The sequence below is a fragment of the Nocardia jiangxiensis NBRC 101359 genome, assembly GCF_000308615.1.
Classification (GTDB): Bacteria; Actinomycetota; Actinomycetes; order Mycobacteriales; family Mycobacteriaceae; genus Nocardia; species Nocardia jiangxiensis.
Map to the genome: position 1 here is coordinate 173,015 of NZ_BAGB01000040.1, position 113,286 is coordinate 286,300.

Below are 113,286 nucleotides of genomic sequence, written 5' to 3' on the forward strand. Positions count from 1 at the left end.
GCCACACTGCGCACCTGGGAATCGCACGGCATCGTGCGTCCCGACCGGGACCCGGCGACAGGCTACCGCCGATACGGTGCGGATTGTGTGCGCGATGCGCAGATCGCCCGCGAATTGCGCCGTGGCGGTTATCCTTTGCCGCAGGTCGCCCGATTCCTGGACGCACTGCGCGAGGCCGGTGGAGCCGAACCGCTGCGGGTATTCCTCGATTCCTGGCAGGACCGCCTGACCTCCCGCGCCCGCGCTCTGCTGGCCGGTGCGGCCCAACTCGACGGCTACCTCACCCTCCTGGACGGCGAATAGCGAACGTTCCGGCCGTGGGGCGCCACGATGACTTGACCTTCACACTGTGACAAGGACTCCAATGGGCAGCGAAGGAGGTGGTTGTCGTGAACACGACGATCCACGGCGAGCCGGATGCTCGCCTCATCGATGCCCTCGCCCATGCCGAGTCCTCGGTGCGATTGCGCGCCGCGCTGTCGGCGGGAACGCTGGGTGATCCGCGTCTGGTCGAGGTGCTCATCGCGCGGTGCGCGCTCGAACCGGACTTCTTCGTCCGGGACATGCTGACCTGGGCGCTGTGCCGGTTACCGGCCGAGGTGACGGTGCCGAGGCTGACCGCGGAGCTCGGATCCACCACGGCTCAGGCGCGGAGTCAGGCGTTGCACACGCTGTCCAAGATCGGGGATCGCAGCGCCTGGCCCGCAGTGTCGGATCTGCTGCACGACCAGGACGACGAGGTCGCCCTGAGCGCTTGGCGCGCCGCGGTGGCTCTCGTTCCGCACGGTGAGGAGGCCGCGTTGGCCGCGGATCTGGCGACCGCGCTGGGGCGTGGCGAACAGCCGGTGCAGTTGGGCCTGAGCCGGGCACTGGCCGCGCTCGACGTGGCCGCGATACCGGTCCTGGCCACTGCCGCACAGCATCCCGATCCCCAGGTTCGTGCTCATGCGCTGGCCACCGAGCAGTTGCGCCGCGACCCCGACAGCGGGTTCGCGCCCTCGCTCGAGCTGGCCAAGCGCGTGGCCGTAACCGGTTCGGGCACATAGGGTTCCAGCACACGGGAGGAGGCGATGGGATGTTGATCGGTGAGGTGTCGCGGCAGTCGGGCGTCAGCACGCGCATGCTGCGTCACTACGACGCGCTGGGTCTGGTCACCCCGACCGGCCGCACCGTCGGCGGTTACCGCGAATACTCCGCGCAGGACATCCGTCGCCTCTTCCACGTGGAATGTCTTCGCACGCTGGGATTGTCGCTGCACGAGGCCAAACGCGCACTGGACGATCCCGAGTTCGCACCGACCGCGCTGGTCGGCGAACTCATCGCGCACACCCGGGCGCGGATCGCCACCGAGCAGGAGCTGCTGCGCAATCTCGAACGCATCGATGCCGCGGCTCCGGCGCAGTGGGACGAGGTCACCAGTATCGTCGCGCTGCTGCGCGGGCTGGAATCGGACTCCGGGAACCGGCGTCAGCAGGCTGTGCTGTCCCAGCATGCGGCCGGATCGCTGCCGGTGGACGCGGTGGTGCAGGCGGCGCTGACCGAGGAGGACCCGAATGTGGCCGGGGCGCTGCGCTGGTCGCTGGCCCGAGCTGCCGGGGCCGGGTTGAGCGAGCTCGCCGCCGGTCTGGATGCGGCGCAGGTGCAGGTTCGTCGTCGCGCGGTCCTGGCGATCGCAGCGGTGCCCAGAGCCGAGGCGACACCGCTGCTGCGGCTAGCTCTCGGCGACACCGACCCGACCGTCCGCGAACGTGCCGCCCTGGCTCTGGGCTCGCGGCAGGTCAGCGAGGCGATGCCCGTCCTGCTGGAGATGGTCGTCGCGGGCCGTTCCGATGTGGAGGCCGCCGAGGTGCTCGGATCGCTCGCGCACGCCACCGTCCGAGCCGCGGATCTCGTCCGGGCCATGCGGGACGCACTCGACGGCGGCGCCGATTCCGCGACGCGTCTGCGAATCACGCAGGCGCTGGCCGAGATTCCCGGCGACGCGGCCCGAGCAGCCCTGACCGACCTCACCTCCGACAGCGATCGGACCGTCGCGGCGACCGCGTCCGCCATCCTGGGTGCCCGCGACCGCCGCCGTCGCGGCAAGGGATGATCCGCATCCACCCGGCCATCGGCGAGGCAGTCGCGGCCGGTGGCGCCGACCGCCAAAGGTGATGCGGGACAAGCCACCAGGGAGGCAGTGTCCCCGGGTTCGACCAGTTCACCGGAGCTGATGCCTGATTCGTGCGGTCGCCCGGCGAGATGCTGTAAGCATCGAACAGCGGCTCTGGCGATTCTTCAGCGTTTGGCCAGGGCTTCGCGACGGATCCACTGGAACAGTGTGGGGTTCTCGACGGTGGTGATGACGCTGACGGTTCTACGTACGTAGCGTCGGTCGTCCAGCACGGCCAGCAGGCTGGCGGCCAGATCCGCGCGGGCGGTGAACCGGCCGTCGGCATGGCCTTCCACGAGGGTGTAGTCGGTGACCGAGGGCAGGTGGTAGAGCCCGCTCGGGCGCACGATCGTCCAGTCCAGGTCGGTGGCGCGGATCAACGTTTCCATCTGCCGCATGTCCTCGTAGAGCGTCTTGCCCAGTACCCGCGTCACATACGGCAGCAGCAGGTGGTTGAACAAGATCCCGCCGTCGGTGTACGGGTGCGGATCGACTCCGCTGGAGCTGACCACGGCGAGCCGACGCACCCGATGCCGCTGCATCGCGGCGACGATATTGGCCGCACCGCTCGAATAGGTGCTGATCGGTTCCTTGCCCGCGGGAACCCCGAGGGTCGACAGCACCGCATCCCGCTGTGCCACGGCGGCGTCGACGGCCGCGGGATCGAGCACGTCGGCCCCGACCACGTCGAGCCGATCATGGTGCAGCGGAAACGATTCCGGTTGCCGAGTGACCGCGGTGACCTCATGTCCGAAGGCCAGTGCCCGGCCGGTCAACAGACGACCGGTGGGACCATTGGCGCCGAAGACGGTGATACGCATGGCGGGATGTCCTTCCTAGAAGCGGGAGACGCCGGCGCGGGCGCTGGAGAACGCGCTGTGCGTTCCCATTTCCTTCAGCGCGACCGCGCCGCGTCCGGCGAGGTAGGCGCGCCGGACGGAGTCGTCGGCGTGGGTGAACTGGGTGATGGCATCGCGGCGGCCCAGGGAGATGCCGCGATTCCAGTACGGGAACGAGTGCGGCTTCAGCTTGCGGCCCTTGCACAGACGGGCGAGGTTGTCGGCCGCGTGAATGGCCTGCGGCAAGGCGGTGTAACAGGCGAACCTCGCACCGGGGACCGCGGCACAGTCGCCGACGGCGAAGATCCGCGCATCGCTCGTGCTGCGCAGGAATTCGTCGACGACCACGCGGCCGCGCGCATCGACAGCCAGCCCGCTGCGCACGGCGAGGTCGGGGACGTCGGCCACGATCGCCCACAGCGTCAGATCCGAACCCAGATCCGCACCCGAGCGCAGACGTACGACACCGGCGAATTGCCCTGCATCCGAAACGACTTCGGTCACCTCGTCATCGATGATCTCGACCGTCAGCCGCTCCAGCCCGGTGCGTAGCCGCCGGTGCGCCCCGGCCGACAGGCCGCCGCCCACCGCCGATCCGATCAATCGCACCCGCAGATCGGGGCGCGCCTCGGCGATCTCGGCCGCCGTCTCGATCCCGGTCGGACCGCCCCCGATGACGGTGACCCGGCCACCGCCGGGCAGGTCCGTCAGCACCGCGCGCGCCTGCTGCGCGCCTTCCCAGGTGCCGACCGCGACCGTGCCCGGCATCGGCACGACGGTGCTGCCCACCGCCACGAACGCGTAGTCGAAGTCGATTCGCCCACCATCGGCGAGCGCGACGGCGCCGTCACCGATCTTGTCGACCGCCCCGACTCGCACCGTGATCGCCTCCCGCAGCACCTGCGCCAAAGGTGTTGCCGCCGAGTATGTTCCCGCGATCTGCTGGTGCAGCCGGACGCGCTCCACGAAATCCGGGCGCGGGTTGATCACGGTGATCCGCGCATCCTGGACCGTCCTGTCGATCCGGTTCGCCACGAGCGTGCCCGAATAGCCGCTGCCGACCACTACCACCTGCATGTCAGTCCTCCTGTCTGGATATGTGGACGAACACAAGTGCCCAGCGGCCCCGGACCTGTGACAGTGCGAACGTGTGACGAGCGCCACCACTTCCGGATGTCACAAACCGGCCGGAGCGCGCCACTCATGCATGACATCGTCGAGAAACCGGCAGACAGGACCGCACCATGAGCGAGGAAGAACGCACCGATCCCGCCACCGAGGCGTTCGTCGCGCACCGCAACCTGCTGTTCACCGTCGCCTACGAAATGCTCGGCTCGGCCGCCGATGCCGAGGACGTCCTACAGGAGACCTGGCTGCAATGGGCCGCGGTCGACCTCGGCACGGTGCACGATCACCGCGCCTTCCTCGTTCGGATCACCACCCGGCAGGCGATCCGGCGATTGCGCACCCTGGGCCGCCGCCGCGAGTCCTACGTCGGTCCGTGGCTGCCCGAGCCGTTGCTCACCACACCCGATGTGGCCGAGAACGTCGAACTGGCCGACAGCGTCTCGATGGCGATGCTGCTGGTGCTCGAAACGCTCGCCCCGACCGAGCGCGCGGTGTTCGTACTGCGCGAAGTGTTCGACATGTCCTACACCGAAATCGCTCCCGCCGTGGACAAGAGCCCCGCCGCGGTCCGCCAGATCGCCCACCGAGCCCGCGCGCACGTCGCGGCGCGTCGGCCGCGTGGAGCCGTATCCGCGGCTCACGCCCGCGAAGCGCTGGGAGCTTTCCACCGAGCGGTCGAAACCGGCGATCTACAGAGCCTGCTCGACATCCTCGCACCGGATGTGGTGTTCCTGGGCGACGGCGGCGGAGTCAAGCAGGCCACACTGCGCCCCATCGTGGGCGTGGATCGCGTCGCGCGTGTGTTGAGCGGCGGCACAGGCTGGATGGGCGGCCACGCCTCGGCCGAACCGGCGCACGTCAACGGCTGGCCCGCGCTGATCATCCGACTCGACGGACAGGTCGACGGCGTCGTGGCGGTGCGGATCGACAACGGCCTGGTCACGGGTCTCTACTATGTGCGTAATCCCGACAAGCTCTCCCATCTGCACAGGGAAACCGCACTGGACCGCTGAACCTGGCCTCCCGCTACGTCGTCTCCGTGGAAGGCGGCGCGGCGAGGGCGGCGGTGAGCCAGGGCCGCAGGATCGTCTCGATCTGCTCCTCGGAGATGTCGGTCAGGGCCTCGAGTTCGAGGAAGTGCCGGGCGATGGTCAGGCCCAGGATGCTGCTGACGGTCAGGGCCGCACGCAGTTCGGCATCGGGACCGCCGTCGGCGCGGGCCAGGTTCTGTACGCGTTCGTCGAGGAAGTTGCGCATCGCGGCCGTTGCCTCGGGTGCGGTCAGCATGGATCGTGCCAGGGCGCGGGCCTCGGGCGGCGGGGTGTTCAGGCGGATGCCGAGGATCTCGAACAGGTGCTCGGCGACCTCCTGGGGAGTGCTCGAGGCGTCCAGATCGTCGGCGCTGCCGCGGTGCAACTGGGTGGCGACGGTGAACAGGCCGCTCTTGGAGCCGTAGTGCTGCAGGACCAAGGAGGGGTCGACTCCCGCGCGCTGGGCCACACCGCGCACGGTGGCGCGTTCGAGTCCGTATTCGCCGAATTCGGCCTGTGCGGCACGCAGAATCCGTTCCGCGGTGGCCGCGCGCCGGGCCGCGCGTGTCGTCGGTTCGTCCACGTCGTCACTCTACATCCGTTGAGCGAATCTGATATTCTCACTCAACAGTCGATGAGCGAAGGAGTGCGATGAGAGTCGTCACCGTCGAGGAGCACTGGAACACCGAGGGCATCGACCGGGCCGTACGCGCCCACGCACTCGATGCCAGCGTGGTTTTCAACGATCGGGGTGATATCCCCGAGCGACTGTTCGACCTCGACGAGAGCCGGATCGCGGCGATGGACACCGCGGGGGTGGATATGCAGATCATCTCCCTGTCCCCGCCCGGAACCTACGGCTTGCCGCCCGGCGAGGCGGTGGCGTTGTGCCGCGAGGCCAACGATCGCGCCGGGGCCGTGGTCGAACGTCATCCGGACCGCTTCCGCGCGATGACGACGTTGCCGATGCCCGATCCGGTCGCCGCGGTCGCCGAACTCGAGCGGACCGCGACCTCGCCCGCGCATGTGGGCATCATGTCCTACGGGCGCTGCGGTGATCGCCCGCTGGACGATCCCGCCTACGACGACCTGCTCGCCGCCGCGGCCGCACACGCTCGCCCGCTGTTCATTCATCCGCAGATCCCGCCGGACGGGGTGCGTGCGGCGTCCTACACCGGCCTGGGCGAGATCGTCGATCTGGGACTGGCCACTTTCGGCTGGGGCTGGCACATGGAGGCCGGGACCGCCGCGTTGCGCCTGATCCTCAGCGGCGCGTTCGACCGTCACCCGGACCTGCAGATCGTGCTGGGCCACTGGGGTGAGATGCTGCTGTTCTGGCTGGACCGGGCCGACAGCCTCTCGAACGTCGCCGATCTGAATCACCGTGTGGCGGAATACTTCCGCACCAATGTGTACATCGCGACCAGCGGCATGCTGACCCCGCGCCTGCTGCGCCACGCCCTGGACTTCACCGACGCCGACCGGATCCTGCTGTCCGGGGACTATCCGTTCCACCGCCTCGGGCCCACCTCGGTCGCGGAGTTCCTGGATGCCGTCCCCGATCCCGAGGATCGCCGAAAGATCGCTCACGCCAACGCAGATGCGCTCTACGGCCTCACGACCTCATCCGCTCAGCCGGCCCGGTAACCCGAGGAGAAGCGATGCCCGAGACCTCCCCGAACACGACCGTCCTGCTCATCGGGGCCTCCCGCGGACTGGGCTGCGCGATCGCCGCGCAGTACCTCGCCCGGGGGTCGAAGGTAGTGGCGACCGTGCGCGGCTCCGGCCACACCCCACTGCACGAACTGCAGGACACCGCCGACGGGCGGCTCGAGATCGAACACGTCGACATCACGGTCCCCGAGCAGATCGACGCGCTGCGAGAGCGACTGGGCCACAGGCGATTCGATCTGCTGTTCGTCAACGCGGGAGTCACCAACGGGCCCGAGGAGACCAGTGCGGATGTCGCGACCCAGGAGTTCACCCGCCTGATGCTCACCAATGCGCTGAGCCCGATGCGCGTGCTGGAAACCCTCGGCGACCTGGTCCCGCCGCAGGGCACCCTCGCGATCATGTCCTCGGGCCAGGCCAGTATCGCGAACAACGAGCGCGGCGGTTTCGAGATCTACCGTGCCAGCAAGTCCGCCCTGAACCAGCTGATGCGCAGTTACGCCGCCCGTCACCGCGACGACCCGCGCACCCTGCTGCTGATGGCTCCGGGCTGGGTGCAGACCGAACTCGGTGGCCCCGGCGCACGCCTGACGATCGACGAGAGCATCCCGAATCTGGTCACCACCATGGACGCCCAGCGCGGCCACGGCGGCCTTCGGTTCCTGGACTACCTGGGCCGCACCGTCCCGTGGTGAACGCGGGCCTGGTATGCGGCGGAAGCCCGCCGAAATGCAGACGCCCCGAGTGGAAGCCATTCGGATGCCCGGCGCGGCACGGCGGCCCGCAGCTTCTGGATTACCTGGGGGGCACCGTCCTGGCCGAGTGTGGGGCCCGGCATCCGGTGTGGAAGTTCGCAGCGATGCAGACGCCGGCGCACGCGGCCTATCGGGCCAGGATGCGGGTGAGCATTCGATGCAGCAGGTGCGCGGGGGCGGGTGGGGCGGTGGGGATGCGGGCGGCGATGATCTGGTCGGGGCGGACCAGCAGTGCGCCGTCGGGTTCGATGCCCACGGTGTCGGCCCAGGGGCGGATATCGTTGTCGGACAGCGGGATCACGTGTGCGTCGATTCGGATGCCCAAGCGGTCCGCTACGTCGGAGGCTGCGGCGATCCAGCGGTGGTTACCGGCGATGACGGTGCAGTGTGTGCCGATCAGGTCCAGGGTGGATGCGCCGCCGGGCAGGCGGTGGTGCGGTAGGCGCGAGCCGGGGGTGCCGTCCAGGTCGGCGAACACGTCCTCGGTGGAGGGCAGATCCGGCTGCGGGTCGATGACCGCCGCGGAGTCGTAGCGGTAGCCCAGGTGCACCACGGGTGCGTGCAGTGCGCCCGCGGCCGCACGGCGTTCGGCGGCGTGCGCGTCCCAGTGCAGCGTCGGGTCGGCCAGGCGAATCATGGCCTGCGCCAACGTCATTTCCGCGACGGGGCGACGCTCGGTCTCGTAGGTGTCCAACAGCGCGGGCCCCGCGTCACCGCGCAGCACCGCGGCCAGTTTCCAGGCCAGATTGTGCGCATCGGCCATACCGGTGTTCAGGCCGAACGCTCCGATCGGTGGCACAGTATGTGCGGCATCGCCGACCAGGAACACTCGTTCGAGCCCGAATCGGTCGGCGAGAGTGCCTCGCGGCCGCCACGGCAGCACGCTGACGATCTCGACCGGTAGGGCCGAATCGCCCACTGCGGCGCGGATCAGCTCACGACAACGCTCGTCGGTGAAATGCTCTGTCACAGAGGATATGTCGCCGGAACGAGTATGGAAGATCCATTCCTGCTCCCCGTCGACGGTCACCAGCAGTCCGGGTGCGTCGGGATTGGTGATGGTGCAGTTCACGAAATGGCGGCCACCGGTGTACGCGGTCAGATCTGCGCGGAACAGGATGCTCACGGTCGGCTCGCCCAGCGCTCCGGGCCCGCTCACTCCTATACCGAGGTGTTCGCGCACCGTACTGCGCACCCCGTCGGCGGCGATCAGATAGTCCGCAGCGAGGGTTTCGCCGGTGTCGAGAGTGACCGTCACTCCCCCGGATTCGATCGCACACTCGCGCACCCGCGCCGAGAACCGCACGCGCGCACCGCCTTCGCGCGCTGCGGGCAGCAGCACCGAGTCCAGGCGATGCTGCGGGCAGACCCCGCGCACCCGCGCCGGACCGGGATCGGCCTGGCCCCAGGCATTTCCGACGATCGCCCCGGGTGCGGCCGCGGACAGATTCGCCGAGGCCAGGGTGTGCATCGACATCTTCACCGCCCCGCCTGCGGACATGTCCACCGCGACATTGTCGACCGCCCGATCGAGTCCGGCCTGGCGCAGGAATTCCATCGTGCGCGGTCCGAGGCCGGTCGCCCGGGGATGCACCGACACCCCGGGTTGTTGTTCGAGCACCAGCGGCGTCACACCGTGCCGGGTCAGGAATACCGCAGCGGCCAACCCGACGCTGCCGCCGCCCACGATGAGCACTCGATCGGACATGACCACCCCTTACGGATACACTGTTCGCTTATGGATACACTGTAGCCATAAGAGTGGCGGCGGTGCCACCCACCAGTGGCGAGGAGGAGTTTTCGATGTCCGAGGACGAGCCGATCCTGGTGTGGATGCGCGAACCCCGCGCCCCGCGACGGCAGGGTCCCGACATCGACCGGATCGTCACCGCGGCAATCGCCATCGCCGACGCCGACGGACTCGAGGCGGTGTCGATGCGGCGCGTGGCCGCGGACCTGGGTTCGGGCACCGCCTCGCTGTATCGCTCGCTGGCCGGCCGCGACGACCTGATCGATCTGATGATCGACCGCGTGCGCGGCGAACGCGACCTGCCCGAGCGAACCGGGCACTGGCGCGCGGACCTGACCGCACTGGCACACCACCTGCGCGCAACCCTGCTACGGCATCCGTGGCTGGGCCCGCAGATCGCCGGACGTCCGGCGCTGGGCCCGAATTCGTTGCTCGAACAGGAATTCGCCCTCGCCGCGGCCGCCGAACTCACCCCCGACATCGCCCGCGTCACCTACATCGTCGACGCGGTGGGCGCGTACATCTTCGGCGCGACCACCCGCCAGCTCGCCGAGCAGCGCGCACACCGCCACACGGGCCTGACCGAGGATCAATGGCGGCACGCCGTCGCCCCCTACATCCGCACGATCCTCGCCGCAGGCGAGCATCCCCACCTGTCCCGCCGCATCCACCAGGACACCGACCCCACCCCCGAGGACACCTTCACCTTCGGCCTGACCGCCCTGCTGGACGGCATCGCCCACGCCGGGCGCTACGAGCCCTGATCGAACAGGACTGTTTCCACCGTCGATTACTCCGGTGTCGTTGCCGCACAGGGTGTCACAACACGTCGGGTCGACCGCACCACCGCGCACGACCATCGGTCTCGCGCGCCAGCGACGCGGTTCACCCGGTGACCGGATGTACCTGCAGCTCACAGCCGTTGATGCCGACGTTCACGGTCCGGGTGTCGGTGGTGTTGGGCGGGGTGACCAGCAGGGTCGAGTACATGGTGCACTCACCGCCGTCGGGTCCCATGGCGGTGGCCTCCACGATCGCGTGCGCGGGGTTGTCGGACCGCACGGTCACCAGGGTGCCCGCGCCCGGACCGCCCATATATCCGGTCGGTGTGCGCGCGGCGTGGACGACCGGTCCGCCCGCACCGGTGTCCACCCCCGGATAACCCTGCAGCGTGCACGGCGCGGCGCCCGCAGCCAACGCGAAGGTCAGTTGCACACCGCGATGCATCATCGCCGCACCCAATGCCTTGCCGCTGAGGACCAACTGGCTGCCCGCGCACGGCGCGATCGCCGCCGAGGTCGCCGAATTCCGCACCGTCCTACCGGGGCCGGGCGCGGCAGAGGGATTCCCGGACGGCACCCCCGCGCTGGTCACCGCACTCGCGCTCGTCCCGCTGTCCGCCGTGCCGGTCGCCGCTGTCCCGGTCGAAGTGGATGAACATCCCGCCACTCCGCCGACCACGCCACAGAACAGCACCGCCGTGAAAACCCTTGTCCTGGTCACCATCTGCTATTCCTCCCGTCCATCGCGGTCGCCTCGAGCAGCACCCCGTGGGTCTCGCGCCCTTGCGGTGTGCGCCACGGGCCGCGCACCGACCCGCACCGGCCGTGCGGATCACCGTCCCCGGGAATCCGGACGACGCGCAGGGCGATCGGCGCATCGACAGCGGCACAGGTGATATCGATATCCGGGTCCGGGGTGTTATCCCGCTGCTGATCCTGCGCTTCGGCTCGCCCGGTCAGCAGTGCCAGCGCCTGAGCGACGAAAACCGGATCACCCGGGCCGTCGTACACCCACCGTCGTCCCAGTACACCGTGTTCGAGAGTGCCGATCAACGCGTCGTGCGCATCGGGCAGTGGCGCGCCGCGGTAGGTCATCGGGACGTGGTACGTGTGCGCGGTGACCGTGTCGGTCACCAGATAGCATTCGATGCCCACCTGGCCGGCGGGATCGTCGAGGCGGAATCCGCCGACCGCGACCAGCTCGGGTGTTCGCGTGCCATGGAACCAGTCCTGCGCGGGCAACCACGTTCGCAAGAGTTCCAGTTTGGTCGGAATCAGCGAGGTGTGGTGGATGACGGCCATGTTCCGACGGTACGTCGTGCACCTGAATGCATCGGCGCGGCAATGCCACAGGGTGTGCTCAGGAGTGCGAGCGCAGCAGGCCCTGCACGCCGACGTGTTCGGGGGTGGATTCCGGCCGGGCGATGCGGGTGGCGATGCGGATCTCGCTGATTCCCAACAGGATCAGACACACCCCGGCCAGGACCGCCAGCGCGTCGAGGGTGTCGATGGGCCAGATGACCACCGCGAGACCGGCCACCAGGGTGAGCAGTCCGGCGATCTCCTGGCGGCCGGCGCCGGGCAGTTGGTCGGACCAGACCGCGACGGTCGCCTGGACGACGCCGCGGATCACCCAGCCCAGCCCGACCCACAGCGCGACCAGCGATACCCAGTCGCCGCTGCGCATGCACCACATCGCCAGCAGCACCGAAACCAGCGCGGTGCCGAACTCCAGGATCTTGAGTCCGGTGCGGATGCGGCCGCGGAACGCCAGCACCATCTGCCAGGCCGCGGTCAACAGCATGGCAACGCCGAACAGTAGCTCGGACATCGAGACCGATCTGCCCGGCCACACCATCATCACCACCCCCAGCACCACCGATGTACAGCCGATCGCCAACGCCGCCTGCCAGGCTTCGCCGATGTACACATCGGTGCGCCCGGCCACTCTGAAGGTGGGCATGGCGTCATGATATGAGCAACAACCTTGTGTTGCCTAATATTTGCGTCATCATCGTCCGAGATGTCGGCATTGCGATAGATATCAGGAAAATCGCGATGGCATTACAGTCGCCACACGATTGCTCGTATCGACTGCGGTACGCCACGCATCGACGAGGCCGATCCGCGACGACGGTCCGGACCCGCGGGCCGTACCGTGGTATTCGACCCGCGTCGGTCGTTTCCGGGCACGGGCATCCCGGAGGAAGGCATGAGCTGGTGAGCACCGCATATCCCCCCGGCCCGCGGCTGCCGCGGCTACTGCAGACCCTGATGTACGCCACCGCGCGCCCGCGGCTGCTGACCACGATGTCCGCCCGCTACGGCGACGTGTTCAGCCTGCGTCTGCTGCCGCCGTACGCCGAGCATCTGGTGGTGTTCTCCCGGCCCGAGCACATCCGGGAGGTGTACGCCGGTGATCCGGCCGATATGCATGCTGGAGAAGGCAATCGGGTGCTGGGCGCGGTGATGGGTGAGCATTCGGTGCTGCTGACCGACGAGGCCGAGCACGCGCGGGCGCGCCGACTGCTGATGCCCGCCTTCGCCGCGTCGGCGTTGCGCGGCTATCGCGGGCTCGTCGAGCAGATCACCGCCGACCACGTCGAATCCTGGCCCCCGGGCACTGCGCTGCACACCCTGGACCGGATGAACGACCTCACCCTCGAGGTGATCATGCGGGTGGTGTTCGGGGTGAGCGATCCGCGGCGGCGTGAGCTGCTCGCACCCCGCTTGCGGCGCATCGTGAACATCAACCCGATCATGCTGTTCGGCGGAATCTGGCCGCGCCTGCAGACACTCGGCCCGTGGCAGCGGATGCGCGAGAACCAGGATGCGTTGAGCGCATTGCTGTACGAGGAGATCGCGCGCCGTCGCGCCGCACCGGATTCCGATGGCGCGGATGTGCTTTCGCGACTGCTGGCCGTGGGATCCGGCGAGGATGCCACGGATGTCCCGCTCTCGGACGCGGAGTTGCGCGATCAGCTCGTGACGTTGCTGCTGGCCGGGCACGAGACCACCGCCTCGGCGCTGTCGTGGGCGTTCCACGAGCTGGCCGCGGACCCGACCGTTCAGGATCGCGCACACCGTGCTGCCCTCGAAGGCGACGAGAAATATCTCGAGGCGGTCCTGAAGGAGTCGATGCGCCGCCGCACGGTGATCGGCGGCGCGGGCCGAAAACTGACCCGCGAGATGACGATCGGCGGCTGGCGGCTGCCGGGCGGCACAGTGGTGTCGACCTCGATCCTGCTGGCACACCGCAATCCGGACCGTCACCCCGACCCGGAACGCTTCTCTCCGGACCGTTTCCTGGACGGCAGCGTCGCCCCGAACACCTGGCTTCCGTTCGGCGGCGGCGTGCGCCGCTGTATCGGAGCGGGCTTCTCACTGATGGAAGGCACGGTGGTACTGCGCGAGGTGCTCTCCCGCTACGCCCTGTCCCTCCCGCCGGGAGTGCACGATGAGCGCGTCCGCATCCGCAACATCACCCACGTCCCCGCAGGCGGAGCGCAGGTGGTGCTGACCGCTCGTCCCCGCGACGACGCCCCATCCGATCCGGTACGCGAGGTCTCCCCGACCCACACCTGACCCGGCGACCGCACACCATGCGTCTTCGCATCGGGTGCACCGATGCACCGACCGCATCCGGAACCCATTGCGGTGTCCCCGATCCCGACACCGCTGATACTGGCCGACAGGGTTTCGCCCACGCTCTCGGGCCGTACCCGGCGACGCACCAACCCAGCGTCGAGGTCATGCCGAGCCCGAACCGTAGCAGCGGCAGCGCGGACCCGGGTGAGTCGCACCACCTCGCCGCAGGTAGCTGCCGGACGGATGTCGCCATGGAAATCGTTGCTCGCCAGCGGATCTCGGAGAAGTGACAGCGGGGCACGCACTGGCTCAGGCGGTTCGGCCGGCTCCGGTGAGCAGGTCCAGGAGGCTGTCCGGGGTGTTCTCTCCGAAGCAGCGCTGGAAGTCGGCGGCGGCCTCGAGCGCTTCCGCGGCGCTGCGGGTGAACAGGGCCTGCTCGTATGCACCGAGTGCGGTTTCGCGATCCTCGGGGTGCTCGGCGAGTGCGCGCCCGAGTTCGGCGGCGTCGAACAGGGCCAGGTTGGCGCCCTCGCCGTTGGGCGGGGACAGGTGCGCGGCGTCGCCGAGCAGGGTTACTCCCGCGACTCGTTGCCAGCGGTGCTCGATCGGCAGCGCGAACAGCGGGCGCAGTGCCGGTGTGGTGTCGCTGTCGGTGATCAGTGCGGTGAGTTCGGGTGCCCAGCCGTGGAATTCGCGCGCGATCCGCTCGGTCGCGGCGGCGGGATCAGGGAGGTCGATCTCGGCGAACCATTCCTGCGGCGCGGCCAATGCGACGTAGGCGTGCAGGGTTCCGCCGCTCTCGCGGTGCGCCTGAATGGACTTTCCGGGCACGGGGGCCAAGAGCGCTCCGTCGCCGACGGCCTTCGCCGCGGCCGGGTGCCGGGTGTCGGCGTCGAACAGGTAGGTCTCGACGAAGGTGGTGCCGACGTATTCGGGGGTGGCCTCGGACAGCAGCGACCGCACCCGCGACCAGGCCCCGTCCGCGCCGACGAGCAGACCGGTCCGGACGGTCGAGCCGTCGGCGAAACTCACCTCGTGACGGCCAGGCTCCACCGCGCGCACGCCGGTGACGTTGTGTCCCCACCGCACGGTGCCCTCGGGTAGCGAATCCAGCAGGAGCCGGCGCAGGTCGCCGCGCTGCACCTCGGGTCGGGTGCCGGTGCCGTCGTCGGGTTCGTCGAGCAGCACGGTGCCGTCCGGGGCCAGCACCCGCGTCGCCTCGCGTCCTTCCAGGACGAGGTCGCGGAACTGTTCGAGCAGTCCGGCCGCGGCGAGCGCGGGCTGGCCGTTGTGTTCGTGGATGTCGAGCATGCCGCCCTGGGTGCGTGCGGTGGGCGAGGGCTCGGCTTCGTAGACGGTGGCGGGGATGCCGTGGACGTGCAGGACGCGAGCGAGGGTGAGGCCGCCGAGTCCGGCGCCGATGATGGTGATCGGTGCGCTCATCGTGGGCTCCTTTCGGGATGCGGCCGCTCGGGGGTGACCCGGTCGACCTGACTGGTACGCCGCTCCATGATTGGAATGCCATTCCATGTTGGAACAATGCTCCAGACATGTCAAGATGGCGGTATGCCCACCCGCACTCCCCGATCATCGAGGCGCACCGAGGCGCTGTCCCGCGAGCGCATCGTCGCGGCCGCGATCGATCTGCTCGATATCGCCGGTGAGACCGGGCTGACGTTCCGGGCGCTGACCGAACGCCTGGCCACCGGTCCCGGCGCGATCTACTGGCATGTGGCGAACAAGGGCGAACTCCTGGCAGCCGCCACCGACGCGGTGGTGACTGCCGCGCTGACCCGCGAGCCCGCCGAACCTGCGGCCACTCCACGGGAACGGATCCGTGCGGTGGCCCTGGGCCTGTTCGATGCGATCGACGAGCATGCTTGGCTCGCAACGCAATTGGCCATCCAGATGTCCCGCGATCCCGCAGGGACATTGGCGCCGCGCCTGTTCGAGGGCCTCGGTCGGCAGATCAGCGCCCTGGACGTCCCCGAGGCGGCCTGGTTCACCGCGACCTCCGCGCTGATGAACTACATCCTGGGCGCGGCGGGCCAGAACGCCACCAACGGCCGGAACGCCACACATCAGGACCGCCCGGATTTCCTGGACACCGTCGCGACCACCTGGGAGAACCTCGACCCCGAGGAGTATCCGTTCACCCGAGCGGTCGCCCGTCAGCTACGCGGGCACGACGACCGCGAGCAGTTCCTCGACGGCCTGGATCTGGTCCTGTCCGGAATCACCGCCGTGCATTCCTCCGACCGTTAGTCCCCCGACCGGTTCGGGATTCCGGTGGCAATCGCAACCGAGACCCCTTGTTGCGCAGAGCATTCGGCCCCCAGCTCGGTCCCGGACCAATTCCCGGTCCCGGCAGCCGCGTTCACCGATGAGCGGCAAGCACTGCCGCGAGCCCTTCTCGCAGGTCCTCGACGAAATACTCGGGAACCTCCAGCGACGGGAAATGTCCCCCGACTTCGGGCGAATTCCATCGGACGATCTGTCGGTACCGCTCCTGCGCCCAGAGGCGCGGGGTCTTCTCGATATCGCGGGGATACATGGTGATTGCCGACGGGACGTCGACCCGGATTTCGGGGTCCAGCGAGTTGTGGCTTTCGTAGTAGATGCGGGCCGCCGATGCGCCGGTCCGCGTCAGCCAATACAGGGTGACGTCGTCGAGAATCCGGTCTCTGGAAATCGTCTCGAACGGGCTGTCTTCGGTATCGCTCCACTCGGCGAACTTGTCGAGGATCCAGGCGAGCAGCCCGACCGGTGAGTCGACGAGCGAGTAGCCGATGGTCTGCGGTCGGGTCGCCTGCTGCTTCGCATACGCCGCGCGGTGGCGCCGACCGGTGCCATGCCAGAAATCGCGGGTGTCTTCGGTCCATGTGCGCTCGGCGGCCGTCAGCCCGTCCGTAGCCAAACCGGGCGGCGCCTCCGCGAACAGTGTGTGGATGCCGAGAACGTGCGCCGGAAACCTGCCGCCGAGGACCGTGGTGATATTGCCTCCCCAGTCGCCGCCGTGGGCTGCGAACCTGCGGTAGCCGAGCCTGCCCATCAGTTCCACCCATGCGGCCGCGATCTTTTCGGTTCCCCACCCGGTGGTGGCGGGCTTATCGCTGTAACCGAACCCCGGTAGCGACGGGACCACCACGTGGAACGCCGGGGCGGCAGCATCTCTCGGATCCGCCAGCTCGTCTACGACATCGATGAACTCGGCGATACTGCCCGGCCAGCCGTGCGTCAAGATCAGCGGAGTGGCATCTGCGCGCGCGGATCGGCGGTGCAGGAAGTGGATTCCCAGATCAGCAATGGTCGTGCGGAACTGCCCGATCCGGTTGAGGCGCTCTTCGAACGACCGCCAGTTGTACTCGGTGCGCCAGTAGTTCACGACATCGACGAGGTCGGCGAGCGGAACGCCCTGTTCCCATCGGCGAGGGTCGGGCGCGGCGCGATAGACCGTCTCGGCTTCCGGCAGCCGCGCCGCGGCCAATCGCGCTCGGAGATCGTCGAGGTCGGCGTCGGTTGCGTGGGCTTCGAATGCTTGCACGTCGCTGGATGAACGGGGCATGAGACCTCCTGGCTATCGCGAACCGGCTTTGAGCTACAGAGAACCGGCTAAGACGGTTCTAACATGTAATGCAGGCGTCCTGCAACCAGCTATGGTGGTTCCATGTCTGCTGGGTTCCCTGAGTTCCGCCTCGGTAGCGTGCTGGCGACCAGCTTCACTGCGACGCTGACGGAGCGTCAGGGCGACGCTGTTGAGCGCATTCCCACCCCGCAGCGACTCATCGACTGGCTGGCGGTGAGCGGCCTGGCCGTGGACTCCTGCACCACCGCCCAGCTCGAACTCGCTCGGGAACTGCGGGAGTCGATTCACGCCGCTGCGACAGCAGCCGCGATCGGCGACGCTCTGCCTGCGGCTGCCGCCCAAGTCATCAATGACTGCAGCATTCGCGGTCGGGCGGCGGCCATCCTGACGCCCGAGGGAAATCGCCAATGGCGACTCGGCTCGGCTTCCCGCGTAGAAGATGCCCTGGGCGTGATCGCCGCCGACGCGATCGACATCATCTCGGGCGAACGGGACGGAAAAATGGCCCTGTGCGCATCGCCGACTTGCCGAGCCGCCTTCTTCGACACCAGCCGAAGTCGCACCCGCAAATGGTGCGAGATGAACACGTGCGGGAATCGCCAGAAGAAGGCGCGTTTCAATGCCAACCAGCGCAAGAACGACACTGCCGCACGCACGGATGCCAGCTGATCCGGCTTGCCCGGCAGGAGAGACTGGCGCACGAGCAGGTGTTCAGTCCGACCTGGTTCCCGGACCACCGTCCTGAGTCGCCCACTCACGAAGCGGCACAGAGGATCTCCCAGGAGCGCAGTTCACTCCCGCAGCAGATCGATCACCTTGGTCTCGCCGAGTTCACCGTGCCCTGCGTCGACCAAGCGGGTGAAGATGTCCAGCGCGGTGTGGCCGAGAGCTGCCGGAGTGCCCAGCGCGTCGGCGGCTTCGACGCCCAAGCGGGTGTCCTTCAGGCGCAGCGCGGCGGTGAAACTGACGTCGCGGTCGTGGGCGTCCTCGAGGATCAGCCGGGCGACGCGCACCACGGTGGGGCTGGCCGCACCACCGCGCGAGAGCGTGTCGACCACCGTGGGCAGGTCCAGTCCGGCCAATTCCGCGGTGCGCAGGGCCTCGGCGGTCGCGGCGATCTGGATCGAGCCGAGTAGGTTCTGCATCAGTTTGTAGGACGTGCCCGCACCCACCTCACCGAACCGGACGATGTTGGTGCACAACGGTTCCAGCAGCGGGCGAGCCGCGTCGAGGGCCGTTCCGTCCGCGCCGACGAACAGGGTCAGCGCACCGGCGGCGGCCGCTTCGGGCAACCCGGTCACCGGGGCGTCGAGATACCGGAGGCCCCGCTCGGACGCCTGCCGGGACAGGGCCAGCACGTGCGGGCGGGAGATCGTGGAGCACTCCACTGCGAACGCGCCGGGCGCGGGCGAACCGGCGAGCGCACCGTCCGGACCGAGCCACACCGTCCGCGAAGCCGGGTCGTCGGCGACCATGGCGACGATCATCGCCGCATCCCGGACCGCCTCGCGCGGAGTGGATGCGGCGATCGCCCCCTGCGCCACGAGCGGTTCGGCCCGCTGCGGGGATCGGTTGAACACGTGCACCTCATGCCCGGCGGCGACCATCCGCGCCGCCATCCCCGACCCCATCCGGCCCAGCCCCAGCCATGCGATTCGCGCCATTCCTCGACCCTATCGAGCACCGAGCGATGGGAACCTCACGGGCTTACACACACCGGGCACCTCCCCCTCGACCCGGACCGATCCGATATCGATGCGCGAAAGGTTCACCCTCGGAACCGATTCCGTGCAGGTAGGCCCGGAACTGTTGCGGAAGTGCGGGTTTCAGCGCTGGGGACCTCCCACGTGTCCATCGGCACGGGCTTGTCGGGGCCGCACGACAGTCTCGACGGCGCGCACGGCAACGGGGTGCTGCTGATGTACCAGGCGCTCGTGCTGCATGCGGCCGATTCTCACGGTCCGCCGGACGAGCAGGCCGTCTCAGCCCAGGGTTTTGCGTCCGAGAAGGTGAAAGACCCGGCTCATCGCACGGTAGGGATCCCGCAGGCTGGCTTCGTATTCCACCGCGATCGTGGCGGCGACCTGTTCGGTGTCGTTCACATCCAGGTCGACTCCGCTGAATTCGAGCCAGTCCACGAACAGCCACACCCCGTACCAGCGCACCGGTTCCACGCCGTGGCCGAGCATCAGTTTGCCGACCTCCTCCGGCGTGTCCGCGCGGCCGGGCAGTCCCATAACGGTCCCGTGCCGGGTGTCGAAGGCGGCGAGCGCGTCACGCCAGCGTCGTTCCAAGGCCGGTTGAACCGCGGTGGTGTGGGCGTTGGCGGTCATGATGGATACGATCCCGTCGTCGGCCGCGCATCGGCACAGCTGCTCGACGAGCGGTTCGGGCTGCTCGAGGTAACCGAGCACGCCGTGGCACAGCACCGCGGCGAAACGCTCTGCGTTCACCGCCTGTTCGGCGTGCTCGCCCTCGGCCTGCACGAAGGTGACCCGGGAGCGGACTTCCTCGGGCAGCCGCGCGAGCCGTTCGCGCGCCTTGTCCAGCATCGCCGGGGACGAATCCAGAACCGTCACTTCGTATCCGACCTGGGCCAGCGGGAACGACTGATGCCCGGCACCGCCGCCGACGTCGAGTACCCGCGCCGGAGCCGGTGGTAGATGTTCGAGCAGATGGCGGTGGATCACCGAGGTGCGTACCCGCCCTTTGACGGTGGCGTAGGCCCCGTCGGCGAAGCGATCGGCCAGTCCGGCCCAGACGTCGTCGGTCATGGAGACCATCCTATAAGTAAGTGGTTAGTAACCAGTTACATATCCGGTGTGGTTTCCCCAACTGTCCAGGGCCGCAGCTTCTCCGGATTCCGGATCGCCCAGATGTGCGTGATCCGGCCGTCGGCGATGCCGAAGGCGTACACCGAGACGATGGCGTCGCCGAGCTGTGCCACCAGACCGGGCTCGCCGTTGACCGTCCGCTCGAGCAGGGTCACCGCGGAGTTGCGCGCAGCGATGTCCAGCCAGGTGTGGGCGATCTGCTCGCCGCCGATGATCGGATCCCGGAACGCCGGGGCCAGCCCACCACTGTCGGCGGTCGCGATCGCGGTCGGATCGAGCAGGCCGATCAGCGCCTCGATATCCCTTGTCTCCCAGGCTCGTTTGAAATCCCTGACCACCTCGGCACGCCGGCCTGCCGAGGGCCCCTGCACGGTGCGCAGGCGGCGGCGAGCCGAGGAGGCGAGCTGACGGCAGGCCGCGGTACTGCGCCCGACGACCTCGGCGACCTCGGCGAAGGAGTAGCGGAACACGTCGTGCAGGACGAAGGCCACCCGCTCGGCCGGCGTCATGGAATCCAGTACGACGAGAAAGGCCATGCTGATCGACTCGTCGAGCGTGACCCGGTCGGCGGGATCGGCCGGGACGGGGCCACCGAACCATTCCGCATGGCCGGGTACCGGCTCCGGAATCCACGCGCCCACATAGCGTTCCCGCCTGGCCCGCGCCGAGCCGAGCAGATCGAGGCAGATCCGGCTCGCGACCGTGGTCAACCACGCACCGGGCACCGCCACCTCCCGCCGCTGCTGCTCGGACAGCGCATACCAGCGCACGTAGGTCTCCTGCACCACATCCTCGGCCTCGGCCAGCGAGCCCAGCAGCCGGTAGGCGAGATTGAGCAGTTGACGGCGTTCACTGATCACCATCGGCAGGTGCGGGTCGGTCATGGTCGGCTCCTTCGTCTTCGTGTCCTCACCGAATTCGACGAATCAGCGACCCGATTCGTGACGCGGCGTGACATTCTCGGCGGCTGCGTCGTCGGAAGGTCGTGAGGTTATCGACAGAGCAGGAGTTCGGACAGTGATCAGAATCGGAATCATCCTCGGCAGTACCCGCCCCAACCGTAGAGGCCCACAGGTCGCCCAGTGGGTTCAGGACACGGCATCGCAGCGCGACGACGCCGAATTCGAACTGATCGATCTGCGTGATCACCCGCTACCGCATCTGGACGAGCCCGCGCCGCCGATGTTCGGCCCGTCGGCGCACGAGCACACCCGTCGCTGGGCCGAGCGGATCGCCCCGTTCGACGGCTTCGTGCTGGTGACCCCGGAATACAACGGCGGCGTTCCCGGCGTGTTGAAGAACGCCATCGATCACGCATTCGCGGAATGGACCGACAAGGCGGTCGGATTCGTCTCCTACGGCGCGGGCGGCGGCGCTCGCGCGGTCGTGCAACTGCGGACGGTGTGCAGCACGCTGGGTATGGCCGACGTCGGCCATCAGGTCGCGATCTCGCTGCTCACCGATTTCGAGAACCACACCACCTTCGTACCGCGTGAACACCATGCCGCCGCCCTGAACAGAACGCTGGATCAGGTCATCGCATGGAGTACCGCCCTGGCTCCGCTGCGCCGCCCTATCACCGACACCCCGCACATCGACAAGAAAGGAACCGATCACGATGACGCCGAACGACTTTCGATCACGCGCTGACCGCGCCGCCGAGGATGAAATCCAGATTCGCCGACACATCGACAAGGTCGTCGATGCACTGCGCGCCAAGGATCTCGAGGCTCTGAGGCAGCTCTACACCACCGACGTGGTGTCCTTCGACGTCGAACCGCCACTGCAGCATGTCGGGGTGGCGGCGAAACTCGAGAACTGGGCGAAGGTGTTCCGGATCTTCGAGACCGTGAACTACGAGGTTCGCGACCTGCGGTTCACCGTGGGCGGCGAGGTGGCATTCGGGCACGCCTTCGTTCGCCTGAGCGGAACCCTGAAGCAGGGCGTGGCCACGAACGGTATGTGGGTCCGGGTCACCTACGGACTGTGCCGGATCGACGGCGCCTGGCTGATCGCACACGACCAGGTCTCGGTGCCCTTCGACGTGGACAGTGGCAGAGGCGTCGTCGATCTCGAGCCCTGAGGGGTCGCGCCGATCCGGCCCCGGAATCCTGAAACGGCACTCCTATCAGGTCGATTCGGCCGCGCGGGTGCGGGTGGCGGTCGGTGTCTCGCCGGTGTGCCTGCGGTAGATGCGCCGGAAGGCCGCCGGATCGGCGTAACCCACCGCGCCCGCGATCACGTCGACCGGTTCGCGGGTGGTCGTGAGTAGGGTGGCCGCGTGCCCGACCCGGAGGCGATGAACGTACCGGATGGGTGAGACGCCGACGCGGTCGCGGATGCGGCGGGTCAGAGTGCGCGGAGAAACCGCTGCGGCACTTGCCAATTCGTCCAGCGATAGTTGCCGGTGCAGATTGGCGTGCACGTGCTGTTGCACGGCACGCAGCACCGGGTCGGTGGCCCGTAGATGCTCGAGCACCATGTAGCGCGACTGCGACATGCGGGCATCGAGCACCAGGTAGTGAGCCACCTGCTCGGCCAGTGCACCGCCGCCGAGGCGGGCGACCAGCGCCAGCAGCAGATCCGTGTGGGCGAAAGCCGCACCGGCGGTGACTATTGCGCCGCCGTCGACCACCATGCGATCGGAGTGCACGGTGACATCGGGGAAGCGGCGGGCCAACAGCGGCGCCAGCCACCACGTAGTGGTGGCGGCCCGGCCCGACAGCAGCCCCGAGGCCGCGAGCACGAAGACAGCCGAGCAGGAGGCAGCTACCGTAGCGCCGGAATCAGCGGCACGCCGGATGATTTCGACAGCCTGCATGGTCTGGGGTCGGGTCAGCAGCTCCTCGACACGCGCTTCGCTGGACGCGGACGGCCCCGGCAGCAGCAGAATGTCGCCGGGTTCGAACTTCGCCGCGCCGAGCGGAGTTTCGGTATCGACGCTGATCAGCCGCCCACCGCTGGAGCGGACCGGGAGCCCATCGAGTGATGCGACGCGCTGTCGCAGCCGCTGGCCCGTCGTGTCACCGGCGATCCCGGCTGCCGTGTCGACGATGTCGACACCGAGGCCGAGTGCACCTTCGAGCACACCGTCCAGCGCGAGGTGGGTAATCATATGGCGAGACTAGACCGAAGAGTGGCGATCTTGCCGATGGTGGTGTGCTGACCTGCTACGGCAGAGTTCGGGTGTGCAGCAATCTCTCCCCCAGGACCCTCTCGACGACGACCTGTCCGATTTCACACCCCGGTCGATCACGCTCGACGGAGTAGCCCGCACCGTGTACGTCAGCGGCATCGGACCGGCGGTCATCGTCATGGCGGAAATGCCCGGCATCAGTCCCGATGTGGCCCGCTTCGCGCGCTGGGTGCGCGAGGCCGGGCTCACCGTCTACCTGCCGTCACTGTTCGGCCGCGACGGTGCCTATCCGGAGGCGGAGGCAGGCGTGGAAGTCTTCAAACGAGCCTGTGTCAGCGCGGAATTCCGGGCCTTCGGCGCGGGCAAGTCCAGCCCCGTCGCGGTGTGGCTGCGTGCGCTGGCAGCGCTGGCCCATCGCGAATGCGGCGGTCTCGGGGTCGGCGCGCTGGGTATGTGCTTCACCGGCAATTTCGCGCTCACCATGATGCTCGAGCCCGCGATGCTGGCGCCGGTGCTGTGCCAACCGTCCCTGCCACTGGATGAGCCCGGGGGACTGGAGATTTCGCCCGGTGAGCTCGCGGCCGTGCGGAAGCGACTCGATCGCGATGATCTCGTGGTCCGGGCCTATCGTTTCGAGGGCGACCGCTTCTGCACCGAGCAGCGTTTCGCCGCCTATGCCGCAGCGCTGGGCCCGCGTTTCGAGCCGCGAGTGCTGCCCGCCGACGCGGCGAATCCGTCTCCGCCGCCGTTCTTCTCACAGATCGTCGGCTGCCCGCACAGTGTGGTCACCGCGCATCTCGTCGATACGGCCGGGGAGCCGACCGCCGCGGCCCGCGACGAGATCCTCGCCTTTCTCGTAGACCGGCTGATTGCGGGCGTTCCGTTGCAGTGACACAGCGTCTACTGCTGGTCCAGTTTCGCGGCCACTTCCACCGGACAGGAATTCTCCAGCCCGCAACACGTTCTCGGCTCAGGTCCAGGCGTGTGTCCATGCCGAGCCGTAATGTCTTGACCAGCTTTCCGCTGCCGTGCACCTGCAACTCGTTGCCGGGGAGCTGTTCGAGTGCCGCGATCTGCTCGACGACGTCGGCACCGAGCACTGTCGAGTTCTCCCACTGGGCCGCTGCCAGTGCTTCAACCGCCGAGTGGTTGCCGGGAATCAGTGGGAGAAGTTCCACCGCCCATCGGTCGACGCGATGGGCGGTCGGCGTCGCGAATCAGGTTCCGGTGCTGGTGGTTTCAGTTCCTGTTCCGCTGCGGCGGGATTGGGCCAGGAGGTCGTCGGCGAGGCGTTCGGCGCGTTCGGCGCGGGCGAGGGTTTGGGCTCGTGCGTCCTCGACGGCGGCGAGGCGTTCGGCGGCGTCGCGGTGTGCGGCGGCCAGTGCGGCGGTGTGGGTGGTGCGTAGGGCGGCCGTGTCCTCGGTTGCGGTGCGCCGCGTTTCGGCGAGTTCTGCTCGTGCGGTGGTGATCTCCGCCCGGGCCTCGGTGAGTTCGGTGCGGCTGCGGGTGAGTTCCGCTCGCGTGTCCGACAGGGCTTCGGCGCGTTCGGCGGCCGCGGCTTCGGCGCGATCGATGGCGCGTTCGGCATCCGCGACGCGCTGAACGGCCAGGTCGCGTTCGGCTGCGGCGGCGGTGATCTGCTGGGCGGCTTCGCGTTTGACACGTTCGATATCCGCGGAGCATGCGGTGCGGGCCCGGGTGATCTCCTCGTTCGCTTGGTCCCGGGCCCGTTCGAGGTCCTCGGCGGCTTCGCGGCGAATGGCTCGGACCTGGGCTTCGGCCTCGGTGCGGGCGGTGAACACCTCGTCCGCGGCCTGGGTGGTGACCTTCTGCACCTCACCGAGCGCGTCGTCGCGGGCGGCGAGCGCTTCGGCGATGCGGGCTTCGGCATGTTCCGCGGCCGCGGCGGCGTCCTCGGCGGCGGATTCGGCTGCGGCCCTGGCCTGTTCGGCCTCGCGGCGGGCTTGTTCGGCGGTGACCGCGGCCATCTCGGCTTCGGCGATGCGACGTGCGGCCTCGGCCTGCACGGCCTGGACCTGGTCCTCGGCGATCGACGGGTCGGCCAGCGTGGATAGTTCGGCGACCGCGGAATTCAGTGTGCCGCCGAGTTGTTCGGCCAGGGTTCGGAACTGGATGAGCAGTTCGTCGGCCCGTACCCGGGCTGCGGTCACCGGACCTTTTTGCGTCACAGTGACGTTCGCAGCCGGGGTGTCGTCCTGCTCCTGTTGCAGTCGTTGACGTTCTCGCCAGGCTCGCCACCGGGTGTGTTCGGGGTGTTCGCAGTATTCCGAGGGTCGACCCGGGCCGCCGCTCTTGGTGATGGTTCGTGAACATCCCGGGTAGTTGCACATCGTCGCCACCGGAGAATCGTAGCGTTTGTTTCGTCAAATCCAACGATATGACACGAAACGAATGCCGGTGCGCCGCACGGCAAACGATCCAGTTCTGACCGCCGATAAGTGAACGTTATCGGCGGTCAGAACCCCTGGGGGCGAGCACAGACTTCCTAGTACGTCGCAGATTTTTCGTTTCCGTTTGCGTCGCCCCAACCAAACGAAACAGATACGTAATCCCTTGAAAACTAGGGTCGCTGGTGCGGCCGTACCAATTTCGGTGAACTGCCGCGATCACGCGGATAACGACCGAAACCTCCGCTGAGAAATGAGTCGGTTGCCGAGCTACATCTCGCTCCCCCGAGCGGCTCTGCGCGGACATACTCGACAGAGGTCCGCGCGAAGGCGATCATCCGATTCCCACGGAGGCTGTGTGCAACGAGTGGTCGTGCTCGGTCGTGGCGGTGCGGGCAAATCGGTGCTCGCGCGCCGGTTGGCCGAGGTGACGGGGCTGCCGGTCACCGAATTGGACGAGCTGTTCTGGTCAGCGGATGCGACCCCGATCCCCCGCGAGCGGTGGGCGGCGCTCCAGCGGGAACTCGTCGCGGCGCCGACATGGATCCTCGACGGCGATCTGGGCCCGTTCGATGTGCTCGAGCCCCGACTCCGCGCCGCCGATACGATTGTCGTGCTGGATTTTCCGCTCGGAATCTGTATCCGGCGCGCGCTGCGCCGCTCTCGCGAGAGTCTCGTGTTCTGGCGCTGGATGGTCTGCTACCGCCGCCGCAGCCTGCCTGACATCCTCACCGCAGTCACCCGCTACGCGCCCAACGCGAACCTTCAGCTGTTACGTCATCCCCGCGAGGTCGAGCGGTTTCTGCACGACCGACGGTGAAACCGTTGCCGCTCACCACCATCGATCGCCGAACCTGTGGGCAGTAGCCGGTTGTGGGAGCGCGCGACGGGCGGTGGTCGAGAGCTGCCAGTGATGGCGCATGTCCGCCTGCCGGCACGGTGGCATATGGAGACGGCACCGGTCATTCACCAGTACGAACGGGCAGGAAACGTGCTAGACGCTCCTGCGAGATGACCTGGCATGTCCAGAGCATCCGCCGATCGATCCGTGCTGTCACTGTCGATACTGCACGCCTGGCGGTCTGACAATTCGATGGTTTGCTACCGGCCGCTGCTGGTGGCGAGATCAGGGCTCTCTCGCCAGGCTCAGCGCGTATTCATCGGTTCCGTCAATTTCCTCCACTACCTGCTCCGCGGCGGCCGCGTGTGGATGTCGGTCTCGCCCCGAGCTGCCAGCTCATCGAAACGCCCTGCCAGCACCAGTAAATCCATGTGCCACAGATGCGCATGGTGCCGGCGGTGATCAGCGCTATAGCACTCGGCAAAAGCACTGACCCCGGGGATCACAGGATCCCAGTCCCCACTGGCCTCCGCCGCGTGTGCGGCTTCGCTCCAGGTTTCCACGATCTCAGTATGACGAAGACCAGCATCGCCAGCGGGCTCGCCGAACAATCGGCAGCGGATTCGGCGTCACCCTCGACCCGCCGGAGCGCACCGGCCATGCCCTGGAAGACTTGTGCCACAACAGGTCCGCGTATCGGCACCGCCGTGATACTCGGCGACACCGGTGAGCGCGGCCTCGGTTCCCGCCGCAGGTCCGCCTGTCCGATGCCGTGCGCGCGTGACGCCAGATGTCTATGGTCCGCTGTCGGGGACTGTGTTTCGGCGACGCTCGGCGCGGCGCAGTCAGCCGCGCAGTGTGTGGATGCACGGTGATCAGGGCCGGGGATCGAGCAGTGGGCGGATCAGTTCTGCTCCCTTACGGCCGAGCCAGTCTCGGAAGTTCATCAACCCCGGGTGCAGTGCACGCAGTTCGTCGATATCGACGGCGGGCACGCTGCCGTCGCCGCTGTTGAGAAATTCGTAGCCGCGAGCGAATCGTTCGTTGATGCGGCGCAGTTCCTCGATCGGACGTTGCAGATACGGGACCGGCTGCCCGACTGCGGCGCTGACCTGGGCGGCGACCTCGGGTGGTGTCAGTGCATCACCGACCAGCTCGAACGTCCGGCCACGGTAGTCATCCGGGTTCTGCAACGCGAGTGCGGCCAAGGCGCCGATGTCGTCGAGCGCGATGAACTGCTGGCGCACGTGGGCAGCCGCGGCGGTGCGCAGCGCGCCGTCCCGAATCCCGACCGTGGCGGACTGCGTGATCAGGTTCTCCATGAAGGAACTCGGCCGCAGCACGGTGGCCGAGACACCCGACGCGGCGATGTATTGCTCGATCTCCCATTTGGTCGGTTGCCCGCCGCGGTCGGTACCCAGACCCGAGCTGTAGACCAGATGCGTCACACCGTATTTCACGGCGGCGTCGGTGATGGCCTTGCCGGCCTTCACCTCGTCCTGTTCCGGGGCCAGCGGCCCTGGGTGCACGCTGTACACCCCGTACACGCCGTCGATGCAGCGCTCGATCGTCGCCGGATCCTCCAGCGAGCCCGCGATCAGACGTGCGCCCGCACTCGTCAGGGCCCGAGCTCTGATGCTTTCCGGACGGCGAGTCAACACCCGCACCTGCCATTCGTCGGCGAGCAAGCGGTCCGCGACCGCTCCGCCCTGCTGCCCGGTCGCACCGGTGACGAAAACAACCTGGTCCATGTGTCCTCCGTGATCGGATTTCGGGTCAACCGCGCCAACGGGCCGCGATAAGCGGAGAAGTCTCTCCGATTCTTGAGACTATACGGAGATGCTTCTCCGTTTCGCAATGGTGACCGTTAGGATCGAACGATGGGTGACAACACCGGGCACATCGCCAAGCCGCTGCGCTCGGACGCCCGCCGCAATCGTGATCAGGTGCTGGCCGTCGCTCGGCAGATGCTCGCGGTCGACGGCTCGTCGGTGTCCTTCGACGAGATCGCACGCCGAGCCGGGGTCGGTGTCGGCACCGTCTACCGGCACTTCCCCACCCGCAACGCGTTGTTCGAGGCGGTCATTCTCGGCCGCATCGAGAAGTTCACCGAGCGAGCACGCACGCTTTTGGCGACCGGCACCGCACCGGAGGAGGCATTTCGCGGGTACTTCGCCGAGCTCGTCGGCGAAGTCGCCCTCAACCAGGCGTTGTGCGAAGCGCTCGACGACAGCACCGGTACTGTCATCGCGATCCCCGAGCAGCTTCGGGACGAGTTCCTCCGGTCGTTCGAAACCCTGCTCTCACAGGCGAAACGAGCCGGGGCGGCGAGATCCGATGTCGATATCGCCGACGTGTTGGACCTGGTCATCGGTGTGGCGGCAGCCGAGCGTCGCGCCCGGTTGCGCGGCACCCCGAACCAGCTGATCGCAATCGTGCTCGACGGGCTCACCGTCAGATAACCGGGGCCACGTATCGCAGTCCGGGTCGGGACGCTGTCACCGAAATAATCCTGCGGCACCGGGATGTTCGTAGTTGTATGCCGAAACCTTTCACGGAGACTGAACGTCAGCAGTTCCTCGCGGACAAGCACATTGCGGTGCTGTCGGTCGCGGCTACCGATGGCCGCCCGCCCGCCGCCGTCCCGATCTGGTACGACTACAGCCCGGGTGGCGATATCAGGATCAGTACCGGAGATCGGAGCCGCAAGGTCAGGCTCATCCGTGCGGCCGGCGTGGTCACGCTGACCGTTCAGCGGGAAGAACTGCCCTACCAGTACGTCATCGTCGAGGGCACCGTCGTCGACGATGTCACTCCCGCTCCCCACGAAGCCCGAGAGGAGATCGCCGTCCGTTACCTCGGCCCGGAGGGCGGGCGCGCCTTCGCCGACGGCATGGACGGCAGCGGGTCGACCCTGCTCACCATTCGTCCCGATCGCTGGATCAGCATCGACTACTCGGGCGATCTCTGAAAGTCATGTCCCGGCGGCCCGGGGGCCGATTTGTATGCCCACGCCCCGGGCCGACCGAGCCCGGATTCACCGACGGGCCCGGGGGGCCGCATCCAACGGCCTGAAGCTCGAGTTGCAGGTCAGGCCTTGGTGGCCACGACCAGCACGTTCTTACCGAAGAACTTGCCGGTCAGGATCTGCAGCGCTTTGCTGATCGGGAACACGGCGCGGTCGTAGAGCTTGAGTGAGCGCGGATTGATGGTGCCGTCACCAGGGCCCAGCATTTTGTAGGCCAGGGTGGCGAAGAATCCGAGGGGGTCGCAGTAGCGGGACTCGACGATCTCGAGACCCGCGTTGCGCAGGATCCGGTTCAATTGGGCGCGCCGGTAACGGCGGTAGTGCCCGACCTTGGAATCCATTGCGGTGTACAGGATCTCGAGCGCGGGCACGTAGACGACCAGGGTTCCGCCGGGACGAAGCAGCGCGGCCAGATGTTCGGAGGCGGCCTGATCGTTCTTGATGTGCTCGAGCACGTTGAAGGTGTAGATCAGCCCGTACCGCTCGCCGTCGTGCTCGGGCGTCCCGTCGTGGTCGACGACCTTGTACCCCTTGGTGCGCAGGATGTGTTGTAGCTCCTCGTCGGGCTCGAGGCATTCGGGGGTGATCTGACGGGCGGCGAGCATATCGGCGTAGGTGCCCGATCCGGCGCCGAAGTCCAGCACCCGCACATCGGATGCGGTGCCGGCCGGGGCCAGGTGGCGGTCGACGGTGTCGACCAGGAATGTGTTGTAGTTGACCGCTTCGGCCATCGCTTCCAGGTTGTCACACCCGGTGTAGGCGAAATCGCTGGTGGTCAAGAGGGGTGTCCCCTTCGTCGGTCGCCGGAATGGTGCCGTGCCCGTGTGTTCGGGTCCCGACCGTAGTGGATGCCCACCGGGGCGTGTCAACGATGTTGGGTAGCGTGTCCGGCGATCGATCCGGGCGATGCCGGACGAAGGTGCGGTTCCGGATCGCGCGGGCAGGCATATCGCCCGCGCGATCGGGAGTGCGGGCTCATGCCCGCGCGCCGGACCCCGGTGCCGGATCGCCGTCGGTGTGCGGCAGTTTCTCCGCGGGGATGACCCCGAAGCGTCCGGCCTGGTAATCCTCGAACGCCTGCATCAGCTCGGCGCGGGTGTTCATCACGAACGGCCCGTAGTGCACGACCGGTTCGCGGATCGGGGCGCCGCCCAGCAGCAGCACTTCCAGGTTCGGTTCGGCGGCGGGAGTGGATGTGCCCGCGGTGAGGGTGAGCGCGTCACCGGGGCCGAACACGGCCAGCTGGCCCTTGCGGATCGGCTGCTGGTCCTGTCCGACGGTCCCGACACCGGCCATCACGTAGGCCAGCGCGTTGAACTCGCGGTTCCACGGCAGATTCAGCCGGGCTCCGGGGCTGATGGTGGTGTGCACGAGGCTGATCGGGGTGAAGGTGTTGCCCGGACCGGCCTGCCCGTCCAGGTCACCGGCGATCACGCGCAACAGCGCGCCGCCGTCCTCGGAGGACAGCAGGGTGGCCTGTCCGCCGCGGATGTCCTGGTAGCGCGGTGCGTTGAATTTGTTCGCCCGCGGCAGGTTCACCCACAGCTGGATGCCGTGGAACAACCCTCCGGAGACCACCAGCGACTCGGGCGGCTTCTCGATGTGCAGGATGCCGCTGCCCGCGGTCATCCATTGGGTGTCCCCGTTGCTGATGGTGCCGCCACCACCGTGCGAGTCCTGGTGCTCGAAGGTGCCATCCATGATGTAGGTGACGGTTTCGAATCCGCGGTGCGGGTGCCACGGGGTGCCCTTGGGCTCGCCCGGTGCGTACTCCACCTCACCCATCTGGTCCATGTGGATGAATGGATCCAGGTCCGCGAGCGAGACCCCGGCGAACGCGCGGCGCACCGGGAAACCTTCGCCTTCGAATCCGGTCGGCGCCGTCGTCACCGATCGAACGCGACGCTGCGACATCACCGCAGCGTCCGGTGCGGGCACCCGCGGCAGCGTCAGCGTGTCCGCTGTCACAGCTGGCATGACGACCTCCAATATAGTTGAAATTTTGTCTACCCTGACAACCATAGGCTGTCGCCGAACATTCCCGGTCGTTCAGAGCATGTTTGTCCGAGGTCGTCCAGCAGATCGATCGCCGTCCCGGCAGCGGTCGTCTCGTATGATCAAGATTTGTAGTAGTGAGGAGTGCGATGCCCGAGCCGAGCGAACTGCGTGCGGATCAAGTGCGGGCCTGGCGCGCCTATCTCGAGGGCAGCGTGCGGCTCGAGACCTGTGTGGACGCGGCCCTGCGCGCCTCGAGCGGGTTGAGTCTGATCGACTATCACCTGCTGCTGTTGCTGCGCGAAGCCCCGCAACAGCGGCTGCGGATGAGTGAGCTGGCCGATCGCATGGTGTTCTCCCGCAGCCGCATCACCTATCAGGTCAATTCGATGATCAAGCGCGGCCTGCTCACCCGTGAACCAGCCCCCGGTGATGGGCGCGGCTATCGCGCGGTGCTGACCGCCACCGGACTCGAGGCGTTCCTGGCCGCGGCTCCCGGGCACGCCCGCACCGTTCGTGAGCTGTTCCTGGACGAGCTCACCGACGACGAACTCGCATGTCTGGGAAAGATTTTCACTCGTATGCGCGCCCGGCTCGAACGTGCGGAGAACGACGCGGCGGCCAGCGGAGAGTGAGCGGTGCGGTACAGTGGCGCCCGCTCGAACCGATCCCTGAGGAGACCAGACATGGCGGGTGAACTCGACATCTCCGGATAGACCCCGGAGTCCGGCCACCAGCGCACACGGTGCGGCTGTCGTGGCCATGTCGTCGTTCCACCGAAACGCCATGCGGCGCAGCTGGTCTGCGCCCGCCTCACTCCGGGAGTCTCCCTCATGTCCGATGCTCGCATCGTCTGTTCGAATCTGTCGTTCACCTGGCCCGATGACACCCCCGTGTTCCGGGATCTGTCGTTCACCGTGCCCGGCGGGCGCACGGGACTGGTCGCGCCCAACGGCGCGGGAAAGAGCACGCTACTGCGCCTGATCGCCGGTGACCTGCGCCCCGGCGGCGGCGGCGTCACCGTCGAGGGAGTGCTGGGGTATCTGCCCCAGACCCTGCCGCTGACGGTGGGATCGACCGTCGCGCAGGTTCTGGGCATCGCGCCGGTCCTCGAGGCGCTGGCCGCGGTGGAATCCGGTGACGTGCGCGAGGAGCATTTCACCGTCATCGGCTCGGACTGGGACGTCGAGGAACGCACCCGCGCCCAGCTCGAGCAGCTCGGACTGGTCGATATCGCGCTGTCCCGCGATCTGGACACGCTCAGCGGCGGGCAGATCATCACTCTCGGGCTCGCCGCGCAGCTGCTGCGCCGCCCGGATGTGCTGCTGCTGGACGAGCCGACCAACAACCTCGACATCGACATGCGTCAGCGCCTGTACGGGGTGCTCGAGGAGTGGACCGGAGGTCTGCTCGTGGTCAGTCACGACCGCGCGCTCCTGGATCGCATGGACCGCATCGCGGAACTGGAGTCCGCCGAAATCCGTTTCCACGGCGGCAACTTCACTGCCTACGAACAGGCCGTGCAGGCCGCGCGCGAAGTCGCCGAGAAGAACGTGCGCACCGCCGAGCAGGAGGTCAAGCGGGAGAAGCGGGAAATGCAGCAGGCCCGCGAACGCGCCGCGCGCCGGGCGGGCAACGCCGCACGCACCCTGGGCGATGCCGGACTGCCCAAGATCTTCGCGGGCACCATGAAACGCAACGCCCAGGAGTCCGCGGCACGGGCGAATCAGACCCATAACGCGCGGGTCGGCGCGGCCCGCGAGCGGCTCGATCGAGCCCAGCGTGCGGTGCGCGAGGATCAGCGGATCGTGCTGGATCTGCCGGGCACCGAGGTTCCCGCCGGGCGGACGGTGTTCGAGGGTGAAGGGATCGGCATCGAGCTGGGCGGGCGGGAGATCTTCACCGGCGACGGGGTGGATCTGACGATCCGCGGGCCCGAACGGATCGCGCTGACCGGTCCGAACGGTGCGGGCAAATCCACCCTGCTGCGCATCCTGGCCGGTGCGCTCACCCCGGACCAGGGCCGGGTGCGCCGTGCGCCGGGACGGGTGGCGTATCTGTCCCAGCGACTGGATCTGCTCGATCCCGCACTCACCGTCGCGGAGAATCTCGCCGCGAGCGCACCGCAGCTGTCCGCCGCGGAACGGATGAATGTGCTGGCGCGCTTGCTGTTTCGTGGACCGGCCGCGCATCGACCGGTGCGGGCGCTCTCGGGTGGGGAACGGTTGCGGGCGAGTCTGGCGTGCGCGCTGTTCGCCGAACCGGCGCCGCATCTGTTGCTGCTGGACGAGCCGACGAACAATCTGGACCTGGTCGGGGTCGGGCAGCTCGAGAGTGCGCTCGAGGCGTATCGAGGTGCGTTCGTCGTGGTCAGCCATGACGAACGTTTTCTGACCGAGGTGCGGGTGCAGCGGTGGCTGCGCGTGGCCGAGGGCCGGTTGAGTCAGGTCGCCGCACCCGATCCGGCCTAGGCTCCGGCGGCGGCCGCGGCGGGTTCGGCGACGACCGCGACGCCGGTGCGGCCGCCGTCGACGTCCAGGACGGTGCCGTGTACGAACTCCGCGGCGTCGGAGGCCAGGTATACCGCCGCGGCGGCGATCGCCTCGGGTGTGCCGAGCTTCCCGGCCGGGGTGCCGTACATCATCGTGTCCGCGGGGCTGGGCGCGTCCGCGATCTGGTCGCCGGAGCGGATCACGCCCGGGGAGATCGCGTTCACGCGCACACCCCGCGGGCCGAACTCCGCGGACCACGCGCGGGTCAGGGTTTCCATCGCGCCCTTGGTGGAGGCGTAGAGCGCGCCGACCGGCACCGCCAGGCGCGCGACCCACGAGCCCAGGTTGATGATCACTCCGCCGCCGGCTTCGGCCATCGCGGGCGCGAGGACCTGTGTTAGGAAGAACGGGGCTTTGACGTTGACCGCGTAGACGCGATCGACCATGGCTTCGTCGGCGGTCGGGGTGGTCGAGGGCGGGTAGATTCCGGCGTTGTTGACCAGGATGTCGATCCGCCCGCCGAGCAGGTCGGTGGCCGCGTCGGCCAGGGCGCGGCTCGCGGCCAGGGTGCCGTCCAGGTCGGCGTGCACATAGTCCGCGCGCCCGCCCGCGGCGCGGATGCGTTCGACGACCGCGTTGCCGCGTGCGTCGTCGCGGCCGGAGACCACGACGTGTGCGCCTTGCGCGCCGTACGCCTCGGCGATGGCGCGTCCGATATTGCTGGTGGAGCCGGTGATGAGGGCTGTTTTTCCGGAGAGTCGTGTCATACGGCCGACGCTACGAGCGATTTTTTGGACCAGCAAGTCCAAAGTGTGGTGTACTGCCTCACCCTTCCCGCAGGTGCGCGACGAGGGTGTTCATCGAGGTCTCCAGGTACTCGACACTGCCGGTGGTGCGCAGCACCTGCACCCCGCCCTGGATGGCCGCGACGAACGTCATCGCGACCGCGTCCGGATCCACCTGCGCGCGCACCAGACCCGCGTCCTGCATCGTCGCGATGCCTCGCCGGATGTGCGCACACCATTGCGCCAGCAGTGTGCCGACCACCTCGGCGGTCCCGGCGGTGGTTCCGACCTGTGCCATCAGCGAACCCAACGGACAGTGCCGCCCTTGTGCGCGATACCGGGCCAGCACCGCGTCGCGCCATCGTTCCCACGCCGCCCACGAGGTCAGCGCGCCCAGATGCGGTTGCTGATCCTCGAGCACGCGTTCGGCCTCGTACCGGGCGACCGCGACCAGCAGCTCCTCCTTCCCGCCGGGGAAGTAATGGAAGATCTGCCCTTTGCTGGTGCCGGTGATAGCGCGGATGTCGTCGAGGGTCACCGTGCCGGGTTCCTCACTGCGCAGATGCACCGCGGCGCCCTCGATGATCCGTTGGCGCGTGGCGCGTCCCTTCGCGGTGATCGTCATAGCGCGAGGATACCGATCGATTGGACTCGCAGGTCCATTGAATTCAGCGGGCCAGATGCTCACGCAGGGCAGCGTCGATGAACGCGGCCGCGTCGGGGTCCGCGCCGCCGCCGGCGAGGTGTCCCCAGATACCCGGGATGACGCGCAGTTCCCCATCCGGGATGTGCTGCACGGCCCACTCTTCGTCCTCGGGCGGGAATTAGAGGTCCTTGCGCGAGGGCATCGACAGGGTCCGGGCGGTGATCGAGGCCAGTGCGGCGCGGGTGTCGCCGTCGAATCCGGGCGTGCGCCCGATATCCGCATGCTCCCAGGTGTGCATCATGGCGAGCAGGTCGTTGGCGTCCCAGTCGCGGAAGTTGTTCTCCCACACCCCGATCAGAAAATCCTCGAGGGTCTCGAAGCCCAGCGCCGCGTACACCCGCTCCCAGTAGAACGCCTGAGACAGCCCCCATCCGGCGTAGACCCGGGCGAATGCGCGCAGACCACGCCGGGGCGGGGTGCGATAGTCGCCGTCGGCGAAGGCCGCATCGGCGGTGAGCGCTGCGCGCAAACCTTCCAAGAACACCTGATTGTGCGGACTGGTGCGTGGCGAGCCGGTGATCGCGGCGATGCGCTCGACCATGTCCGGGTGCGCGACCGCCCACTGGTACGTCTGTCCCGCGCCCATCGACGCGCCCAGCACCAGCGCCAGCCGGGTGATCCCGAATCGCTCGGTGACCAGGCGGTGTTGCGCGGTGACGTTGTCGAGCATGGTCGCGTGCGGGAATCGCGCCCGGTCGTAGGGCGCGGGGGTGTTGCTGGGCGAGCTGGACAGCCCGTTGCCGAACAGGTTGGGCACGATGACGAAGTACCGGTCGCTGTCCAGCGCCTTTCCCGCGCCGATCAGCCATTCGTTGGCTTCGTGGGTTCCGGCGAACCAGGTGGGAAACACGATGGCGTTGGCCGCGTCGGGCGCGAGTTCACCGTAGGTCGTGTACGCCAGTCGCACGTCGGGCACGGGGATGCCCCCGAGGGCGAACTCGCCCAGCTCGAAGATCTCGTGATCGGTCACCTTCATCCCAAGCCGGTGCGCGGGCGGGCTATTCCGGCCGTTGTTTCTAGCTTGCTAGCATGCTAGCTTGGAGCTGTGGGTGACGAGGTCAAGCAGTTCAACGTGTATCTGCCGGTCGATTTGATCAAGCAGGTCAAGATCCGGGCCATCGAGTCGGGGCAGTCGTTGTCGGCGCTCGTGGCCGAGGCGCTGCGCGCACATCTGGACAACTCCCCCACCGAGCAACCACCCGAGCGAAAGGAGCGCCGATCGTGACCACCAGCGGTATCGCGGCCGTTTATCTCACGACCCGCAACTGGGGCAAGGCCGCCCGGTTCATGCAATCCCTGGGCTACGAAGCCGATTTCACCACCGATCACAATTCCGGCCTGTTCCGCAACGGCCAGGGCCCGTCGGTGTTCGTCGCCGAGGTTCCACACGAAGAGCCCGACACCCGCCTGGTCCTGTCGGTGCCCGATGCCGAGGCCGTGCACTTCGGCTCCGACGCCGAGGTCGTCACCGAGTTCGAGGACACGCATTTCGGAACCAGGGAGATGGTCGTACGCGATCCGGACGGACGGTTGTGGACCCTGCAGGCCGCCCCGGCGGATCCGGCGTGAGCGGCGAGGAGGCCGTCGCGCCCGAGCACACCGCGGCGCGGGTGGCGTTGTGGCGCGCACTGCACCTCGAGGCCGATCCGCCCCCGCACGTGGTGCGTGACGAGATCGGCCTGCGCCTGGTCGATCCCGACGATGGCTGGCGCGAACGCCCGGACATGGATCCCGATTCGACCCGTCCGATGCGCGCGGGAGTCGTGGCGCGAGCGCGGTTCATCGAGGATCTGATCATCGAGCAGTCCGCCGCGGGCGTCGGGCAGTACGTACTACTGGGCGCGGGCCTGGACACGCTGGCCCAGCGTCGCCCCGAACTTGCCTCGGCCATAACCATTTTCGAGGTCGACCAGCCCGGCCCGCAGGAGTGGAAACGCCGCCGTCTGGACGAGTTGGGACTGCCCGCACCGGCCGGATTGCGTTTGGTGCCGGTCGATTTCGAGACCGAATCGTGGTGGGAGCGGCTCCTCGAGGCAGGCTTCGATCCGCAGCGCCCGGCGGTGGTGGCCTCCACCGGGGTGTCGATGTATCTGACGCATGCGGCCAATATTGCGACCCTGCAACGCATTTCCACCCTCGCGCCGGGGTCGACGCTGGTGATGACCTATATGCTCCCGATCGATCGAGTCGACGCCCCCGAGCGGATGCTGCGCGAGTTCGCCGAGCGTGGTGCGCGGTCCTCGGGCACGCCGTTCATCAGCTTCTACGACCCCGAGGAAATCCGCGCACTGGCGCTCGAATCGGGTTTCCGTGACGCCCGCACCGTGTCCGGGGACGATCTGACCGACCGTTACTTCCGCGACCGCCCCGACGGATTGCGCCCCGCGGCGTCGGAGGAGTTGCTCGTGGCGAGCACCTAGAACGATCGGGCCGGTTCGCGGCTACGAGGTGTCAGCGGTCCGGCGCGCCCGGACCGTTCGCCCGGGATCGCCCGACGCAGATGCGGGACCGCGCTAGCGTGTGCGAGCGGGGTCAGGAGAGGACAGAGCGTGGTGCGGACGAATTGGGCGGGCAATATCGCTTTCGAGGCTCGCGGCGTGCATCGGCCTACCGATGTGGATCAGGTGCGCGAGCTGGTGGCACGGTCCGAGCGGGTGCGTGCGCTGGGCAGCGGGCATTCGTTCAACCGGATCGCCGACACCACAGGTGAGCAGATTTCGCTGGCCGAACTTCCGCCTCGGGTCCAGATCGATGCCGACGCATCGTGTGTCACGGTCGCGGGCGGGTTGCGGTATGGGGATTTCGCCGATCGCCTGCATGCGGCGGGGTTCGCATTGCCGACGCTGGGTTCGCTGCCGCATATTTCGGTCGCGGGGGCGGTGGCCACCGGGACACACGGTTCAGGAGTGGGCAACCGGAGTCTGGCCGCGTCGGTGTCGGGTCTCGAAGTGGTCACCGCGGACGGTGAGCTGCTCGAGATCCGGCGTGGGCACCCGGATTTCGCGGGGATGGTCGTCGGGCTGGGCGGGTTCGGGGTGGTCACGGCGCTGACTCTGGATCTGGTGCCCACCTTCGAGCTGGCGCAGTACGTCTACGACCGGTTGCCCGCGGAGGATTTCGCCGAGCATGCGCAGGAGATCCTCGCCGCGGGATACAGCGTCAGCGTGTTCACCACCTGGCGGGCCGATCAGCTGGATCAGGTGTGGGTGAAAGGTCCACGCACACCGGATGTTCCGGGGCCGCGGTGGTTCGGCGCGACCCGCGCGGACGCACCCCGGCATCCGGTCCCGGGCATGGACGCCCGGCACTGCACCACCCAGCTGGGCGAATCGGGACCGTGGCAGCACCGCCTGCCGCATTTCCGGATGGATTTCACCCCGAGCACCGGTCGTGAACTGCAGTCGGAGTATTTCGTTCCCCGCACGGACGTCGTGGCGGCCTACCGTGCCCTCGACACGATCCGCGACCGGATGGCCCCGCTCGTGCAGACGTGTGAGATCCGCACGATCGCCGCGGAACCGCTGTGGCTGTCCCCGGCCGCCGAACGTGATTCGGCCGCATTTCATTTCACCTGGATCGATGACACTCCCGCGGTGCTGGCCCTGCTGCCGGTGATGGAGGAGTTGCTGAGCCCCTTCGCCACACGCCCGCACTGGGGCAAACTGTTCACTTGTGATGCGGCGACCGTACGTGCCCGCTACGACCGTTACGCCGATTTCGAGCGTCTGCTGGGGCGGTACGATCCGGCGGGCAAATTCACGAACGAATTCCTCGACCGCTACTTCACTCGATCCTGAACCCGCACAGGCGAACTCAGCACTCGGCCTGCGCTGCGGTCAGGGGTGCCCCCAATGCCACCTCGATTGCCTCGTCCAGTCGCAGATGGAACTCGCGGTCCGGATCCGTGGCGGGGCCGTCGTGGTGGGTGATGGTGTCGTGGTCGATGACGTAGTGGAACACCGCGTCGCCGATGTGCACCGTGGCGCTGCCCTGGGGTAGCTGTTGGGCCACGGCATGGCCCAGCGGCAGGGCGAACCAGTGCGCGCGCACCGCGTCGGTGGCTCGGCGCGTGCCCAATCGTGGTGTGCCCCAGTCCGACAGGGCTTCGAGCACCGGGCGCAGCGCGGCGCCGGACTCGGTGAGCTCGTACACCGTGGTCGCCGCGCGCGGACCGACACGTCGGCGGGTCAGGATGCCGTCCTGCTCGAGGTCGCGCAGCCGGGTGGCCAGCATATCGGTGCTGATGCCGGGCAGATCGGCGAACAGGTCGCTGTATCGCCTGGGGCCCGAGGACAATTCGCGCACCACCAGCAGGCTCCAGCGATCCCCGACGACGTCCAGGGCGCGGCTCACCGAACAGAAGTGGTCGTAGTTTCGGCGGGGCATACCGCACACTGTAGCCGAACGGTTGGAAATACCAAGTGCAAACTTGGAATTTCCAAGTACAGTGTGCGGAATCATCTCGAGGAGGGACGTTCATGCAGCTCACCCAGTCCAGCAAACTCGCTGGCGTGTCGTACGAGATCCGTGGCCCGGTCGCCGAACACGCCGCGCGCCTGGAAGCCGAGGGCCACCACGTCATCAAACTCAACACCGGTAATCCGCTGCCGTTCGGCTTCGAGGCCCCCGCGGAAATTCTGCAGGACATGGTGCGCGCTCTGCCCGCCTCGAGTGGCTACAGCACGGCCAAGGGCCTGCTCCCGGCGCGGCGCGCGGTGGTGCAGTACTACCAGACCCTCGGCGTGCACGGGGTCGACGTGGAGGAAGTGTTCCTGGGCAACGGCGTCTCCGAACTGATCATGATGGCGTTGACCGCCCTGCTCGAAACCGGCGATGAAGTCCTGGTTCCCGCACCGGATTTCCCGCTGTGGACCGCCGCGACCACTCTCAACGGCGGTCGCGCGGTGCATTACATATGCGACGAGGCCGCGGACTGGTGTCCCGACCCGGCCGATATCGAAGCCAAGATCACCGACCGCACCCGCGCGATCGTGCTGATCAACCCGAACAACCCCACCGGCGCGGTGTATCCGCCCGAGGTGCTGCGCCCGATCCTGGACATCGCGCGCCGCCACAACCTGGTGGTGTTCTCCGACGAGATCTACGACAAGATCCTCTACGACGGCCTCACCCACACCGCGACCGCCTCCCTGGCCCCGGACCTGCTGTGCCTGACCTTCTCCGGCCTGTCCAAGGGATACCGGTGCGCCGGATTCCGCTCCGGCTGGCTGGTCGTGTCCGGGCCCACCCAGCATGCGGCCAGCTATCTCGAGGGCCTGACCATGCTCTCGGGTCTGCGCCTGTGCGCGAACGTCCCTGCGCAGCAGGCGATTCAGGCCGCACTGGGCGGATATCAGAGCATCTACGACCTGACCCTGCCCGGCGGGCGGCTGCGCGAACAACGCGACCGCGCCGTGGAGGCGCTGACCTCGATCCCGGGCGTGTCGTGCGTGAAACCCAAGGGCGCGCTGTACGCGTTCCCGCGCATCGATCCGGCCGTGTACCCGATCCACGACGACGAACGATTCGTCCTGGATCTGCTGCTACAGGAGAAGGTACACATCGTGCAGGGCACCGGATTCAACTGGCCGCGCCCGGATCATTTCCGCATCCTGACCCTGCCGCACGCGGACGATCTCGAGGCGGTCATCGAGCGCATCGGCCGATTCCTGTCCACCTACCGGCAGTAATCACATGCGCTGTGGCCCTGTGACATCCTGGCACGATGCCCGAACCCGCACCGCAGGCAAGTGCATCCAGGACGCTCGCGCGGCACGGCAGGCGCGTCGCGCTGGCCGGAGCCGCGGGCCGGATCACCGGATTCGCCCGCAGCGTGGCCCTGGCCACGGTGCTGGGCACCGCCGCGCTGACCCTCGCCGCGATCGCGGGCGCACCGCTGATCGTGCGGATCTTCGTCGCCGACTCCGGCGAACGCCATCTGACCACCCTGTTCGCGTATCTGCTGCTGCCGGAGATCTTCTGCTACGGCCTGGCCGCGCTGTTGACCGCAGTACTGAACGTGGCCCATCTGCTCATGGCCGTCGTCGGCGCATCCGCGGGCGCGGCGGTGTTCCTGCTGGCCGCCACCGTGATCGGCATCCCCGAGGTGCGCCGAGCGCGCAGCCTGCTCAGCGTCTGAACCGCTCCGGACCAGTTACCCCGAAAAATGCGTGTGTCCAGCCACATTCGGGTTGCGATCACGCGGGTGCGCCCGGATCACCACGGTCGGCGGGGTACGGTGGCGACCGATGAGCGCAGCAGCCGAACCCGCCGACGCGGGCTCGCCGGGACAGGTCGCGGTACCCGAGCGGGTCCGGTCCGAGTTGCGACGCGGGGTGCGCAGCGTCTTGGTCGACGCCGCCGCACTGCGACAGGTGCGCGAGCGGTTCGATCACGAGCAGGCTGCCGCGCTGGGGCGGTATCTCGAGGCCTCGCAGTCCCCGAACACGGTGCGCGCGTACCGATCGGACTGGATCGCCTGGTCGGCATGGTGCGCTGCCGAAGGACGCTGCGCGCTTCCGGCCGACCCGTTGGACGTGGCGGTCTATCTGGCCGCCGCGGCCGATGCCCGCAAACCCGATGGCGCGTGGGCGTTCAGCGCGGCCACTCTCGAACGCAAGAGCGCCGCGATCGCCGCGGTGCACGCCGCCAACGGGCTGGCCTCCCCCACCCGCACCGACGTGGTGCGCCTGACCCTGCGCGGTATCCGACGCACCCGCCGCACCCAACCGCGGCGCAAACGCCCGGTCCTGCTGCACACCCTCGAACAACTCCTGCGGGGTCTGCCCGATCCGGGCTGGCCGGCCGAACCCGCCCGCCGCCGCGACACCCTGGTCCTGCTGGTCGGATTCGCCGGGGCGTTGCGCCGCAGCGAGATCGCGGGCCTGCGCATCGGCGATGTCCAAGTGGACACCGACCACACCACCGGTGAGCCGATCCTGCTGATTCAGCTACCCGCCACCAAGACCGACCCGACCGGCGTCGCCGCCCAACGCGTCGCCCTGCCCCGCGGACGCCACCCACACACCTGCCCGGTCTGTGCGTACGCGGACTGGATTCGCCTGCGCGAGGCCCACATCCAGTACGGCCATGACGGACTACCCGCCTGGTTCGAACGCACCCCCGCTGCCGATCCGGCCATTCACCGCTGCCACGGCTTCGCCGGCACCACCCTCACCGATCCGGACCTGCCACTGTTCCCGGCGGTCTCCCGACACGGCGGAATCGGCGCGTCAGCCATGTCCGGACGCGCAGTCGCCGAACTGGTCAAACGCTACGCCGCCCGCGCCGGACTGGACCCGTCCCTGTTCTCCGGACATTCCCTGCGCGCCGGATTCGCCACCCAGGCCGCCCTCGGCGGTGCCAGTGACCGCGAGATCATGCGCCAGGGCCGCTGGTCCAACCCCCGCACCGTGCACGGGTACATCCGCACCGCGAACCCCCTCGAGGACAACGCGGTCACCCGCCTGGGCCTGTAAGGGCGATATCAGGAGGAATTGCATCGAAGGCAATGCTGCACAGAGTGACGCAAAGCCATCCGGAGCGTTTCAGCTCATCGCCGCAGCGATGATCCGCACAACCTGGGGCAATACCTTGTCATGGAGTTCCTGCACTCCGGAGTTGTCATGGGCCCCCTTGCGTTCGAAGTAATCCGCGCTCGAGGACACAGTGACATCGAAGTAGTACTGACCCGCGACGCAGTCGGCCGTCGGGTTCAGCCCGCCGCTGGAGATCTGCTCCGAGTAGCATTCGTCCGCACCCCACGCGGCGCCGATTGCCGTCGCACCCAGGGAAACGTCGGTGGCGTCCTGCAGTTGCTTCTTCATCAGGGATGAATCCCCGATATCTCGAATCATCAGCGTGATCGCACTGTTGGTTCCACTGTCCTTCGCCGGGAGCCGGAAAGAGATCTGGCAGCCCGCATTCGGTATGTGGTCGGTGTGCGCACCGGCGCCCATGGTCTGCAAATCGAGGCTCTGATGCTTGCGAGACGGCTCGGACGCCTGCGGCAGCACACTCCGGAGTTCCTGATCGGTGAGCAGCGAACAAGCATCCGGCCACTGCGCAACCGGCAGGTAATCCCCGGCCGCAGCCGATACACCGAGCTTCGATCCGGACGGCTGAGCAGTACCGAACTCGACCGCCGGCGGGGCAGAGCTACACCCCACCGCCATCGCAGCCACCACTGTCCAACATACGCTTGCACTCAGCCCCCACCGCATACGCATTCCCGCTCCTGATCAGATGCCCGCTCATTGCTCGCCGATTCAATCACGTGATCGTGTGGCACAACAACTTTCGGCGAACGAACAGGAATTGATCCAGCGCCACACGAACACCCTGGAGGTCGACAGCTCGGACTGGCCGCGCTCGGTCAGTCGGTGTAGTACCCCGCCTCGAGGTCCTCGAGCAGTGAGGGCCCGGTCGGCTTCCAGTCCATGAGCGCACAGGTTTCCTCGGCAGAGGCGGGTTGGTCGACGCCCAGCAGTTGGCCGAAGGCACCGAGTTGCGCGGGGTCGACGGGGCCTGCGGGCAATCCGGTTTTCGCGGCGATGATTTCGGCTACCCGGCGCATCGGTACGCCTTCTTCTCCGACTGCGTGCAGGACCGAACCGGCGGGGGCTTTTTCCAGGGCCAGGAAGAACAGTCGCCCGGCGTCGTCGATATGCACTGCGGGCCAACGGTTGTCGCCGACGTAGGCGGCAGTGCCGAGTTGCCGGTCCAAGCCCACGAGTACAGAGATCAGGCCGTTGCGGTCGCCCGCACCGTGCACCGAGCGCGGCATCCGCACCAGTCCGGCGCGAATTCCCCGATCTGCAAGCGCCAGAACGGCATTCGCGGTTCTGGCCCGCGCACCGGCGGGTCCGGCCGCCTCGAGGTGGTCGCGTTCGGTCGCGAGCCGCCCGGCCAAGATCGGGGTTCCCGAGGCGGCGATGAACGCTGTGCCGCTGTCGGCGAGGGCGTCGCCGATCCTGCCCAGCAGCCTCACCTCGTTGTCCACGGTCGCCTCGAATTCGGCGAAGTCCAGCGTGAACGCCAGGTGCGCGACCGCATCGGCTTTGATCGCCTCGGACACGATCAGATCGTGATCGGACATGTCGCCCAGTACCGCGGTGCCGCCGAGAGCCTCGATCTTGTCCGCCGAGGCGCGCGAACGGGCCAGACCGACGACGTCGTGTCCCGCCGCGATGAGTTCCTTGCTCAGGGCGGTGCCGATCCAACCCGATGCGCCGGTGATGAACACGCGCATTGCGCTCTCCATTCGTGAATTCGGCGGCGGGGTCGGCTCCAGGCCGACCGGCCCCCTGATGTGACTTGGTCACATCACTCTAGCAGTGATGTGACCGAGTCACATCATCTACGATGACCTCATGGGTCGCTGGGAACCGGATGCGCGAGGCCGATTACTCCGCGCGGCAATCGAACTGTTCGCCGAACACGGCTACGACGCGACCACGACCGCCCAGATCGCCGAGCGCGCCGGACTGACGAAGACCACACTGTTCCGGCTGTTCCCGGACAAACGCGAGATCGTGTTCCAGGGGCAGGCCGCGCTCGTCACCCTCGTCACCGAGGCCGTGCAGGGCGCGCCCGCCGAAGCCACCCCCGCGGAACTGGTGACCGCGGGCGTGCGGGCACTCTCGGGCGCGCACACCCAGGACCATCGGGAGATCGGGCGTGCACTGGACCCGATCGTGGCATCGAGTGCGGAATTGCGTGAGCGTGCGGTGTTCAAACGCTCGGCCATCACCGCCGCATTCGAACAAGCCCTGGATCATCGCGTCGGTGACCCGCGTCGAGCCGGTGTGCTCGCGGATCTGGGCGTGCGGTCGTATTACGAGGGGTACCGGAACTGGGTCACCGCCGATGACGACCGTTCACTCACCGAGCACGTCATGAGTGAATTGGGCTGCTACGAGGACACCATCCGGCATATCGAAGAGGCCCTGTCCCACGCGATAGCTGCTCCCCCATCGAGACGGTAAGCGATCACCGCTCGAGGGCAGGCGCGCCCGGCAGTCCTGACAGGACTCTGCTCAATATCGCTGGGCCGCAATATCTTCCAGTCGCCAGCACTCAGGGATTCAATCGATCCTCGTAAACCGTGGCGAGGTCGTTCAGCGCCGTCTCGCAGTCACCGGTGAAGCTCGACCCGTGCATGATCGCCAACGTGGTCGGCTTCAACTGCGCCAGCCTGTGCAGCGCGGCGGGCACCGCAGGCCCCAGCGAGGTCTGATGGAACACGTCCTCGGCGACCGACGCCGGTCCCACCAGGTCGGCATCGGTCAATGCGGGACCGTCGCCCAGTTGCGTCATCAGATCACCGCAGAACAGCACGCCCGTGGTCTGCTCGAACAGCACCCGCGACTCCCAGTTGTGCGGTGCGTGCGGTGTGTCCAGATGCTGCACCCGCCGACCGCCCAGGTCGATCACCTCACCGTCGGCCAGCCGCCGCGGCAGCCGATCGGCCATATCGTCCAGGGATACGGCGCACCCGAGTTCTCCGTGCGCCACCTGCGACTGCGGTGCGGCGGCGAGAAAGGAGTTCATCGCTCCCAACTCGTCGGCCTCCACATGACCGAAGGTAATCCAGCGCAACTCCTCCACCGGCCGGATCCGCGCGATCGCTTCGGACACCTGCGGGAACAGCCACCGCATACCGGTGTGGAACAGCAGCGGCTCGGCGGCGTCGACGAAGAACTGATTGAACGTGAACCCGCTCGGCCCGACCTCCGGTACGAACGTGGCGAAGCGATAGATACCGTCAGCGATCTCATTGGTCCTGGTCTGCACGACTCAACACCTCCCTGATGCCGCCCCGACAACCATCCGGAGCCTCGGAGTCTACCCGGCACACCACACCGCCGGAGCCGGTTCGCCACCTCCCCGGCGCGCACATCGCACCCGGTTCCGGCATACGATGCGCCGGACACACGGTCGCCCGTCGTGTCCGGAATCCCGACGCCGCTCACGCCCACGACACGCCGACACCGATGCCGCGGATTCCGCCACCGCCGACCACTCGACCAGTGCAGGAGCGCCATGGACACCATCGACCACCTCGACTACGACGACATCGAGGCTGCCGCGCGGCGCATCCACGGCCACACCCGCCCGATCGCCCTCGCTCCGGCCGAATCCGACGGATCCCTCTGGCTGGCAATGGAATTCCTGCAGCACACCGGCACCTTCAAAGCGCGCGGCGCCGCGAACTTCCTGTCCGCCCACCTCGAGGAGCACACCCTGCCCGAGGCCGGGGTCACCATCGCTTCGGGCGGCAATGCCGGTCTGGCCTGCGCCTGGGCCGCGCGTCGGCACGACATCACCGCGACGGTGTTCGTGCCCGCCACCGCCCCCGCGGTCAAGGTCGCCCGGCTCGTCTCCTACGGGGCGCGGGTCAAACAGATCGGCGACAGTTACGCCGACGCCGCCGCGGCCTGCGCGCAATTCGCCGCCGAGACCGGCGCGCTGCAATCGCATGCCTACGACAATCCGCTCATCGCCGCTGGAGCCGGAACGCTCATGCAGGAGATCCACGCACACCTGCCGAGTCTGGACACTGTGCTGGTCGCCGTCGGCGGGGGCGGCCTGTATGCCGGAATCGCCACCGCCGCAGCCTATTACGGTGTGCGTGTTGTCGCGGTCGAACCGGAGAACTGCTGCGCCCTGCACGCCGGGCTCGAAGCCGGTCACCCCGTCCCGGTCCCGGTGAACTCGATCGCCGCGGACTCCCTCGGGGCACGCACCGTCACCCCACTGGCTCTGACCGCCGCCGCGGGCTGCGACACCTGCTCACTACTGGTCTCAGACGACGCCATCACCGCCGCCCGCGCACATCTGTGGGACGATCGCCGCCTCGCCGTCGAACACGGCGGCGCCACCGCCCTGGCCGCACTCACCAGCGGCACGTACATCCCTGAGCCCGGCGAAACCGTGTGCGTCATCCTGTGCGGCGCGAACACCACCCTCGCGGACCTCGACACCCCCGAAGGCTGACCGTCAACCGATCGGCGCGCTCGGCTGAGGTTCTCAGCGGCAGACGGTCGGCTCGGCCTCGATGCGGGGCTGCCGCGACCTACCCGAAGCCGACAGCTCGCTCAACGCGCGGCCGCATGCAGCGGATTTCGATGCAGCACCAGCTTGGTCGTGCGCGCCACGTACGCCTCGGGTGCATCTTCCCAGTCAGCGGTGAGAGTGGTGACCTGCTCGGCCGGAAACTCTTCTCGAGCAATGAAGTTCAGAAGATCCGGCAGGATCGGCCGAACGTTCGAGACACTGAGGCAGTGCCTTCCACGGCGATGTCGTAGTCACGGCGCGGGATGTCGCTGTGGCGCAGTTTGCCCTTCGACGCCGTGGAATGGGGTGTGGCCCCGAGCTTTTCGGCGATGTTGAGCCGTTCGGGGCGGTGGTCGACATAGTCGACCACCGCCGCGCCGTGGCGGACCGCCAAACCCGCCGCGTACAGTCCGATGCTCTGCGGCGCGGCATTGGACCGCATCGGCGAAAAACTCGACACGATCGTCGAGGACGCGATCGGGCGGACTCACCACACGCCGTGACCGTGGCGCCCTTCGACTACGGCGTCGACCGCCTCCCGGGAGGAACGGAACTCACAGCGTCCCCGAGCGCGCGTCACGCCACAGGTCCACCGCGCCGTCCTGGTCCAGGAGCGCGTCGATCTCGACGAGTTCCTGTGCACTCAATTCGCGGTTCTCGAGCGCCGCGACGTTCTGCTCCAACTGCGCCACCGACGACGCGCCGATCACCAGGGAGGTCACCCGCGGATCACGCAACGCCCACACCAGCGCCAGCTGCGCCAACCCCTGACCGCGCCTGGACGCGATCGCGTCCAGCGCACGCAGCCGCGCGATCATCTGCTCGGTGAGCAACTCGTTCTGGAACGACTTGCCTTGCGTCGCACGCGATCCCGCCGGAACACCGTCCAGGTACCGGGAGGTCAACAGTCCCTGCGCCAGCGCGGTGAACCCGATGATCCCGAAGCCTTCCGCGGCGGCGGTGTCGAGCAGCCCCTCGGTTTCGATCCAGCGATTCAGCATCGAATACGACGGCTGATGGATCAGCAGCGGAGTGCCCAGCTCCCGCAGGATTCCCGCCATCCGCGCCGAATGCTCCGCATCGTAGGAAGAGATCCCGACATACAGCGCTTTGCCCTGCCGCACCGCGGTATCCAGCGCCGCCGCGGTCTCCTCCACCGGGGTGGTCGGATCGAACCGGTGCGAATAGAAGATGTCGACGTAGTCCAGGCCGAGCCGCGACAACGACTGATCCAACGAGGCCAGCACGTATTTGCGCGAACCGCCGCCCTGTCCGTACGGGCCGGGCCACATATCCCACCCGGCCTTGGTGGACACGATCAACTCGTCGCGATACGCCGCCAGATCCTCCCGCAGCAACCGCCCGGCATTGATCTCCGCGGAGCCGTACGGCGGACCGTAGTTGTTCGCCAGATCGAAGTGCGTGATCCCCAGATCGAATGCGCGCAAGGCGATCTCACGCTGCACCGAGAACGGCCGATCATCACCGAAGTTGTGCCAGAACCCGAGTGAGAGCACCGGCAGATCCAGGCCCGACCGCCCGGTGCGCCGAAACTGCATGGTCCCGTCGTAGCGGGTGGGATCGGCACTGTAGGTCATCGGACTCCTCTCGCGGTGGGCTCAGTGATTCAAGCACGAGACGTCATCGGCGGCAGCGCATGCCGTGCCGGACCTGCCATTCACACCGTGGGAGGCGGGACGCTGACCGACAACTCCGGCAGCGGTTCCCGATACGGCTCGATCTGCACGAGACTCAACTGCCCCGTACAGCCCTGGCTCAGCATCGAGGACGGCCGATCCGCGGTGAGCACGTTCGGATTGCCGTGCCGACAGAAACTCGCGTCCGCCGGATCCGGGTCGTACCAGGCGCCGGTGGACAGCTGCGCGATCCCGGGCTGCACCGCATCGGAGACGACCAGACCCGCCAGGCAGCTGCCGCGATCGTTGAAGATGCGCACCACCTCGCCCGCATTCAGCCCGCGCGCGGCCGCCTCGTCCGGATGCAGGCGCACCGGTTCGCGACCGGCAACCTTCACCGATTGGCTGTGCGCACCGACATCGAGCTGACTGTGCAACTTGGTATGCGGCTGGTTCGCGATCAACTGCAACGGGAAGCGCTGGGCCGCACTACTTCCCAGCCACTCCTGCGGCTCGATCCAGACCGGATGTCCCGGACAGTCCGCGTAGCCGAAACCGTCGATGGTCTCGGAGAAGATCTCGATCCGCCCGCTCGGCGTACTCAGCGGGTGGGCCTCGGGATCGGCGCGGAAATCGGCGAACACCACCTGCTCGGCGTCGGTGACCCCGAGTTCGAATCCCTCTCCCGCCCAGAACTCCTCGAAGTCCGGAACGTCGGTGTGTCCCAGTCCGCCATGCCACTGGTCGTACAGGTGCCGCAGCCATTCCGCGGCGGTGCGTCCCTCGGTGAATTCCTTACCGATACCCAGCTTTTCGGCCACGCCTGCCAGAATCGAATAGTCGTCGCGCGCCTGACCGTGTGGACGGGTCAGCGCGGGCATCGGGAAGAACATGCGATCGTTGTCGCCCGCCCCGTAATCGTCCCGCTCGACCGACATCGTCGAGGGCAACACGATATCGGCATGCCGCGCGGTGCTCGTCCAGAACGGATCGTGCACCACGATCGTGTCCGGACGGGCGAACGCCTCCCGCAGCCGGGCCAGGTTCTGATGGTGATGGAACGGATTGCCCCCGCACCAGTAGACGAGCCGGATATCCGGATACACCAGCCTGCGGCCGTCGTAGTCGTACTCCGCACCGGGATCGAGCAGCATATCGGCGACCCGGGCGACCGGGATGAAGGTCTGCACCGGATTCTCCCCCTGGGGCAACCTCGGCACCGACACCTGCCGGGCGGGCTCGCCGACACTGCTGGTGGATCCGTAACCGTGCCCGAATCCGCCACCTGGCACACCGATCCCGCCGACCATCGCTGCGAGCACCACGCCCAGCCACACCGGCTGCTCACCGTGCTCGGCCCGCTGCAACGACCAGCTCACCGTGACGAACGTGCGCGCGGCCGCCATCTCCCGGGCCAGCTCTCGAATCCGGCCCGCGGGAACCCCGGTGATCGCCGCGGCCCAGTCCGGATCCTTCACCACACCGTCGTCCGCGCCGCGCAGATACCGGGCGAACCGATCGAAGCCGACCGTGTACCGATCCAGGAAATCGGTATCGGCCAAACCTTCCGCATCGAGTACCTGCGCCAATGCCAGCATCAACGCCGCGTCGCTGCCCGGACGCGGCGCGATCCACTCCGCCTGCGCCTCCTCGGGCATATCGTCACGCAGCGGGCTGACCGAAACGAATCGGCACCCCCGAGCCCGCGCCGCGGCGATCCAGCCGCGGGCGTGATGACGCGACACACCGCCGGGTGTCACCGCGGAGTTCTTCGGCGACAAACCGCCGAACGCGACCACCAGCTCGGTGTGCTCGACCAGGACCGACTTCGAAGTGCCTTGTTGCAGCAGCCAATACAGATCGGCCAGCACATGTGGCAGCAGCACCGTCGAGGTGCCCATGCTGTAGCTGTTCACGTGCCGCACGTAGCCGCCGAGGCAGTTCAGGAATCGGTGCACCTGACTCTGCGCGTGATGGAACCGCCCCGCACTGGCCCATCCGTACGACCCGCCGTAGACCGCCTCGGGCCCGAATTCGCCGTATACCCGCCGCAATTCGCCCGCCAGCAGATCCGTCGCCCGTTCCCAGGACACCGGCACATACGAATCCGCCCCGCGCCCCGGCGCGCCGGGCCCCTGCTCGAGCCACCCGCGCCGCACATACGGCTGGAAGATCCGCGTCGGATGATGTTGCGCCGAAGCGACATTCTCGATCAACGGCATCGGCTCGGGATCACCGCGCCACGGCCGGACCCGCGTCAGCCGCTCACCATCGCTGACCGCCTCGAATGCCCCCCAGTGGGTCAGATGCGTCGTCATGGCTTCACGGTAGACCTCGCCACCGACAAACTCACACAACTGGACATACGACCATGTTCGGCGAACAATGACCAGCGCTCCGGAGCGCCCGACCAGTACAGACCGACGTTCCGGCGAGCGTTTCCGCTCGACCACGAGCAGTACTCGACGCCGAGGAGTCCGATGCGCCCGCTCACCCGACGCCACGCCCTGGCCGCCCTCGCCGCGGGCACCGCCGCCGCCCTGGCCGGACCCGCGGTCACCGCGGCGGCGCGCCCGGCACCCCCGGCGAACCTCCCGCCCTTGGGCCGCGATTTCCTCTGGGGCGTCGCCAGCGCCGGATTCCAATGCGAAGGCCACGCGCTCGACAGCAACTGGACCCGCTACGTCGCGAAGAACCCCGACTACGACCCCTACCGCAACGCCGTGGACTTCTACACCCGCTACCCCGCCGACATCGCCCTGGCCGCACAACTGGGCGTGCAGGTCTACCGCATCAGCATCGAATGGTCCCGCATCCAGCCCCATCCGGACGCCTGGGACGACGCGGGCTTCGCGTTCTACGACCACGTCGTGGACACCATCACCGCACACGGCATACGCCCCATGCTCACCCTCGACCACTGGGTGTACCCGGGCTGGGTCGCCGACCGCGGCGGCTGGGCCAATCCCGACATGACCGCGCTGTGGCTCACCAACGCCCGAAAAGTGGTGGACCGCTACGCATCCCGCAATCCGCTCTGGGTCACCTTCAACGAACCCGCGTTCTACATCGTCAACGAGCTCACCAACGGCGGCCTGTCCGCGGACCGCGTGCCGATGATGCAGCAGCAACTCGCCCGAGCGCACAACAGCATCTACGACCACATCCACCAGTGCCGGCCCGGCGCACGCGTCACCAGCAATATCGCCTACACCGCCGGCACCGCCGAACCCGTCGTCAACGGTCCCATGCTCGATGCCATCGCCGCCAAACTCGACTACATCGGCATCGACTACTACTACGGCTACAGCCCGCAATCGGCCCTGACCACCTCCCCCGCCGACTTCAAGAAGCTGTGGAATCAGCCGCTGCAGCCCGAAGGCATCTACTACGCGCTGGAATATCATGCGCGCCGATTCCCCGGCAAACCGCTGTACATCGTCGAGAACGGCATGCCCACCTACAACGGGCAACCCCGCGCGGACCACTACACCCGCGCCGACGACCTCCGCGACACCGTCTACTGGCTACAGCGCGCCAAGGCCGACGGCATACCACTGATCGGCTACAACTACTGGAGCATCACCGACAACTACGAATGGGGCAGCTACGCACCACGTTTCGGCCTCTACACCGTCGACGTACTCACCGATCCGGCACTGACCCGACGGCCCACGGACGCCGTGCCCGCCTATACGGCGATCACCCGCGCCGGGGGCGTCCCCGCCGGATACCTGCCCACGCGCGCCCCGGCAGCCTGCGCCCTCGGCGATGCCCCCACCAGCTGCGTCGACCCGGTCACACTGCCGCACTGAGACGTTCACGGTTTGCTGCTGTGGTCACCGGACCACGACTGGCGGACACCCCTGCGCGCCCGCGCCTTCCGCGCATCCATGCTGGACCCGTGGTGGCCGGGCGCTTCCTGGCCGGGAGCCGCCCACGACTCGGCAGGATGAACCGCCCTCGAGGTCCGAGCGGGCGTCCGACGGCCTTCGACAGTCCGGCTCAGCTCACAGAGCGGACCATTCCTCGGACACGACGAAGGCCCGGAAACGGTCCACCACCGGCGATTCGGGCTGGTCCGCGCGCCACACCAGCCCGAGCACCCGGTGCGCGGCGGGGTCGGTGAGCGGGAGGTAGACCGCATTCGGGTCGGCTCGGTGCGGGCGCGGCCGGGGTACCACGGTGACGCCGAGCCCGGCCGCGGCCAGGCTCTCCATGGTCGCGATCTCGGCGCTCTCGAAGGCGATCTCCGGCTGCTCGCCGACACGGGCGAGCAGGTCCTCGGTCAGCCTGCGCAGGCCGAAGTCCGGGCCCAGCAGGATGAACGGCTCACCCGCGGCCTCGGCGATCTCGACGCTGTCCTTGCCGGCGAGCCGGTGGCCGCGCGGCACGACCAGGCACAGCTGCTCGGTGTGGATCGTGTGCCAGGCCAGATCCCGGGAGTCCGGACGCGGTCCGGTCACGGCCAGATCCACGACGCCGTCGCTGACCAGTGCCTCCAGCTCGTACGTGGCCGCCTGCGTCAAGGTGAACTGCACCTGCGGCGCCCGCGCCCGGAACCCACGGATCACCTCCGGCGCCAACCAGGTCGCGACCGAGTGCAAGAAACCGAGCCGGACCGTACCGTGCTCCGGATCCCGCAGCACCCGGATGTGCTCGGTCGCAGTGCGAAGTTCGAGCAGGCTGCGCCGCGCGTGCCGGAGCAGCACCTCACCGGACGGGTTGAGCCGCAGGCGTCGATTGACGCGGTCGAACAGCGGCGCCCCGATCTCGTGCTCCAGCCGCGTGAGGCTGCGCGACAGGGTGGGCTGGGTGATGTTCAGTCGCTCGGCCGCCTGCGTCATGTGCGCCGTCTCCGCCAGCGCCACGAACCACTCCAGGTCCTCGGTGTTCATGCATCGATCGTATCGAGACGATGAAAATGTTTCATTTCACGTATCACTGTTGCTGGGGCACGATTCAAGGACGCCGCTGAAGTCGACCGACGGAGGAACCAGCATGCCCACACCGGACACCGAGGGCCTCCTCGCCGCAGCCCTGCGGGATTGGCGCCCACCGATCGTCGAATCTGCCCGGCGCGTCGACCCCTGGCAGTCCGCGGCCTTCGCCGCGTTGCTCGATGCCCCCGCTCCGGCGGACGAGCTGCCCCCGCTGTGGCACTGGTTCACCCTGATCGACCACCCCGCGCAGGCCGAGATCGGCGAGGACGGGCACCCGGCCGACGGACCGTTCCTGCCGCCGATTCCGGGCCGCCGCCGGATGTTCGCGGGTGGTCGCTTCGAGCAGTGGGCCCCCATCCCGCACGGCTGCGAGCTGTCCGCCCGCTCTGCGGTGGCCGACGTGAACCTCAAGACCGGACGAACCGGGGAGATGGCATTCGTGACCGTCCGCCACGAGCTCGCGGCGGACGGCGAACCGGTCGCTCGCGAGGAGCAGGACATCGTGTATCGGTCCGAGCCGGCGGGCACGCCACCGCGGACGATTCCTCGGCCGGACGGCGACGAGCCCGAGCCGGCCGGAGCGTGGCGGCGCAGCCTGACCACCGATCCGGTGCTGCTCGCCCGGTTCAGCGGCCTCACCTACAACGGGCACCGCATCCACTACGACCGGCCGTACGTGACCAGCGTCGAGGGCTACCCGGACCTCGTCGTGCACGGGCCGCTGCTCGCCCTGCTCGCGCTGGAGCTACCGCGCGTGCACGGCGCTCGCGTGCGCAGCATCGCCTATCGGCTCGTCCGGCCCGCTTACGTACCGGCAACGGTGGTGGCCGCTGGATCCCGCGACGGCGACGAGCTGTCGGTCACCGTCGCCGCGCACGGCGCCGCGCCGTCGCTGACCGCCTCGATCCACCTCGCATGAAAGGCCGGACCCGATGACATCCCAGGCCGCTCCCCCGCCCCTGCACGACCTCACCGTGGTGAGCCTGGAGCAGGCCGTGGCCGCCCCGTTCGCCACCCGCCAGCTCGCCGACCTCGGCGCTCGCGTGATCAAGGTCGAGCGCCCGGGGTCCGGTGACTTCGCCCGCGGCTACGACGAAGCGGTGCACGGGAACTCCAGCTACTTCGTCTGGCTCAACCGCGGCAAGGAGTCGATCACCCTCGACGTCAAATCCCCGGATGGGCGCGCGGTGCTGGGCGAGTTGCTCGACCGCGCGGACGTCCTGGTGCAGAACCTCGGCCCCGGCGCGGCGGAACGGCTCGGCGTGGACGCGGCGTCGCTCGCGCGGAGCCACCCCCGGGTCATCCCGTGCACGGTGTCCGGCTGGGGCACCAGCGGTCCCTGGGCGGACCGCAAGGCCTACGACCTGCTCGTGCAGTGCGAGACCGGGCTGCTCTCGATCACCGGGACCCGGGACGAGATGGCCAAGGCCGGGATCTCGGTGGCCGACATCGCCGCCGGTATGTACGCGTACTCCGGCATCCTCACCGCCCTGCTACGTCGAGCCACGACCGGGCTGGTGTCCGCGGTGGAGGTCTCGCTGTTCGAGGCGCTCGCCGAATGGATGGGCGCGCCCGCGTACTACACCCGCTACGGCGGTCGGCAGCCCGCCCGCGTCGGCGCCCAGCACGCCACCATCGCCCCGTACGGCCCCTATGACACCGCGGACGGCAGCCTGCTGCTGGCCGTGCAGAACGACCGCGAGTGGCACGCACTGTGCACGGTCGTGCTCGGCGATCCCGCCGTCGCTACCGATCCCCGCTTCGCCTCGAATTCGGCACGCGTGGCCCATCGCGCGGAACTGAACGAACTGATCGGCCGCACACTGAAGACAGTGACGACCGCGGCCGCCGCGACTCTGCTCGACGAGGCCGGTGTGGCCAACGCCGGCCTCAACCGGATCGAGGAGTTCCTCGACCACCCGGTGCTCGCCGAACGCGAGCGGTGGCACGAGGTCGCCGTACCCGGTGGCGTCGTCGCCGCCCTGCGACCTCCGGCCGACCTCGCCGGCGTCGAGCCGGTGATGGGCGCGGTCCCCGCACTGGGCGAGCACACCGACGCCATCCTGCGCGAACTCGGCCGCTCCGCCGCCGACGTCGCCGACCTGCACGACCGCGCCGTCATCTGAACTTCCCGACCCTTTCGAAAGGACCCCACCATGAGCACGCTGAGCAGCGAGGAACGGTACGTCGTCGATACCGTGCGAGAGTTCGTCGATCGCGAGGTGAAACCCGTTGTCCAGCAACTGGAGCACGCCAACGAGTACCCCGAGAAGATCATCGAGCAGATGAAGGCGCTCGGCATCTACGGCCTCGCGATCCCGGAACCGTGGGGCGAGGCGCCGGTCTCCATGCCCTGCTACGCACTGGTCACCGCCGAGCTGGCCCGAGGCTGGATGTCGCTGGCCGGGGCGATGGGCGGGCACACCGTCGTGGCGAAACTGCTGCTGGCGTTCGGCACTCAGGAGCAGAAGGACAGGTACCTGCCGCGGATGGCGACCGGCGAGCTGCGTGCGACCATGGCGCTCACCGAACCCGGCGGCGGGTCGGACCTGCAGGCGATGTCCACCCACGCCCGCCTCGACGCGGACTCCTACGTGATCAACGGGACCAAGACCTGGATCTCCAATGCGCGCCGCTCCGGGCTGATCGCCCTGCTGTGCAAGACCGACCCGAAAGCCGAACCCCGCCACAAGGGCGTCTCGGTGCTGCTCGTGGAGCACGGACCGGGCCTGACGGTGTCCAAAGACCTGTCCAAGCTCGGGTACAAGGGTGTGGAGACGTGCGAGCTGGTCTTCGACGACATGCGCGTGCCCGCCTCCTCGGTGCTGGGCGGCGTCGAGGGCAAGGGGTTCGCACAAATGATGAAAGGGCTGGAGACCGGCCGCATCCAGGTCGCCTCCCGGGCCCTGGGCGTCGGGCAGGCGGCATTCGACGATGCCTTGCGTTACGCCCAGGAGCGCGAATCGTTCGGCAAGCCGATCTGGCAGCACCAGTCCATCGGAAACTACCTGGCGGACATGGCCACCAAACTGACCGCGGCGCGCCAGCTGATCCTGTTCGCAGCGGAGAAGTTCGACGCCGGTGAGCGATGCGATATGGAGGCCGGGATGGCGAAGCTGTTCGCCTCCGAAACCGCGATGGAGATCGCGCTGAACGCGGTTCGGATCCACGGCGGCTACGGCTATTCCACCGAGTTCGACGTCGAGCGTTACTTCCGCGATGCCCCGCTGATGATCGTCGGCGAAGGCACCAACGAGATCCAGCGCAACGTGATCGCCGCGCAGCTGGTCAAGCGCGGCGGGCTCGACTGATGCCCGCAGACGTGCGCGGTCCGGCACTGCTGTTCTGCCCCGGTGACCGGCCGGACCGGTTCGACAAGGCGCTCGCCGCGGCGGACTCGGTGATCCTCGACCTCGAGGACGCCGTCGGTCCGCAGCACAAGGACATCGCTCGCAAGCACGTGGTCGAGGCGCTGGGACGTCTCGACCACGAGGCCGTGCTGGTCCGGGTCAACGCTCTCGAAACCGCCTGGCACGCCGATGATCTCGCGGCGCTGGCCCCGTTCCGGGACGTCGTGGTGATGCTCCCGATGGCCGCCTCCGCGGCGGCGGTCGAGTCGATCGCGCACCCGGTCGTCGCGTTGTGTGAAACCGCCCGCGGGATTCTCCGCGCCCCCGAAATCGCTGCCTCGCACAACTGCGTCGGGATGATGTGGGGCAGTGAGGATCTCGTCGCGAATCTCGGTGCCGACCGCGGGCGGGCAGCCGACGGCGGTTACCGGCCCGAGGTCCTGCACGCCCGGACCCAGATACTCTATGTCGCCCGCGCGAACGGGGTGACGCCGATCGATACCGTGCTCGTCGATATCGCCGACCTGGACACCCTCGCCGCGGACAGCGCCGCCGCGGCCGCCTCCGGCTATACGGCCAAGGCCTGCATTCACCCGACGCAGGTCGCGGTCGTGCGGTCCGCGTTCCGCCCCTCGGATGGCGAGATCCGCTGGGCGCGAGACGTTCTCGCCGAGGCCGATGCGCACAGCGGGGTCTTCACCTTCGAAGGCCGCATGGTCGACGCACCCGTACTCGCCCACGCGCGCGGTGTCCTGCGGCGAATTCGGTAGTGCCACAACGCCCGCACCCGCCGAATCGCCGACACGATCGATCGCCTCGGACACGCCGTCGTGGCGCAGATTTCCGGAAGTTCGGCGCGGTGCTATCGGGCCCCGTGTGGCGCCAGCCCGCGAGCAGATGTCTGTCATCGGCCGTCGTTCAGGTGTTCTCGATCGAGCAGGGAACTGATGTGGCGGTGCAGACCTCGGACGCTTTCGGCGCTGGCTTCGGCGATGAGGGCGCGTTGCTCGGGGGTGTACGGCGCGTCGGGGTGGTAGAGAGTGCGGCGGGTGAATGTCGTTGCGCCTTCGCCGTCCTCGGTGAGCAGGTATTGCAAACCCGCACCGGCGTCGTTGTCGACGATCAGCGAGGACTTGCCGTATTCCTGGTCGACGACGCGCCAGTAGAGGTCGTGTTCGCTGCCGTCCTCGAGACGACCGGCCTCGTAGACGATGTCGCCGACGCGGTACGGACGTTCGGTGACGCCGCCGACGCCGCGGGTGGAGACGTGCCATTCGAGCCAGAAGCGAGCCTGGGTGACCAGGTCGAAGACGGCGCTGGAGGGGGCGTCGAAGGTGACCGTGTTGCTGTCACCGACGAGCCAGTCGTCGAACTCGGTACTCATGTCGTAGCCTTTCCATCGGAACAATCTGCACTCTCATAATGAGAGTGCTCTCGATATGAGAGTTGACATGCGGAGGGTGGGTCCTATTCCACGGAAGGGGTACAGGTCATGGGTGACAGACAGCCGGAACGCCGGGTGTCAGCACGCGAAGTGCTCGAGCGGGCGAGCCTGGTGCGAGAGGCCTTCCAGACGATCGCCGACACCTGGTCGATGTTGATCATGCTCGCCTTGCAGGACGGCGCCCTGCGCTACAACGAACTCAAACGCGCGGTGGGCGGCGTCAGCGAACGCAGGCTGTCGCAGACGCTCAAACAGCTCGAGCGCGACGGGGTGGTGAACCGGAACCTCGTGCGCGCCATGCCCTCTCACGTCGAATACAGCCTCACCCGGATCGGCGAAGAGTGTGTCGACTCCCTCGGCCCGCTCCTGTCCACCATCCTGAAGAACGCGCCGGAGGTCGCACTCGCGCGGCGTCGGTACGACGAGCAACACTCGCAGGTCCCCGGAAATTAGACAGGAACACGCGCCAGGCTGAGGAAGGTTACTCCGATGACCGAATCCTTCTGGAGCGGAAGGCGAATCGGGTCAGCACCGCGACAGTCCGCCAGGCGAACAATCGTACGCTCACGCCTGTTCGACCTCCTGTGACACCCGCTTCGCAGCCCAGCGGTAGTCCGGCTTGCCGTTGCCCAATCGCCGGATCTCGGTCACGAACACGAATTCCTTCGGCACCTTGAATCCGGCCAGTTCGAGTTTGCACACCCGACGCAGCGCCGTCGCGGTGAGTTCCGCCTCCGGCTGCGGGCACACCAGGGCCACGACCTCCTGCCCCCAGCGCGCACTGGCCCGCCCCACCACCAGCGCGTCGGCGATTCGCGGATGTGCCCGCAGCACCTCCTCGACCTCCTCCACGAAAACCTTCTCGCCGCCGGTGTTGATCACCAGCGAGTCGCGGCCCAGGAATCGCAGGCTGCCATCGGCGGCCACGCTCGCGCGGTCACCGGGGATGGCCATGCGCTGTCCGTCGATCTCCGGGAAGGTGCGCTCGGTGGCCTCGCGGTCGTCGAAGTAGCCGAGCGGAACCCGACCCGTCCTTGCCGCCCAGCCGATCTCACCGTCGCCGGGTTCGAGGAAGCGGCTGCGGTCGTGCGAGACCGCTGTCGCACCCGGTCCCGGATCGAACGTGTCGACCTCGGCGCCGCGACGGCTGCGCCCGTAGGCCATACCGCCGGTCTCCGAGGCGCCGTATCCCTCCACGACCATCACGTTCGGCAACAGTTCCAGCAGCTCGCGCCGATGCTGCGCATTGGTCGCCGCTCCCCCGGTCCCGATGACGAACAGCGACGACAGATCGTAACGGCCGCTATGCAATTCGCGCACGAGCGGGCCCGCATACGCGTCGCCGACGATCGTCATCAACGCCGCACGCTCACGCTGTGCGACCTCGAGTGCCGTACGGGGATCGAAGGATTCGCGGTCGTCGTACAACACGATCGTCTGCCCGGCCAGCAGGCCCGCGAACGCGGTCATGATCCCGGCGGCATGCGACAGTGGCGACACCGCGAACCACACCTGCCCGGTCGCGTGCGCGAGTTCGCGCAACGGCGCGGCGGATTCGTGATCGGCGCCGTTCAGCGACGACACGTACAGATCGCTCTGCCGCCACAGCACCCCCTTGGGACGTCCGGTGGTCCCGCCGGTACACAGCATGATCACGTCGTCGGGGCTCGGCGCGACCACCCGCTCGGCACTCCCGAGAGCGATCGCGGTCTCCAATGGCACCGTCCCCTGCGGCGCGGCGGCATCATCCCCGTCCTCGATCGAGATCAGCAGCTCCACTCCCTCCGGCGCCGCCTCGGCAACCACCGGCCCGAAGGAACGGTGAAAGACGATGCCGCGCGGCCGGATGCAGCTCAGCAGCTCGCGAATCTCACGCGGGGTGTAGTGGTAGTTGATGTTCACCGGGACGACCCGGGCCTGCACGCAGCCGATCAACGTCTCGAGATACAGGTCGTTGCGCATGAGCAGCGCAATACGGTCCTGGCCGCACTCCCAGCGGTTCAGCTTCTCGCGCGGCGTATGCGCGCCGAACCCGCACTCGGCCAGGAAATCGGCGAACCGCCGGGCACGCTGGGCGGATTCACCGAAAGTGCTTCTGCGAGAACCGCAGACGGTCATCGCTCGATCCGGGACCGCCTCGGCTACCGCGTCGAAGACGGCCCCTATGCTCCATTCGCTCAACGCCGCCCCGATCTCCCACGGCCGCCACGACGGGCAGACCTGGCCGTTCTCCGATAGATGACGCTGCTGTATCCCTGTCGGTAACCGCATTGCGAGCGTCGGCTCGAACACTGGCGTCGAACCGGGCGGAGACTGCCGCGCATCGTGGTGGCTCCAGCCCGGGTTCACCACGACGCGCTACGCAGTCTCCCTCGTGCTCATCGCGGCTGGAACCGCTGTGCTCCGTCGAGCCGCACGACCTCACCGTTGATGTAGGGGTTCTCCAGCAGGTGCTGAGCCAGGAACGCGAATTCGTCGGGTGCGCCGAGCCGCTTCGGGAACGGCACGGCGGCAGCGAATTTCGCGAGTTTCTCCTCACCGAGGAATTCCATCAGGGGCGTGCGCATGGTGCCGGGTGCGATGGTGTTGAGCCGGATGCCCACCGAGCTCAGATCCCGGGCGCCCGGCAAGGTCAGCCCGATCACCCCGCCCTTGGCCGCCGCGTAGGCGGACTGACCGATCTGGCCCTCGTAACCGGCGATCGAGCTGGTCATCACGATCGCGCCGCGTTCACCGTTCGCCTTCGGATCCAGTGTCGCGATCCGGGCCGCGGCCACCCGCAACACGTTGAAGGTGCCGCTGAGATACAGCCCGATCGTATCGGTGAAACCCTTGAAGGTGTGCGGGCTGCCGTCCCGGTTCACCACCCTCTCGAGAACACCGAAGCCGCCGTGCGCGATCACCACGTACCGCAGCACACCCAGCTCGTCGGCCTTGGCCAAGCTGGCCGCGATGGCGTCCTCGTCGAGTACGTCGGTGTGCGCGTAGGCCACCTTGTTGCCGAGCTCGTCGGCCAGCTCCTTGCCTTTCTCATCGTTGACATCGGCGATGAGCACCGCCGCTCCGGCGCCGTGCAGGCGACGCACCGTGGCCGCACCCAATCCGCCGGCGCCACCGGTCACCACTACGACTTCACCTTCGAACGACACAGCGTCTCCTGACTTTCATGATCATTTGTCGGGCAGGGCGGCCGCCACGGCGGCCGAACGAAACCCCCTACGTACCGGTCCATTCGGGCTTGCGCTTCTGCGCGAACGCCGTCGCGCCCTCCTGCGCGTCCTTGGACTGGAAGACCGGGATGACGAGTTCGAGCTGTTTGCGCCACATCTCCTCGGTGGACCAGTCGCTCGACTTGACCAGGACCTCTTTGGTTTTGGCCACCGCGAGCGGGCCGTTGGCGGTGATCCGCTCGGCCAGCGCCAGCGATTTCTCCAGTGCCGCACCGGGTTCGGTCAGCTCGTTCACCAGGCCGTAGCCCGCGGCCGCCTCGGCGGTGAAGCTCTCGCCGGTCAGCGCCAGCTCCATCGCCTTCTGGTACGGGATGCGATGCTGCAACCGCAGCAATCCACCGCCCGCCGCGACCAGGCCCCGTTTGACCTCGGGGATACCGAATTTCGCGGTCCGCGAGGCCACGATGAGGTCCGTCGCGAGCACCAGTTCGGTGCCACCGGCCAGGGCGTACCCTTCGACCGCCGCGATGATCGGCTTGACCGGTGGACGTTCGGTGAAACCGAGTCCGCGACCGGGCACGATCACCACCTCGCCCGCAGTGAAAGCCTTCAAATCCATTCCCGCGCAGAAATTTCCGCCCGCACCGGTCAGCACGGCGACCGAGAGTTCGGGACTCTCGTCCAGTTCGTCGATCGCATCGGCCAGCCCCTGGCTGACCGCGGTGTTGATCGCGTTGCGCGCCTCGGGCCGGTTGATCGTGATCACCAGCGTGCGCACGCGGCGTTCGCGCAGCACTTCATCGGACATCTCAGACCTCCACCACGAGTGCGCCACCCTGGCCGCCACCGGCACACATCGCCGCGATGCCGATGCCTCCGCCGCGACGGCGCAGCTCGTACAGCAGCGTGGTCACCATGCGCGCGCCCGAGGCCGAAATCGGGTGTCCGAGACTGCATCCGCTGCCCGAGAAGTTCACCAGTTCCTCGTCGATCCCGTGCTCGCGACAGGCCGCGATCGGCACCGAGGCGAATGCCTCGTTGATCTCCCACAGCGCCACGTCCGAGACCTTCAAGCCCGCGCGGTCGAGGATCTTGCCGATCACCTTCCCCGCCGCCAGGCCGTTGTCCGCCGGGGTCATCGCGGCATTGGCCCAGGCCCGCACGGTACCCATCACCTCGAGCCCCTCCGCGGCGGCGAAGTCGTCGCCGACCACCGTCACCGCGGCGCCGGCATCGTTGATTCCGCTGCTGTTGCCCGCGGTGATCGAGAAGCCCTCGATCTCCGGATGCAGCACCGGCAGTGCGGCCAGCCGCTCCAGAGTCGTTCCGCGCCGGGGGAATTCGTCCACCGCGAAGTCGACCACCGAACCGTCGAGCTGCTGGACCTTGATCGGCACGATCTCGTCCAGGAATTTACCGGCGTCGATCGCGGCGATGGCGCGCTGATGCGACCGCAGCGCCCAGGCGTCCATCTCCTCGCGCGAGATCCCGGCCTTCTTCGCGGTGTTCCACCCGACGGTGATCGCCATGTCCAGGGTCGGCGCGTCGGGCGTCTCGGGGTGCGAGGGTGGCATCCACGGCTCGACGAACTCCATCTCGGCCTTCCCGGGTACCCGCCACTTCATCAGCGGCGCGGTCGACAGCGACTGCACGCCACCGGCGACGATCACCCGCTCCATATCCGAGACGATGTGCGCCGCACCGTTGGCGATCGCGGTGAGACTGCCGGTGCAGTGCCGGTTCACGGCCTGTCCGGGGACGGTCTCCATTCCGCAGGCCACGGCCGCGTGTCGCGCCAGATCTCCGCCGCCGTAATTCAATTCGGCCAGGATGACGTCGTCGACCACCGTCGGATCGATACCGGCCCGGCGCACGGCCTCCGGCAGGACGGTAATCGCCAATGTCTCCGCGGGCACATTCGCGAGCCCCCCTTTGAAGGATCGTCCGATCGCGGTCCGGACCGCACTCACGATGACGGGTTTCGCCATACCTCTCAACCTCTGCACCACTCGTGCCGCACCACCCGGGCGCGGCGAGCCAACACTGCTAGTACGAATTACTGTAACAAATACGGTATAGCACCGTCATGGCTCGACCTCGATCATTCTTCTCACCTGCCCCACGGGACGGCCTTGACGTAACCGCCGGCGTCCACCCGCAATTGGCTACCAGTGATGTAGCGTGCGTCGTCACTCGCCAGGAAGACGACGAGATTCGACACGTCCTGCGGTTCGATGTACGGAATCGGCATGGCCTGCATCGCATGGAAGGCGGGCTCGGCCTCCTCACGGGTGGGCGAGGTCTTGTCCGGGCGGAACACCTGATACATGCCCTCGTTGTGCAGCATGTCGGTGTTCACGTTGGTCGGGTGCACGGCGTTGACCCGAATCGACTGCTTGGCCAGCTGGATCGACAGGTCGTTGACGTAGTGTGCGACAACCTGTTTCGCGAAGCTGTAGGCCGACCCGCCGGGTCCCTGCTTGGTGGAGCTGCCCAATTGCGCTGCCAGCGATCCGGTCGCGATGATGGCCCCGCCCGCACCCAGGTGCGGCAGGCTGCCCTGGATGACGTTGAACACCCCCGCGAGATCGGTGTCGATCGTGTCCGACCAGGACTGCATGCTCTGCCCCTTGCCCAGGGGCGCGATACCGGCGTTCGCGACGACGATGTCCAGGCGTCCCAGCGCCTGCACACCGGCGGCGATCGAGCTCCAGACCGCGCTGCGTTCGCGCACGTCCACGATGACGGGATGGGCTCGTACGCCGTGCTTTTCGACCAGGCGGACGGTTTCGTCCAGATCCTCGGGCCGGGACAGCGGATAGGTGTTGCCGTCGAGGTCCGCGCACAAATCCAGTGCGATGATGCTCGCCCCCTCGGCTGCGAGACGCACCGCGTGCGAGCGGCCTTGCCCGCGTGCGGCACCGGAGATCACCGCTACCTTGCCGTCCAATTTTCCCACGGGTGACATCCCTTTCCTCGGTTCGATGATCGGCCCAGCGGCCACGAATCGGTCAGTGCTGCCTGGGAATCCGGCTGCCGATGGTCTTGGTCTCGAGGTATTGCCCGAAGCCCTCCAGGCCGCACTGGCGGCCGACGCCGCTGTTCTTGTAGCCGCCGAACGGCGCGTCCGCGCCGTAGAACATGCCGCCGTTGACCCCGATCGCGCCGGTGCGGACGCGGCGTGCGACCGCCATGGCCCGGTCGGTCGATGCGGACAGCACCGCACCGGCCAGGCCGTAGGCGCTGTTGTTGGCGATGCGGATCGCCGCGTCGTCGTCGTCGAACGGGATCATCACCAGCACCGGCCCGAAGATCTCCTCCTGGGCGATCGCCAGATCGGGGTCCTCGCAGACGAATACGGTCGGCTGCACGTAGTGACCGCCCGCCAGTTCCACGGGCAGCGACTCGACGCTCCTGCCTCCGGTCACCAGACGAGCGCCGTCCACCGTCGCCCGGGTGCACGCGTCCAGGACACGCTTGCGTTGAGTCGCGGTGATCACCGGTCCGACCAGCGTGTCGGGTGACGCAGGATCGCCGACCGGGACCGCGTCGAACGCCGACGCGACACCGGCGACCATGTCGTCGAATGCCGAGCGATGCACCAGCATCCGGCTCGTCGCGGCGCACGCCTGCCCGGCGTGCACGCAGACGCCCACCGCGCTGCGCAGGGCCGCGACCGGATCGGCGTCCTCCAGCACGATCAACGCCGACTTTCCGCCCAATTCGAGAAATGTGCGCTTCATCGTCTCCGCGCCCAGCCGCATCAGCGCCCGCCCGACCGCGGTCGACCCGGTGAACGAGATCATGTCGACCCGCGGATCGGTGGCCAGCAGGCTCGCGACGTCGTTGGACGGCGTCGGCACGACATTGACCACACCCGGCGGGATATCGGTGCGCTCGGCGATGATCCGGCCGATCCGGGTGGCGTTCCACGGCGTGTTCGGATCCGGCTTGAGCACGACGGTATTTCCCGCGGCCAGCGCGGGACCGAGCTTGTTCAGAATCACCTCGACCGGGAAATTCGACGGGCAGATCGCCGCGACCACACCCACCGGTTCCTGAACCACCGTGCGCACATTGCGTTCGCCGAACAGCCCGCCGCCGCAAAGGGTTCGCTCCCATTCGAATTCACCGATCAGCCGCGCGGGGTACCGCAACGATTCGGCCAGCGGCCAGTCCAGCTGCGCGTTGCGCAGAGTCATCGTGGGACATCCGACCTCCGCGACGAGTTCGTCGGCGAACTCCTGCTTTTCGTCCTCGAGCCCCTGCTGCAGTTGCGCCAGGCAGCGCCGGCGCAGCGCTCGATCGGTGGACCACCCGGTCTCGTCGAACGCACGCCTGGCGGCGTCGATCGCGCGAAGCATGTCCTGCGGACCGGCCGCGGCGGTGACACCGAGCGAAGCGCCGGTGGCCGGGCTGAAGTTCTCGAACTCCTCGCCATCGGTCGCCGAGGTCAGCTCGCCGTCGATCAGCAGGCGAGGCTCGGCTCGCGCCGCTGCGCGGCGACCCACATCGGCACTGGTGGCCGGGGTCTGCCCGACGATCTCGCTCACATTCCCTCCTGATCATCGGCAGCAGAATCCGCGATGTCACGAAATCCATTCTGGATGAGTAACTGTAACGTTTACCGTATAGTTCTTCAAGACATCGAGCGATCGGAAGAAGGGAACACCCATGTCGGGCCTGCTCAACGGCATTCGGGTTGTCGAACTGGCGTCCTGGACATACGTCCCCTGCGGCGGCGCCGCCCTGGCGGACTGGGGCGCGGAGGTCATCAAGGTCGAGGACACCGCCGGGGGTGACCCGTGCCGCAATCTGGTGGTCGGCGGTCTGACTCCCGAAAGTTCCCCGGTCCGCGCCAATTTCATGATGGAGCTGGGCAATCACGGTAAGCGCAGCATCGGGGTGAACATTAAATCCGAGCGTGGCCGCGCGATCATCGGCAAGCTGATCGCCAGTGCGGACGTCTTCCTGACCAACTGGCTCCCGGGGCCGCTCGAACGCGCGGGCCTGACCGTGCCGCAGATCCGGGAGTTCAACCCGAACGTCGTCATCGCCCGCGGCAGCGGCCACGGCAGCCGGGGCGCCGAGCGGGACCGGGGCGGCTTCGACGCGGCCAGCTATATGGCCCGCGCGGGGGTCGCATATGCCCTGTCCCCCAGCGACGTCGAATATCCGGTGACCCAGGGCCCGGCGTTCGGCGATCTGCAAGGCGGGATAACCCTCGCCGGAGGCATCGCCGCGGCCCTGTTCCATCGCGAGCGGACCGGGCGAGCCCCCATCGTGGACAGTTCCCTACTGGCCCAGGGTATGTGGGCGATCGCACCGGATATCGCGGCGGCGGACTACTACGGAGTCGATCGCATCCCCGCCGGGCCGGCGGGCACCGCACTCAACCCCGCGGTGAATCGCTACAAGACCCGCGACGGACGGTGGGTGCAGCTGATGCTGTTGCAGACCGACCGCTTCTGGCAGGGGTTCTGTGAGCGGATCGGCAGGTCCGATCTCGCGACCGACGAGCGCTTCGTTCCGCTGTCCAACCTGGTCGCCAATCAGGAGGCCGCCACCGCCGAATTGCGCAGGACGTTCGCCGAACGCGATCTGAGCGAATGGCAGAAGACGCTCGCCGACGAGCCCGCCGTCTGGGCCACCCTCGCCAGCCCTCGGGAAGTCCTGGACGATCCGCAGGTGGCAGCCAACGGGTATCTGATGGACGTCACCGACGACACCGGTAAACACTACCGAACCGTCTGCGCCCCTGTGCAATTCGATGAAACTCCGCCGCCGCCGAGTCACTCCCCCGAATACGGCGAGCACACCGAGGCGATCCTGCTCAAGCTCGGACTGGACTGGGACGACATCACCGCAGCCAAGGACGACGGCGCGATTCTCTGAGCGCCGCCACCCGTGCCGCGCGAGCAGTCCCTATCGACGAGTCCGCCAGGACAGCTACCCTAAGCTATATCGTAAGCAATACAGTATGCCTTTTCGAAGGAGCGTGATCATGGACGAGAACGACATGATCCTGATCAGCGTCGATGACCACATCATCGAACCGCCGGACATGTTCAAGAACCATCTGCCGCAGAAGTACGCCGCGGACGCCCCGCGGCTGATCCACACCGACGACGGCGCCGATGTGTGGAAATTCCGCGAGGTCACGGTGCCGAACGTGGCGTTGAACGCCGTCGCGGGGCGCCCCAAGGACGAGTACGGCCTCGAACCCGAAGGGCTGGACGAGATCCGGCCCGGCTGTTACGACGTGGACCAGCGCGTCCAGGACATGAATGCGGGCGGGGTTCTGGCCTCGATGAACTTCCCGTCGTTCCCGGGCTTCGCGGCCCGGCTGTTCGCCACCGAGGACCCGGACTTCTCCCTGGCTCTCGTGCGCGCTTACAACGATTGGCACATCGATGAGTGGTGCGGCGCCTATCCCGGCCGTTTCATCCCGATGGCCTTGCCGGTGATCTGGGATGCGCAGGCGTGCGCGGCGGAGGTCCGCCGCTGCGCGGACAAGGGCGTGCACTCGCTGACGTTCTCGGAAAACCCTGCCGCACTGGGCTATCCGAGTTTCCACGACCCGTACTGGAATCCACTGTGGCAGGCATTGGTGGACACCGACACCGTGTGCAGCGTGCACATCGGATCCTCCGGCCGGTTGTCCGTGCCCGCGGTCGATTCGCCCCCGGATGTGATGATCACGCTGCAGCCGATGAACATCGTGCAGGCTGCCGCCGATCTGCTGTGGTCGCGGCCGGTCAAGGACTACCCGGACCTGAAGATCGCGCTATCCGAGGGTGGCACCGGCTGGATCCCGTACTTCCTCGAACGCATCGACCGCACCTACGAGATGCATTCCGCCTGGACGTTGCAGGACTTCGGCGGCAAACTCCCCTCGGAGGTGTTCCGCGAGCACTTCCTGACCTGTTTCATCAGCGATCCGATCGGTGTGCGGCTGCGCAACGAGATCGGCATCGACAACATCTCCTGGGAAATGGACTACCCGCACAGCGATTCCATGTGGCCGGACGCCCCGGAGGTGCTGCACGAGGTGCTGCGTCGTGAGCAGGTGCCGGACGACGAGATCCACAAGATGACTCATCTCAACGCCATGCGCTGGTACTCCTTCGATCCGTTCCAGCATGTGCCGCGCGAGCAGGCGACCGTCGGTGCGCTGCGAGCCGCGGCCGCCGATCACGACGTCAGTATTCAGGCGCGCAGTCACAAGCACACGTCGGCGGAAGACAAGCTCGCGGCGTTCCAGACCCAGATCAAGGCGGCCACCGCGCACACCGCGAGCTGACCCGGCCACCGCAACACGCCTGTCGCGGTCCTGACGGACGCCCACCTGGCCGGTCCCCGGCCAGGTGGGCGTCCGTCGTTTCCCTACGTATTTCGCGACTACGTCAGCCAACCCATGTGGATCGCATGGCTTCGCGAGACGACTGCCGACTACTGCGCCCGGAAAAGTGTTGCGGCGCACTCTCGTCGAAGAACTCGCCTAGCGGGACTGCTGCGTCCAGGCGTCGATCAGCTCGGCTGTCGTGGAACACTGCGTCCAGATCGGTGCCACCCATGGGGCCCAGGCCGTGTCCGCGGGTCAGGACGAGGTCGATCGGTTCGGGGCCGAGTTCCGGCAAGATCGCGGCTCCCGGACTTCCGGGCGTCACATCGACTCCGCACCGCCCGATGTCGAACAGTTTCGCATTGTGGTTGGCGCCCTGGCCATCTGCGCGCCGCGTCACCACGCAGTGCACGATCCGGACTCCGGCCGCGCGCGCTGCGGGCAGCAGCCTGCCGATATTGGGCAGCGCCTCGCGCCGGGCCTCGTGCGCCAATGCCGCGAGCCCGGCATCCGGGCCCACCACCGCACCCTGGCACTCCTGAACGACCACGGCCGTGCGGTCCGGCGCAACCAGCTGCGCCGGTAACGCCGGGCGGGCCGGGCGCGTCGCGGCGCGCGAATCCCGGCCGCCGCTCGATGCGCTCACGCCGAGGTGCTCGCGGCGTCCTGCGGGGGCACGTCGTAGAACTGTGTGGCCCATTTCCGCAGCGACAGATAAGGCTTCACATCCTTGGGCGACAGCGGCGGATGCTCGACGTACTTCTGATACCGCCAGATGCTGAGGTCTTCCCAGACGGTGATCAGGAACTGCTTCTCCACCCGCTCGCGAACCTCCGGCGGCGGCACATCGGACTCGTCGCCGGGATTTCGTGGCCACCAGATGGAGTAGAACAGGTCCGAGCATTCGTCATCGACGGGCGTCGTCGCGAAGATGAGCCGGTGTTTCGAGGAACCCTCGAAGGCGCTGATCGACCCGCCCAGTCCGAACATCTGCGCATGGATCCGCAGCGCCATCTTGTCCGGGTCGGCACTGCGCGCGTCCGGCCACCCGGTCAGGAAGGACCAGGTGTGATCCTCTTCGCGCCAGTCCAGCATCTGCGGAGTGACCGTGGCGCCGTGCACGTATTCGAAATGCAGACTGTCCGGGCCGTTTTCCAGAACCACCTGCGGATGTACCGGCGCCCGCTCGCTCTTGCGGGAGAACTCCGGATACGGCCGGTAGTAGCCCGACGGGTCGATCCCGACATCGGGGAACAGTTCGAAGATGTCGGGCATCTGCCATTGCGGCTCCTTGCCGTGGGGCTGATGCCACATGAACACACAACCGTTCTGTTCATCGACCGGGTAGACGCGCAGCCGCAGACCGCGGTTGACCCGGTCCTCCCCCGGAATCTTTCGATTGCGGCCGTCCGGGCCCCATCGCCAGCCGTGGAACGGGCACTCGACGCAGTCACCGACCACCTTGCCGCCGTGGCCGATGTGCGCGCCGAGGTGCCGACAGTGACCGGTGAGAATATGCAGCCCACCGGATTCGTCACGGTAGGCCACGAGATCCTCGCCGAAGTACCGCAGCGGCCGGACCTCTCCGGTCGGGAACTCCGCGGACCACCCCACCATGAACCACCCGGTGACCTTCCAGGTGAAGGGAACCTTCACGTGACACCTCCAGAGGACACTTCAGTCGTACTGTTTTATTTACAGTAGTACATCCAGCAGGTCGGCGCGACCCCCGGTTCCGGTCGATCGCGGCCGGTGCGGGTTCCGCTTTCCGGTGCCGCAGTGGCGATCTCGCGGATCACCGTGCCGATCGCAGCACGCACTGCTCCACGAACGACAGCAGCCCGAGGTGATACGCGCGCGCGGCGTATCCGACGCTGAGGGTGTGGCCGCTGTCGGGCTGAAGGGGGTGCAGGAACCGGGGAGCGCCCGCGAACAGCGCTTGGATCTCGGCGAGGGCGGCGGGATCGGTTCGCCAGAATCTCTCGTATTCCGCGTGCGTGCACCGGACGGGAATCCGCACGTGGCGGGCGAGTTGACGCAGATCCTCGGGCCAGTCCCGCAGCACCGTCCCCTCGTAGGGTGGGCTCGAGCAGCCGATCAGCTTGCCGCCCAGAAGTTCCGGCGGAAACAGATCGGCCGGGTACCACAGCATTTCACCGATCAGCGCCGCGCCCCGGCGCGTGCGCGTCATCTCGTCGATCCGTGCGCGCGCCTCGGTGTGCTTGCGCAACCCGGTGCCCGCGAGTTCCACGCCCAGCAGCGTCTGCCCGCGCTGGTCCGCGGCCATCCGCAACGCCAGGTCGCAGCCGGCCGAGTGGGCCGACAGGAACACTCCCGCACCCCGCGGACGCGAATCCAGCAGGGTCTCGGCGAGCCCGTAGCAGGCATCCACCCGCCGGGCCGGTTCGTCGAAGGTGCGTGCGTACGGCGCCGAGGCGCCGTATCCGGGCCGGTCGAGCGCGAGCACGGTGAAACCGAGTGCCGCGGCGGTGCGCAGCAGCGACAGTGCGGGATGACCCGGGCAGTCGAAATACCGTGCGGTGGTTGCGCCGCCGTGCAGTGCGAGCACAACCGCGCGGGGCTGATCGGCCTCGACGCACAACGCCGACATCGGTATCCCGTCGACTTCGACCACCCGGGGAATCACGACGTCTCGCTCGACTCCCTCCGTCACCATCTGCGCGGTCATCGATCCGTCCTCAGCAACAGGACGCCACTGGGCGTCAGTCCACCGCTGGTGACGACCGCGACCCGGGCATCGGGAATTTGGCGCGCCCCGCCGTCGCCGCGCAGTTGGGTCACCGCTTCGTGCACCAGGCCCATACCGTGGGTCCGGCCGTGGGACAGCTGGCCGCCGTGAGTGTTCAACGGCAGGATCCCTTCTCGTGCAATGTTTCTGCCCTGGTCGAGGAAGTCCTTGGCCTCGCCGATTCCGCAGAATCCGAGCGCTTCGATCCACGACAGGCAGTTGAAGGTGAATCCGTCGTAGAGTTCGGCGACGTCGACATCGCCGGGCCGCAAGGTCGTGCGGGTCCACAGATGTGCGGCTTGGCCGAGCACCTGGGGCTCGTGCGTCAGTGTGCTCTGGTCCCATTCCAGGCGTTCGAGGATCTGCGTGCCCACCGCCTCGACCAGCACCGGCGGCCGGGCCAGATCACCCGCGGTCTCGCGCGCGGAGACGATCACCGCGACCGAGCCGTCGCACGGCACATCGCAGTCGTACAGGCCGAACGGTGTGGTGATCGGCCGGGCCGACAGGTAGTCGTCCATGCTCAGCGGGTCGCGGTAGATCGCCGTGGGGTTGTGTGCGGCGTTGGCTCGCTGATTCAGCGCGATCCAGCCCAGGGTTTCGCGATCGGTGCCGTAGGTGTGGAAGTGCCGTTGCGCTGTCTGGGCCAGGATGTGTGCCGCCGAGACGGCGCCGAAGGGCGCGAGCCAGCTGTCGGTGATGCCCGCTGATGGCGAAATCCGCCCGGCCCGAACCAATTCCGCGTAGGTGGATTCCCACACCGTCCGGAAGGACAGCACATGCCTGGCGAAGCCCGCCGCCACCGCCAGCATCGCCGCGATCACCGAACCGCCCGGCCCGAAGGTCTCGCCGCCGCCGTTGTACCAGGTCGGTCGAATGCCCAGCGCCGATTCCACCGCGGTGACACCGCCTTCGGTGAACGGGCCGAGGGCACCGGAGCCGGGGTAGGTGGACAGACCGTCGATATCGGCCAGGCTCAGCCCGGCGTCCTCGACGGCTGTCCGGCACGCCTGCACGGTCAGCGACAGCGGATCGGCCATCAGCCGACGCCCCAAGCACGACATGCCGATTCCCGTGAGAGCCACTTTGTCCTCGAACTTCTCGGCCGAGGCCATCGGACGGACCAGCGCAGGTATCGCATCGGGACGAATGTCGTCGGCGGGCAACGGATTCGGAGGGTTCGGCGGTGGCGCCGGGCGGAACATCGGTAACCAGACCGCACCGGCGCGCTCGAACACCACTTCCATCCGGATGCCGAGTTCGAGCTGCTCGGGCTCGCATTCCACGACGTTGGTCGTCAGCCGGACCCGCGAATCCTCCTCGAGCGCAACCTGTGCCACCACGTAGGGCGGCGGCAGGCCGGGCGGGGCGAACCGGTGATTGACCGTGAAACCGATGAGCGTCCCGAATCCGGAGACCGCTCGCACACCCATGTCCGAGCCGTGGCAGTACCGGCACACCGGCTGCGGTGGATGGATCAGCGCCGAACACGCGGCGCACTGCTGAATCCGCAGTCGTCCGTCCGCACCGGAGTTCCAGTAGAACTCGGTCTCCGGTGTCACGGACGGTAGCGGACGCGTCGGATCCTCGGGCACATGTCCTCCTCGTGGCCCGGTGCGGATTACCGCTTCATCTGTGCGGCTTGGTTTTTCAGACCGTCCAGGGCCATCAGCACCGGCTGTCCGGTCTCCGAGATCGCATGGGCGTGGCCCAGCTGATGGATGTCGAAGACCGCTTGCACGGCGGCGGTGAATCCCTGGATGTCGAGGGTCTGGTTGACCGCGCGCTTGGCCGCGCGCAGGGCGAAGGGATGCTTCGTCGCGATCTGCGCCGCCAGTTCCCTTGTTGCGGGGTCGAGTTCGTCGCGCGCGACCACCTTGTTGACCATGCCGATCCGCAACGCTTCCTCGGCGTTGACGGGCCGGCCGGTGAACAGGATCTCCTTGGCCAGCCGGGCCCCCATCTCCCAGGTGTGCGCGTGGTATTCGACGCCGCCGATGCCCATCGCCACGACGGGATCGGAGAACCGGGCGTTGTCGGCGGCCACGATCAGATCACATGGCCAGGCCAGCAGCAGCCCGCCGGCGATGCAGACCCCCTGCACCGCGGCGATGGACGGCTTGGGGATGTTGCGCCACTTGAGCGAATAGCCGACGTAGCGGCGGGATTCGACCTCGTAGATGTCGGACACCAGCCACTTGTCCCGGTTGTCGTCCCAGGTGCTGCGAGCGACGTCGTGACCGGCGGAGAAGTGTTTGCCGTTGGCGCGCAACACGATCACCCGCACCTGCGGGTCGTCCGCGGCCCGGGTCCATGCGGCGTCGAGTTCGTCGAGCAGCGCCATGTTCTGCGCGTTGTGCACCTCGGGGCGGTTGAGCGAGATCGTCGCGATGCCGTCGGCGGCCTCGTAGAGGACGAGATCGGTACTCATACTCGACCTTTCATCGTTTCGCCGCGACCGGCGCGGAATAGTTCGCCCGTCCCAGGCCCAGGACGTGCTCGGCGATCATGTTGCGGAACACTTCGAGGGTGCCGCCGTAGATTCCGCACAGCGGCGCCCAGCGGTAGACGTACTCCGCGCCGCCCTGGTCCGCGGCTCCTTCGGCATCGATCGGCAGTGCGGAGGCCGCGCCGAGCAGGTCCATCAGATCCGGGGAGATGTCGCGCATCGTCTGGGCGACCGCGACCCGGCCGAACATGCTGGGCGCGGACAGCGCCGCTTCCATCCGCGCGATGCTGCGGCCCAGCCGGTACGCGACCGCCCCGTCATCGATCAGACGGCGCCCGTCGGGACCTTGCCTGCCCGCGATACCGGCGATCCGGTCCACCGAGGTCGCCATCATGGTGCCCTGGTGCACCATGATCGACACGTCCTGCAGGCCGTCCGCGTCCGCGTCCGCGTCGACCACACCGTGCTCGACGGCCAAGGGCTGCAACAGGACTCGCCATCCGTCGTTGACCTCGCCGAGCCGGTACTTGTCGTCCACGCGGACGTCGGTGTAGTAGACGATGTTCGTCCGGTCGCCGTCCACGGTCCGGATGCCCTGGATCTCGATTCCCGGCGTGTCCAGGGGAACAAGGAACATGGTGAGGCTCTTGTGTTTTCGCGCCTCGGTATCGGTGTTGGTGATCAGGAAGACATACTGGCAGTTGTGCGCTCCGGTGGTGAACATCTTGGAGCCGTTGATGATCCACTGCTCACCGTCGCGCACGGCCTTGGTCTTGCAGGTCGCCACATCCGAGCCGCCGTCGGGCTCGGTGTAGCCCAGGCACAACCGGACCTGTCCGGATGCCACACGCGGCAGCACTTCGTTCCGCAGCTCGAGCGAGCCGAAGTGTTCGACCGAGGCCGCCACGATCGCCGTGGTGCCCCAGGTGACCCACGGCACGTGCACGCGACGCCGCTCCAGATCCCACAGCCTGCGCTGCACCCGGGTCATCCCACCCTCGCCGCCGGTGTTCAGCTCCGCGGACAGCCAGCCATCGGCGCCCATGGCCAGGTGCACGCCCTCGTCGAAGTTGTCACCGGTTTCCCGATCGCGCCGCCGGACGTCGTCGGTGACGTGGGTGTCGAGGAACTTTCGCACCCGATCGTGGAAGGCTTGCTCCTCGCCCGACAGTTGCACTCGCGAGAAATCCATCGCTGTCTCCGTTCTAAACCTGAACCGCGGCAAAGCATTCGGCGACCCGCGCCGCGCTGGCTCCCGGATCGCCCCCGGCCAGCGGCCAGCCCCGGGCCCGCAGCAGATACGCGGACGAGACCGATTCCGCGCTGACGCCCAGGCCGCCCTGCACATGGACGGCGGTGGTCGCGGCCTTCGCCGCCTCCTCGGCCAGGTACACGAACGCCGCCGGCGCGAGGCCGGGCTGGACATCGGGTTCGTTGTCCAGGAACCAGGCCGCGCGGCGGGCCAGATTGCGGCCGGACTGCACCACGATCGCGATATTGGCCAGCGGATGGGAGATCCCCTGGAGTGTGGAGATGGGCACGCCCATGGTGTAGCGGTTCCTGGCGAATTCCGCGGCCACGGTCAGGGTCTCCTCCACCAGGCCCACCAGCGCCGCCGCGGTGAGCAGCCGCCATTCATCCAGTGCCACATCGTATTCGGCCAGCGCCTGCGCACCGGACGCGACGACGGTCCGGTGGTCGGCCGCCTCGGGATCGATCCATGTCATGGGCAGCCGCCCGATGTTGTCGGTCCTGGCCGGGCGGGTGTCGAAACTCAACCGGACGATATCGCTGCCGTCGCGGACCAGAATGTGATCGGCCACCGCACCGGAGGGAATCAGCCGCGGCCCGGTGACGGCGTCGAGACGAGCATCCAGCCCCACCACGGTCTTGCCCGCGACGATGTCGGCGTCGTCAGATCCCAACGCTCCCAGGCGAGCCAGCAAGCGTGCCGCGCAGACATGATCGATCCACGGAACGGGTGCGATGGTGCGGCCGAGTTCCTCCGCGACCAGGGTCAGATCGACCAGTGTCGCGCCGTCGCCGCCCACCGATTCCGGCAGGGCCATCGAGGTGGCGCCGGTGCCGCACAGCTGTTCCCACAGATTTTTGTCGAATCCGGTCGGTTCGGCGGCCCGGACGATGTCGATGGTGCTGCGCGTCCGGAAGAATTTCGCGTAGACCGCCCGCAACTCGGTCTGGTCCGCGGACAGGCTGTAATCCTGCCTGCGCAGTTCGTAACGATCCTTCGTCATCGGGGATCTGCCTTGGATACTCCGTGGTTCACGGCGGCGAGGAAAAGGCGGATATGTCGCTTGTGCCGCATGGCAACTGCTTTCGATAGTATGTTCGAATGGATGAGGTGGTGCGGTACACGTACCGGCTTCGGCCCGGACGCACCGCTGAGAAAGCGCTCCTCGCCGAATGGGGCCGCTGCCGATGGCTCTGGAACGACGCTGTCCACCAGCAGAAATCCGGGCGCAAGCCGACGTTCGCGCGGCTCTCGAAGCTGCTCACCCGGACGTGAGCGTCGATGCTGTGGCTGCGGGAGGGTTCGCAGGTCGCGCAGCAGCAGATGTTGCGTGATTATGCGCGGTCGCTGGAGCAGTCCTTCGCGGTGAAGGGGCGTGGTCGTCCGAAGGTGAAGTCCCGCAAGCGGTCTCTGCCGTCGCTGGAGTACACGCGCCGGGGTCACCGCAGGCGCTGCGCCGCCGAATTGGCGAAGGCGCAACGCCGAATGGCCCGACGTCACCGCGAGGGCTGTCCGCCCTCTCGTGGCTACGTCGATGTCAGGCGGCAGGCTGCCCGGCTGGCCAGGAAAGCCGCCCGGCAGACCGTGCACGACTCGCGGGTGTGGGCCAAACATGTTGTCGACCACCACGATCTGATCGCTGTCGAGGATTTCCGGCCGAAGTTCCTGGCGAAGTCCACGATGGCGCGCAAAGCCGCTGACGCCGCGATCGGTGCGCCAGAACGGGAACTGATCGAGCGTGCCAGGCGGGCGGGCCGGAGGGTGGTGATGGTCCGGCCCGCGTACACGACAATGACGTGCAGCCGGTGTTTCGCGAGAACCAGGCGACTCGGACTGCACGAGCGGGACTTCCGGCGCCTGGACTGCGGATTCGCAGATGGACGTGATCGAAATTCCGCCAGAGTGGTTCGGGCCGTGGCAGAACGGGGCCACGTCAGTGTTGACGATGTCAGACAATCGGGTCACCTCCTGCGGGTGGATGGTTCGGCTGCGGTCCGAGCTGGGAATCTCCCGCCTTCACGCGGGAGAACCGTTAAGACTCCTGGCTCCGGCGCGCCCGATCCCGGGCGCTCCGGTCTGCGAAAAAGAACTCGTCTGCGTTGTTGTAGAGGTAGTTCTCCAGCACGTCGTGCGGCAGATCCAGCGCGAGCGCCTCGGGCACCACCCGGGACATGCGCAACACCGGCCAGTCCGAGCCGAAGATTATCTTGTTCCTGCCCCGGGTCCGCATGAAGTGAATCAGGCTGTCCGGCAGCCGCTTCGGCGACCAGGCCGAGGTCATCAGACGAAGATTCTCGTATTTCATGAGCAACCGGATCGCGGTGTCCCACCACGGGTCCGCGCCGTGAATCATGCACAGGCGCAGTTCGGGAAACCGATAGCACACTCTGTCCAGATAGATGGGATTCTGCACTTCGCCCGGGATCGGCGGACCGGGCAAGCCGGTGTTCATGCACAGGGGCAGACCCAATTCGGCGCACTTGTAATACAGCGGGTAGTACACCGCGTCCGTCGGCGGATACTGCCCATCACCCCAGAAGCTCGGTCCGGCGGTCGTGTACACCACCGGCAGGCTCGCGACCAGAGCTTCGAGTTCGCGCAGCGACGACACCGGATGCAACAGGTCCACCCCGTTGATCGCGAGCGAGAAGCGGTCCGGACATTTCTCGGCGAATTCGACAGCGGTCTTGGACGGCTTGGCCATCGAGTACATCAGCACGGCTTTCTCGACGCCGTGCTCGTCCATTTCGTCGGTCAACTCGCCGAGTTCCACCTGCGAGTAGAGCGAGGCCGGACCTTTGAAATAGTCGTCTCGAACCTTCAGCATGTACGTCGGCTGTTCTCGTTCGCCGAAGTGCACGTTGACCAGGCAGTCGATCACCTTACCCACTCGCGCTACCGCGCTGCCGCCGCGACCGGCACGCCGAGGAACTCCAAGGCGTTGTCCCGCATGATCTTTCGGACGTCCGCCGCGTCGAAGCCGGTCAGCTCGCCGGTGAAGTCCAGCGGTTGTTCGAGGCCCTCGCCGTGTGGCCAGTCCGAGCCGAACAGGATGCGCTCGACGCCGATCGTCTCGGCCAGCCGCGGCAGGTCGTCCTCGTAGTAGGGCGCCACCCACACGTGCTCGCGCAGGGTCTCGACCGGATCATTCGGGAACGATCGCGGAGATTGGTTGGCCAGCTTCTTCATTCGCTTGCACAGCCGGGCCACGAAATCCGAGCCGTTCTCGATGCTGGCCACCCGCAGTGCCGGGTGACGATCGAACACGCCGTGGATGACCAGCGAGGCCATGGTGTCGTGGATGGCGCGATCGTCGACGAGGATCTTGTCCAGTGCGTCGCCGGGGCCGCCGAACGGCTCGAAGGTGTCCTTGCCGCCCCACATCGCGGCGATCTTCAGATATCCGCTGTCCCCCAGGTGGAATGCGACCGGCACGTTCGCCTCGGCCAGGCGCGCCCACACCGGATCGTTCGCCGGGTCACCCAGTGAGCGCGGCTTGCCGAGGCCGGGCACCGGCGCGGGACGGATGTGCACCATGCGCGCACCGCGCGCGAGAACGAACTCGACCTCGGCGACGGCCGCGGCCGGGTCGGCGAGCGAGATCATCGGCGCGGCAACGACTCTGCGGTCCGGCCGGTCGAAACCCCAGTCCTCGTCGAGCCACAGGTTGAACGCGTGCAGCGAGGCCATCGTGGCCTCGATATCACCCTTGAGGGCCTCCTCCACGCCGCACCCGAACGTGGGGAACATGAAGACGGTCTCGATGCCCTGCTGGTCGATCACGGCGGCGCGCGCGTCCCGGTCGCGGTATTCGGGCCGCAGTTCCAGGCTCTCGACCCTCATCAGGGTGGCCGGGTCCACGCCCTCGGGAACCTGGCCGCGGAAGATCAGATCCAGGCAGCCGGGCACGATGATCGGGTCGAAGGTCGGGTTCGGGATGAAGCGATTGACCCGGTCGCCGATGACCGCGGTGTGGTACTTGCCGTCCTGGACGATCTGCACGCCGCGGCGGCGGAACTTGCGGTCCAGGTGCCGGGTGAACGCGTCCAGCGGCTCGTAGTAGTGATTGTCGACGTCGATCGCCTTGTAGTCGAGCGCGGTCATCGCAGTCCTTTCATCTCACCGGATGGTCGTAGCGGGCCTTTCGAGGGCACGGCCCGGACTCCGCGCGGGCACGCGAGTCCCGGCCCGCGCGGCGCCGAATTCGGCCGCTGCACACCGGGACACCCGCTGTCGCACGTCGAACAGATATCACTACTGTATACCTATCAGTAGCGTCTTGTACACGGGTTCCGCGGGGGTCACGGCATGATGGCCGCGCGCACCACCGGCTCCGCGGCGGCCTGCCGCGCGTACAAACCCCGCTGCAGCGACAAAAGCAGGGCGTTGCGGGTCTCCCCGGGATTGATGAGTTCGTCGAATCCCATGTGCTGTGCCGAGTGGTAGGAAGCCTGCAACTCCATCTCGCGCAGCGAGGCCGCGAGATCCTGTTCGGCATTCGAGGCGTTGCTCAGCGCGGCGGCGCTCATCGCGCCCATCGTCGCGCCCGGATAGGCGAAGGTGCCGACCTGGTTGTCGAAGCTGATCAGCGACATCACCATCGAGCCGAATCCGTATGCCTTGCGCAGGGTTACGTGCAGCTTCATCGTGGTCGCCGTGGTCTGCGCGACGAACATCCGTGCCCCGCTGCGCAATACGCCCGCCTGCTCGGATTCACTGCCCGGCAGCATGCCCGGATTGTCGGCCAGGAACACGATCGGCAGATGGAACGAGTCGGCGACGGTGATGAAATGCGCGGCCTTGTCCGCGGCGTCGGCGTCGATCGATCCGGCGAGCACCTGCGGCTGATTGGCCACCACCGCGACCGGATGACCACCCAGATGCGCCAGCGCGCAGATGATCGCCTCGCCGAAATCGGGCTGCACCTCGAACCAGTCGGTGTCGTCGAATACCACGTCGAGCACGGTGCGCATATCGTAGGTGCGCCGATTGTCGCGGGAGATGAGTCCGAGCAGTTCCGGGGTGGCGCGGGGACCGGTCGCCTCGGACGGCGGGGCCGAGGGCGGATAGGACCACGCACTCGGCGGGAAGTAGGACAGATAGCGGCGGATCTCCTCGAGCACCGCCTCGTCGGTCTCACCGAGATTGTGGATCAGCCCGCTGGGCACCGCGACGTCCGGACCGCCCAGATCCTCCTTCGAAACATCCTCTCCCGTCGAGACTTTCACCACCGGCGGCCCGGCGGTGAAGATCGCGCCCTGGCGGCTCATGATCGCGAAATCCGCCACCGGGGCGACCAGCGCGCCGTGTCCGGCCGAGGCCCCCAGCACCCCGGTCACCATCGGCACGCGACCCGAGCACCGCGCCTGGGCCAGCAGATCGGTCGGGGTGCGCCCGTAATGGTCACCGGTGGGCCGGAATCCCGCGCCCTCCAGCAACATCACCAGCGGCACCCGGTTGCGCACCGCGAGCTCGGCGAGGCGGTAGCGCTTGGAATTGCTGCCCGGCGCGATACTTCCGGCCAGTGTGGTGAAATCCTCCGCGCCCACCATTACCGGCGCGCCGTGGATCAATCCGGAACCGGCCACGATCGCGTCGGCGGCGACCTCACCGCCGACCAGGGTGCCGAATTCCTGGAACGTTCCCGGATCCAGCAGATGCTCGATCCGGGAACGGGCATCCAGTTTGCCCTTGCCGCGATGTTTCGCGACCCGTTCGGGACCTCCCATCGCCTGCACCCGCACTCGGCGCCGATCGAGGTCGGTGAGCGTCTCGTCCCAGGTCCGGGCATTGGTCATGGTGTCGTCCTTCTGCAGTTCGGCTCGCCGGCAACAGGTTTCGCTCGCGCTCAGGCCAGCGTGTAGCGGATCGGCAGATGTTTGAGTCCGCCCACGAAGGTGGTGGCACTGAGCGCGGGCACACCGTTGAGTTCGATGGAGGTCAGCCGCGGCAGCAGTTCGGCGAGGAACTTGCCGATCTCCATGCGGGCCAGGCCCGCCCCGAGACAGAAATGCACCCCGAAGCCGAACGCCACGTGCTTGTTGGGTTCACGCTCGATGTCGAAGCGGAACGGATCGGTGAACGCGTCCTCGTCGCGATTGCCCGATACGTAGGACAGCAGCAGCGACTCTCCTGCCGCGATCGGCACGCCGTTGAGCGTGGTGTCCTGCGCGGCGGTGCGCATGAACGCCTTGACCGGGGTCACCCACCGGATGATCTCCTCGGTCGCCAGCGGCATCAGATCCAGGTTCGCGCGCAGGTTTTCGCGTTGCTCGGGATGTTCGACGAGCGCGCGCAGCCCACCGGCGATACTGCTGCTGGTGGTGTCGTGCCCGGCGGTGGCGATGATCGCGTAGTACGACATGGTGTCCACATCGGACAGCGGCTCGCCGTCGATGCGGGCGTTGGCGATGGTCGAGCCCAGGTCGCCGGTGGGGTGCTCCCGCCACGAGGCGGTCAGGTGCTGGAAGTACTGGAACATCTCCAGTAGCGCGTTCATCGTCTCGTCCGCGGGCGCACTGCGTTTGAGCTCGTCGTCGTCGCTGCCGACCAGCTCCTGCGTGAGTTTCAGCATGCGCGGAAAGTCCGACTCGGGCACGCCCAGCAGCGACATGATCACGTACAGCGGGAAGTTGACCGCGACCTCCTGCACGAAATCGCATTCCCCGCTCGCCTCGCGCATCCGATCGACGTACTGCTTGGCGAGCTGCTCGATCCGCTCGCCCATCGCTTTCATCGCCTTCGGGCTGAACCAGTCCGCCGCGATCGAGCGCACCACCCGGTGCTGCGGATCGTCCATGTGGATCAGCGTGCGAATCCCCGCCGCGGACTGCATCTCATCGGAGGCGGCGCTCATCAGGACCGGCCGGGGCCAGTTGGTGAACAGCCGGTTCGCCCGTTCGACCGCCAGGATGTCCGCATGTTTGGTGATGGCCCAGAACGGCTGGTAGCCAGGCACGTCCACCAGCGAAACAGGCTCGCTCGCACGCACTTTCGCCAGCGTGGCATGCAGTCTCGCCTCCTCGGTGTAGGAGTGCGGATCGGCCAGGATCTTCGCGGTGCCATCGACGATCGGCATGCTCATGAGCTGACTCTTTCGTTGCGTACGTCTCGGTGCTCACCGGGCCGAAACGCATGCGCACCGGTCCGTTGTGACGGCCACTAGAGTGATTTATAGTGACCCTTACTGTCAAGCATTCTATAACCCTTCGCGCACGGGAATGGTGATATCCATGGACTCTGAGCAACGCAAGGTCGTCGTCGTGGGCGCCGGCTCGGGGATCGGCGCCGCGACCGCCGCGCACTTCCACCGCAACGGCGATCATGTCCTGGCAGTGGACCTGCGCCCCAACCAGACTCCGGCCGCGCGGCACGAGCAGTGCGATCTGCGCGATGCCTCGGCGATCGCGGCCCTGCTGGAGCGGATCGGGTCCGGCTGGGATCTGCTGGCCTACGTCGCGGGCGTGCCGGGCACCGCACCGGCCGCGGACGTGCTGATGGTGAACTACCTGGGCATGCGACTGATGGCCGAGGGCATGGTGCCGCGCCTGCGCGAGGGCGGCGCGATCGTCACCGTCGCGTCGGTGGCCGCACTCGGCTGGCAGGAACGCATTGCGGCATTGACGGGACTGCTGGCAGCGACCGACGCCGAGGCCGTGAAACGCTGGCAGGAAGACCAGGATCCCGCCTACCCGGTGTACAGCACCTCCAAGCAGGCCGCGATCATCGTGGCCAAGCGCCTGGCCCCCACCGCGTGGCAGAAGTACGGAGTCCGGGTGAACACCGTGAGCCCCGGCCCCACCGAGACCCCGATCCTCGCCGATTTCGAGGAATCCATGGGCAAGGAGGTCCTCGACACGGTGAAGGCCACCATCGGCAGGCACGCACGGGTGGACGACATCGTCCCGGTCATCGCATTCCTGGGCTCCTCGCAGGCCCGGTGGATCAACGGTCAGGACATCCACGTGGACGGCGGATTCGTCGCACCGCTGGTCGCCGGAGCGCCGATTCAGTTGTGACACAGCGCCCCCGGCGCGCCGGGCATTCGACGAAATATCCGGGCCCAACCCGTCGCGACTATACTGTATGCATTACAGTAGTGTAGACAGCCGAATTCCGCGATGAGCCACGAACCCTGAGGTGAGCTGTGAACAGCCCTGCACGAGACGAATCCGCGGTCGCCGCGGACGCTCTCGACCTACGTGACCCCTATCCCTACTTCGCCGCCAGACGCGGCGAAACGGGGGTGTTCCACGGCACGGTGATGGACTACTCCAAGACCCCGGAATCGTTGCGGCCCAAGGACACCTACGCCGCGGTCTCCTATGCCGCGGTCAGCGCGGCGCTGCGGAACAACCGCGCATTCACCTCGAAGCTCTACGATTCCACCATCGGCGTGTTCATGGGCCCGACGATCCTGGCGATGTCGGGATCCGCGCACAAGGCGCACCGGGCCCTGGTGACCACCGCGTTCCGGCCGCAGTCGCTGCTGCGGTGGGAGCCGGAGATCGTGCGGCCGATCTGCGAGGCGCTGATCGACGAATTCGCCGAACGTGGCCGAGCGGATCTGATCAAGGAGTTCACCTTCGAGTTCCCGACGCGGGTCATCGCACGTCTGCTGGGGCTCCCCGAAGAAGATCTGCCGTTCTTCCGCAAGGCCGCCGTGGCGATCATCAGCTACGCCGACAAGGTTCCGCGAGCGCAGCAGGCCTCGAACGATCTGAAGGAGTACTTCCTCGAGCGCATCGAGGAACGCCGCAGCACACCGACCGAGGACATCATCGGCGATCTGGTCGCCGCGCAGATCGATGGCGAGAAGCTGAGCGACGAGGCGATCTACTCGTTCCTGCGGTTGTTGCTGCCCGCCGGGCTGGAAACCACCTATCGCTCCGCCGGAAATCTGCTCTATCTGCTGTTGCGCCACCCCGAGCAGTTCGCCGCCGTGCAACAGAACCGGGACCTCGTTCCGCAGGCCATCGAGGAGGGCCTGCGCTACGAGACGCCGCTGACGCTGGTGCAGCGGTACGTCACCGAAGACGCCGAACTCGAAGGCACCGCGATCCCCCGGGGCGCGGTGCTGGATCTGTGCCTGGGATCGGCCAACCGCGACGAAACCCGCTGGGACCGGCCCGAGGAGTTCGACATCTTCCGCTCGCACACCCCGCACATCAGCTTCACCGCCGGCGCGCACACCTGCCTGGGCCTGCATCTGGCGCGCATGGAGACGCGGGTCGCGGTGGAATGCCTGCTGGACCGGCTGAGGAACTTCACCCTTCTGCCCGAGGGCGACCCGCACATTTCCGGACAGCCGTTCCGCTCCCCCAACACGCTGCCAGTCACCTTCGACATCGCCGCCCCGCACCGGTGATGCGATGTCGAAAGTACCTCGTCGGCAGCGAGATTCGACGCCGGAACCGTTGCGGCTCGGCGTAATCGGCCCGAAGCCTGAGACACCAGCCCGCAAATCCGGTTCGGAAAGGACCTCATGAGTGAGGACCCTGCACTTCTGCACGACGAGGCCGCAGGCGTGCTGACGTTGACCCTGAACCGGCCACGCCGCAAGAACGCGATCACCCGCGAACTGTGGCGGGCGCTGGCGGATGCGTTCACGCAGATCGCGGAGACCGACACGATCCGCGCGGTCGTCCTGACCGGCGCGGACGGTAATTTCTGTTCCGGCGCAGACATTTCCGAGGCCGAGGGCATGGACGAGTTCCCCGATCCCGGCGAGGAGATGCGCGCGATCAACGCCGTGGTGCGGCAACTGCACGAGCTGCCGGTTCCGACGATCGCGAAGGTGCGCGGCGTCGCGGCCGGTGCGGGGTGGAATCTCGCCCTGGGCTGCGATCTGGTGGCGGCCGCGGAGGATGCGCGGTTCTGCCAGATCTTCACTCGCCGTGCGCTGTCGCCGGATTGCGGCGGTTCCTGGCTGCTGCCCCGGCTGGTCGGCCTGCAACAGGCCAAACGCCTGACGCTGCTGGCGGACACGATCGGCGCCGCGGAGGCGCACTCGCTCGGCCTGGTCACCTGGGTGCGGCCCGAGGAGTCGATCGACTCCTTCGTCGCGGGGGTGGCCGGTCGGCTCGCGGCCGGACCGCCACGGGCCTTGGCGCTGACCAAGGAACTGATGAACGAGGGCGCCGACCGCACCCTGCCCGAAGCGCTCGAGGGTGAGATGCGCGCACAGACCGCCAATCTGTCCGGCTCGGATGTGCTCGAGGCGTTCGCCGCGTTCGCGCAGAAGCGAGACCCGGTCTTCACCGGCGGGTCCTGGGGCACAGGAGGATAACGTGGCCAAACGCGCAACCGCGGAGAACCGGCGTCGCCGCGAGCGGGGCTCGCTGAACCCCGAGGACATCATCGACGGCGCCTTCGAACTCGCCCAGCGAGTCTCCATCGACGGCCTGAGCATGCCGCTGCTGGGACGTCACCTGAACGTGGGAGTGACCAGTATCTACTGGTACTTCCGCAAGAAGGACGATCTGCTCAACGCGATGACCGACCGCGCGCTGCGGCTGTACGTCTACACCGCTCCCTACCCGTCGGTGGAGGCGTCGAAGTGGCGCGAGAGTCTGGTCAATCATGCCAGGATCCTGCGGCGCACCTTCCTGGACAACCCGATTCTGTGCGATCTGATCCTGATCAGGTCCGCGTTGAGTCAGCACGCGGGCCGAGTCGGAGCCGAGCAGCTCGAACGCACGGTGGCCACGCTGGTGGACGCGGGCCTGTCGATCGAGCAGGCACTGGACACCTACTCCGCGATGAACCTGCACATTCGCGGATCGGTTGTGCTGCAACGACTCTACGACAAGAACCAGGACGGTGAAGGATCCTCGCGCGCCTACTACGACAGCATCGTGGTCGATCCGCAGACCACACCGCTGCTGGCCGCAGCCGCGGCCAGGGGCCTGCGCTCGGGCGCGCCCGACGAACGGAACTTCGAATACGGGCTGGGCTGCATCCTGGACCACATCGGGCGGCTGATCGAGCGTAATGCCGCGGCCCGCGCGAATTCCGTTGCACCGCACCGGCCGGGCAACGCTGCGGACCGCTAGCGGACGGGGTTGTCACCGCGGCTGCGATCGGGTGGATCCGCACGATCAGTATGCGCCGAGTGCGGCATCGATCCGAATCCGGCCGATCCATCGAGGTGGAGCCGGTGCCGCACAGCTGTTCCCATAGATGCTTGTCGAATCCGGTCGGTCCGGCGGGCCCGGACCGGGCGCGGCGGCTCAGCGCACGTCCGGATCCGGCACATGGAAGTGCTCGTCGCGCAACCGGAATGCTTCCTTGGTGCCGTGTTCGGCGCGCGTCCTGACGAAGTTGAACTCTCCCGGAGCGAACTGCAGATTCGTGCCGAACGCGTGGAACAGGTAGCTCGCCACCTCCTCGCCCTGGTATGCCTGGCTCTGTTCGACCAGCCGGAACGCCTCCTTGGCGATGACGACGCCGTCCGCGGGCATCTTGGCGGCCTTCTCGGCCCAGTAGCGGGCGCGGGCGGTCACCGCGGCGGGATCGCATGTCTCGGTGAAGATTCCGAGATGTTCGACCGTGCTCGCCTCGACGATGTCGCCGGTCAGCAGCAGCCGGCGCGCCAGCACCGGGCCGAGCCGGTGGAAGAACATGTGCAGGCTGCCCAGCGCGGGACCCAGAAACCGCGCCGCGGGCATGCCGATCCGGGTGTCGCGGGCGATCACGGAGATATCGGCCATCAGCGCCATCTCGAAGCCACCGCCCAGGGCGTAGCCGCTGATCTCACCCACGACGACCTTCGGGAAGCCCATCAGATTGTGATAGAAGCCGAAGGACTTGCGGTCCACGGTCAGCCGCCTGCGCTGGCTGGGCCGTCCCTTGGCCGGGCGGTCACCGTTGCCTGCGGCCGCCTTGTCGCCGTACCACCCGTAGGCGTTGTTCATGTCCGCGCCGGTGCTGAACACGCCTTCGGCTCCGCGCAGCAGGACCACGGTGACATCGTCGTCCTCGGCCGCCTCGTCGAGGAACCGCGCCAGCCCGTCGCGCATCGCGGCGTCGTAGGAGTTGCGCTGCCCGGGATTGTTCAGGGTGACGGTGACGATCCTCCCGTCGGCGTCCACCTCACGGAGTATGCGGCCGTCTGCAGTGCTGGAGGTGCTCATCTCGGTTCCTCTTCCTTCCGGCCTCTGGGTCGGTGTCGCATCCGCCACGTTACGAAGACCAACGGTACAAACTACTGTATATATATCAGTATCGGTTGTCCGGCGACACCGTCGCGACGAAAGGAAGTCCCATGCCGTTCGACACCATCGAATATCGCGTCGACGGGCATACGGCCACGCTCACCCTGAACCGCCCGGACGCCCTCAACGCGCTGAGCCCGCACATGATCACCGAGCTGCGGACCGCGTACACCGAGGCCGAGAACGACGACCGGGTCTGGACGCTCGTCGTCACCGGCACCGGACGCGCTTTCTGCACCGGCGCGGACGTCAAGGCGATCCCCGGCGACGGCAAGGTGATCAACGAGCGCCCGTACCTGTCCACCTACGAGCAGTGGGAGGCCCCGCAGGAGGGCACCCCGCCGTTCCGGACGATGACCAAACCGGTGCTGGCGGCGATCAACGGATTGTGTTGCGGCGCAGGGCTGGACTGGGTGACCACCGGCGATATCGTGATCGCCTCCGAGCGCGCGCAGTTCTTCGATCCGCACGTGAGCATCGGGCTGGTCGCCGGTCGTGAGATGGTGCGCCTGGCGCGGGTCCTGCCGCGCACGGTCGCGTTGCGCGTCGCGCTGACCGGCAAGCATGAGCGGATGAGCGCACAACGCGCGTACGAGCTGGGCATGATCACCGAGATCGTCGAGCACGACCGGCTGCTCGAACGCGCGCACGAGATCGCCGAGATCGTGAATTCCAATGCGCCTCTGGCGGTTCGCGGCACCCGCCTGGCTATTCTCAAGGGCGTGAACGTGCCGCTGCACGAGGCCGAGATGCTCGCCGAATCGTTCCGCGAGCGCGTCACCCGCACCGAGGACGCGCTCGAAGGGCCGCGAGCGTTCGTGGAGAAGAGGAAGCCGCAATGGCAATGCCGATGAGCTACGCCGATCATGTACTGAGCTGGCGGATCGCCGAAACGCTGGCCCTGCAACCGGATTCACCGGCGATCGAATACGGCCAGGTGTGGCGCACGTGGGGTGAGCTCGGTGCGGCGGCGCGGCGGATCCGCGGGTTCGTCACCGCGTATCCCGTGGGCCGCAGGCAGATCGGCATCCTGTTGCGCAACCGGCCCGAAAATGTCGCGGCCCTGCTCGGGGTGCTGTTGGGCGGCGGCACGGTAGTGGTGATCAACCCTTCGCGCGGCGAGGACCGTACCCGCGCCGATATCACCGCGTTGCACCTCCCGCTGATCATCGGCGCTCCGGATGACCTGGCCCACTTGGTCACTCCCGCACCGGGATCGGCCACGCTGGCGATCACGGATCCGGGAGCCGACCCGCACCTGTCCACCACCGCCGGGCGGCGTCACCAGGGCGGCACCGCGCAATCCGGGGTGGCCGTGCGCATGCTCACCAGCGGCACCACCGGACCGCCCAAGCGCATCGATATCAGCTACGACATGCTGGCCCGCAGCGTGATCGGCCGCGATCCCGAGAGCGCACCCGCTCCGGCGCAACCGCGTTCGGGAGTCGCCATCGTCAACGCTCCGCTGGTGCATATCGGCGGCGTGTTCCGGGTCCTGCAGTGCATCGCCGAGGCGCGCCCGTTCGTACTGCTGCCGCGGTTCCAGCTCGAACCCTGGGCTCGCGCGGTGCGCACGCACCGCCCCAAGGCGGTTTCACTCGTCCCGGCGGCGGTGCGCGCGGTACTGCACTCGGATCTGACCAGCGATGATCTGTCGAGCATCCGCGTGGTGACCTCGGGCACTGCGCCGTTGTCGGCCGAGGACGCCGACGCGTTCCGCGAGAAGTTCGGCATCCCGATCCTGACCTCCTATGCGGCAACGGAATTCGGCGGCGGAGTTGCGGGCTGGACCCTGACCGATCACCGGAAGTACTGGGATGCCAAGCGCGGCAGCGTCGGACGCGCCTCCGGCGGGGCCCGGCTGCGGGTCGTCGACGAGGACGGCACAGTACTCCCGCCCGATCGCCCCGGCCTGCTCGAGGTCGCTCCCGGACAGCTCGGGCCGTCGGCGCACTGGATGCGGACGACCGATCTGGCGCGCATCGACGACGACGGATTCCTGTGGATCCTGGGCCGCGCGGACCAGGCGATCATCCGGGGCGGGTTCAAGATCATGCCGGACGATGTGCGCAACGCGCTCGAGCGGCACCCGGACGTCGCCGGCGCCGCGGTGGTTTCGCGGCCCGACGCTCGTCTGGGTGAAGTTCCGGTGGCCATGGTCGAGCTCCGGGACTACCGGAGTGTCACCGAGGCGGACCTGAGCAGCTACCTTCGAGACCGGTTGGCTCCCTACGAGATTCCAGCGGAGATCGAGATCGTGCCGGAAATTCCGAGAACGCCGTCGGGCAAGGCGGACTTGACCGCGGTTCGACGGCACCTTGAGGAATCCCTGCACGCCCGGAGCAGCGAACGTCGCTGACGCCCAGTGCGAACACGCATTCCGCCGAGCGCCACGCGCACCACCACCGATCAGCAACACATGTCCGGCGATCGACCGCCGGGAGCAGACAGGACCCACTCATGACAACTCCGGCCATCGGATCCGACATCGTCACCGCCGAGGATTTCCGCGAAATCCTGAATCAGACACGCGATTTCGTACGTTCGGTGGTGATGAAGCAGGAACAGCGGATAGCCGAGGACAACCGCATCCCGGACCGGATCGCCGAGCAGGCCAAGGCGATGGGGCTGTTCGGCTACGCCATCCCACAGCAATGGGGCGGATTGGGCCTGGATCTCACCCAGGATGTCGAACTGGCGATGGAACTGGGCTACACCACCCTCGCGCTGCGATCGATGTTCGGCACCAACAACGGTATCGCCGGACAGGTCCTGGTCGGATTCGGCACCACAGAGCAGAAGACGCAGTGGCTCGAACGCATCGCGACCGGTGAGGTGGTCGCCTCGTTCGCGCTGACCGAATCCGGCGCCGGATCGAACCCGGCCTCGCTGCGCACGACCGCCCGGATGTCCGGCTCGGACTGGATCATCAACGGCGAGAAGCGATTCATCACCAACGCCCCGGTCGCGGATCTGTTCGTGGTCTTCGCCCGCACCCGCCCCGCCGACGACAACGGACCGGGAATCTCGGTATTCCTCGTTCCCGCAGGCACTCCCGGCATCGAGGTCGGCCCGAAGGATCGCAAGATGGGCCAGGAGGGCGCCTGGACCGCCGAGGTCCGCTTCCAGGATGTGCGGGTCGGGCCCGAAGCACTGATCGGCGGCAGCGAGGACATCGGCTATCGCGCGGCGATGACCTCACTGGCCCGGGGACGAGTGCATATCGCGGCGCTGTCGGTCGGAGCCGCGCAGCGCGCGCTGGACGAGTCGGTGACCTACGCCGCCACAGCCACCCAGGGCGGGCAGCCGATCGGCGGATTCCAACTGGTGCAGGCCCTGCTGGCCGATATGCAGACCGGAGTCATGGCCGGGCGCGCACTCGTGCGCGAGGCCGCCTGCGCCTGGGTTTCCGGCGAAGACCGCCGCATCGCCCCGTCGGTCGCCAAGCTCTACTGCACCGAAATGGCCGGGCGAGTGGCGGATTCGGCAGTCCAGATCCACGGCGGCACCGGCTACATGCGCGGTGTCCCGGTCGAACGCATCTACCGCGACGTGCGCCTGCTGCGCCTCTACGAGGGCACCAGCGAGATCCAGCGCCTCATCATCGGCGGCGGCCTGCTCGGCAAGGCGCGTGCGCGCTAGCGATCCTCAGCGGGCGGCGAACTCGCCGTCGCTCGAACCGGCGTCGTCCAGGAATCAACGCCGCGCTCGGGCGCGCTGACCGGGCAACAGTTGCCGATTGGCCCACCGGTCAGTCGGCGGTGATCGCCTGCTCGCGCGCCCAGCGGTAGTCCGCTTTGCCGACCGGGCTGCGCACGATCGCGGGACGGAAAACGACGACCTTTGGAAGCTTGTACCGCGCAATCGATTTCGCGGCGTAGGCGATGAGCGCCGCCGGGTCCGGGTCGGTGCCGTTCTCGGGCGCGACGATCGCCACGACCTCCTGGCCCCAGCGTTCGCTGGGCCGTCCCACCACCACGACATCGGCGACGTCGGGGTGAGAGGAGATCGCCATCTCGACCTCTTCGACGAAGATCTTCTCCCCGCCGGAGTTGATCGTCACCGCGTCGCGGCCGAGCAGCTCGATCGAGCCGTTGGCCAGATGGCGGGCCCGGTCCCCGGGCAGGACATAGCGGCGCCCGTCGATGGTCGGGAAGGTCCGGGCGGTCTTGGCCGCATCGCCCTTGTAGCCCAGGGGTGTGAAGCGGCGCTGGGCGAGCCAGCCGATGCCGTCGTGGCCGGGCTCGAGCACCGCACCGAAGTCCTCGGCGACCACGCAGGTGTCGACACCGGCGGCGAAGGTGCCGGTGGAGACCAGTCCGGCGGCCGAGACGTGGTGCATCTGCGCGCCGGTCTCCGAGGCTCCGACGGCGTCGAACACGACCAGGTTCGGGATCGCGTCGATCCACCGCTGTTTGAGCGCCGGGCTCAGCACCGCGCCGCCGTTGGCCAGCGCCACCAGCGAGGACATATCGGCGGAGGTGGTTTCGATCGCGGTCAGGATCGGGCGCGCGACCGCGTCGCCGACCACGATCACGATCGAGACCTTTTCCCGTTCGATGGTGCGTACGACGTCCTCGGGATCGACATGATCGGTCACCGAGGCGAAGATGATCGTCTGCCCGGTGGTCATCGCGGTCAGCACCGCCCATTGTGCCGCGCCGTGGATCAGCGGCGGCAGAATCATCAGATTGACCCCCGGGTTGGCCGCGGCCCGCTGCCCGACCTCGGTGGCGGATTGCACGACCGCGCCGGTGTTGTTGTCCCGGCCGCCGCACGCGGCCATGAAGATGTCGTACTGTCGCCACAGCACACCCTTCGGCATCCCGGTCGTGCCGCCGGTGTACAGGACATACAGGTCGTCCGGGGAGGGCTCGGGCAGGTCCGGGTCCGGCGCGGCCTCGGCGAGGACGTTCTCGTAATCGACTGCGCCGGGCAGCAATTCGTTACCCGAGTCGTCGGCGATCTGGATGAGCACGCGCAACCGGGGAAGATCGGCGATCAGCGGGGCCAGGCACGGTGCGAACGCGGCGTGGTAGATCAGCGCGGTGGCGCCCGAGTCCTCCAGGAGTTGGCGCAGCTCGTTCTCGACGTAGCGGTAGTTCACGTTGAACGGCGCCACGCGGGCCCGGAAGGAGCCGATCAGGCTCTCGACGAACTCGTGGCCGTTGTAGGCGTAGATCCCGAGCAGATCCTGGCCGACCTCGTGGCCCGCGAGTCCGGAACGTTCTGTGTGACAACCGAGTCCGCGTTCGCGCAGATAGCCCGCCAGTCTCTGGGACCGCTCGGCGATCTGGGCGTAGGTGTGGCGCTGTTCTCCCTGCACCACCAGTTCGCGATCGGGCAGCGCTGCGGCGGCGGCGTCGGCCGCGGCGACGAGGGTCAGTGGTGTTGTCGAGATGTCGGGCTCGGTGGCGGAGCGAGACAACGGTGCCTCCTGGGGGCGCCCGCCCGCGTGGGCAGGCGGATTCGGGCTGAGATTGCGATGGGTCGTGTCGGCGCGGACGCGCCGGTTCTCGCAACGGCTATCGGTCGGCGGTCGTCCGCAGATGCCGGGCTCCGGCGAGCCGACGGCGGGTGCGCCGGTGCGCGCTGGACAGCATCAGTTCGGTCGAGCGGCGAATCAGGCCGCCGAACGGCGGTGCGGCACGTGCGGTGATCAGGAACGGCAGATTGCTCCCGACGACGGTGCGGTAGTGGGTGAAGGTGTCGAAACCGGCTTTGCCGCGATAGGCCCCCATCCCACTGTGTCCTACTCCCCCGAAGGGCGCATCCTCGGGAAACATGTTGAGTGCGAAGTCGTTTCGTGAGACGCCCCCGCTGCGTGTGCGCCGGATGAAGGCGCGGAAGTCCGCGTTGGCGGGCCCGTACCAGTAGGCCACGAGCGGGGCCGGATCCGCGTCGAGTCGGGTGATCAGATCCTCGAGCGACGCGTAGGTCCGCACGAGCAGAACCGGGCCGAAGACCTCTTCGGCGGCGATGGCCATCTCGTCGGTGACCTCGCCGACGATGGTCGGAGACACCTTGTGCGACAACGGGTCCGGTGCACCTTCTCCGTCGGGTATCACCTGCGTGATCCGGGCTCCGCGGCCGCGCGCGTCGTCGATGAGTCCCACGATGCGGTCGTAATTGGCCTGATCGACCGCCGCGGTGTAGTCCTGGTTCTGCGCGACGGCCGGGAACAGCTTGCCGAACGCCTCCTGTGCCGCGGCGGTGAATTCCTCGGCTCGCCCGTCGGGAACGTAGACGCAGTCCGGGCTCACGCAGACCTGTCCGCCGTTGACCATGCGAGCTCGCGCGATGCGAGCCGCCGCGCGGGCGATGTCCGCATCGGGTGCCACGACGACCGGATTCTTGCCGCCCAGCTCCAGGGTGACCGGAACCAGATTGGCCGCGGCGGCCTGCTGCACCAGCCGGCCCACCCGCGTCGAGCCGGTGAAGAACAGGTGGTCGAACGCGAGTCCGGCGAAGGCCGCGGCGACGTCCGGGCCGCCGGTGACGACCGCGAGTTCGTCCGTGCCGAAGTATCGCGGCGCCAGTGCCCGGGTGAGTTCGGCTGTGCGCGAGGTGATCTCGGACATCTTGAGCATCACCCGGTTGCCTGCCGCGAATGCGGCCGCGGCGGGTGCGATCACGAGCTGGAGCGGGAAGTTCCAGGGTCCGATGATGCCGACGACCCCCAGCGGCGTCGGCTCCACTCGGGCGTTGATCCCGTACAGCCGGGCGATCGGTTTCGGGTTGCGCGGCCGCATCCAGCGCGCGAGGTGTGAGCGGGTGTGTTCGATGCTCGAGAGCATCCCCATGATCTCGGCGAACAGGATTCCCGTGCGTGAGCGGGTTCCGAAGTCCTGCGCGAGAGCCTCGACGTAGTCGTCCAGATTGTCCAGCACCATGGCCAGCAGGCGGTCGATCCGGTTGCGCCGCAACGCCGCCGACGGCGGTCCCGCCCGCCGGTGCGCCCGGCGTTGCAGCTCGAGCAGGGCGGCCGGGTCCACGGGTTCGGCCGCGGCGGCATCGGCCACCGGCCCGATGGCGTGTCTGGTCATTCGTGTCGTCTCCCGGTAGGACTCAGCCGAGTTCGAGCGGGCCGTGGTGAATCACGTCCGCCAGCTGTGCCAGCTCGATGCCGTTGTCTTTCGTCGCCGCCAGGCACGCGGCCACATCCTTGCGCAGGTAGGGCGCTGCCATGCGTTCGAACTTCGCCAGTCCTCCGGTGCGGTGAATCGACTCGGCCGCATAGCTGCGGGCGCTGCACGCCAGCAGGGCGCGCACCAGCTCCTGGTCACCGATCCCCCACCGCCGCCCCACGTCCGTGGCCGCGGCGACCAGTTGGGCGTTGGCCGCGAACAGCGCGTTGTTGATCAGCTTCACGCTCAGCGCACTGCCCAGCGCGCCGGTCGCGACGATGGTGTCCGCGTAGGACTCGAGCACCGGGCGCACTCGCTCGACCGATGTCGCCGGACCGCCCAGCAGTACGGTCAGGCGCCCGGCGGCGATGTCCTCGGCGGAACCGCTGACCGGCCCGTCGAGCAGTACCGGCCCCTCGGGATACCCGGCGGCCAGATCCTGCACGGTGGCCATGGTTCCGGTGGTGTGCGACAGGACCACGCACTCCTTGCTCGCCGCGCCCAGCACTCCCGAGGGCCCGTCCAGGACCTGTACGAGCTGTTCGTCGGAGAACACGCAGACGATGACGATATCGGCCGCGGCGGCCTCGGCGACCGAATCGACGGTCTGCGCACCGGCCGCCGCCATCCGCTCGCGCACCGAGGTCCGGCGAGCGAACAGCTTCACCCGGTGGCCCGCCTGAAGCAATCTCGAGACCATCGGCTCGCCCATCTGCCCGGCCCCGATGAACCCGACAACCTGCGACATCCGTGTGCTCCTCACCAGCTCCGAACCGGACGGCAACGCGTACCGAGAAGCTAGACAGTGATGAATCCAGTAAGACTGACTGTAACACCGATCTCGCCGGTGGAAAGCCGGATTCGATGAGATACAGTTGCGCTTACGATAACTACGACGACACTCCCGTTCGCCAGGCCGATCCGCATCGCCGCGAGGGGCGGACGCTACGGTTCCCGCAGTGATCGAACAGGCGCCGCATCAGGAGAGCACATGACCGGACGACTCGAGGACAAGGTCGTATTCATCACCGGGGCCGCACGCGGTCAGGGACGCGCGCATGCGGTGCGGATGGCGAGCGAGGGAGCGGACATCATCGCCGTGGATATCGCGGGCCCGTTGCCCGAGGCGGTCCCGTACGACTCCGCCACCCCCGACGATCTGGCCGAAACCGCACGCCTGGTCGAGAAGACCGGCCGCCGCATCGTGACCGCGCAGGCCGACACCCGGGACCTCGAGGGCCTACGCCGCGCGGTCGAGCAGGGCCTCGCGGAGTTCGGGCGCCTGGACGTCATCGTGGCCAATGCCGGTATCTGCATCCCCGAGGCGTGGGACGCGATCACCCCGGATTCGTTCCGCGATGTCATCGACGTCAACGTCGTCGGAACGTGGAATACGGTCACCGCGGGCGCGCAGCACATCATCGACGGCGGGCGCGGGGGTTCGATCATCCTGATCAGCTCCGCCGCGGGAATCAAGATGCAGCCCTTCATGGTCCACTACACCGCGAGCAAACACGCCATCACCGGGATGGCCCGGAGCCTGGCAGCGGAGTTGGGCAAGCACTCCATCCGCGTCAACAGTGTGCACCCAGGCGCGGTGAACACACCCATGGGCGGCGGGGATATGGTCGCGAGCCTGGGCCGCGCCCTGGAGACCAATCCCGCACTGGCACAGATGATCACACCGTTCCTCCCGGCCTGGATCGCCGAACCGGAGGATGTCGCGGCGACGGTCGCCTGGCTGGCCGGCGACGACGCGCGTTTCGTCACGGCCGCGCAGATCGCGGTCGACCTCGGATCGACCCAGTACTGACCCACACGCCCCTGGAAGTGACCGGCGCTTCCGGTGACCGACCGAAAAGAGAACGACACCATGCCCAGAGCAGTGATCTGTGAGCCCGTCCGCACCCCGATCGGGCGTTACGGCGGGGTGTTTCGCTCGCTCAGCGCGGTCGAACTCGGCGTCACCGCACTGCGCGGACTGCTCGAGCGCACGGGTATCGAACCCGATGTCATCGACGATGTGGTGCTCGGGCACTGCTACCCCAACAGCGAGGCCCCGGCCATCGGCCGGGTCGTCGCGCTGGACGCCGGTCTGCCGACCACGGTCGGCGGGATGCAGATCGATCGGCGATGCGGATCGGGTCTGCAATCGGTGATTCAGGCCGTACTCCAGGTGGAGAGCGGGGCCAGTGAGGTCGTGGTGGCCGGTGGCGTGGAGAGTATGAGCAACACCGCCTTCTATTCGCTGGATATGCGATGGGGTGGCGCACGCACCGGGGTTCAGATGCACGACGGTCTGGCCCGCGGGCGCGAAACCGCCGGCGGGCAACATCATCCGGTGCCCGGGGGCATGCTGGAGACCGCCGAGAATCTGCGGCGCGACTACCACATCTCGCGCGAGGAACAGGACCGCCTGGCGGTCCGCTCGCATCAGCGCGCGGTGGCCGCGGCCGATTCCGGTGCGAGCGCGGAGCAGATCATCCCGACCACCGTGCCCACGCGCGCCGGCGCGAGCGTCGTCGACACCGATGAACATCCCCGCGCGGACACCACCGTGGAAGCGCTCGGCAAGCTGAAACCGATTCGCGCACAGATCGATCCGGAGTCCACGGTGACGGCGGGTAATTCCAGCGGGCAGAACGATGCCGCGTCGATGTGCCTGGTCACCACCCGCGACCGGGCCGAGCAGCTGGGGTTGACGCCGCTGGTCGGATTGCGGTCCTGGGCTGTGGCCGGAGTGCGCCCGGAGGTGATGGGCATCGGGCCGGTCCCGGCCACCGAGGCCGCTCTGCAGCGTGCGGGCCTGAGCTTGGCCGAGGTGGACCTGATCGAGCTGAACGAGGCGTTCGCCGCGCAAGCTCTCGCGGTACTGCGCGAATGGGAGTTCGGCGAGTCCGATCTCGAGCGGACCAACGTCCACGGTTCCGGTATCTCCCTGGGGCATCCGGTCGGCGCCACCGGTGGCCGGATGCTGGCCACGCTCGCCCGGGAAATGCATCGGCGCGAGCTGCGCTACGGTCTGGAGACGATGTGCATCGGCGGCGGTCAGGGACTGGCCGCGATCTTCGAGCGGGTGAGCTGAGCGATCACCCCCAACCATCGGCCCCACTGAACGGATACCACTGGTGAAACTCGCACAGACCCACGGCCTGACCGAAGCGCAGACCGAAATCCTCGCCGCTGTCCACACTTTCGTGGAACGGCAGATCATTCCGGCCGCGGCCGAGCTCGAGCGCACCGACACCTACCCGCAGTCCATCGTGGACCGGATGGCCGAGATGGGCCTGTTCGGGCTGATGATTCCCGAGGAATACGGCGGGCTGGGCGAATCGCTGCTCACCTACGCCCTGTGTGTCGAGGAACTCGCCCGGGGCTGGATGAGCGTATCGGGCGTGATCAATACCCATTTCATCGTCGCCTACCTGCTCACCCATCACGGCACCGAGGAGCAGAAGCGCCGGTTGCTGCCGCGCATGGCGACCGGTGAGCTGCGCGGCGCGTTCTCGATGTCCGAACCCGAACTCGGCTCGGACGTCGCGGCCATCCGCACCAAGGCCGTTCGCCAGGATGGCGGCGATTACCGCATCACCGGTCGCAAGATGTGGCTGACCAACGGATCGACCGCGAATCTCGTCGCGGTGCTGGTCCGTACCGACGAGGGGCACGAGCGCCCACACGACAACCTGACCGCCTTCCTGATCGAGAAGCCCACCGGACTGGGCACGGTCGCCCCCGGTCTGACGGTGCCGGGCAAGATCCACAAGATGGGGTACAAGGGTATCGATACGACCGAACTCGTACTCGACGATTACGCCGCGGCGCAGGACACCGTACTGGGCGGCCGTCCCGGCGCGGGGTTCAAGCAGATGATGGACGGGATCGAGGTCGGCCGGGTCAATGTCGCCGCGCGCGCCTGCGGAATCGCGTTGCGTGCCTTCGAACTCGGGGCGCGGTACGCCCAGCAGCGCCAGACCTTCGGTCGACCGATCGTCGATCACCAGGCCATCGGATTCTCCCTCGCCGAGATGGCCACCAAGGTCGAGGCGGCGCATCTGATGATGGTCAATGCCGCCCGGCTCAAGGACTCCGGCGAGCGCAATGACGTCGCCGCCGGGATGGCGAAGTATCTGGCCAGTGAATTCTGCAACGAGGTCACCCAGGCGAGTTTCCGTATCCACGGCGGCTACGGGTATTCGATCGAGTACGAGATCGAGCGGCTGATGCGCGAGGCCCCGTTCATGTTGATCGGTGAGGGCACCAGCGAAATCCAGAAGCGGATCATCAGCAAGGGCGTGCTGCGCGATTACCGGATCTGAGTGCCGCACATCTTTCGTGGTGCGCGGCCCGCACCACGAAAGATGGTGGTATCAGATGAAATCCGAGCCGCCATCCACGTTGACGTTCGCTCCGGTCATATAGGAGTTGAGCCGCGAGGCCAGGAAGGTCACCACCGGCCCGATCTCCTCGGGCCGGCCGGCGCGCGGCATCTGCGCGGGATGGCCGTAGCGCTCGCCGATCAGCGACATCAGCTCATACGGGTCGTCGCTGCGCACGCCGACCGAGTTCGCCCAGTCGACCAGTCCGACCACGTCCGGGCTACCCTGTCGCGCCAGATCCTGTTCGGCACGGTCGAGATCGGCGCGAGAGCGCCCCAGAACGCACACCCGCGCTCCTTCCTGCGCCAGACTGCGCGCTGTGGCCAGCCCCATTCCCCGGCTACCGCCGACCACGACCGCAGCCGCGTTACGCAAGCCCAGATCCATTGCGCCACCATCCTTTTCTCACATCTTCGAACGTGTCGGACACGCGCTGTAACCATTGCGCCCCGGGCAGAGTCCACCGATCCACGGTCGTCGCGAAGGTCGACCCGTCCCTGCTGACCACCCGCCTCGAAGTGCTCGAAGACCTCGTCTCTCGGCGCGGCCACCCGTGGGCGGCGCTGAGCGCGAGCCTCATGCGGGCTCGTGTCCTCGCTGACCGAATCGGGCACCGGCCAGACTGCTCGGCGCGGCGGCGACCGCGCTCACCACGGCCGCGCACAGCACGACGTCGTCGAGCAGCAGCCGGGCGGTCGACTCGATGGTGCGCTCACCGACCGTCCGCTCGATGTCGAAGCGCAGTTCGGTGAGCAGTGGCGTCGGCCGCCGATAGGTCATCTCCAGTGAGCGGGTCTTCCCGGCCGGGCCGGTGGCGCAGTTCTGATGCTGGATGACGCAGTCGAAGAAGACCGCCAGGAACCCACCGTGCACCAACCCCGGCGGGCCTTCGAAGGGTATCAGGAAATTCACAGTGCCACAGGCGGTCTCGGTGTCGATGCGGTCGAACCGGTACTCCGGGAAGCACGGGTTGTAGGCACCGATGTCGAAGGCGTGGTCCAGATAGATCCGCCGGGACTCGCCGGAGTCGGGGCCGATGCGCGGCGTGAGGTCGGCCGGTCCCGCCGCGGCGAGCTCACGTTCCCACCGCGCGAGTTGCGTGAGCATGTCGGCGACCGTCTCGTGCGGGTGTTCCAACGCGAGCAGCAGCCCGGCCAGCCGCCGGATCGCGCCCGCGGCCTCCTGCGTCTGCTGCATCGGCTGCGCGCCGAATGCCTTGCGCGACGGACCGTGCGGATCGTTGTTCGACATGCGCCCTCTTTCGCCCGGCACACTCGCGTGCGTCATGTACAAAGAACAACGGTATCGTATACCGTACTATTGACAGTATGCTCTCCGAGATGTGGGTGAGACCGTGAGTCGTGAGTCCGAAACCGCACCCGGCGGGACCGTTGCGGTCCACCGCGAGAACGATGTCCTGCATCTCGTGATCGACCGGAACGAGCGCCGGAACTCACTCAGCGCGGCGATGGTCGACACGCTGGTGGCGACCCTCACCGACGCGGCATCGGATCCGGCGCTGCGAGCGATCCATCTGGGTGCGAACGGGAAGGACTTCTGCTCCGGAGTGGACTGGATCGCCCCCAACGACAGCGACGGACCGCGCCCGCGCACCGGAGATCTGGTCCGGCGCATCCCGCATACCTCACACCGAATCATCGAGTTGCTGCACACCATCCAGCTTCCGGTCGTGTGCAGCGTGCGCGGCTGGGCGGTCGGGATGGGCTGCAATATGGCGCTGGCGGCGGACTTCACCGTGGCCGCCGAGGACGCGGTGTTCTGGGAGCCGTTCCTGACCCGCGGCTTCAGCCCCGATTCCGGATCGACGTGGCTACTGCCTCGGCTGATCGGTCTCACCCGAGCCAAGCGCATGCTGCTGCTGGGCGAGAAGGTGAGCGCGGCCGACGCCGCGGCCTGGGGCCTGATCGATCGCTGCGTTCCCGCCGCCGACCTGGACACGAGCGTGCGTGCCTTGCTCGACCAGCTGGCCGCCGGTCCCACCGTCGCCATCGGACTGGCCAAACAGGCGATGACCTTCGCGCAGCACGCCACCCTCCCCCAGGCCATGCACCAGGAACTCTACGATCTCGAATTATCATGCCGGACATCGGATTTCAAGGAAGGTCTGACCGCATTCCGTGAGCGGCGCGAACCCGGGTTCCGTGGTCGCTGAGTTGTGCGGAACACCCATATCGCCCGAATCGAGGCATCGTCGATGAGCAGTGAGATACCGCGCGGGCAGGTCGGTGGCGCGGCCCGGCCCGGATTCGAGACCATCCGTCTCGAGGTGTATGAGCAGGACCGGGTCGCCACCATCACGTTGAATCGTCCGGACCGGCTCAATGCCTTCGATCGGACCATGTGCACGGAGATGGCGCGGGCGTGGCAACTGCTGCGCACCGACGACTCGGTGCACGCGGTCGTGCTGCGCGCGGCCGGAACCAGGGCCTTCAGCGCCGGTCTGGACATCAAGAAATCCTATGGGCAGCCGGACAGCGTGTGGCATCACGAGGATCCGGGGCAAGCACTGAGCCCGAAATGGCAGAAGATGTGGAAGCCGGTGGTGTGCGCGGTACAGGGTATGTGCACCGCGGGCGGGTTCTATTTCGTCAACGAGGCGGATGTGGTGATCTGCTCCTCCGACGCGACGTTCTTCGATTCACACGTCTCGGCCGGTCTGGTCTCGGCGCTGGAGCCGATCGGACTGCGACGCCGGATCGGCCTGGGTGAGACATTGCGCATCGCGCTGATGGGCAACGACGAACGAGTCGGATCCGACACCGCGTTGCGGATCGGCCTGGTGTCGGAAGTGGTTCCGGTAGAGGACCTTTGGGCACGAGCCCACCAGATCGCGAGCACCATCGCCGCCAAGCCGCCGTCCGCGACCCAAGGCACCGTGAAGGCCATCTGGGAGTCGCTCGACAAACCGTACCGGGCCGCCCTGGATCAGGGGCTCATCTACACCCGGCTGGGAAATCCGCTGGGCAAGGCGGAATTGGCAGCCCAGGGCGAGCGCGACAGAAACGACCGGCCCGAACCGAGGATTCGCTGATGACCGACCCCGGCGTTGCCGACAACCCCACCGGTCCTGACACTCTCGCACACCTGCTGCGCTGCCGAGCGCGGGATCGTGCCGACCGCCCGCTGCTGATCTGCGATGCCGATCGACTGACCTACGCCGAGACCGAACGCCGCTCCGCCGAACTCGCCCACGAACTGATCGCACTCGGCGCAGGCAAAGGCACACACATCGGCGTGCTGTATCCCAATAGCGCCGAATTCGCCGTTGCCGCGTTCGCCGCGGCCCGAATCGGCGCGGTCGTCGTCCCCTTCTCCACCTTCTCGACCGCACGGGAATTACGAGAGCAGCTGGTGCACAGCGACATTCGCATTCTGCTCGCCGCGACGGGCTACCGATCACACAACTATGTGCAGCGGCTGACCGAAGTTCTCGCCGAAACCGAGCGGGATGGCGCGGGCCGTCTGTTCAGTGTGCAGGTACCCCAGTTGCGCCACGTCCTGACAACGGTCGAGAGCGATTCGCAGACAACACATCCCGGTCCGCTGTTCGCCCGCCGGACCGATATCGCCGAGCATGACGATGCCCTGCTCGCGGCGATGGAACAGGACGTCGATGGCTCCGATCCGGTCTCGATCGTCTACACCTCCGGATCCACGAGTGCACCCAAGGGCGTCGTGCACACCCATGCCGCTCTGCTCGGACACCAGCGCAACCTGAACGCGATCCGCGAACTGACCGAAGCCGACGTGCTGTTCTGCAACTCGCCGTTCTTCTGGATCGGTGGCTTCGCCTTCGGCCTGCTGGCCACCCTGGTCGCCGGGGCAACCCTGGTGTGTTCCAACGCCACCGACCCGGCCGCCACCCTGGATCTGCTCGAGCGCGAGAAACCTACCGTGACCAATGGTTTCGCGGCCGGGATCGCCCATCTGGCCCGGCATCCCAGCTTCGCCGCACGCGATCTGTCCTCGATGCGGCGCGGCAACCTCTACCCTGTCATGCCCGCGGAACTGCGGCCCCGCGACAGCGAGTTGCGGCACAACATGCTCGGCATGACCGAGGCCGGAAGCGTGGTACTGCTCAGCAGCGACGAGTCGGACCAGCCCGAGCACCGACGCGGCTCGTTCGGCAAGCCCGCACCCGGATTCGAGGTCGAGATCATCGATCAGGACACCGGAACACCGGTCGCCGTCGACGAGATCGGCGAATTACGCTTCCGCGGCCCCTATGTGATGCAGGGCTATTACAAACGGCCCCACGAGGATTGCTTCGATCCGGACGGCTGGTTCCATACCGGCGATCTGGCCCGGACCGACGCCGACGGCTTCGTCTACTTTCTGGGCCGCAGTGGCGCCATGATCAAGACCGCGGGCGCCAACGTCTCGCCCGCCGAGGTCGAGAAGGCGATCACCGACATCACCGGCGGCGCCGCATACGTCTTCGGCCTGCCCCACCCCGATCGCGGACATGTGGTAGCCGCGGTTCTCACGGTCGAGGATCCCGCAACATTCGACGAGTCGGCGCTGCGGGAGAAATTGCGCAATCAACTGTCCGCGTACAAGATTCCCGCGCGCATCGCCGCCGTGCGGACCGCGGACATCCCGCTGATGTCCAGCGGGAAAGTGGACCTGCGCCGATTGAAGAAGGTCTTCGATGACTGAGAACAACGTCGCGACCACGATGGACGCGGTAGTGCGGGCACGTGCTGACGAACACCCGGCCGCGGAGATGGTCATCGACCCGAAGACCCGGCTCACCTATGCCGAACTCGACCGCACCACAGCGCATCTGGCGGGCGTGCTGGTGGCCGCGGGCGTCGGCAAAGGCTCCCGTGTAGGGCTTCTGATGCCGAACAGTGCGCAGTGGGTGCAGATCGCCGTCGCCGTGACACGTATCGGCGCCACGCTCGTACCGTTGAGCACGTTATTGCGCCCACCGGAACTACGGACCCAGTTGCAGGTGGGCTCGGTGCAGTACCTGATCGCCGTGGAACAGTTCCGTGGCCGCAATTACCTTGCGGAGCTGGAGATTTCACCCACGGGCGACCGGATGTTGTCCCACCCGCGCCTTCCGGCGCTGCGGCACGTGCTGAGCACCTCCGAACTCACCGGGGCCACCGCGCCGTCCTACACCGTCACCGTCGCGGATGCGCTGACCGCGACGGTGACGCCCGCCGATCCCCTGGCCATCATGTTCACCTCGGGCAGCCGCGGGTTACCCAAGGCGGTCATCCACTCGCACGGCAGTGCGTTCGCCGCGGTCCGATCCGGTTTGTCGGCACGCCTCATCGACGACACCACGCGGCTGTACCTGCCGATGCCGTTCTTCTGGGTCGGCGGGTTCGGCGGCGGAGTGCTGTCTGCGCTGCTGGCGGGTGCGACGCTGGTGACCGAGGACATCCCCGCGCCGGAGGCCACACTGCACCTACTGCGGCAGGAGCGCGTCAACCTCTTCCGCGGCTGGCCCGATCAGGCCGAATCCCTGGCACGACAGGCGAAACAGCTCGGTGTCGCGGTGCCGCCGTTGCGGGCGGGAAGTCTGCCCGCACTGCTGCCCGAGCACATGCGCGCACAACCGGGTGCGCGCGCCAACCTGTTCGGCATGACCGAGTCGTTCGGCCCCTACTGCGGCTATCCGGCCGATACGGATATGCCTCGATCCGCCTGGGGCAGTTGCGGGCGGCAGTTCGAGGGCATGGAGGTGCGCATCGCCGATCCCGACAGCGGTGTGCCCGTTTCGACCGGAACCGTGGGAGTGATCCAACTGCGCGGACCACATACGTTGCGCGGCATGTGCCGTCGCAGCCGCGCGGAGCTGTTCACGATCGATGGTTTCTATTCCACCGGCGATCTGGGCCATCTCGACGGCGAGGGATTCCTGTTCTATCACGGCCGATCCGATGACATGTTCAAGGTCAGCGGCGCCACCGTCTATCCCAGCGAGGTGGAGGGCGCGCTGCGTTCCCTCCCCGGTATCTCGGCCGCATTCGTCACGAATATCACTGGTGCACAGGGTGATCGGGTCGCCGCCGCCGTGGTGTGCGACACCGCGACGACAACGACCGAGCACCTGCGGACCGCCGCGAAGTCGATACTCAGTTCCTTCAAGGTGCCCTCGGTGTGGTTGCTGCTGGACTCGGACGACAGCATTCCGCGCGGCAGTACCGGCAAGATCGATATTCTCGGACTTCGGAAGCTGCTCACGCCACACCCGTGAGCGACGCGGCATCGCGGCACCGGCGCGACCTCGCCGAGCGCCGATGCCGGTTGCCGATCATGATTTCTCGCTGCTGAGCGATCGTCCGGCAATCCCATCGAATTCGCCCGGTTCACCACACCGAGTTTCCCGCCCGAAACGCCTGTGCGGCCGCAACCGAGTGATGTATCGTAGGCCACACTGTAATAGCAATAGTTAGACGCTTGATCAACTCGGCCCTGCATCGTCCGCAGCACCCGAGCAGTCCGCTGGAGGATCGATGCATCCGGAACGACTGAATGCTCCTGTCCGGGAAGTAGGCCAGTTCTTCGCCATGGTCGCCGACGTCGGACGTGGCCTGGTCACCACCCGATTCCGGATGAGCGAATTCATCGAACAAGGATGGATGCTCGCGCGCGTCTCGCTACTTCCCACGGTTCTGGTCGCGGTGCCGTTCACCGTGCTGGTGAGTTTCACACTCAATATCCTGCTGCGCGAAATCGGCGCCGCAACCATGAGCGGGGCCGGCGCCGCATTCGGCGCGGTCACCCAGGTCGGGCCGATGGTGACCGTGCTGATCGTCGCGGGAGCCGGAGCGACCGCGATGTGCGCCGATCTGGGCTCGCGGGTGATCCGCGAGGAGATCGATGCGATGCAGGTCCTGGGCATCGATCCGATTCAGCGGCTGGTGATTCCGCGTGTGGTCGCCTCCACGATGGTCGCGGTCCTGCTCAACGGCCTGGTGTGCGCCATCGGAATCGCGGGCGGATTCCTGTTCTCGGTCCAGTTGCAGGGAGTCAATCCCGGCGCGTTCGCCTCGGGCATCACATTGCTCACCGGCGCAACGGAATTGGGCATCTCAGCGGTCAAGGCGCTGCTGTTCGGCATGATCGCCGGATTGGTCGCCTGCTACCGCGGACTGTCGGTATCGGGCGGCCCCAAGAGCGTCGGACAGGCGGTCAACGAAACCGTGGTCTACGCATTCATCGCACTGTTCGTCGTCAACACCGTGGTCACCGCCGTCGGCATCCGGATCTCGGGGAAATGATGATCATGTATATCTCCGACACCGGGAAATTCGTCCACGCGCGGCGGCGACTACAACGTTGGGACGCCGCGATCGATGCCCTCGGCGCGCGACTCGTCTTCTACGGCAAGGCGATCGTGCACATTCCCGGCGCGGTCGTGAGTCATCCCGGCGAAGCCCTGCGCCTGGTCGCGGAGATCAGCATGGGCAGTGGCGCACTGGCGATGATCGGCGGCACCGCCGCGATCGTGGGCTTCATGACCCTGGCCACCGGAAGCACCATCGCCATCCAGGGCTACAGCTCTCTGGGCAATATCGGTATCGAAGCGCTCACCGGATTCCTGTCCGCGTTCATCAACGTGCGTATCGCGGCGCCGGTCATCGCGGGAATCGCGCTGTCGGCGACGCTCGGCGCGGGAGCGACCGCGCAGATCGGGGCCATGCGCATCGCCGAGGAGATCGACGCCCTGGAATCCATGGCGATCCGCCCTGTCCCGTATGTGGTCAGCTCGCGCATCGCGGCCGGGATGATCACGATCGTCCCGCTCTACGCACTGGCTCTGGCGGCATCGTTCGTCGCGGGCCGGTTCACCACCGTCGTGATCTTCGGGCAGTCCTCGGGACTGTACGACCACTATTTCTCCACCTTCCTGAACCCGGTGGACGTGATGTGGTCGTTCATTCAGGCGATTCTGATCGCACTGCTGGTGATGGTGATCCACACCCACTACGGCTTCACCGCCTCGGGCGGTCCGGCCGGAGTCGGATCCGCGGTGGGGCGAGCGGTGCGGATGTCCTTGATCCTGGTCGTGCTGGTCGTGCTGCTGGTCTCGCTCGCCCTGTACGGCGGCAACGGCAACTTCCACCTTTCCGGATAGGATCGACATGCGTCTGTTGCGTTGGGCGACACCGAAATTCGTCGTCCTGGGACTTCTCGCCGCGATCGTGGGCACCGGGTGGACCGTGTGGTCGAGTTACCAGGAGCGTTTCGACGATTGGGCACACGTGACCCTCGTGGCCGACCGGGCCGGGCTCGTCATGGACCGGGGCGCACGTGTGGCCATGACCGGCGCGCAGGTCGGCGAGGTCACCGCGATCGACTATCGGGGCGATCGTGCCCGGCTGACCATGCGGTTGCACCGGTCGGCACTGGCATCGATCCCGGCCGATGTCACCGCACAGATCACCTCCACCACCGTATTCGGCGCGAAATTCGTCAGCCTCGACGCACCGGCCACACCGGCCACCGCACGCTTGGCTCCCGGCGCGACGATCGACATCTCGCACGTGACCGTCGAACTGACCACGGTGTTCGAACAACTCACCACCTTGCTGAAGGCGGTGGACCCCACACAGCTCGATGCCACGATGGGGGCGTTGGCCGCCGCGCTGCAGGGCCGCGGCGAGCGCCTGGGCGCCGCCCTGGACCACGCCTCCGGTGTGCTGGCCGAACTCGCTGCCGCCGATCCCGGGATCGCGCAGTTGCTGCGCACGACCGCGCCGACCGCACAGTTGTACGGCGACATCGCTCCGGACCTGATGCGCACCCTCACCTCGCTCACCACGACGAGCACGTCGATCGTCGATCAGCAGCGGCAGTTGGCGGGCACTCTGTCGAGCGCGACCGCTCTGGCCTATACTGGCTCGGATCTGTTGAACCGCAACGGTTCCGCGCTGGCCGCCACGCTGCACCGGTTCGCGCCCACCAGTGCGTTGCTCGCGCTGTACTCCCCGGAGATCCCGTGTCTGTTCCAGGGCATCACCGCCAGTAACAAGACCAACCCGATGGCCTATGCGGGACAGCCCGGGGTCAAGATGTACGCGGGCCTGATCCCGGGCGTCACGCCGTATCAGTACCCGAAGGATCTGCCCAAGGTCGACGCGACCGGTGGACCGCACTGTCTGGGGCTGCCCTACACCGATCCGGTGCATCCGGTGCCTTACGTCGTGACCGATACCGGAGTGAATCCGTTCGACCCGTCACGCCAGGGCACCGGATTGCGCCGGCCCGACATCCTGAGCTACCTGTTCGGCCTGGGCGGTCGGCGATGAATCGCCCCGCGCTGGTCAAACTCGGAATCTTCGTCGTGGTCATGCTGCTGGTCAACGGCGCGATGATCCTGGTCTTCACCCAGGTGAATTCGGGCAACTCGCACACCTATCACGCCGTGTTCACCGACACCTCGGGCATGCATCCCGGCGCGAAGGTCCGCATCGCGGGTGTGCCCGTCGGCACGGTGAACGCGGTGCGGTACGGCTCCGATCATCGTGCCCACGTGGACTTCTCGATCAACACCGACGATCGGCCCACGGTCTCCACCCGCGCGGCGATCCGCTACGAAGATCTCATCGGCAACCGCTACCTCGAGTTGCAGCGCGGCCCGGCTTCGACGCCGCTGCCCACCGGCGGCACCATCGCACCCCCGAATACGGCTCCGGCACTGGACCTGGACGCCCTGCTCGGCGGCTTCCACCCGCTACTGCAGGCACTGGATCCCAAACAGGTCAACGACCTGTCCCTGGCCCTGCTGCAGATCTTCCAGGGGCGCGCGGGCACCATCACCGAGGTACTCGAGCGGGTCGGGTCGGTGACCGCCACCCTTGCCGACCGGGACCAGGTCATCGGCAGAGTGATCACCAACCTCGACACCGTCCTGGGTGAAATCGCCTCGCGTGGTGACCAATTCGGCAGCACGCTGGATCATCTGCAACAACTGGTCTCGGAACTCGCCGCGGACCGCGGCATTCTGGGGCATGCGGTCGATACCCTCGATGACGCCACGCAGACCTTCTCGGGCCTGCTGTCCGATGTGCGGCCCGATCTGTCGGCAACCATCAACGGGATGGATGCGGCGCTGACGCCGAGCGTGAATCACATCAACGATCTCGACGGCGTGCTCAACGCGCTGCCCGACGACTACCGCAAGCTGACCCGCACCGGCGCGTACGGATCGTTCTTCAACTTCTACATGTGCGGGCTGTCGCTGAAAGTGGACGGCCCGGACGGCAAACCCGAGGTCATCCAACTCACCGACCAGAAGACCGGAAGGTGCGCACCACAGAAATGAAACGACTCTCGCACTTCAGGGCCGGCCGCGTCGGAATCGTCGGGCTGGTCATGACCGTGGCCATCTGCCTGGTCGCACTACAATTCGACCGAATCCCGATGCTCAACACCCCCACGCTCACCTATTCGGCGATGTTCTCCGACGCCAGCGGCCTGCTCACCGGTGATGACGTCTCCGCCGCGGGAGTCCAGGTGGGCACGGTCACCGATATCGCGGTGGACACCGGTCTCGCGAAAGTCACCTTCAGCGTGAACAACGCTATCGCCCTGGGCAATTCGACCACAGCCGCGATAAAAACAACCTCACTGCTGGGAAAGCGGTCGATCGAAATAACCCCGTCCGGCAGCGGGCGAATGCGCCCGCACGGAGTGATCCCGATCGAACGCACCCGCTCCGGATACACCCTGCCCAACATCCTCAACGAGGCCACCGACGCCATCCGCGATATCGACCTCGGACAGCTGACCCAGGCTCTGGACAGCGCCTCGGATGTGCTGATCGCCGCCGCACCGCAGGTGGGCCCGGCACTGGACGGGATGAAACGCCTCGCCCAGACCGTCAACGAGCGCGATCGGGCACTGCGCCAACTGCTCTCGGGCGCCCAGCAGGTGACCTCGGTACTGGCCGATCGCGCCCCGCAGGTGAACAAACTTCTCCTGGACGGGAATTCACTCCTGGGCGAACTGCAGGTCCGCAGCCAGGCCCTCGGCGGGCTCATCACCGGGATAACCCGACTGTCCCAGCAGCTTTCGGGCACGGTGCACGAGGACAACGCCGCACTGACCCCGGCACTGAGCAAACTCGGACAGGTGCTGACATTGCTGAACAACAACCGCGACAACATCTCCCAGTCGATCCAGGGTCTGTCCACCTATATCGGCACCCTCGGTGACGCGGTCGCCAGCGGCCCCTACTTCTACGCGTACATCCAGAATCTGGTGCCCGGCGACTACACCCAGCCCCTGCTCAACACGGTGTTCGGCCTGCCGCCCGCACCCCTGCCGATCCCCCAGGTCAAATGATCACGCGCATCCGAACCGTCCTCGCCCGCCGGTCCGAGCCACGAACTCCGCTCCGCCGCTGGATATTTCACATCGGCGTTGGCGCCATCGTGCTCGCGGTGATCGCCACCGGCTACCACTTGGTGCAGCAGTCGCGGTACTACACCGTCACCGCGCACTTCACCGGGACCAACGGCCTCTACGCCGGAGACCAGGTGCGCGTGGTCGGGGTGAAGGTCGGAACCGTGCAGAGCATCGACGCCGAGGGCACCTCGCTGACCGTGCGGATGCGCATCCCCCGATCGCTGCGGCTGCCCGGCGATGTGAAGGCCGTGGTGATGGCGCAGAGCCTGGTCGCTGCCCGGTTCATCCAACTGACCCCGGCATGGACCGGCGGACCCGATGCCGGGCACGATGTCGACATCCCGTTGAGCCGCACCGCCGTCCCGGTCGAATGGGACCAGGTCGAACAGCAGCTGAACCGGGTCACCACCGCGCTCGCACCCACCGCCGCGGACCCGAAAGGACCCGGCGCCCGGTTCCTGGGATCGGCCGCCGCGGCCCTGGACGGCAACGCAGATGCGTTGCGCGCCACCCTGCAACAGCTCTCGGCGACCATGGCGACCTTGTCCGCGGGAAGTACGGACCTGTTCGGCACGGTGCGCAATCTGCAGGCGTTCACCACCGCGCTGGCGGCCGGCGATCAGCAGATCGTCGTGTTCCAGGGGCGGCTCGCGACCGTCAGCGGGGTACTCGCGGGCAATCACGACCAGCTCGGCTCGGCGTTGACCACCCTGGACAGCGCCATCGGCGATATCCAATCGTTCGTGACCACGCACCGCGACGGCATCACCACCCAGGTGAAGCAGCTCTCCGATGCGGCAGGAACCCTTGTCTCCCAACGCAATGCACTAGAGACGGTCCTGCATCGCGCGCCCACCGCGCTGTCGAACTACTACAACACCTACAACCCCGGACAGGGTGCGATCATCGGTGTGCCGGGATTCCCGAACTTCGCCAACCCCATCAACTTCCTGTGCGGCTCGATCGCCGCGGTCTCGAATGCCACATCCGACCAAGGAGCGAAGCTGTGCGCGCAATATCTCGGGCCGCTGCTGAACACGCTGCGGATGAACTACCCACCGGTCTCGATCAACCCGACCATCGGCACCGGCTCAGGACCCGGCCAGCTGGTGTACAGCCCGCCCTCGCTCGAACACCTGCTGCTACCGGGACAACCGAAATGAACCGCGCCCGCTACCTGCGCCCCGCAGCGCTGGCATGCGCAATTACCCTGTGCGCCACGCTATCCGGCTGTCAGTGGACCAGTCTGAACTCGCTGCCGCTGCCCGGCACGAAGGGGCACGGGCCCGGGAGCTATCAGGTCACGATCCAGATGCCCGACGTCACCACCATCACCCCGAACTCGCCGGTCATGGTGCGCGATGTGGAGGTCGGCTCGATCACCGCGATCACGACCGAGAACTGGCTCGCCAAAGTCACCGTCACCCTCGACCGCGGCACGATACTGCCCGCCAACGCGACCGCGAAGATCGGGCAGACCAGCCTGCTGGGCGCCACCCACATCGAACTCACCGCACCACCGGACCCGCACGGCACGCTCACCGACGGCAGCGTGATCCCCTTGCAGCGCGCGGGCGATTACCCGACCACCGAGCAGACCCTGGCGGCCCTGTCCATGGTGCTCGGCACCGGCGGCCTGGGCAATCTACAGACCATCATCGCCGAAACCGACAAAGCCCTGGCCGGACATCAGGATTCGGTCGGCAAGGTGATCGATGAGATGAATTCGCTACTGGGCGAGCTGGATTCGCAGCGCAACGCCATCACCGCCACCCTGGACGGACTGGACCGGTTCTCCGCTGTGGCCGCGAAGGACAACGACTCGATCGGCAAAGCCCTCTCGGCCATCTCCCCGGCTGTGGACGTGCTGAACCAGCAGCGCGGGGATCTCACCACCGCCCTGGCCGCGCTGACCCGCTTCGGCGCGGCCGGAACCGCACTGATCCAGCAGACCCAGGGAGATCTCGAGAAGAACCTCACCGGACTGGTTCCGTTGCTGCAGAAGATCTCGCAGGCCGGTGACGATCTGGTCGGCAACATCCACCAGCTCGCCACCTTCCCGTTCCCGCCGGTCGCAGTGCAGAACGGGATTCGCGGGGACTACATGAACCTGTGGGCCGAGGCGGATCTCACCCTGCCGCGACTGCAACAGGGCCTGCTGTTCGGCACGCCACTGGCCCCACCGGACCCCAGTGCGCCGGTGAGGAACGGCCGATGAAACTCTCGCCTCTGGTTCGCACACAGCTGATCATCTTCACGGTCGTCTCA

At 67.5% G+C, this 113,286-nt stretch carries 107 protein-coding genes and 4 pseudogenes (2 of these 111 only partly in view); 59 read left to right on the top strand and 52 right to left on the bottom strand.

What is annotated here, in order from left to right; translation table 11 throughout:
• From ON40_RS13210 to ON40_RS13220, 3 genes are all read left to right on the top strand, one after another.
• Positions 1 to 303: the 3' end of a MerR family transcriptional regulator gene (locus tag ON40_RS13210; RefSeq protein ID WP_040822559.1), read on the top strand. It extends 393 nt beyond the left edge of the window; only the last 303 of its 696 coding nucleotides appear in the window; its start codon lies off the left edge, out of view; it ends in the stop codon at positions 301 to 303.
• Positions 304 to 389: 86 nt separating this feature from the next.
• Positions 390 to 1,046, top strand: coding sequence for a HEAT repeat domain-containing protein (locus tag ON40_RS13215; RefSeq protein ID WP_040822171.1), 657 nt, complete (start codon positions 390 to 392; stop codon positions 1,044 to 1,046).
• A gap of 29 nt (positions 1,047 to 1,075) precedes the next feature.
• Entirely contained in the window at positions 1,076 to 2,092 is a 1,017-nt protein-coding gene (locus ON40_RS13220) for a MerR family transcriptional regulator (RefSeq protein WP_040822172.1), read from the top strand.
• A gap of 185 nt (positions 2,093 to 2,277) precedes the next feature.
• Here ON40_RS13220 and ON40_RS13225 read toward each other — a convergent pair whose 3' ends face one another.
• Together ON40_RS13225 and ON40_RS13230 are read right to left on the bottom strand one after the other, a co-directional pair.
• Positions 2,278 to 2,973, bottom strand: coding sequence for an NAD(P)-dependent oxidoreductase (locus ON40_RS13225; RefSeq protein ID WP_040822173.1), 696 nt, complete (start codon positions 2,971 to 2,973; stop codon positions 2,278 to 2,280).
• Between the two features lie 15 nt (positions 2,974 to 2,988).
• Positions 2,989 to 4,068, bottom strand: coding sequence for an NAD(P)/FAD-dependent oxidoreductase (locus ON40_RS13230; protein WP_040822174.1), 1,080 nt, complete (start codon positions 4,066 to 4,068; stop codon positions 2,989 to 2,991).
• A 167-nt stretch (positions 4,069 to 4,235) separates the two neighbouring features.
• Between ON40_RS13230 and ON40_RS13235 the strand changes: the two genes are divergently transcribed.
• Positions 4,236 to 5,132 carry an RNA polymerase sigma-70 factor gene (locus tag ON40_RS13235; RefSeq protein ID WP_040822175.1) on the top strand — a complete coding sequence of 299 codons (897 nt, stop codon included), beginning with the start codon at positions 4,236 to 4,238 and terminating at the stop codon, positions 5,130 to 5,132.
• Between the two features lie 13 nt (positions 5,133 to 5,145).
• Here the strand turns inward: ON40_RS13235 and ON40_RS13240 are convergent, their stop codons facing one another.
• On the bottom strand, positions 5,146 to 5,733 hold the full coding sequence (locus ON40_RS13240; RefSeq protein WP_040822176.1) for a TetR/AcrR family transcriptional regulator: 588 nt from the start codon (positions 5,731 to 5,733) through the stop codon (positions 5,146 to 5,148).
• 68 nt (positions 5,734 to 5,801) lie between these two features.
• Here ON40_RS13240 and ON40_RS13245 point away from each other — a divergent pair, with 68 nt between their 5' ends.
• Both ON40_RS13245 and ON40_RS13250 read left to right on the top strand, forming a co-directional pair.
• The gene (locus tag ON40_RS13245; RefSeq protein WP_040822177.1) at positions 5,802 to 6,797 is read left to right on the top strand and encodes an amidohydrolase family protein; all 996 of its coding nucleotides are present in this window, start codon (positions 5,802 to 5,804) and stop codon (positions 6,795 to 6,797) included.
• A gap of 14 nt (positions 6,798 to 6,811) precedes the next feature.
• Positions 6,812 to 7,516 carry an SDR family NAD(P)-dependent oxidoreductase gene (locus ON40_RS13250; protein ID WP_040822178.1) on the top strand — a complete coding sequence of 235 codons (705 nt, stop codon included), beginning with the start codon at positions 6,812 to 6,814 and terminating at the stop codon, positions 7,514 to 7,516.
• Positions 7,517 to 7,703: 187 nt separating this feature from the next.
• Here the strand turns inward: ON40_RS13250 and ON40_RS13255 are convergent, their stop codons facing one another.
• Positions 7,704 to 9,284, bottom strand: coding sequence for an FAD-dependent monooxygenase (locus ON40_RS13255; RefSeq protein ID WP_040822179.1), 1,581 nt, complete (start codon positions 9,282 to 9,284; stop codon positions 7,704 to 7,706).
• Between the two features lie 95 nt (positions 9,285 to 9,379).
• Between ON40_RS13255 and ON40_RS13260 the strand changes: the two genes are divergently transcribed.
• Positions 9,380 to 10,090, top strand: a complete 711-nt coding sequence (locus ON40_RS13260) for a TetR/AcrR family transcriptional regulator (RefSeq protein WP_040822562.1) — start codon at positions 9,380 to 9,382, stop codon at positions 10,088 to 10,090.
• Positions 10,091 to 10,211: 121 nt separating this feature from the next.
• On the opposite strand, the gene ON40_RS49215 is transcribed toward ON40_RS13260, so the two are convergent.
• From ON40_RS49215 to ON40_RS13275, 3 genes are read right to left on the bottom strand one after another with little or no spacing between them, the layout of a single operon-like run.
• Positions 10,212 to 10,832 (bottom strand): DUF4232 domain-containing protein, encoded by a 621-nt coding sequence (locus tag ON40_RS49215; protein ID WP_083895615.1) that lies wholly within the window; start codon positions 10,830 to 10,832, stop codon positions 10,212 to 10,214.
• Positions 10,826 to 11,410 carry a maltokinase N-terminal cap-like domain-containing protein gene (locus tag ON40_RS13270; protein ID WP_051193055.1) on the bottom strand — a complete coding sequence of 195 codons (585 nt, stop codon included), beginning with the start codon at positions 11,408 to 11,410 and terminating at the stop codon, positions 10,826 to 10,828. The genes ON40_RS49215 and ON40_RS13270 overlap by 7 nt, the downstream gene beginning before the upstream one ends.
• 58 nt (positions 11,411 to 11,468) lie before the next feature.
• Positions 11,469 to 12,071: an HdeD family acid-resistance protein gene (locus tag ON40_RS13275; protein WP_083895616.1), complete on the bottom strand. Its 603-nt coding sequence runs from the start codon at positions 12,069 to 12,071 to the stop codon at positions 11,469 to 11,471.
• Between the two features lie 257 nt (positions 12,072 to 12,328).
• On the opposite strand from ON40_RS13275, the gene ON40_RS13280 reads away from it, so the two are divergent.
• Complete coding sequence (locus ON40_RS13280; RefSeq protein WP_051193057.1) at positions 12,329 to 13,693, top strand: cytochrome P450; 1,365 nt, start codon at positions 12,329 to 12,331, stop codon at positions 13,691 to 13,693.
• A 312-nt stretch (positions 13,694 to 14,005) separates the two neighbouring features.
• Here the strand turns inward: ON40_RS13280 and ON40_RS13285 are convergent, their stop codons facing one another.
• Positions 14,006 to 15,139 (bottom strand): FAD-dependent oxidoreductase, encoded by a 1,134-nt coding sequence (locus tag ON40_RS13285; RefSeq protein WP_040822180.1) that lies wholly within the window; start codon positions 15,137 to 15,139, stop codon positions 14,006 to 14,008.
• A gap of 123 nt (positions 15,140 to 15,262) precedes the next feature.
• Here ON40_RS13285 and ON40_RS13290 point away from each other — a divergent pair, with 123 nt between their 5' ends.
• Positions 15,263 to 15,961, top strand: a complete 699-nt coding sequence (locus ON40_RS13290) for a TetR/AcrR family transcriptional regulator (RefSeq protein WP_040822181.1) — start codon at positions 15,263 to 15,265, stop codon at positions 15,959 to 15,961.
• 112 nt (positions 15,962 to 16,073) lie between these two features.
• Here ON40_RS13290 and ON40_RS13295 read toward each other — a convergent pair whose 3' ends face one another.
• Positions 16,074 to 17,261, bottom strand: coding sequence for an epoxide hydrolase family protein (locus tag ON40_RS13295; protein ID WP_040822182.1), 1,188 nt, complete (start codon positions 17,259 to 17,261; stop codon positions 16,074 to 16,076).
• A gap of 102 nt (positions 17,262 to 17,363) precedes the next feature.
• Here ON40_RS13295 and ON40_RS13300 point away from each other — a divergent pair, with 102 nt between their 5' ends.
• Entirely contained in the window at positions 17,364 to 17,951 is a 588-nt protein-coding gene (locus ON40_RS13300; protein ID WP_040822183.1) for a CGNR zinc finger domain-containing protein, read from the top strand.
• A gap of 122 nt (positions 17,952 to 18,073) precedes the next feature.
• On the opposite strand, the gene ON40_RS13305 is transcribed toward ON40_RS13300, so the two are convergent.
• The 3 genes from ON40_RS13305 to sigJ all read right to left on the bottom strand — a co-directional run bounded on the left by ON40_RS13305 (position 18,074) and on the right by sigJ (position 21,000).
• Positions 18,074 to 18,946: an NAD(P)-dependent oxidoreductase gene (locus ON40_RS13305; protein WP_040822184.1), complete on the bottom strand. Its 873-nt coding sequence runs from the start codon at positions 18,944 to 18,946 to the stop codon at positions 18,074 to 18,076.
• 318 nt (positions 18,947 to 19,264) lie between these two features.
• Positions 19,265 to 20,056: a class I SAM-dependent methyltransferase gene (locus ON40_RS13310; RefSeq protein ID WP_040822574.1), complete on the bottom strand. Its 792-nt coding sequence runs from the start codon at positions 20,054 to 20,056 to the stop codon at positions 19,265 to 19,267.
• 35 nt (positions 20,057 to 20,091) lie between these two features.
• Positions 20,092 to 21,000, bottom strand: a complete 909-nt coding sequence (gene sigJ / locus ON40_RS13315; protein WP_040822185.1) for an RNA polymerase sigma factor SigJ — start codon at positions 20,998 to 21,000, stop codon at positions 20,092 to 20,094.
• A 133-nt stretch (positions 21,001 to 21,133) separates the two neighbouring features.
• Between sigJ and ON40_RS13320 the strand changes: the two genes are divergently transcribed.
• Together ON40_RS13320 and ON40_RS13325 are read left to right on the top strand one after the other, a co-directional pair.
• Positions 21,134 to 21,766, top strand: a complete 633-nt coding sequence (locus ON40_RS13320) for an NADPH-dependent FMN reductase (RefSeq protein WP_051193058.1) — start codon at positions 21,134 to 21,136, stop codon at positions 21,764 to 21,766.
• Complete coding sequence (locus ON40_RS13325; RefSeq protein ID WP_040822187.1) at positions 21,735 to 22,199, top strand: YybH family protein; 465 nt, start codon at positions 21,735 to 21,737, stop codon at positions 22,197 to 22,199. The genes ON40_RS13320 and ON40_RS13325 overlap by 32 nt, the downstream gene beginning before the upstream one ends.
• Positions 22,200 to 22,244: 45 nt before the next feature.
• Here ON40_RS13325 and ON40_RS13330 read toward each other — a convergent pair whose 3' ends face one another.
• Complete coding sequence (locus tag ON40_RS13330; RefSeq protein ID WP_040822188.1) at positions 22,245 to 23,231, bottom strand: GlxA family transcriptional regulator; 987 nt, start codon at positions 23,229 to 23,231, stop codon at positions 22,245 to 22,247.
• 73 nt (positions 23,232 to 23,304) lie between these two features.
• On the opposite strand from ON40_RS13330, the gene ON40_RS13335 reads away from it, so the two are divergent.
• Positions 23,305 to 24,144 carry a dienelactone hydrolase family protein gene (locus ON40_RS13335; RefSeq protein ID WP_040822190.1) on the top strand — a complete coding sequence of 280 codons (840 nt, stop codon included), beginning with the start codon at positions 23,305 to 23,307 and terminating at the stop codon, positions 24,142 to 24,144.
• Positions 24,145 to 24,469: 325 nt separating this feature from the next.
• Here ON40_RS13335 and ON40_RS13340 read toward each other — a convergent pair whose 3' ends face one another.
• Positions 24,470 to 25,423 carry a hypothetical protein gene (locus ON40_RS13340; protein ID WP_245567786.1) on the bottom strand — a complete coding sequence of 318 codons (954 nt, stop codon included), beginning with the start codon at positions 25,421 to 25,423 and terminating at the stop codon, positions 24,470 to 24,472.
• Between the two features lie 595 nt (positions 25,424 to 26,018).
• Between ON40_RS13340 and ON40_RS13345 the strand changes: the two genes are divergently transcribed.
• On the top strand, positions 26,019 to 26,480 hold the full coding sequence (locus tag ON40_RS13345; RefSeq protein WP_040822192.1) for a P-loop NTPase family protein: 462 nt from the start codon (positions 26,019 to 26,021) through the stop codon (positions 26,478 to 26,480).
• 896 nt (positions 26,481 to 27,376) lie between these two features.
• Here the strand turns inward: ON40_RS13345 and ON40_RS13350 are convergent.
• Positions 27,377 to 28,252, bottom strand: coding sequence for an NmrA/HSCARG family protein (locus tag ON40_RS13350; RefSeq protein WP_040822193.1), 876 nt, complete (start codon positions 28,250 to 28,252; stop codon positions 27,377 to 27,379).
• Positions 28,253 to 28,381: 129 nt separating this feature from the next.
• Here ON40_RS13350 and ON40_RS13355 point away from each other — a divergent pair, with 129 nt between their 5' ends.
• Together ON40_RS13355 and ON40_RS13360 are read left to right on the top strand one after the other, a co-directional pair.
• Complete coding sequence (locus tag ON40_RS13355) at positions 28,382 to 28,963, top strand: TetR/AcrR family transcriptional regulator (protein ID WP_051193059.1); 582 nt, start codon at positions 28,382 to 28,384, stop codon at positions 28,961 to 28,963.
• 77 nt (positions 28,964 to 29,040) lie between these two features.
• Positions 29,041 to 29,472 (top strand): pyridoxamine 5'-phosphate oxidase family protein, encoded by a 432-nt coding sequence (locus ON40_RS13360; protein ID WP_040822195.1) that lies wholly within the window; start codon positions 29,041 to 29,043, stop codon positions 29,470 to 29,472.
• A gap of 119 nt (positions 29,473 to 29,591) precedes the next feature.
• On the opposite strand, the gene ON40_RS13365 is transcribed toward ON40_RS13360, so the two are convergent.
• The gene (locus tag ON40_RS13365) at positions 29,592 to 30,308 is read right to left on the bottom strand and encodes a class I SAM-dependent methyltransferase (protein ID WP_040822196.1); all 717 of its coding nucleotides are present in this window, start codon (positions 30,306 to 30,308) and stop codon (positions 29,592 to 29,594) included.
• 196 nt (positions 30,309 to 30,504) lie between these two features.
• A complete protein-coding gene (locus tag ON40_RS13370; RefSeq protein WP_040822197.1) occupies positions 30,505 to 31,506 on the bottom strand; it encodes a pirin family protein in 1,002 nt (333 codons plus the stop codon).
• A 167-nt stretch (positions 31,507 to 31,673) separates the two neighbouring features.
• Here ON40_RS13370 and ON40_RS13375 point away from each other — a divergent pair, with 167 nt between their 5' ends.
• Together ON40_RS13375 and ON40_RS13380 are read left to right on the top strand one after the other, a co-directional pair.
• Complete coding sequence (locus tag ON40_RS13375) at positions 31,674 to 32,159, top strand: MarR family winged helix-turn-helix transcriptional regulator (protein WP_040822199.1); 486 nt, start codon at positions 31,674 to 31,676, stop codon at positions 32,157 to 32,159.
• 198 nt (positions 32,160 to 32,357) lie between these two features.
• Positions 32,358 to 33,995, top strand: a complete 1,638-nt coding sequence (locus tag ON40_RS13380) for an ABC-F family ATP-binding cassette domain-containing protein (protein ID WP_040822201.1) — start codon at positions 32,358 to 32,360, stop codon at positions 33,993 to 33,995.
• Here the strand turns inward: ON40_RS13380 and ON40_RS13385 are convergent.
• From ON40_RS13385 to ON40_RS13395, 3 genes and pseudogenes are all read right to left on the bottom strand, one after another.
• A complete protein-coding gene (locus tag ON40_RS13385) occupies positions 33,992 to 34,783 on the bottom strand; it encodes an SDR family NAD(P)-dependent oxidoreductase (protein ID WP_040822202.1) in 792 nt (263 codons plus the stop codon). The genes ON40_RS13380 and ON40_RS13385 overlap by 4 nt on opposite strands.
• A 58-nt stretch (positions 34,784 to 34,841) precedes the next feature.
• A complete protein-coding gene (locus ON40_RS13390; protein WP_040822203.1) occupies positions 34,842 to 35,426 on the bottom strand; it encodes a TetR/AcrR family transcriptional regulator in 585 nt (194 codons plus the stop codon).
• Between the two features lie 43 nt (positions 35,427 to 35,469).
• A pseudogene (locus ON40_RS13395) lies at positions 35,470 to 36,483 on the bottom strand (alpha/beta fold hydrolase).
• A 69-nt stretch (positions 36,484 to 36,552) separates the two neighbouring features.
• Between ON40_RS13395 and ON40_RS13400 the strand changes: the two are divergent.
• From ON40_RS13400 to ON40_RS13415, 4 genes are all read left to right on the top strand, one after another.
• Positions 36,553 to 36,732: a ribbon-helix-helix domain-containing protein gene (locus ON40_RS13400; RefSeq protein WP_040822205.1), complete on the top strand. Its 180-nt coding sequence runs from the start codon at positions 36,553 to 36,555 to the stop codon at positions 36,730 to 36,732.
• Positions 36,729 to 37,076 carry a VOC family protein gene (locus ON40_RS13405; protein WP_040822207.1) on the top strand — a complete coding sequence of 116 codons (348 nt, stop codon included), beginning with the start codon at positions 36,729 to 36,731 and terminating at the stop codon, positions 37,074 to 37,076. Before ON40_RS13400 ends, ON40_RS13405 begins: the two co-directional genes overlap by 4 nt.
• Positions 37,073 to 37,927, top strand: a complete 855-nt coding sequence (locus tag ON40_RS13410) for a class I SAM-dependent methyltransferase (protein ID WP_040822208.1) — start codon at positions 37,073 to 37,075, stop codon at positions 37,925 to 37,927. Before ON40_RS13405 ends, ON40_RS13410 begins: the two co-directional genes overlap by 4 nt.
• 129 nt (positions 37,928 to 38,056) lie before the next feature.
• Positions 38,057 to 39,304, top strand: a complete 1,248-nt coding sequence (locus ON40_RS13415) for an FAD-binding protein (RefSeq protein ID WP_040822209.1) — start codon at positions 38,057 to 38,059, stop codon at positions 39,302 to 39,304.
• Positions 39,305 to 39,320: 16 nt separating this feature from the next.
• Here the strand turns inward: ON40_RS13415 and ON40_RS13420 are convergent, their stop codons facing one another.
• Positions 39,321 to 39,893 carry a winged helix-turn-helix transcriptional regulator gene (locus tag ON40_RS13420; RefSeq protein WP_040822210.1) on the bottom strand — a complete coding sequence of 191 codons (573 nt, stop codon included), beginning with the start codon at positions 39,891 to 39,893 and terminating at the stop codon, positions 39,321 to 39,323.
• Positions 39,894 to 39,985: 92 nt separating this feature from the next.
• Between ON40_RS13420 and ON40_RS13425 the strand changes: the two genes are divergently transcribed.
• The 3 genes from ON40_RS13425 to ON40_RS13435 all read left to right on the top strand — a co-directional run bounded on the left by ON40_RS13425 (position 39,986) and on the right by ON40_RS13435 (position 42,985).
• Complete coding sequence (locus ON40_RS13425) at positions 39,986 to 41,197, top strand: pyridoxal phosphate-dependent aminotransferase (protein ID WP_040822212.1); 1,212 nt, start codon at positions 39,986 to 39,988, stop codon at positions 41,195 to 41,197.
• Between the two features lie 35 nt (positions 41,198 to 41,232).
• Positions 41,233 to 41,646: a lipid II flippase MurJ gene (locus ON40_RS13430; protein ID WP_040822213.1), complete on the top strand. Its 414-nt coding sequence runs from the start codon at positions 41,233 to 41,235 to the stop codon at positions 41,644 to 41,646.
• A 109-nt stretch (positions 41,647 to 41,755) separates the two neighbouring features.
• Positions 41,756 to 42,985 (top strand): site-specific integrase, encoded by a 1,230-nt coding sequence (locus tag ON40_RS13435; RefSeq protein WP_040822214.1) that lies wholly within the window; start codon positions 41,756 to 41,758, stop codon positions 42,983 to 42,985.
• Between the two features lie 69 nt (positions 42,986 to 43,054).
• Here the strand turns inward: ON40_RS13435 and ON40_RS13440 are convergent, their stop codons facing one another.
• Together ON40_RS13440 and ON40_RS13445 are read right to left on the bottom strand one after the other, a co-directional pair.
• Complete coding sequence (locus ON40_RS13440; protein ID WP_157186286.1) at positions 43,055 to 43,522, bottom strand: hypothetical protein; 468 nt, start codon at positions 43,520 to 43,522, stop codon at positions 43,055 to 43,057.
• 359 nt (positions 43,523 to 43,881) lie between these two features.
• A complete protein-coding gene (locus ON40_RS13445) occupies positions 43,882 to 44,757 on the bottom strand; it encodes an NAD-dependent epimerase/dehydratase family protein (RefSeq protein WP_040822217.1) in 876 nt (291 codons plus the stop codon).
• 121 nt (positions 44,758 to 44,878) lie between these two features.
• Here ON40_RS13445 and ON40_RS13450 point away from each other — a divergent pair, with 121 nt between their 5' ends.
• Complete coding sequence (locus ON40_RS13450; protein WP_051193060.1) at positions 44,879 to 45,493, top strand: TetR/AcrR family transcriptional regulator; 615 nt, start codon at positions 44,879 to 44,881, stop codon at positions 45,491 to 45,493.
• Between the two features lie 91 nt (positions 45,494 to 45,584).
• Here the strand turns inward: ON40_RS13450 and ON40_RS13455 are convergent, their stop codons facing one another.
• Complete coding sequence (locus ON40_RS13455; protein ID WP_040822219.1) at positions 45,585 to 46,301, bottom strand: MBL fold metallo-hydrolase; 717 nt, start codon at positions 46,299 to 46,301, stop codon at positions 45,585 to 45,587.
• Positions 46,302 to 46,550: 249 nt separating this feature from the next.
• Between ON40_RS13455 and ON40_RS13460 the strand changes: the two genes are divergently transcribed.
• Positions 46,551 to 47,504 (top strand): threonine/serine dehydratase, encoded by a 954-nt coding sequence (locus ON40_RS13460; protein ID WP_218008781.1) that lies wholly within the window; start codon positions 46,551 to 46,553, stop codon positions 47,502 to 47,504.
• A gap of 241 nt (positions 47,505 to 47,745) precedes the next feature.
• Here the strand turns inward: ON40_RS13460 and ON40_RS55760 are convergent, their stop codons facing one another.
• From ON40_RS55760 to ON40_RS13475, 3 genes are all read right to left on the bottom strand, one after another.
• A complete protein-coding gene (locus ON40_RS55760) occupies positions 47,746 to 48,006 on the bottom strand; it encodes an MDR/zinc-dependent alcohol dehydrogenase-like family protein (protein ID WP_040822220.1) in 261 nt (86 codons plus the stop codon).
• 112 nt (positions 48,007 to 48,118) lie between these two features.
• Positions 48,119 to 49,162 carry an L-glyceraldehyde 3-phosphate reductase gene (mgrA, locus tag ON40_RS13470; RefSeq protein WP_040822222.1) on the bottom strand — a complete coding sequence of 348 codons (1,044 nt, stop codon included), beginning with the start codon at positions 49,160 to 49,162 and terminating at the stop codon, positions 48,119 to 48,121.
• Positions 49,163 to 49,242: 80 nt separating this feature from the next.
• Entirely contained in the window at positions 49,243 to 51,519 is a 2,277-nt protein-coding gene (locus ON40_RS13475; protein WP_040822224.1) for a molybdopterin-dependent oxidoreductase, read from the bottom strand.
• 162 nt (positions 51,520 to 51,681) lie between these two features.
• Between ON40_RS13475 and ON40_RS13480 the strand changes: the two genes are divergently transcribed.
• Positions 51,682 to 53,016, top strand: a complete 1,335-nt coding sequence (locus ON40_RS13480) for a family 1 glycosylhydrolase (protein WP_040822225.1) — start codon at positions 51,682 to 51,684, stop codon at positions 53,014 to 53,016.
• Between the two features lie 195 nt (positions 53,017 to 53,211).
• On the opposite strand, the gene ON40_RS13485 is transcribed toward ON40_RS13480, so the two are convergent.
• A complete protein-coding gene (locus tag ON40_RS13485; protein WP_040822227.1) occupies positions 53,212 to 54,099 on the bottom strand; it encodes a LysR family transcriptional regulator in 888 nt (295 codons plus the stop codon).
• Between the two features lie 103 nt (positions 54,100 to 54,202).
• Between ON40_RS13485 and ON40_RS13490 the strand changes: the two genes are divergently transcribed.
• From ON40_RS13490 to ON40_RS13505, 4 genes are read left to right on the top strand one after another with little or no spacing between them, the layout of a single operon-like run.
• Complete coding sequence (locus ON40_RS13490; RefSeq protein ID WP_040822230.1) at positions 54,203 to 55,063, top strand: HTD2 family dehydratase; 861 nt, start codon at positions 54,203 to 54,205, stop codon at positions 55,061 to 55,063.
• 13 nt (positions 55,064 to 55,076) lie between these two features.
• Entirely contained in the window at positions 55,077 to 56,270 is a 1,194-nt protein-coding gene (locus ON40_RS13495; protein ID WP_040822231.1) for a CaiB/BaiF CoA transferase family protein, read from the top strand.
• Between the two features lie 30 nt (positions 56,271 to 56,300).
• On the top strand, positions 56,301 to 57,455 hold the full coding sequence (locus tag ON40_RS13500) for an acyl-CoA dehydrogenase family protein (protein WP_040822234.1): 1,155 nt from the start codon (positions 56,301 to 56,303) through the stop codon (positions 57,453 to 57,455).
• On the top strand, positions 57,455 to 58,264 hold the full coding sequence (locus ON40_RS13505; protein WP_040822236.1) for an HpcH/HpaI aldolase/citrate lyase family protein: 810 nt from the start codon (positions 57,455 to 57,457) through the stop codon (positions 58,262 to 58,264). Before ON40_RS13500 ends, ON40_RS13505 begins: the two co-directional genes overlap by 1 nt.
• Positions 58,265 to 58,398: 134 nt before the next feature.
• On the opposite strand, the gene ON40_RS13510 is transcribed toward ON40_RS13505, so the two are convergent.
• Complete coding sequence (locus ON40_RS13510; RefSeq protein WP_040822237.1) at positions 58,399 to 58,878, bottom strand: SRPBCC family protein; 480 nt, start codon at positions 58,876 to 58,878, stop codon at positions 58,399 to 58,401.
• A gap of 108 nt (positions 58,879 to 58,986) precedes the next feature.
• Here ON40_RS13510 and ON40_RS13515 point away from each other — a divergent pair, with 108 nt between their 5' ends.
• Positions 58,987 to 59,391: a winged helix-turn-helix transcriptional regulator gene (locus tag ON40_RS13515; protein ID WP_040822240.1), complete on the top strand. Its 405-nt coding sequence runs from the start codon at positions 58,987 to 58,989 to the stop codon at positions 59,389 to 59,391.
• Positions 59,392 to 59,502: 111 nt separating this feature from the next.
• Here ON40_RS13515 and ON40_RS13520 read toward each other — a convergent pair whose 3' ends face one another.
• The 6 genes from ON40_RS13520 to ON40_RS13545 all read right to left on the bottom strand — a co-directional run bounded on the left by ON40_RS13520 (position 59,503) and on the right by ON40_RS13545 (position 66,661).
• Positions 59,503 to 61,119 (bottom strand): AMP-binding protein, encoded by a 1,617-nt coding sequence (locus ON40_RS13520; protein WP_040822590.1) that lies wholly within the window; start codon positions 61,117 to 61,119, stop codon positions 59,503 to 59,505.
• A gap of 197 nt (positions 61,120 to 61,316) precedes the next feature.
• Positions 61,317 to 62,087 carry an SDR family NAD(P)-dependent oxidoreductase gene (locus ON40_RS13525; protein WP_040822242.1) on the bottom strand — a complete coding sequence of 257 codons (771 nt, stop codon included), beginning with the start codon at positions 62,085 to 62,087 and terminating at the stop codon, positions 61,317 to 61,319.
• A gap of 67 nt (positions 62,088 to 62,154) precedes the next feature.
• The gene (locus ON40_RS13530) at positions 62,155 to 62,916 is read right to left on the bottom strand and encodes a crotonase/enoyl-CoA hydratase family protein (RefSeq protein WP_040822244.1); all 762 of its coding nucleotides are present in this window, start codon (positions 62,914 to 62,916) and stop codon (positions 62,155 to 62,157) included.
• 1 nt (position 62,917) lies between these two features.
• Positions 62,918 to 64,096, bottom strand: a complete 1,179-nt coding sequence (locus ON40_RS13535) for a thiolase family protein (RefSeq protein WP_040822246.1) — start codon at positions 64,094 to 64,096, stop codon at positions 62,918 to 62,920.
• Between the two features lie 122 nt (positions 64,097 to 64,218).
• Complete coding sequence (locus ON40_RS13540; protein ID WP_040822247.1) at positions 64,219 to 65,067, bottom strand: mycofactocin-coupled SDR family oxidoreductase; 849 nt, start codon at positions 65,065 to 65,067, stop codon at positions 64,219 to 64,221.
• Positions 65,068 to 65,119: 52 nt separating this feature from the next.
• Positions 65,120 to 66,661: an aldehyde dehydrogenase family protein gene (locus tag ON40_RS13545; RefSeq protein ID WP_040822249.1), complete on the bottom strand. Its 1,542-nt coding sequence runs from the start codon at positions 66,659 to 66,661 to the stop codon at positions 65,120 to 65,122.
• Between the two features lie 121 nt (positions 66,662 to 66,782).
• On the opposite strand from ON40_RS13545, the gene ON40_RS13550 reads away from it, so the two are divergent.
• Together ON40_RS13550 and ON40_RS13555 are read left to right on the top strand one after the other, a co-directional pair.
• Positions 66,783 to 68,003, top strand: a complete 1,221-nt coding sequence (locus tag ON40_RS13550) for a CaiB/BaiF CoA transferase family protein (protein WP_040822250.1) — start codon at positions 66,783 to 66,785, stop codon at positions 68,001 to 68,003.
• Between the two features lie 109 nt (positions 68,004 to 68,112).
• Positions 68,113 to 69,411, top strand: a complete 1,299-nt coding sequence (locus ON40_RS13555; RefSeq protein ID WP_040822251.1) for an amidohydrolase family protein — start codon at positions 68,113 to 68,115, stop codon at positions 69,409 to 69,411.
• Between the two features lie 238 nt (positions 69,412 to 69,649).
• On the opposite strand, the pseudogene ON40_RS54540 reads toward ON40_RS13555, so the two are convergent.
• From ON40_RS54540 to ON40_RS13590, 7 genes and pseudogenes are all read right to left on the bottom strand, one after another.
• A pseudogene (locus tag ON40_RS54540) lies at positions 69,650 to 70,027 on the bottom strand (isochorismatase family protein); the annotation flags it as partial.
• Positions 70,028 to 70,095: 68 nt separating this feature from the next.
• A complete protein-coding gene (locus ON40_RS13565; RefSeq protein WP_040822253.1) occupies positions 70,096 to 71,109 on the bottom strand; it encodes an aromatic ring-hydroxylating oxygenase subunit alpha in 1,014 nt (337 codons plus the stop codon).
• A 139-nt stretch (positions 71,110 to 71,248) separates the two neighbouring features.
• Complete coding sequence (locus ON40_RS13570; RefSeq protein ID WP_040822255.1) at positions 71,249 to 72,142, bottom strand: alpha/beta fold hydrolase; 894 nt, start codon at positions 72,140 to 72,142, stop codon at positions 71,249 to 71,251.
• Complete coding sequence (locus tag ON40_RS13575; RefSeq protein WP_040822256.1) at positions 72,139 to 73,797, bottom strand: thiolase C-terminal domain-containing protein; 1,659 nt, start codon at positions 73,795 to 73,797, stop codon at positions 72,139 to 72,141. Before ON40_RS13575 ends, ON40_RS13570 begins: the two co-directional genes overlap by 4 nt.
• A 26-nt stretch (positions 73,798 to 73,823) precedes the next feature.
• A complete protein-coding gene (locus tag ON40_RS13580) occupies positions 73,824 to 74,633 on the bottom strand; it encodes an enoyl-CoA hydratase (RefSeq protein WP_040822257.1) in 810 nt (269 codons plus the stop codon).
• Positions 74,634 to 74,643: 10 nt separating this feature from the next.
• Positions 74,644 to 75,843 carry an acyl-CoA dehydrogenase family protein gene (locus ON40_RS13585; RefSeq protein WP_040822259.1) on the bottom strand — a complete coding sequence of 400 codons (1,200 nt, stop codon included), beginning with the start codon at positions 75,841 to 75,843 and terminating at the stop codon, positions 74,644 to 74,646.
• Between the two features lie 13 nt (positions 75,844 to 75,856).
• Positions 75,857 to 76,906 (bottom strand): acyl-CoA dehydrogenase family protein, encoded by a 1,050-nt coding sequence (locus ON40_RS13590; RefSeq protein ID WP_040822260.1) that lies wholly within the window; start codon positions 76,904 to 76,906, stop codon positions 75,857 to 75,859.
• Between the two features lie 98 nt (positions 76,907 to 77,004).
• On the opposite strand from ON40_RS13590, the gene ON40_RS54545 reads away from it, so the two are divergent.
• Positions 77,005 to 77,178, top strand: coding sequence for a helix-turn-helix domain-containing protein (locus ON40_RS54545; RefSeq protein ID WP_245567787.1), 174 nt, complete (start codon positions 77,005 to 77,007; stop codon positions 77,176 to 77,178).
• A 405-nt stretch (positions 77,179 to 77,583) separates the two neighbouring features.
• Positions 77,584 to 77,796: pseudogene (locus ON40_RS55475) on the top strand (zinc ribbon domain-containing protein); the annotation flags it as partial.
• A 139-nt stretch (positions 77,797 to 77,935) separates the two neighbouring features.
• Here the strand turns inward: ON40_RS55475 and ON40_RS13600 are convergent.
• The 4 genes from ON40_RS13600 to ON40_RS13615 all read right to left on the bottom strand — a co-directional run bounded on the left by ON40_RS13600 (position 77,936) and on the right by ON40_RS13615 (position 82,987).
• On the bottom strand, positions 77,936 to 78,730 hold the full coding sequence (locus ON40_RS13600; protein ID WP_083895626.1) for an amidohydrolase family protein: 795 nt from the start codon (positions 78,728 to 78,730) through the stop codon (positions 77,936 to 77,938).
• A gap of 68 nt (positions 78,731 to 78,798) precedes the next feature.
• The gene (locus ON40_RS13605; RefSeq protein ID WP_040822262.1) at positions 78,799 to 80,007 is read right to left on the bottom strand and encodes an amidohydrolase family protein; all 1,209 of its coding nucleotides are present in this window, start codon (positions 80,005 to 80,007) and stop codon (positions 78,799 to 78,801) included.
• 197 nt (positions 80,008 to 80,204) lie between these two features.
• Positions 80,205 to 81,701, bottom strand: coding sequence for an acyl-CoA carboxylase subunit beta (locus ON40_RS13610; protein ID WP_040822263.1), 1,497 nt, complete (start codon positions 81,699 to 81,701; stop codon positions 80,205 to 80,207).
• Positions 81,702 to 81,751: 50 nt separating this feature from the next.
• Positions 81,752 to 82,987, bottom strand: coding sequence for a cytochrome P450 (locus tag ON40_RS13615; RefSeq protein ID WP_040822266.1), 1,236 nt, complete (start codon positions 82,985 to 82,987; stop codon positions 81,752 to 81,754).
• A 148-nt stretch (positions 82,988 to 83,135) separates the two neighbouring features.
• Between ON40_RS13615 and ON40_RS13620 the strand changes: the two genes are divergently transcribed.
• The 4 genes from ON40_RS13620 to ON40_RS13635 all read left to right on the top strand — a co-directional run bounded on the left by ON40_RS13620 (position 83,136) and on the right by ON40_RS13635 (position 86,957).
• Positions 83,136 to 83,921 carry a coniferyl-alcohol dehydrogenase gene (locus tag ON40_RS13620; protein WP_040822599.1) on the top strand — a complete coding sequence of 262 codons (786 nt, stop codon included), beginning with the start codon at positions 83,136 to 83,138 and terminating at the stop codon, positions 83,919 to 83,921.
• 128 nt (positions 83,922 to 84,049) lie between these two features.
• On the top strand, positions 84,050 to 85,270 hold the full coding sequence (locus tag ON40_RS13625) for a cytochrome P450 (protein ID WP_040822268.1): 1,221 nt from the start codon (positions 84,050 to 84,052) through the stop codon (positions 85,268 to 85,270).
• 117 nt (positions 85,271 to 85,387) lie between these two features.
• Positions 85,388 to 86,191, top strand: a complete 804-nt coding sequence (locus ON40_RS13630; RefSeq protein WP_040822271.1) for an enoyl-CoA hydratase/isomerase family protein — start codon at positions 85,388 to 85,390, stop codon at positions 86,189 to 86,191.
• A gap of 1 nt (position 86,192) precedes the next feature.
• Positions 86,193 to 86,957 (top strand): TetR/AcrR family transcriptional regulator C-terminal domain-containing protein, encoded by a 765-nt coding sequence (locus ON40_RS13635; protein WP_040822273.1) that lies wholly within the window; start codon positions 86,193 to 86,195, stop codon positions 86,955 to 86,957.
• Between the two features lie 177 nt (positions 86,958 to 87,134).
• Here the strand turns inward: ON40_RS13635 and ON40_RS13640 are convergent, their stop codons facing one another.
• A complete protein-coding gene (locus tag ON40_RS13640) occupies positions 87,135 to 88,037 on the bottom strand; it encodes an enoyl-CoA hydratase/isomerase family protein (RefSeq protein WP_040822277.1) in 903 nt (300 codons plus the stop codon).
• A gap of 131 nt (positions 88,038 to 88,168) precedes the next feature.
• On the opposite strand from ON40_RS13640, the gene ON40_RS13645 reads away from it, so the two are divergent.
• The 3 genes from ON40_RS13645 to ON40_RS13655 all read left to right on the top strand — a co-directional run bounded on the left by ON40_RS13645 (position 88,169) and on the right by ON40_RS13655 (position 91,760).
• Entirely contained in the window at positions 88,169 to 88,972 is an 804-nt protein-coding gene (locus ON40_RS13645) for an enoyl-CoA hydratase/isomerase family protein (protein ID WP_040822280.1), read from the top strand.
• Positions 88,957 to 90,477: a class I adenylate-forming enzyme family protein gene (locus ON40_RS13650; RefSeq protein ID WP_245567788.1), complete on the top strand. Its 1,521-nt coding sequence runs from the start codon at positions 88,957 to 88,959 to the stop codon at positions 90,475 to 90,477. The genes ON40_RS13645 and ON40_RS13650 overlap by 16 nt, the downstream gene beginning before the upstream one ends.
• 101 nt (positions 90,478 to 90,578) lie before the next feature.
• Positions 90,579 to 91,760, top strand: a complete 1,182-nt coding sequence (locus ON40_RS13655) for an acyl-CoA dehydrogenase family protein (RefSeq protein ID WP_040822283.1) — start codon at positions 90,579 to 90,581, stop codon at positions 91,758 to 91,760.
• A 109-nt stretch (positions 91,761 to 91,869) separates the two neighbouring features.
• On the opposite strand, the gene ON40_RS13660 is transcribed toward ON40_RS13655, so the two are convergent.
• The 3 genes and pseudogenes from ON40_RS13660 to ON40_RS13670 form a co-directional block, all read right to left on the bottom strand.
• Positions 91,870 to 93,546, bottom strand: coding sequence for an acyl-CoA synthetase (locus ON40_RS13660; protein WP_245567789.1), 1,677 nt, complete (start codon positions 93,544 to 93,546; stop codon positions 91,870 to 91,872).
• A gap of 97 nt (positions 93,547 to 93,643) precedes the next feature.
• Positions 93,644 to 95,179: pseudogene (locus ON40_RS13665) on the bottom strand (aldehyde dehydrogenase family protein); the annotation flags it as partial.
• A 7-nt stretch (positions 95,180 to 95,186) separates the two neighbouring features.
• Entirely contained in the window at positions 95,187 to 95,993 is an 807-nt protein-coding gene (locus tag ON40_RS13670; protein WP_040822285.1) for an NAD(P)-dependent oxidoreductase, read from the bottom strand.
• 243 nt (positions 95,994 to 96,236) lie between these two features.
• Here ON40_RS13670 and ON40_RS13675 point away from each other — a divergent pair, with 243 nt between their 5' ends.
• The 3 genes from ON40_RS13675 to ON40_RS13685 are packed head-to-tail and all read left to right on the top strand — an operon-like array spanning position 96,237 to position 99,564.
• The gene (locus tag ON40_RS13675) at positions 96,237 to 97,058 is read left to right on the top strand and encodes a mycofactocin-coupled SDR family oxidoreductase (RefSeq protein ID WP_040822286.1); all 822 of its coding nucleotides are present in this window, start codon (positions 96,237 to 96,239) and stop codon (positions 97,056 to 97,058) included.
• Positions 97,059 to 97,118: 60 nt separating this feature from the next.
• A complete protein-coding gene (locus tag ON40_RS13680) occupies positions 97,119 to 98,330 on the top strand; it encodes an acetyl-CoA C-acetyltransferase (RefSeq protein ID WP_040822606.1) in 1,212 nt (403 codons plus the stop codon).
• 40 nt (positions 98,331 to 98,370) lie between these two features.
• Positions 98,371 to 99,564 (top strand): acyl-CoA dehydrogenase family protein, encoded by a 1,194-nt coding sequence (locus tag ON40_RS13685; protein WP_040822287.1) that lies wholly within the window; start codon positions 98,371 to 98,373, stop codon positions 99,562 to 99,564.
• 51 nt (positions 99,565 to 99,615) lie between these two features.
• Here the strand turns inward: ON40_RS13685 and ON40_RS13690 are convergent, their stop codons facing one another.
• Complete coding sequence (locus ON40_RS13690) at positions 99,616 to 100,011, bottom strand: SDR family oxidoreductase (protein ID WP_040822289.1); 396 nt, start codon at positions 100,009 to 100,011, stop codon at positions 99,616 to 99,618.
• A gap of 189 nt (positions 100,012 to 100,200) precedes the next feature.
• The gene (locus ON40_RS13695) at positions 100,201 to 100,875 is read right to left on the bottom strand and encodes a hotdog fold domain-containing protein (RefSeq protein ID WP_040822609.1); all 675 of its coding nucleotides are present in this window, start codon (positions 100,873 to 100,875) and stop codon (positions 100,201 to 100,203) included.
• A 103-nt stretch (positions 100,876 to 100,978) separates the two neighbouring features.
• Between ON40_RS13695 and ON40_RS13700 the strand changes: the two genes are divergently transcribed.
• From ON40_RS13700 to ON40_RS13755, 12 genes are all read left to right on the top strand, one after another.
• Complete coding sequence (locus ON40_RS13700) at positions 100,979 to 101,797, top strand: enoyl-CoA hydratase/isomerase family protein (protein ID WP_040822613.1); 819 nt, start codon at positions 100,979 to 100,981, stop codon at positions 101,795 to 101,797.
• A 42-nt stretch (positions 101,798 to 101,839) separates the two neighbouring features.
• Positions 101,840 to 102,676 (top strand): enoyl-CoA hydratase/isomerase family protein, encoded by an 837-nt coding sequence (locus ON40_RS13705; protein ID WP_051193096.1) that lies wholly within the window; start codon positions 101,840 to 101,842, stop codon positions 102,674 to 102,676.
• Positions 102,676 to 104,304, top strand: a complete 1,629-nt coding sequence (locus tag ON40_RS13710) for a class I adenylate-forming enzyme family protein (protein WP_051193064.1) — start codon at positions 102,676 to 102,678, stop codon at positions 104,302 to 104,304. The genes ON40_RS13705 and ON40_RS13710 overlap by 1 nt, the downstream gene beginning before the upstream one ends.
• Complete coding sequence (locus ON40_RS13715; RefSeq protein WP_040822290.1) at positions 104,297 to 105,859, top strand: class I adenylate-forming enzyme family protein; 1,563 nt, start codon at positions 104,297 to 104,299, stop codon at positions 105,857 to 105,859. The genes ON40_RS13710 and ON40_RS13715 overlap by 8 nt, the downstream gene beginning before the upstream one ends.
• A 259-nt stretch (positions 105,860 to 106,118) precedes the next feature.
• Positions 106,119 to 106,886, top strand: a complete 768-nt coding sequence (locus ON40_RS13720) for an MlaE family ABC transporter permease (RefSeq protein ID WP_040822293.1) — start codon at positions 106,119 to 106,121, stop codon at positions 106,884 to 106,886.
• Positions 106,887 to 106,891: 5 nt separating this feature from the next.
• A complete protein-coding gene (locus ON40_RS13725; protein ID WP_040822622.1) occupies positions 106,892 to 107,743 on the top strand; it encodes an ABC transporter permease in 852 nt (283 codons plus the stop codon).
• 7 nt (positions 107,744 to 107,750) lie between these two features.
• Positions 107,751 to 108,917: an MCE family protein gene (locus ON40_RS13730; protein ID WP_040822294.1), complete on the top strand. Its 1,167-nt coding sequence runs from the start codon at positions 107,751 to 107,753 to the stop codon at positions 108,915 to 108,917.
• Positions 108,914 to 109,933, top strand: a complete 1,020-nt coding sequence (locus ON40_RS13735) for an MCE family protein (protein ID WP_040822298.1) — start codon at positions 108,914 to 108,916, stop codon at positions 109,931 to 109,933. The genes ON40_RS13730 and ON40_RS13735 overlap by 4 nt, the downstream gene beginning before the upstream one ends.
• Positions 109,930 to 110,955: an MCE family protein gene (locus tag ON40_RS13740; protein ID WP_040822301.1), complete on the top strand. Its 1,026-nt coding sequence runs from the start codon at positions 109,930 to 109,932 to the stop codon at positions 110,953 to 110,955. Before ON40_RS13735 ends, ON40_RS13740 begins: the two co-directional genes overlap by 4 nt.
• A complete protein-coding gene (locus ON40_RS13745; RefSeq protein WP_051193065.1) occupies positions 110,952 to 112,181 on the top strand; it encodes an MCE family protein in 1,230 nt (409 codons plus the stop codon). Before ON40_RS13740 ends, ON40_RS13745 begins: the two co-directional genes overlap by 4 nt.
• Complete coding sequence (locus ON40_RS13750; protein ID WP_051193066.1) at positions 112,178 to 113,236, top strand: MCE family protein; 1,059 nt, start codon at positions 112,178 to 112,180, stop codon at positions 113,234 to 113,236. Before ON40_RS13745 ends, ON40_RS13750 begins: the two co-directional genes overlap by 4 nt.
• Positions 113,233 to 113,286 carry the beginning of an MCE family protein gene (locus tag ON40_RS13755; protein WP_051193067.1) on the top strand. The gene runs 1,368 nt beyond the window's last position, so 54 of the gene's 1,422 nt are visible here — the first part of the coding sequence; its start codon is at positions 113,233 to 113,235; its stop codon lies off the right edge, out of view. Before ON40_RS13750 ends, ON40_RS13755 begins: the two co-directional genes overlap by 4 nt.

Coding starts and splice junctions, on each gene's coding strand:
- ON40_RS13670 (WP_040822285.1), bottom strand. CDS start 95,993: ATGTCGCAGGTTGTCGGGTTCATCGGGGCCGGGCAGATGGGCGAGCCG.
- ON40_RS13590 (WP_040822260.1), bottom strand. CDS start 76,906: ATGACGAAGGATCGTTACGAACTGCGCAGGCAGGATTACAGCCTGTCC.
- ON40_RS13245 (WP_040822177.1), top strand. CDS start 5,802: ATGAGAGTCGTCACCGTCGAGGAGCACTGGAACACCGAGGGCATCGAC.
- ON40_RS13425 (WP_040822212.1), top strand. CDS start 39,986: ATGCAGCTCACCCAGTCCAGCAAACTCGCTGGCGTGTCGTACGAGATC.
- ON40_RS13355 (WP_051193059.1), top strand. CDS start 28,382: ATGGGTGACAACACCGGGCACATCGCCAAGCCGCTGCGCTCGGACGCC.
- ON40_RS13615 (WP_040822266.1), bottom strand. CDS start 82,987: ATGAGCATGCCGATCGTCGATGGCACCGCGAAGATCCTGGCCGATCCG.
- ON40_RS13480 (WP_040822225.1), top strand. CDS start 51,682: ATGCGCCCGCTCACCCGACGCCACGCCCTGGCCGCCCTCGCCGCGGGC.
- ON40_RS13285 (WP_040822180.1), bottom strand. CDS start 15,139: ATGAGCGCACCGATCACCATCATCGGCGCCGGACTCGGCGGCCTCACC.
- ON40_RS13710 (WP_051193064.1), top strand. CDS start 102,676: ATGACCGACCCCGGCGTTGCCGACAACCCCACCGGTCCTGACACTCTC.
- ON40_RS13375 (WP_040822199.1), top strand. CDS start 31,674: ATGCCCGAGCCGAGCGAACTGCGTGCGGATCAAGTGCGGGCCTGGCGC.
- ON40_RS13725 (WP_040822622.1), top strand. CDS start 106,892: ATGTATATCTCCGACACCGGGAAATTCGTCCACGCGCGGCGGCGACTA.
- ON40_RS13640 (WP_040822277.1), bottom strand. CDS start 88,037: ATGAGCACCTCCAGCACTGCAGACGGCCGCATACTCCGTGAGGTGGAC.
- ON40_RS13530 (WP_040822244.1), bottom strand. CDS start 62,916: ATGTCCGATGAAGTGCTGCGCGAACGCCGCGTGCGCACGCTGGTGATC.
- ON40_RS13260 (WP_040822562.1), top strand. CDS start 9,380: ATGTCCGAGGACGAGCCGATCCTGGTGTGGATGCGCGAACCCCGCGCC.
- ON40_RS13490 (WP_040822230.1), top strand. CDS start 54,203: ATGCCCACACCGGACACCGAGGGCCTCCTCGCCGCAGCCCTGCGGGAT.
- ON40_RS13380 (WP_040822201.1), top strand. CDS start 32,358: ATGTCCGATGCTCGCATCGTCTGTTCGAATCTGTCGTTCACCTGGCCC.
- ON40_RS13715 (WP_040822290.1), top strand. CDS start 104,297: ATGACTGAGAACAACGTCGCGACCACGATGGACGCGGTAGTGCGGGCA.
- ON40_RS13250 (WP_040822178.1), top strand. CDS start 6,812: ATGCCCGAGACCTCCCCGAACACGACCGTCCTGCTCATCGGGGCCTCC.
- ON40_RS13390 (WP_040822203.1), bottom strand. CDS start 35,426: ATGACGATCACCGCGAAGGGACGCGCCACGCGCCAACGGATCATCGAG.
- ON40_RS13750 (WP_051193066.1), top strand. CDS start 112,178: ATGAACCGCGCCCGCTACCTGCGCCCCGCAGCGCTGGCATGCGCAATT.
- ON40_RS13610 (WP_040822263.1), bottom strand. CDS start 81,701: ATGACCAATGCCCGGACCTGGGACGAGACGCTCACCGACCTCGATCGG.
- ON40_RS13300 (WP_040822183.1), top strand. CDS start 17,364: ATGTCTGCTGGGTTCCCTGAGTTCCGCCTCGGTAGCGTGCTGGCGACC.
- ON40_RS13535 (WP_040822246.1), bottom strand. CDS start 64,096: ATGGCGAAACCCGTCATCGTGAGTGCGGTCCGGACCGCGATCGGACGA.
- ON40_RS13230 (WP_040822174.1), bottom strand. CDS start 4,068: ATGCAGGTGGTAGTGGTCGGCAGCGGCTATTCGGGCACGCTCGTGGCG.
- ON40_RS13350 (WP_040822193.1), bottom strand. CDS start 28,252: ATGGACCAGGTTGTTTTCGTCACCGGTGCGACCGGGCAGCAGGGCGGA.
- ON40_RS55760 (WP_040822220.1), bottom strand. CDS start 48,006: ATGCGGTCCAATGCCGCGCCGCAGAGCATCGGACTGTACGCGGCGGGT.
- ON40_RS13370 (WP_040822197.1), bottom strand. CDS start 31,506: ATGCCAGCTGTGACAGCGGACACGCTGACGCTGCCGCGGGTGCCCGCA.
- ON40_RS13605 (WP_040822262.1), bottom strand. CDS start 80,007: ATGACCGCGCTCGACTACAAGGCGATCGACGTCGACAATCACTACTAC.
- ON40_RS13630 (WP_040822271.1), top strand. CDS start 85,388: ATGAGTGAGGACCCTGCACTTCTGCACGACGAGGCCGCAGGCGTGCTG.
- mgrA (WP_040822222.1), bottom strand. CDS start 49,162: ATGACCTACAGTGCCGATCCCACCCGCTACGACGGGACCATGCAGTTT.
- ON40_RS13650 (WP_245567788.1), top strand. CDS start 88,957: ATGGCAATGCCGATGAGCTACGCCGATCATGTACTGAGCTGGCGGATC.
- ON40_RS13555 (WP_040822251.1), top strand. CDS start 68,113: ATGGACGAGAACGACATGATCCTGATCAGCGTCGATGACCACATCATC.
- ON40_RS13360 (WP_040822195.1), top strand. CDS start 29,041: ATGCCGAAACCTTTCACGGAGACTGAACGTCAGCAGTTCCTCGCGGAC.
- ON40_RS13305 (WP_040822184.1), bottom strand. CDS start 18,946: ATGGCGCGAATCGCATGGCTGGGGCTGGGCCGGATGGGGTCGGGGATG.
- sigJ (WP_040822185.1), bottom strand. CDS start 21,000: ATGACCGACCCGCACCTGCCGATGGTGATCAGTGAACGCCGTCAACTG.
- ON40_RS13435 (WP_040822214.1), top strand. CDS start 41,756: ATGAGCGCAGCAGCCGAACCCGCCGACGCGGGCTCGCCGGGACAGGTC.
- ON40_RS13585 (WP_040822259.1), bottom strand. CDS start 75,843: ATGGATTTCTCGCGAGTGCAACTGTCGGGCGAGGAGCAAGCCTTCCAC.
- ON40_RS13495 (WP_040822231.1), top strand. CDS start 55,077: ATGACATCCCAGGCCGCTCCCCCGCCCCTGCACGACCTCACCGTGGTG.
- ON40_RS13220 (WP_040822172.1), top strand. CDS start 1,076: ATGTTGATCGGTGAGGTGTCGCGGCAGTCGGGCGTCAGCACGCGCATG.
- ON40_RS13270 (WP_051193055.1), bottom strand. CDS start 11,410: ATGGCCGTCATCCACCACACCTCGCTGATTCCGACCAAACTGGAACTC.
- ON40_RS13500 (WP_040822234.1), top strand. CDS start 56,301: ATGAGCACGCTGAGCAGCGAGGAACGGTACGTCGTCGATACCGTGCGA.
- ON40_RS13515 (WP_040822240.1), top strand. CDS start 58,987: ATGGGTGACAGACAGCCGGAACGCCGGGTGTCAGCACGCGAAGTGCTC.
- ON40_RS13235 (WP_040822175.1), top strand. CDS start 4,236: ATGAGCGAGGAAGAACGCACCGATCCCGCCACCGAGGCGTTCGTCGCG.
- ON40_RS13695 (WP_040822609.1), bottom strand. CDS start 100,875: ATGTCGAACAACGATCCGCACGGTCCGTCGCGCAAGGCATTCGGCGCG.
- ON40_RS13325 (WP_040822187.1), top strand. CDS start 21,735: ATGACGCCGAACGACTTTCGATCACGCGCTGACCGCGCCGCCGAGGAT.
- ON40_RS13730 (WP_040822294.1), top strand. CDS start 107,751: ATGCGTCTGTTGCGTTGGGCGACACCGAAATTCGTCGTCCTGGGACTT.
- ON40_RS13745 (WP_051193065.1), top strand. CDS start 110,952: ATGATCACGCGCATCCGAACCGTCCTCGCCCGCCGGTCCGAGCCACGA.
- ON40_RS13225 (WP_040822173.1), bottom strand. CDS start 2,973: ATGCGTATCACCGTCTTCGGCGCCAATGGTCCCACCGGTCGTCTGTTG.
- ON40_RS13430 (WP_040822213.1), top strand. CDS start 41,233: ATGCCCGAACCCGCACCGCAGGCAAGTGCATCCAGGACGCTCGCGCGG.
- ON40_RS13505 (WP_040822236.1), top strand. CDS start 57,455: ATGCCCGCAGACGTGCGCGGTCCGGCACTGCTGTTCTGCCCCGGTGAC.
- ON40_RS13580 (WP_040822257.1), bottom strand. CDS start 74,633: ATGAGTACCGATCTCGTCCTCTACGAGGCCGCCGACGGCATCGCGACG.
- ON40_RS13275 (WP_083895616.1), bottom strand. CDS start 12,071: ATGCCCACCTTCAGAGTGGCCGGGCGCACCGATGTGTACATCGGCGAA.
- ON40_RS13450 (WP_051193060.1), top strand. CDS start 44,879: ATGGGTCGCTGGGAACCGGATGCGCGAGGCCGATTACTCCGCGCGGCA.
- ON40_RS13570 (WP_040822255.1), bottom strand. CDS start 72,142: ATGACCGCGCAGATGGTGACGGAGGGAGTCGAGCGAGACGTCGTGATT.
- ON40_RS13735 (WP_040822298.1), top strand. CDS start 108,914: ATGAATCGCCCCGCGCTGGTCAAACTCGGAATCTTCGTCGTGGTCATG.
- ON40_RS13420 (WP_040822210.1), bottom strand. CDS start 39,893: ATGCCCCGCCGAAACTACGACCACTTCTGTTCGGTGAGCCGCGCCCTG.
- ON40_RS13485 (WP_040822227.1), bottom strand. CDS start 54,099: ATGAACACCGAGGACCTGGAGTGGTTCGTGGCGCTGGCGGAGACGGCG.
- ON40_RS13330 (WP_040822188.1), bottom strand. CDS start 23,231: ATGATTACCCACCTCGCGCTGGACGGTGTGCTCGAAGGTGCACTCGGC.
- ON40_RS13690 (WP_040822289.1), bottom strand. CDS start 100,011: ATGGATCTGGGCTTGCGTAACGCGGCTGCGGTCGTGGTCGGCGGTAGC.
- ON40_RS13620 (WP_040822599.1), top strand. CDS start 83,136: ATGGACTCTGAGCAACGCAAGGTCGTCGTCGTGGGCGCCGGCTCGGGG.
- ON40_RS13255 (WP_040822179.1), bottom strand. CDS start 9,284: ATGTCCGATCGAGTGCTCATCGTGGGCGGCGGCAGCGTCGGGTTGGCC.
- ON40_RS13445 (WP_040822217.1), bottom strand. CDS start 44,757: ATGCGCGTGTTCATCACCGGCGCATCGGGTTGGATCGGCACCGCCCTG.
- ON40_RS13290 (WP_040822181.1), top strand. CDS start 15,263: ATGCCCACCCGCACTCCCCGATCATCGAGGCGCACCGAGGCGCTGTCC.
- ON40_RS13475 (WP_040822224.1), bottom strand. CDS start 51,519: ATGACGACGCATCTGACCCACTGGGGGGCATTCGAGGCGGTCAGCGAT.
- ON40_RS13705 (WP_051193096.1), top strand. CDS start 101,840: ATGAGCAGTGAGATACCGCGCGGGCAGGTCGGTGGCGCGGCCCGGCCC.
- ON40_RS54545 (WP_245567787.1), top strand. CDS start 77,005: ATGGATGAGGTGGTGCGGTACACGTACCGGCTTCGGCCCGGACGCACC.
- ON40_RS13740 (WP_040822301.1), top strand. CDS start 109,930: ATGAAACGACTCTCGCACTTCAGGGCCGGCCGCGTCGGAATCGTCGGG.
- ON40_RS13460 (WP_218008781.1), top strand. CDS start 46,551: ATGGACACCATCGACCACCTCGACTACGACGACATCGAGGCTGCCGCG.
- ON40_RS13550 (WP_040822250.1), top strand. CDS start 66,783: ATGTCGGGCCTGCTCAACGGCATTCGGGTTGTCGAACTGGCGTCCTGG.
- ON40_RS13600 (WP_083895626.1), bottom strand. CDS start 78,730: ATGCTGAAGGTTCGAGACGACTATTTCAAAGGTCCGGCCTCGCTCTAC.
- ON40_RS13645 (WP_040822280.1), top strand. CDS start 88,169: ATGCCGTTCGACACCATCGAATATCGCGTCGACGGGCATACGGCCACG.
- ON40_RS13295 (WP_040822182.1), bottom strand. CDS start 17,261: ATGCCCCGTTCATCCAGCGACGTGCAAGCATTCGAAGCCCACGCAACC.
- ON40_RS13510 (WP_040822237.1), bottom strand. CDS start 58,878: ATGAGTACCGAGTTCGACGACTGGCTCGTCGGTGACAGCAACACGGTC.
- ON40_RS13310 (WP_040822574.1), bottom strand. CDS start 20,056: ATGACCGACGACGTCTGGGCCGGACTGGCCGATCGCTTCGCCGACGGG.
- ON40_RS13680 (WP_040822606.1), top strand. CDS start 97,119: ATGCCCAGAGCAGTGATCTGTGAGCCCGTCCGCACCCCGATCGGGCGT.
- ON40_RS13675 (WP_040822286.1), top strand. CDS start 96,237: ATGACCGGACGACTCGAGGACAAGGTCGTATTCATCACCGGGGCCGCA.
- ON40_RS13655 (WP_040822283.1), top strand. CDS start 90,579: ATGACAACTCCGGCCATCGGATCCGACATCGTCACCGCCGAGGATTTC.
- ON40_RS13385 (WP_040822202.1), bottom strand. CDS start 34,783: ATGACACGACTCTCCGGAAAAACAGCCCTCATCACCGGCTCCACCAGC.
- ON40_RS13720 (WP_040822293.1), top strand. CDS start 106,119: ATGCATCCGGAACGACTGAATGCTCCTGTCCGGGAAGTAGGCCAGTTC.
- ON40_RS49215 (WP_083895615.1), bottom strand. CDS start 10,832: ATGGTGACCAGGACAAGGGTTTTCACGGCGGTGCTGTTCTGTGGCGTG.